This is a genomic window from Oligoflexia bacterium, from assembly GCA_035326705.1.
Classification (GTDB): Bacteria; Bdellovibrionota_G; JALEGL01; order JALEGL01; family JALEGL01; genus JALEGL01.
The window spans coordinates 247,473-362,815 of the sequence record DAOLES010000001.1; the positions used below are offsets into that span (position 1 = coordinate 247,473).

The following is a 115,343-nucleotide window of genomic DNA, read 5'->3' on the forward strand; positions in this document are numbered from 1 at the left end:
TTTCTTTGCAGCTTTCTTTTTAGCTGGCTTTTTCTTAGCTACTTTCTTTTTAGCTGTTTTTTTCTTTGCAGCTTTCTTCTTGGTGGCTTTTTTCTTAGTCACCTTTTTTTTAGCTGTTTTCTTCTTCGCTGTTGTTTTTTTCTTTGGCATTATTAAATCTCCATATGTTAATTGTGTAGGTTAATGTTAGATACTGCTATTATAAAAAAAAAAAATTATCTTTACAACAATTTATCGAATGTTTTTTGTATTTATTTAATAAAATTTAAAATGACTATTTTTGTTCAAGCTCAAAATATTTTTAAAAATCAAGATAAACTGCGCAAATTAAGATTGTATAGGCAAAGAATCTTATTTAGCTTATAATAATATGCGTTGCATGAACAAGTTACAAAACAAACTTATCAGCATTTTTGTTAATAGATTTTCTGGAAAAGTCACGCTCAGTTTAGGTGAAAAAGAAAAAACGTTGTTTTTTAAGCATGGTGAAATAATCTATGCTTCCAGTTATGATGATCAAAGCTTGTTTTTACATGTGCTCTTAAATCAAACTCAACTTAAACCAGAGAACATAGAAAACCTTGAAACTTTAAACAGCATAGAAGAACAACAGAAATATATTCTAAAAAACAATCTTCTCAGTGCAAAAGAGCTCTTTTCAACCTTACAAAAATTAGTAGAAGAGAGCTTCTACAACACTTTCTATGAAACATATGAAAACATTAATATTGAAAAAAATGATCAAAAACCCACAAATCCTTTTAGTTTTGATATTCATACTTTTCCTTTAATTTTACGATTTATTGAAAAATTTGCGCAAAATAATGATTTGATTGATGAGCAACAAGAGCTTTATCTTTCCGATGAGCATAAAGCTTTGTTTTTAAATATAAAGTTAAAAACAAGCTTTAGAAAGATCATTGATTTACTTAACCAAAGAAAACAAACATTGAGAGCACTAGAAGACCAGAGCGTTGTCAATAAATTAGACGATACCTACACATTTCTCTATTTTTTATTTATTTTGGGCTTTATTGGCAAAAAAATAAAAGAAAAACCCCTTGAAGATGCACAAAAAACAAACCCGGAAATTAATGTTAATGCTGCTCAAGACCTTAAAGAAAAGCAAGTTGAACGCTTGTTAAAAGCTCCACCGCACCTATTAATAGGTGCTGATAGAAATTTGTCTGAGGCAATATTGTACAAAAATACCATTAAACTCATCAAACGTTATGATATTTTTTCAAACAGCAATAAATACAACTATAAAAAACTTTATGAAAATCTGATTGAGGCCCTTTATATTCTTACATCTCCTGAGCTGAACAAAGAATATTACAATGCTATAAGCAATAATGAACCTTTTACTCTAGAAAAGGGAGCAAAAGAAAGGAGTAAACTTTTGTATACGGAAGCAAAGTTTTTATTTTCTGAAAATATGCTCAATGAGTCTTTAGAAAAAATTAAAGCAGCCAATGAACTTTCTCCCAATAATCATGAGTATGTTGTTTTTATGTATAATATTATTTTATATTATTGTTCAAAAAACCAAAAAGTCCCTTCAGAAAAAATTGAAGAAGAGCTTAAGTCGATTATTGAAGTTGATAGTACATATAAAGACGCAAAAATAACCTTGGCAAGGTATTATAGAATGACGGGCAATAAGAAGAAACAATTGATTACGCTAATTGAGGCTTTAGAAAATGATCCTGAAGATCTTTTATTGGCGAAAAAGGTTTTAAGATTAAAAACTCAGCTAACTAAAAATAAATCTATAAAAAAGACCTCTGGCATTTTTAAATTAGAGAAAAGTGAAAAAAAAACCCCATTTGCGGGTTTATTTAAGAAAAAAGACTCAAAAAAGAAGAAATAACCCCCTATGTTAATTTCTGTTCCACAAGAGATTTTAAGATGTTTGAATACATTAACAAACCATGGATATGAAGCTTACATTGTGGGAGGTGCCATCAGAGATAGTTTATTAAATAAATTGAGTCATGACTGGGATATAGCGTGTAGTGCAAATCCTGAACAGTTGCGAGCGCTTTTTACAAAAGGCGTATTTAAAAATAAAAAATACGGAACCATCAGTTTATTTAAACAACCACTATCAATTGAAATCACACCTTTTAGGGTTGAATCTAATTATAAAAACAACAGACACCCCCAACATGTTTCATTTGGTCAGAGTCTAAAGCAAGATCTTATGAGAAGGGATTTTACAATTAATGCGATGGCTTATGATGTTTCAGCGAGGAAACTTATTGACCCTCATCATGGGCGGAAAGATTTAGAGGCAAAGTTATTAAATACTGTAGGCTCAGCTAAAGATCGTCTCAGTGAAGATTATTTGCGGATTTTAAGGGCGGCGCGTTTTATTAATATGCTCAACTTTAATGTTTCCAAAGATATTATAGAAGCCGCAAAAGATTTATCATCAAAAATTACTTCTATTAGCCAAGAGAGAATTGGAGCGGAGTTTTTGAAGATATTTGCCGCTGAAAGTAGTGTGCTTGCATTGGATTTTTGTAATCAAACAAATTTAAGTCCCTATATTTTTTCTAAAAATGTAAATATAGATGCTGTCTATTTTTCTCGTAAACTGCCTCAGGGTTATCAAGCTGAGAGTAGGGTATTAAAAATATATGAATGTGATTTCGATAAAACCAGACAAATCATACAAAACTGGTCTTGGCCTAAAAACTCACAACAAAAGCTAAAACACATACAACTTTGCTTATCTTATTATGAAGCCTCTAAGAATTCACTCAGTGCAAAGCATGATTTTTTACTGAATTTGGCACCTTTGCAGCTCATTGATTGGCAAGATATCTATGAGTTTTTATACAATTGCAAGGACATTCATTACATAAATGAGCTGCAAACAATGAAAAACCAAGAAAATTTATTTGCTATCTCTGACTTATCTCTTAACGGTAAAGATATTCAAATTCTTTTTAATAATCCAAAAAAAGACTATCTTATTGGAAAAATTCTAAACGAGCTTACTGAAAAAGTGCGATTAAAACACTTAAGCAATCATAAACAAGATTTATTAGCGTATACAATACAAAAATATTCTGAGCATATTGACAAATCAGAATGAAATGATTATCTGGCAGTCATGCAGTGGAAACTCCCAAAATGGCAAGAAAAACAAAAAATCCTTTTTACTGAAGGTAAAATCAGCCAGCAAAAACTTGAATCTATCGTAGAGCTGGCTATACAAGATCAGTACTTTCATGAAGCATTGTCTTATATTCCTAAACTTGAATCAGAAGATAAAAAACAGTCTTATTTAAAGGATATTTCGACTTTTGCAATTGATCAAGGGGATTTATTTTTGAAAAATGCTTGTTCAGCTCAAGGTTATGAAATATCAGCTTCTGAGCTTAATCTTTTGCAGCAAAACGCGCAAAGGTTAGGAAAAAGTTTTTCAAGCTTAAAATCTGAAGAAGAAGATGATTCATAATCTAGATGAACTCAAAAAACCTTTAAATTTTTTAGATCTTTTTGCCAAAGTCCAAGATATTCATTTAGAAATTGGTGTTGGCAAGGGCAGGTATCTTAAAGAAATTGCACAAGATAGACCTGATTTGAATTTTATTGGCTTAGAAAAATCTATAAAATGGTTTAAAAGAGCAGAAGATAAAGTGCATAAAAAGTTGGGCCTTAATGAGCAAGTTATTTTAATTCATGCTTATGCAGAAGAGTTGTTTGCTGGATATCTTGAGGATAAAAGTTTAGCTGCTATTCATATTATGTTTCCGGACCCATGGCCTAAACGCAGGCATTTGCCCAGAAGAATTTTTAGTCCGGATAATATCAAACATTTTTATACGGTACTCAAAGATAAGGGTTGTATTTACTTTGCGACAGATTATTTGGAGTACTTTAAAGATGTAAAAAAGTTATTCATGAATGATTTTGTGGAGCAGTTTAGCTTTAAAGAAGTTGAACCTTTTGCGTACACGACTAATTTTCAAGCCAAATATCAGTTAGAAAACCGCTCCATGGGATTTGCTATTATTTATAAAATATAGTTATCCTTCTCTCATGCTCTTGTTAGAAACAAAACGATTATTATTAAGACCCTACACAGAAGAAGATTGGTCCAGTGTTCATGCTTATGCAAAATTAAAAGATTTTGCACAATATGATATATGGGGACCCAATACCGAAGAGGATTCTAAAAAATTTGTTTATGACTGTATTGAAAAAAGTAAACAATTTAATGCCTATGAGCATGAGTTTGCAATCATTTTAAAAGAAAAACAGATGTTGATAGGCGGGTGTTCATTACGAAAAGTATGTCAAAACAGCCAAGTGGCCAACTTTGGTTATGCGGTTAATCCTGACTATCAAAAGCAAGGTATTGCAACAGAGGCTGCTCAAGCTCTATTAAAGTACAGTTTTGAAACACTTAAGGTCCTTCTTGTTTTTGCCTTATGTCACACAGAAAATAAAGCTTCTTCTAAAGTTATGGAAAAGTGCAATATGTATAAAGCTGGAATTGTAAAAAATTACTTTAAATTAAAAACTGGTCCAGCTGATGCCTTTCGTTATGAGATCAGTCAAGATCAATACATTAATATGAACGTTAATACTTAAGTTTACGGTAAAAATTTAAGACCTGTTTTAAGCCATAATTTTCAATATCCATAAGTTTACATGCATGGTTTAACAGTTTCTCATTTAAACTTTTACTCTCTTGGTGAAAAGATAACTTTAAAAAACGAATTTGTTCTAAGGCATCAAAACTTTGCGGGATTCTTTTGGTAAATGATTGTTCACTTTTGCAGTTTTGTAATTGTTTATTCAGTTTTATTTCTAGTTTTTTAACAAGTTCTAACTGTTTATCATTTAAATGGTCTTGCATAGATAAACTTTGAGTGTGCCAAAAACATTGAATTTGATTTAGAAGGCATTTAAGCTCAGTAAAAGCTTTCAGTTTTGGCAACCAAACAGTTTGATTTTTTTGTGCAAGAAAAAAACCCGTTCCCAAATAAACTCGATTCGATTTTCTTGGAGCGGGTTTAACTTTTAACTGTGGTAAATACGCAATAGGACTTATTTTTCTTAATTTATTCAGGTAATGAAAATCTTCTGTAGCATCTTTTTCTACCATTCCACCGGATTTTAAATAAAGCTGTTTGCTCAAACCAAAAGCGCTCCCAATGGGTATGTAGCTAAACTTTGAATTGGCATACTTTAAGCCTTGGGCTAAGTAGCGTAAATACAATTCATAAGATCTTATTTTATAATCTTCTTCTGTATGGTTTAACTGTAAAGTAGGGTGTTCAAAATAACTGGTCCAAACTTGTTGTGCCGGCAGTTGTTGTAATTGATGGATATAATTCGCATCAATGCATGTATCAGCATCTAAAGAAACAACATAAGACTTGGGACCATTGTTTAAGATATGATGGCAGGCATAGTCCATGCCTATTTTTCTGGCTTGTCCTACACCGTGTAGCAAGGCCTGCTCTTCATGTAAGATATGCACTGTAAAATTGGAGTGTTCCTTAAAAATATACAGATAATCTAGGGTATCTTGATTGTTTTTTAAATCGTCTTTACTGGCATGTTTTGGTTGATTGACCACAAGCACTACGTGCACTTGATTTTTTTGTAAAACAGTATATTTCATACTGGCTTGTAGACTGGCTAGGGTACTTCCTATCCAATCTCTTTCATTGAAACATGGTATGACAAAGGCAACACAAAACATTAAAAAAACTTCTTCCCATCCATCCGCAAAAACAGTGGATGTTTCTGCGATTGAAGCTCTTATACAAGGAATTCCATTAAAACACCACACCTCACAGCAATGGGTAGAGGCAGTATTGAATGATTTTCCTTTATTTTTAGCAGATCATGCTTCTAATGAACGTAAAGCTGCTTCGATTGCTATGGAGTTGGTGGTGCGTTACCCAGATAAATTAAGTTTGGTTGCAGTTGCAGTGCAAATAGCACAAGATGAAATTGAACACTTTGCTTTGGTGTTTGAAAAAATGCGCGAGTTAGGCTACCCCTTACGACCAGATGAAAAGTGTAGATACGCAAGATACATGCATAGGCGTTCAGCTGAAGGTGGCCAAGAACGCTTATTGGATCATTTAATGATAAACAGCATGATCGAAACCCGAGGCATGGAGCGTTTTGGTTTGTTAGCCATTCATCATCCTGATCCACAATGGCAAAATTTTTTTAAACGACTTTCCTTAGGTGAAAAAGGCCATGCGCAAGTGTACATTACAGAAGCTAAAAAAATCTTTAAGCATGACTTGGTCGACCAGGCTTATGAGAAATGGTTAACAATTGAAGCTGAGGCCAGCACAAATTATCCTGAAACTTATAAGTTATTCACATAATCATCATGCGACCATTCAATAAAAGTTTAGTTCCCAATCCCAGTCATCATAGTTACCCAAATATTGAGATTCTTAAAAAACCCCTGAATATTGAGATAGGCTGTGGTGTGGGTAGGCATCCCATTTTATGGGCACAACAAAATCCTCAGCAAACCTTATTGGCCATAGAAAAGTCTCCCATGCGTTTTAGAAAATTCAATGATCAGCTGCATGCTATGGATATTAAGAATATTATCCCCATTCAAAGCAATGCTATTTCATTTATTACCCACCATATTCCTCTCAATAGTGTACAAAACTATTTTTTACTGTACCCAAATCCTTATCCCAAAGAAGGCCAAGCCAACAAGCGCTGGCATAACATGCCTTTTATGCAGCATGTATTAGACACGCTTATTCCAGGAGGACACATTCATTTGGCAACCAATATGGAGTTTTATGCCAAAGAAGCAGAACACATGATGCAAAGCCAATGGCAGTTAAGTCTTGTCAAAAAACAAATGTACAACCAGCATAATCCACCCAATGATTATCACACACATTTTGAAGAAAAATATATTTTAAGAGGTGATACCTGCTATCACTTTATTTTTTCTAAATAGCGTTTGTTTATTAAAAATCTATGTTACTTTATGCGCAATGCATAAGGTTTATATCAATGCGACTGGGACATTCTTGCCTGGGAATAAAGTTTTTAACGATGAAATAGAACGTTATATTGGCATGATTGATGATGTACCTTCAAGGTATAGAAAATTAGTTTTAAAACAAAATAAAATAAAATCAAGATATTACGCTATTGATTCTCAAGGAAATTCTTTGCATTCAAATCACCAAATGGCTGCAAAAGCGATATTCAATGCCCTTGAAAACTCAGAAATTGCTAAAAAAAATATTGAATTTTTAGCAACAGCCACCAGTTTGGGGGATTCTTTTTTACCAGGACTTGCTTCACATGTTCATGCTGAATTAGGCATTCCTCCAATTGAAATCTCAAGTCTGCAAAGTGTTTGTAGCAGTGCCATGATGGCCATCAAAACAGCATTTTTACAGTTAAAAAGTGGTGAGCATGCCTGTGCAGCTGTTTCTGGGAGTGAATTTTGTAGCCGATATTTTAAACCAGGGTTTTACAGTCCCAAGCAAAGCTTAAGCTTAAATGAGGACTTTTTGCGGTTCACACTTTCTGATGGCGCGGGTGCATTTATTCTTGAAAATCGTCCTAATCAGCACAATATTTCATTAAAAATACATTGGATCCATATTCAATCTTTTGCAGATCGTTTCAAAACATCCATGATTGCAGGTGGCCAACATTTAAATGATAACTTTTCTTTTTGGGGAGATGAAAAAAGTGTTGAACAGGCTTTAAATAAGCAACTTTTATGTCTTAGCCAAGATTTTGAAGAAATGAAAAAAATGATTCCTATCTGGGTTGGACACTATTTAAATTTGATTGATCAAAGTAAAATTATTCCAGAAGAAATAGATTATTTTTGCAGTCACTATTCTTCACACTCTTTGCGTGAAGAAGCCATTGCATTATTAGAAAAAACAGAGGCTATGATTGATGAAGATAAGTGGTTTAGCAACTTGTATGATAAAGGTAACACAGGTTCAGCATCTATTTTTATTATTTTAGATGAATTACTTAAAACAAAAAACTTACATCATGGTCAAAAAATACTTTGTCATGTTCCTGAAAGTGGACGATGTATCAATGGCTTTATGTTATTAGAAGTTTGGGATCAGAAGTCATGAGTGTTTCTTCAGCAAAAATAATGCGACAATTGGCTCAGGTATGGATTGATTTTTCAAGTCAACTTGATCAAATCTCTATTGTAAAAAAAATAAACCAAGGTAAATTGCGTATTGAAGATTATAAATCATTGTTATTAAATCATAGGCAACAAGTTATTGATGGTGGTCGTTGGATTGCTAGGGCTGCATCAGGGATAGATGCTCAATTTTCTGATTTAAGAGAAAAATTTATTCAACATTGCTATACGGAACACCAAGATTACAAAATGCTTGAACAAAATTATGTTTCAGTTGGTGGCGACTTAAAAACCATTCAAAACTATGAAAAAAATATTGGATCAGAAGCCTTATCCTCATTTATGTTTCATAAAGCATCTCAAAGCAATCCTTTTGATTTATTGGGTAGCATGTTTATTATTGAAGGACTCGGCAAAAATAAAGCGGGTGATTGGGGAAAAAAAATTAAATCTCAGCTTAACTTAGAAGATACTCAGGTAAGCTTTTATTTATACCATGCAGAACATGATCAAGACCATTTAAAAGAATTTGATGAAATTTTATCCAATCCAAACATATTGGCTATTCCTGATATTGATAAAAAAATGATAAAAACTGCAAAAGTAACATCTAGGTTGTATTGCTTACAATTAGAAGAACTAGATAATATTTAATGCGATACAGTTAAAGGAAAAAAGTTTGAATATTAAAACAAAAAAACATGACCCAAACAATCCTAATCCTTGGCTTGCCCTTGCTTTGGATAACAGTACTTTTCTTGAACATGACGTAAAACTAGCTTTAATGAAAAACAATGAAAATTGGTCACGAAGGGTGCTCTTACCTATTTTAAGAGTGCTGGGTAGATTGGCCATTGTTATCATCAGACTTTTTAGATTGTTTATCCCAACAACTTTTACATCAAGCAGGTTTCTTCATCATACGATTTGTTGGGGAATGAAAAATTTTGTTAGCCCTGAAGCCAATTATTTAATTTTAAGGCATTTTAATATTGGATCGCAGGTCTTAGCTTTCTTAAATACAAATATTGCACAAGGTACTTTAAATGCTGTGCCTTTGTATCCTCAACGTATCATAGATTTAAAAGACAATGTTTTTGTTCAACATGATTTAAATATTTTTAATTTTATTATTGAACTTAATCTGTACTTAGCAGAAGCTAACTTAGAAATTGAAGCAAAAGATGTATCTGATCTTGATTTTTCAAACATTAAAGCCTTAACCTTAAGTCAAAATGATATGCCTGATCAATGGCATAACTTTTTGGATCTGCAAAGTGCAATAGAACTGTATACGCCATTATTTGCATTATTTTTATCACGAGAAGATTTTGAAAGAGCCAGCAACTCTTTGCAATTGGATGAAACCATTGCCATTTATACAGCCAAACTTTTTAATCGAGCAGAACTTATGGGGATTGTAAATAATAAACATCCCTTTATTCCTTTATCACCTGTTCAAGCTGGGATCCGTCTTATGTTGCATGGTATAGATGCAGAAAATTTACATGGTTTTATCACAAGCTATAAATAAAAAAACTATAAAAAGTCTTTTGTTTTTATTGTTTCAGCAAAACTGATGGCTATTATAATACATACCGTACCTAACAATAGCTTGATGAGGTTTCCTTGTTCCTGAAAAACAACAATTGCAGTTAAAATGGTCAATGGAATTTTTAAATTGTTAAAGCTGGCCAATGTTGCATGTTTGACCAAAGTAGCGCCATAGTTCCATAAGTAAAAACCAAGGCCTGAGGCGATGCTTCCTAAATACAGTAAAATCAACCATTGTGTGTTACTAATACTACTGATTTGATTTAACTTTTGATTCAAGACAAGAATCATAAAGTTGATTAGGGTGGCACCAAAAAATAAATAAGCAAAAATCTGGCTTTGTTTGAGCGGATTCTTCTTAGAAGACCTTTGCCACCAGTATTTATAGTATACCTGACCTAAAGCAAAACAAATGTTAGCCACTTGAACCAAAATAAAACCTTGGCTTAAGGAATACGTATTTTGAGCATTAAACACTAAAACAAGGGCTCCAATACAAGCCAAGCCAGCAATGACCCAACTTTGTAAAGAAAAACGTTTATGCATCAATTGTCCACATAAAATAACCCAGAGTGGGGTGGTGATGGTGAATAAAGCCACTTCATAACTTTTTAAGTACTGATAAGATTGAATGTAAAGCGCATACATCAAGCCATATTGAATCATACCTAAAGCAATCAACTTTAGTTTGTCTTTGTGATTAAGACTAAAACTTATCAAAGGCAAAAAACAAAGCAATGAAATGCCCAAACGCAACATGGCCACCAAACTGCTATCAATACCCACAAGATAAAGCTTAATCAGCGGAAAAGAAAAAGCCCACAAACATGAAACCAAGAATAAATACAGCATGCGTATAGAGCAAATACACTTTTTAAATAAATTGTGATAGTAAATCTTTTATGAATTTTAAACTAGAGCGCCCAATCTGCTTTTATGACCTTGAATGCACAGGGGTCAGTACGGTAAAAGATAAAATTGTCCAAATATGTATTATTAAACTGCATCCAGATGGCGCAAGAGAGGTTTATAAGAAATACATAAACCCAGGTATGCCTATTCCACCAGAAGCGATTGCTGTGCATGGTATCACCGATGAAATGGTAAAAGATTGTCCAAAGTTTCCAGAACTAGCGGCTGAGATTTTAACCTTTTTTGCTGGCGCAGACATTGCGGGCTACAACTCCAATCAATACGATGTGCCTTTACTCATTGAAGAATTTGCCAGAGCCAACATGTCTTTTCCGCATGATGATACCAAGCTCATTGATATGAGCGTGATCTTTAGAAAAAAGGAGCCCAGAACCTTAACAGCGGCCCTAAAATTTTATGCCAACAAGGATTTAGAAGGCGCGCACGATGCGCAAAATGATGTTGAAGCTACCATTGATGTGTTTGTGGGCCAGTGTCAAAAATACGAAGACATTGCACAAATGAATATCCATCAATTGCATGATTATTGCACACGTCCAGGTGTGGTTGATTACGGTGGAAAATTAAGAAAAACGCCCGAGGGCGATATTGTCTTTACTTTTGGCAAACACAAAGATCAACCGGTCAAAAACCACCCAGATTATGCTAAATGGATGCTCAACTCTGATTTTCCCAGCGATACCAAAAATATTTTACGCAAGTTGATAGAACTTTAGCGTAAGTATTTTTTCCTATCAAAATTTAAAATGCTGCATCAAAGGTAATATCAGAAACATTGGTGTTCAAGCCTTTTTGATATTCAGTCACTCTTTTTTCAAAAAAATTGGTTAAGGGCTGAACATCTTGCAAAATCATAAATGAAAAGGGATTGCTTACTTTATAATGCTTTTCATAGCCTAATTGAGTTAAGCGAACATCCGCAATGTATTGCAAGTATTGTTTCATATCTTTTTCTGTCAAACCCGTGACACCAAAACTTAAGGCATCTTTACAAAATAGGAACTCAGCTTCAATGGCTTCTTCTAACATGGCGTGAACTCTTGCTTTAAGCGTGTCAGTAAACAGCTCAGGATATTCTTTTTTAATCACTTCAATGACGGCCATGGCCCCATTGATATGCATGCTCTCATCTCTGAACACCCAGTTGGTGGCTGTAGACAAGCCAGGTAATAAGCCTTTGCTTCTTAAAAAGTAAACGTAAGCAAAGGACCCAAAGAAAAATAAACCTTCAATCACAGCAGCAAAACAAATAAGATTTTCTAAAAACGCTTGCCGCTCTTCTGTAGTTTGGGTTGCTTGCAATTGATCAATACTATCCATGTATTTAAAGCAAAAGTCGGCTTTGGTTTTGATGCTTTCTATTTGCATGTAGGCAGAAAATGCATTTTTTCTTTCTGCTGGATCTGGAATATAATTATCAACCAGCAGTAAGTAGGTCTCAACATGCAACATTTCATCAAACAACTGTTTACCAAGAAACATTCTAAACTCAGGAGAATTGATATGTTTATAAAAATTCAACACCAAGTTATGAGCAACAATATTGTCAGCAGTTGCAAAAAATGCGACCAAGCGTCTAATTAAATGTGCTTCAGAAGTTTTAATTTTATCTCTTAAATGCTCAATATCCATTGAAAAATCTATTTCATCTGTGGTCCATATGTTTTTTATAGAATCTCGGTACAGTTGAAAGAACTGTGGATACTGCATAGGCCTTAAAGTTAAATTAAGTTTTGGTTCTAATATCACGATTCATCTCCTTAGATTTACTGACAGCTTTCACAAGACTCTGGGTTTTCCAAAGAGCAGGCTATGGCTTCTTGGCTTAATCTACTGTCAACCAAGTCTTTGGTATTTGAGTTGTGTTGAGTGGTTTTATTGATGCTGGTTTTTGCTCTTGATCTTAAATAGTAAGTGGTTTTTACACCCGATTTCCAAGCATACATGTACATGGATGACAATTTATTCAGATCAGGCGCTTCCATAAATAAATTAAGGGATTGCGACTGACAAATAAATGCAGAACGAGAAACCGCCATATCAATCAATTGCTTCTGAGAAATTTCCCAAGATGTTTTATAAACATCCTTAATTTTTTGCGGAATTTCTTCAATGTTCTGAATAGATCCATCGTTCATGACAATCTTATCTCTTAAATCATGAGACCATAACTTTTCAGCTTTTAAGGCTTCAATAAGGTATTTATTGACCTGCAAGAACTCACCACTGAGTGTTTCGCGTTTAAAAATATTGGCCGTTTGCGGCTCTATGCTTTCATATACCCCTTGAATACTGGCTATTGTTGCAGTAGGCGCAATGGCAATCATAAGACTGTTACGAATACCTTGAGTTTTTACTTTCTCTGCTAAGGCTTGCCAATCATAATTGAGAGCAGGCATATGTTGTTGATACTCTGAAGCCAGCATGGGTTGCAGCATGGCTTCAGAATATTTTGAGTTATCAAACTCTTCAAATGAACCAAGCTCTTGAGCCAGAGCAACACTTTTTTCTACGGCATAATAATACACACACTCAGATATTTTATCAGATAAAATTTTTGCCTCGTCGCTTTCAAACGGAATATTCATCTTAAATAAAACATCTTGCAAACCCATAATCCCTAGGCCAATGGGGCGCCATTGTTGGTTAGAGTTTTTTGCTTTGGGTGTAGGGTAGAAGTTGATATCAACCACTCTATCCAAATATTTTACTGCGGTTTGCGCAGTTTCTTTTAAACCTTCAAAGTCAAACTCAGTTTTAGATTTAACAAAACTAGCCAAATTAATGCTGCCTAGGTTACATACTGCCGTATGCTGAGAATCGGTTACTTCTAAAATCTCCGTGCATAGATTTGAGCTGTGAATAATATGATTATTCTTTCCCGTTTGAGCGGATCTTAAATTGGCCTTATCTTTAAAGCACATCCAGCCATTGCCGGTTTCAGCTAAAGTTTTGATCATTTTTGCATACAGTTCACGGGCAGGAATTTGTTTTTTATAGACTTCTTGTGCTTCATAAGATTTGTATTTTTCATTGAAGGCTTCACCATACAACTCATTGAGCTCAGGGGCATCACTTGGACAAAACAAGCTCCAGTTTTCATTGTTTTCAACCCGTTGCATGAATAAGTCAGAAATCCAAAGGGCTAAATTAAGATTATGGGTTCTTCTTTCTTCAGCACCCGTATTGTTGCGCAACATTAAGAAGTCTTCAATATCAGCATGCCAGTTTTCTAAATAAACGGCCGCTGCGCCTTTGCGTTTTCCTCCTTGATTAACCGCATGGACAGAAGAGTCAAAAACCTTTAGGAATGGGATGATACCGTTGCTTAAACCATTGGTTCCATTGATCAGTGAACCAGATGAGCGGACCTTGGTCCAGTCAATGCCTATGCCTCCAGAAAATTTAGAAAGTTTAGCGCAATCGGTAATGGAATTATAAATACCATCCAAGCTATCATCTTCAACCGTTAACAAGTAGCATGAACTCAACTGCGGTCTTTGCGTACCTGAATTGAAAAGAGTAGGGGTGGCTGGAGAGTATTTAAATGTGCTCATCAGCTCATAAAACTCAAGAGCCTCCTCAGTATTTTGACTTAAGCCCAAAGCTACCCGCATGTAAAGCCATTGTGGGCGTTCAATGACTGTTCTTTGTTTGGGATGTCTTAATAAGTAACGATCATATACTGTTTGTAAGCCAAAATACTCAAATAAATCATCTCTTTGGTGAGCTATACTGTATTCTAAGCGGTCAAAGTCTTGGCTGGCTAGGTCATAGACCGCTTTATTGAGTAAATTAAGGTCATATGCGTTTTGAATGTATTCACGAAAAGATGTATCTCGCCCAACTTCTTTTCTAATCATGTCTGCTAGCATGCGCGCTGCAACTTTTGAGTAAGCGGGTTCTTCAGCCATGAGCATCACGGCATTATGAATGGACAGTTTGTCTAATTCTTCTGTGGTGCTGTTTTCGTGCAAGCCACTGATGGTTTTTTTTGCAATTTCAATAGATTCTACATTGGATATCCCACGACATGCCTTATCTACAGCATAAAGAATCTTTTCTATTTTTACTTCTTCAAATGAACCATCACGTTTAATAACTCTCATAATCCTACCTTCTGAGCTAATAATAATTGGGAAATAGGGCTTAACAATAAACAACAGAACTGTTTCAAGCTTCCTCCTCGGGACTTAAGGTTAAATCAATCAACGATCGGACTTTCACATTTACCGTTGCGGGACAGCGTTGGAGTTTCACCAAACTTCAGTCAACTGATCAATATCTTGATTACATAAATTTAGTGCAGCATCTTGTCAAAGAAATAAAGTTAATTTTAAACTCTTCAATTAAAAATGACTTAATTCATTTTTAAAAACAGACTGGCAACATAACAAATTAGATTTAAAAAGACTGAGGCTGGGAGAAAGCTTATATTTTTACCCTAAATAAAATTTAACATAATATACATTATCAGAAGTAAAGTCTATAGTGATAATTAATCAGTATTTGATATCAGAATACGTACTTCTTGGTGCGTTCTTAATTATTTTAGATCTTCTAGCATAGCCAATTTCGTTAATCCTTGGATTGTAATTTACCTCTTCTGCAATAAGAACACCTTCATTTGAACAAAAAAATTGATCATGAGTCATATCAATAATATAATTTTTATTATTGTACTTTACAGTAACCACAACATGAAAAATTTGCGTTTCTTCAACTTCACCATTGGGATGATAAAAAAGCAAATTGGCTTGTAATGTTGTCTCATCTTGTAAAAATTTATTCAATTTCTGACTGGTTGTATCACAGTGCTTTAAGTGACCCGATGTATATGCAACCTCTCTGTATTCATTGTATATTTTAAGAATGGTATCTTTTATGGTTTTAGCCTTAGAGCTAGACAAATAGTCAATTAAATCATTACTTTCAGCAAAATCAGAATATATCTTAGCATCACTTGAGGATGCATGCTCGCATATATTTTGGCTGTAGCCCCATGAAGCTAAAAAAGCCGTTAAAAAGAGTATTTTTATAGAAAAAAAAGTTTTACTCAGATGATTAATAATAACCTCCATAATAAGGTGTTTATAGCGATATGAAGTGCTATTATACCAAATATGATATAAAATCGTAACTCTGACCAACCCTTATTGGTTAGTTCTTTAGGGTTTGAAGGCACAATCATTCTTTCGCTTTATAAACTAAGCCCTTCTTTGTATCTATGTTTGATGATGCTTGGGATTTTGCCGCCTTTTTTCTGGATCTGTTCTAAAATTTTCTGTTCCTCAACCCATGGCCATAATTTTTGTGGAACTTTATTGATTTGAGTAAAAGCTTGGTTAATTTTATCGTCCCAATCATCTACATAAGTTTCAAAATCTTTATCTTCAATTTGTTCTCTGCAGTGACCTATGCCACAAGCACAGTTTAAGGTTTCTTCTAAGTTTAAAGAACTGTAATCCGTGGTTATTTCTTCACCAGCTTGAATATCTTTAATGGCAATATCAAATTTTAAGCCAGGACTCAGTGTATTTGGATCACAACTGTGATTCATGTATTTGGCCAGATCCCAGCATACAATATAGTGACCTTTTGCATTTCTATAGCCATATTTAAAGATTTGTTGCTGATAGTGATTATCCATTTCTTGGACTTGTTTAGCTAGATAGACCTTGTCCATCTTATCTAAGGCCCAAGTGATGGTTCCTTTAGGAATAAAACTACTTGCAAATAAACCATAGCCCTTTTCATCATTGAGCCATTTAATATGTATGGATGGGTGCAACATAAAACACTTATATCTAGTTTTTACTTGGCTTAAAAATTTTATTTAAAAAAAATAATTACGGTTAAAAGAGGTTTTTATTTACTTATTAAAACTATAAATAATAGATGAAATGCCCTTTCTAGTCTGAAAATTTATGGTAAAGCTGTAAAGGGTTATTTTTTTTACTTTCTGGATATATTTTTAACTGTAAACCGTAACCTTTTTTATAAAAATCTTTTATGATGACATGGCAAACTTTACTGTTTTTTGCCTCTAAGTTTTTGCAATTGCTTTTAAAATCTCTAAAATATTTAATATAGGTAGGTTTAAGGGATAAAATTCCTTTCCTTTTAAAGGTTGCTATTTCAAAATCTAAACTTTGAATCATGCTACGCTTTTTATTTTTAATATTAAGTTCTAGAATTAAATGGTGATTTATGTATTTTAATTGGATAAGTTTTACCAACAGGTCCTGGTTTATTGCTTCTGTAGAAGATATTTCAGTATTAAGTTGATTTAAATGGATACGAGTTTTTTTCTGTTGTTTAATGATAAGTGAACAAGGTTTTTTGATCATTTTATTGTATTTATAAAGAATGCTGTGACGTCTATATCCAGCAACAATAACCATTTTTGTTGTTTGATGAATATTTTTAAAGTTAATCTTCAAGGTTTTGTATTTTTTTGTGTCAATATCTACCTTATTATTATCAGACTCATTGTATTCAACAGAATCAATAGCTTGATTAAGATGTACAATACAGGTTTTACTGTTTCCATATTGTAAAATATAAGTTTTTGCTTGCAACGGATTACAACATAAAACACTAAGAAATAAAACTAAACGCAAGGCTATCATGGTTAAAATTCAATCATTGCTCCTAATTGAAAAAATTCCCAAATAATATCATTGGGCTTTTCAGCCATGACTATGACTTGGTTGGAAAACCTTAAAAATAAAAAAGGTGATATTTTTTTTAAAGGAAAGATAAATCCTATTCCCATGTTTGCACCATAATTGCGTTCTGGTTGAAATTGAATAATTCCGCCACAACTAAAATACGGTTTAATTGAATACTGATTTGAAACTATATTAAGTTTAGGTTGTAACCAAAATTCATTTAGGCCTTCTATGGCATATGAAATATTAACTTCTAGCTGAATATTTTTTTGCCATTGATTAATATAATTTAATCCAATGTTAAAATCACCGGCTTCTTTTTTTGGTTTAAAATAATAGCTGTCTGCTACTGTTATTCCATAAAACTTTTGATTTATATTCTGAGAAAAAACTTTAGAATAAAAAGATATACCAACAATAAAAATAAATTTAAAACTAAATCTAATGATTATATTTGTTGAATTATTCATCTTTAAAAATTTTAATGTTTATTATAGATGGGGTTTGCCAATTTCCTTGACTATTAGATTGTACAAATAATAAAAATCGTTCTCCTAAATTATTGGTAATGGGTAGAAATAATGCTTCCTCATTTGATTCCCCTAAATCTAAACTGCTTAAAAAATTTAAGGTTTCATTGTTATAAGCTAACTGAACATCAAAAAAGAGTTTGTTATTGTTGGGGTTTCTATTTAAAAAAAGATAATCCAATAAACCATCTCCATCAAAATCAAATGATTTAACGGCAAGGTGAAACGGGTCTTGCTCAATATAATGGGTGCTTGTATAGACTATTTCTTGATTAGATGTAATTTGATTAACTTCTAAATAGTTAAAATCTAGATAGTTACACGAATTTTGCGAAGTAATACATTCATTGTAAATGAAATTGTAATCTAAGTGATTATCCTGGTTCACATCATCTAAAATTGAAACCTTTAGTTTTGGAAAAGTATTGTTGCTGACTAAAGGATTAATATTATCATTTAAAATATCATCATAAATATTACGGGAATGAATAACAGGCCCTAGGTAATACTGTTTGTTTTTACTTCCATACAAAATGCTTAAGTTTTTTACTTGGTATTGACTATCTGGACCATACCAACCGTTAATTATAATATCCTCATGACCGTCGTGATTGATATCTTTTGGATTAGAAAAGTATGTGCTAACATCACCTTCTATTGCATTTGGATACTGTGAATGCAAAAGACTGTATTCTGTATAAGCGTTTTTATTTAAAGTATTTTCCGTTTCATTGTATGAAAAAAAATCTAACTTTGAAGGTAAAACAGTCAAGCCATTTTGCTGAACATTGGCGTTAAATTGCATAAGTGTGTTTTTGTCGTTTCCTTCTAGATTTGCACATCCAATGCTTGCACCAGCATATTCAAAATACTCACCTGTTTCAGGCGCATATGTGTGAGTACCATGATATTCAACTGTTTGAGTAAACGTTTTATTGCTTGTCATTGGCCCAAAATAAACCTTTATTTTTCCTGCAACACCATAATATCTATTCCCTAAAACTAAATCCTTAATGCCATCTCCATTGATGTCGCAAGTATAAGTAGAACTAAACCAATCATCATTAGAAACATCCCATTTGGTTTGAAAATCAGGACCCAACAAAATTTTTGGCTTACTATCTATATGTAAAAACGCATCTGCAAAACCATCTAAATTTATATCCCCCACTGAATAAAATTTTGCTTCATGTTGATCAATATTTTCTTCTTTTGCGTATGATAATTGATGAATATGTTCATATTGACGCACGTTTTTAAAAACTTTAATTGTTTTTTGTAAGACATGATTGTTTTTATCGATGGCAATAATATCTAAATTGTATACACCATCGTCACCTAGGCTTTCAAGATCAACCCAATATGAACCTTGTTTTACCGGTTGATGACCGGGATTTAAAACAATATTAGCCAGTTTAACAGTGAGATGTTTAAATGATTTTAAAGAATTAATTTGATAATAAAGATTAAAATTTTTATGAAGTCGAATGCCATTAAAAACAGGAACTGCTGAATGGGTATCACTCAAATTATAGTCAAAACTAACTTCAATTGTGTCTGGATTTATAGCTTTTTGCGCCCTGCTTCCACAGGCTTGACAGGCCAAACCCAACAACATTATTCCAATTACAGCTATACTTTTATTTACACTATGTTTGAGCATGTCCTCATTGTGCATGCTTCGTGCCAACAAAAAAACTGTTATAATCCTGTATTTTACAAAAAGTATTTAACTAACTGTTCATTTTTTATACAACCTGACTAAAACTTAGACATTGTAATGAGAGAAATAAGTTCTGATTGTTTTTTAAAAACTCTATCAGTATCAGTTTTATATTAAATTTTAGGTGTATTTATTCTTTCTTAAGTTCATGGCTTGTGCAGCGTTAATCAAAATTAATAATGAAATCAAAAAGACCAACCCTAAAGCACTTTGATTAGAACTGATATTGCCACAGGCTTGAGAACTGATAAAACTGGTAAAAACTTCATCTGGATTCCCAGGAATAACTTGCCCACCACCACTGATCGTAAATTGTGTACATGCGATCATGACTTTGTTCTGTGTATCCTTAAGCAATGCACAGGCTTCATAATCACCATCAGCATATGTATGCTGTTTATTTGGAGCGCAACTTTCATTGCTGCTATTATCACCAAATTGCATATCACAGGTTGATAAAGCGCTAGCATTACCAGAGTTAACATTAAAAGTAACTTTACCGTTAGCACCAAAACTTGCATTTAAAACAGCATTGTTAAATGCATCGCTGGGTTCACCTGGTTGCAAGACCTTAAGGGTTACGGTTCCTTCATTGGAGTCTTTATCATTGTCGTTCATGGTCCATTTGTAGGTGTCTGTTCCAATAAAATTATTGGCCGCTTGATAGGTTTTAAATACCCCAGAACCTGATTGAGTTCCTTTAACAACATTTTCTACAGTGCTATATGTGTAAGGTCCAGGACCATAGTTATTATCGTTATAATCCAATGAGTAAGAAACTTCATCATTATGTTTTACAATCACAACCTGATCATTAGCTACCGGTGCAGAATTGTTTGCATTGCTTGCTGGAACACCATTAACAGTGACTTCAACCTTAGCCCAAGCATTTCCTGGCCCTATTTCATTCACTTTCACACTTATGCCATTAGAATTGGTATAGGTTTGACCTTGTTGTATTGTTTCTTTAATTTGTGAATCAAAAGCTAAGCTTGTGCCTTTTTCATGGAAACTTACTTGATTGAGGTATGAACTGGTTAGGTTGGCATCAAGACCAACCGCTGTTCTAAAAGATAAATAGATGGTTTTACTTAATAAAAACCTAAGTGCTTGCGGCCCATCTGACATTGCTGGATCAACTCTTAATGGATAAAGTGTGTAAAACCCAGATTGTACCGTTCCAATTCTATTTTGATAATTTCTAAATCCTTGTAGCTCATCTACATTAACGGCATTCATTGACATGGTTTTAAAGCCGATACCGCTACCGTTGCCCATAACAGAGGAATCATCACCGTAGGTTTGGCTATTGTTAGCTGCATGCGCTAATCCCATGGTATGACCCACTTCATGCGGTATCACAACGCTATGATTTCCACTGGCAAAAAGTCTGACAATTATAGAGCGCATGGTTTGGTTGGTTGAGGGTGTCCCAAACTCTGCATAGCCTCCTAAACCACCACAAATACTTTGCATATTGGGTGTTATTAAAATGATATTATCAAAGGTATTGATATCCACTCCATGATCACTTAAAACTTCTTGTCTTGCTTGAGGGACAAATGTATCTAGACCTATGCCTGAGTTGCACCACGATGAGCTAGAATCTAAAGTGATGGCATAGATTTCTGGATTACCATCAGCATCTGGATCATTATCAAATTGTAAATAGCCCCAACTGCCCTCATAATATTGTTCATTCATACGGTTATGGTGCTCTGTTACACCTGATGAACTGAGTTGGCTTTGTTGGCCATTGGAAAAGTGTACTCTTACATAAACAATGCTTCTTACATTAACTGTAGAGGCCACCATAAATTGATTCATCAAACTTTGCTCATCAATATTTAAATTATTAATCAGCAAGGATTCATCTTGTAGTGTTCCTTGAGCTTGAATGTGTAAGGTAGAATTTAATAAATCTTTATTGATATGATCGGCAAACTGTACATCTTTATACTTTTGAGTGTCTGGGTCTAAAATTCTGAATTTTTTTTCATGCGTATGCTCTGCAAAATTATCTGAAATTAAAACTTGAATGGGGCCTTCATAGGAAAACTCTGAACCTTGCTGAAAAAACTGATGACTTTGGTAATGATTCCCCTCAGCTTTATGATTTTCAACAGGATTATCCTGATATGAAGGGTCTAGAATTTCAATGAAGTTTTGTGATTCTAAACTACTGCACGCATTCAAAAACAGAAAGCTGCATATCAAGAGCAATAGCTTATATTTGTTATGTTTGGCTGAATTCATCAAACATAATTAAAGCAAATTTCAAACCAATTATAAGTCCAATTAAAACAAGTACTTAAAAATAAAGTTTATGTAAATTTACAGCAAAACTGCAAACTTTGCGTAGCTTGCAGTTTCAAAAGCTTAATAAAGTAGTCTTACAATTCACAAATAGTTTTTAAAAGTCTGGTTGCAATTTGATAAGGGTCAGCATTAGCGCCAGGGCGTCTATCCTCCAAATAGCCACAACCATCCTTAATTACTTTTATAGGAATACGTATAGAAGCACCTCTATCAGATTCACCTGATCTAAACTCATCTATATGACAGGTTTCATGCTCGCCTGTTAATCTTTGGGCTAAACCATCACCATAAACTGCAATATGCTCTGCGTGTTTTTTGGATAAACGCTCAATAACCTTTGCTATGGCTTCTTTTCCAGTTTTTTCATCGCGCATTGATTTTGTAGAAAAATTGGTGTGCTGTCCTGCACCGTTCCAGTCACCTCTAACCGGTTTGTTATCTAAAGTTGCAGTAACATCATACTCTTCACCTGTTCTGTAAAGTATCCAACGAGCAAACCAAGCATGGTCACAAACAGTTAGAGGGTCCGCTGATTCGCCTTCTACACCTCTATAACCCACTTGAAACTCCCATTGACCGGGCATAACTTCCGCATTAATACCATACAGCATTACACCCGCCTCTAAACATGCCGCAGCATGATCTTCTACTAAATTTCTGCCAAAAACTTCATCTGCACCAACACCACAATAAAAAGGTCCTTGAGGTGCTGGATAACCCCTATCAGGCCAACCCAAAGGAGTGCTACCTTTGAATAAGGTGTATTCCTGCTCAAAACCTATCCATGGATCGTGATCTTGAGCCCCTGCCAATAAAACTTTTCTTAACTCTGCTCTGGTATTGCTTTTATGAGGTGTTCCATCAACATTGAATACTTCACACATAACCAAAAAGTTACCTTCACCTCTAAAAGGGTCATGTACAAAATTAACGGGTTTTAGGACTAAATCAGAACTATGTCCGGCAGCTTGATAAGTACTTGATCCATCAAAGCCCCACTCTGGAAAAACTTCAATGCTAAATTCTTCATCATCAGGTATTTCAATAATACGTGTTTTAGAACGCAGCTTTTGTGTTGGTCTTGCTCCATCCATCCAAATATACTCTGCCATTCCCAACATAAAAATTCCTCCTTAATTATTAATAATACTGTATAAAGCGTGTATATATGGACAAAATAAAATTGTCTCGATTTTTATTACAAGAACTTTGATTTATTAACTCAATAAAATTTATTTTTGGTTCTTTAAATAGTGACAGCCTTGACTATACTTATTTCTTTGAGCCGCAGTCACAATAAGTTGCGCCACTGTAATCGCATTCCTAAGAGCCAATAGGTTTTGAGTTAGTTTTCCATTAGCGTAAAACTTAGCTATATCATCACTCAAAGTTCTAATAATACCTTGAGCCCTATCTAAACGTTGTGGTGTTCTAACCAAACCCACATAATTCCACATGGTATGCTGTATGCTAATCCAATCTTGAACAAGCAGTTCATCCTCAATAACAATATCACCGTTTTTCCATTCAGCAATATGATCAAAATGCTCTGAAGGATGTTTCAATTTTTCTGCGATAGCTTTTCCACCACGATAACCAAAAACTATATTCTCTAACAATGAGGTACTGGCTAAACGATTTGCACCATGAAGTCCAGTGCAGGCTGTTTCACCGACTGCCCATAACTGTTCTATGCTCGTTTGAGCATTTTCATTAGTGTATACCCCCCCACATGAATAATGGGCAGCTGGAACAACTGGAATAGGATCTTTACTTATATTGATTCCTTGCATCAAGCATTTTTCATAAATATATGGGAATCTATTTTTTAACCATTTTTCATCTTTATGGCTGATATCAAGGTAAACATTGTTAACATTTTGTTTTAACATTTCATTATGAATACTTCTTGCCACAATATCTCTAGGAGCTAAATCAGCCAATGAATGGTAATCTTTCATAAAAGCATAGCCAGCATGGTCAATAAGAACACCACCCTCTCCTCGCAATGTTTCACTGATTAAAAATTTTTTACTCCCTTTTTTATAAAATGCAGTAGGATGAAATTGAATAAACTCTAAATTCATGACCCTAGCGCCCAATCTATAGGCCATGGCAACGCCGTCTCCCCTTGAAAGCTTTGGGTTGGTGGTATTTAAAAATAACCTTCCTAATCCACCGGTAGCTAAAACTGTATGATGAGAAAGAATTGTTTTTACCCTTTGTGCTTGTTCATCAAAAACATAAGCACCCACACATTTTTGAGCGGCATAACGGTCTAATTGATTGGTAGAATGATGTGACGGTGTTAACAAATCAATAGCAGTATGAGAGTTCAATAAGCGAATATTTTTATGTTGTTTAAGATATTGAAGAAAGTGGGTTTGGATGCTTAAACCGGTCTGATCAGCACAATATAAAATTCTTGGGAAAGAATGTGCCGCCTCTTCAGTTAACTTATAGTCACCATCGTCTTTTTCAAATGGAACTTTAAGGGTATCTAATAAAATATGCTGAGTTAATTCCGGCCCTTCTTCTGCCAAGATATTAGCTGCTATAGGATTAGAGAGCCCTGCCCCAGCATTTAATATGTCTTTTACTAAATCGCTGCTTTGTTCATTAGGGTTTTTATAAACAATTCCACCCTGAGCCCAAGCGCTTGCACTGTAGTCTAAATCTCTGGCACTGCTTAACATGGTAATTTGAATATTGGGATTTTCTTCTAACAAAGAAAAGGCTGTTGTACACGCTGACAAGCCGGTGCCAATGATTAATACATCGGTTTTTTCAATTAAATCCTTCATTGTATGCTGGCTATATATACTGCATTTCCATGCTTATGTCAGCTGCTTTAACTGTATGTGTTAATGCGCCTACAGATATATAATTGACTCCCAATTCACATAAACTGGGAATTCTTTCTAAAGTAATTCCACCAGAAACTTCAACAGGAATTTTATCTTGCAAAATAACCAATGAGGCTTTGATCATTTCGTTACTCATATTGTCTAGCATAATACGCGTCACTTTATCTGCAAAAGGTAAAACTGCTTTAACATGTCCCAATTGAGTTACTTCTATCACCAGCTTTTTATCTGGGTGATGGGTATTGGCAAGATCTATGGCTTTAGCAAAGTCATATTTTAAAACTTCTAAATGATTATCTTTAATCATCATTTCATCAGATAAACTAAATCTATGATTGTATGCGCCGCCTTGTAAAACGGCATACTTTTCTAATTCTCTCATTAAGGGTGTAGTTTTACGGGTGTCCAAAATTTTTGTCTGACTACCTTTACATGCATTTACGTATTCCTTAGTTTTACTAGCAATAGCACACATTCTTTGTAAGATATTTAAAGCTATACGTTCAGCTTTTAATAAGCTTCTTGCTTTACCTAAAATCTCAAGAATATAATCGCCTTTTTTATAAGACTTTCCATCTTCGGCCAAAATTTTAAACTCAATTTCTGAATCAACTTTTTTAAAAATTCTTTGTGTTTGTCCTATGCCCGCTAAAACCAAATTTTGTTTACATAGTAGCAAAGCTTTTGCTTTTTGTTGTGAAGGAATAATAGACTCTGAGGTAATATCACCTTGTGGGCAGTCTTCTTCTAATGCATATTCAATAAAACTTTCGAAATCCACAATAGCATTAGAATTATGCTAGTTGAGTGCTTTGGTCAATATTATCAAACAATATACTATTGAATTAAATACTGATTCTTTTTCTTATACGTTTACTGCCAAAAACCATCTCAACTTCAACATAGTTAGGCATACCATTCACTTCTTCATCAAAACTTACTTCTTTTTCAATCATACGAGAACCCATTTCAAAAAACATTTGAACTTTAGGGTTGTAACTACCTGTTACCGCACTTATATCAGCTTCATTGATATTCATGGTGGTATTGAGATTCATGGTATCTTCATTATCATCATCTTTGCGGACAGCGCGCTTTGCCTGAGAATTTTCTACCAATCTTAAAATATAACGCCCAAGCTCTATGCGATCACCCAAGGCAACAGGGGCTTTATTAACTTTTTGGCCATTGAGATATGTTCCATTTTCGCTGGCTTGATCTTCAATTCTGTAGCCTCGCAACTCATCAAAAATGATGCACATGTGAGATCTAGAGACTTCTGGGTCATCCAAAACTATATGGTTTTCCGCTAAACGTCCAACATATGTGATATTGGGCTCTAACAGAATGCTTTCTATAACTTTACCTTCAAGTTGAATTTCTATGGCTAATGATTGCGACATATATTCAGTATCAGCTAAACTTTAAACAATTTCAAGATTTTGCGTCACATTTGCTAAATCTTTTATAGACTCATCTAAGTTATTATCCATTTGTTTGAAGTTGTTTTTTATTCTTTGGTGGGCTTGTTCGCAAAATATTTTTGTCATTTTTAAGGCATTTTCAACTTGAGCGTCTTCTTGTTTAATTTGTGTTGAACAATGGGAAACACAAGCTATCATTAGGTATAGATCAATTGTAATGTCTGCCAATCGTTTTTGAACCAATTGCATTTCAACAATTTTATTACCATGACGCTGTAAAACTTTTTCAACTGTATTTGCTAAAGCAACAACATAACTTTCAATGAGAGAAGTTTCTTTTTTTAATTTAACATCCGCCAACCTAATACTATCTCCATACAAATTGCGTGATAGTTTGTTACTGACATAATCATACAACAGTCCAAAAGATTTAATAGGTTTATTCAACAGTGATTTTTGCAAAAGTTTAAGCTTTTCACCGGTTTCTTTAATACCAGACAAAGCAATAAAACAACGAAGAATCTCATTGGTTCCTTCAAAAATCATGTTGATTCTGGCATCACGCAACATACGTTCATAAGGATATTCTTGCATATAACTTGATCCACCGGCAATTTGAGTGGCTTCATTGGCTATATGCCAAAGTTTTTCTGAACCTGCAATTTTGCAGACTGCCGATTCTATTGAGTAATCTTCTATCCCCTGATCCACCAAGTTACAGGTCAGATACGTTGCAGATTCAAGGGCATAAATCTCACTTTGCATTAAACCTAACTTTTCTTTAATCATACCAAATGATCCAATGGTACGGCCAAACTGCTTACGGGTATTGGCTTGAGTAGCCGCCAATTCTAAAAGCTTTTTTGACCCACCTATACAACCTGCCGCCAAACCTAAACGGCCTGAATTTAAAATTTGCATAGCCAATTTAAAACCATGACCAATCTCTCCTAAAATATTTTCTTTGGGAACATGCACCTGATCAAAATGTAGCTCAACCGTTGATGATGCTTTAATACCAAGTTTTTTCTCTTCTGGACCATGACTAAAACCCGGCATGTCTTTGGTAACAATAAATGCGGTTACTTTTTCTTTACCCGTTTCCTTAGATTTTGTTTTTGCAAAAACTGTAAAAAAGCTGGCAAAGGCGCCGTTGGTAATCCAAATTTTATTACCGGTAATTTTGTAAGAGCCATCTTCTTGCTCTTCTGCCCTTGTTTTTAAGCTGTATGCATCAGAACCTGCTCCAGGTTCTGTTAAAGCAAAGGCTGCAATCATTTCTCCGGTGGCCAATTTGGGTAAAAAGCGTTGTTTTTGTTCTTCATTGCCAGCTAACAATAAGCCTTTTAAACCAATTGAAGCATGCGCACCCAAGGTTACCGCAATTGAAGCATCTATCCCACCAATACACTCAAAAACTTTGCCATATGCCATTTGGCTTAAACCCAAACCTCCATATTCTTCAGGTATCATTAAGCCAAATAAACCTAATTCGGCCAATTGACTTAAAAACTCAGGTTTTAATGTACCTTCTTTTTCTATTTTTGCTGAATCAATATGATCTTTAGCAAAACGTTCAACTGCATCACAGATCATGTTAACTGTTTCTTGCTCTTTGTTTTCTGGATATGGGAAAACCATATTTTCTAAAAGTCTTCCTAGAAATAAAGATTTTGCAAAGCTTAAGTCTGTTTGATTTTCTTTTTCAATAATTTCTGGCATAGTCTTTGGAGAATATCAGGTTTTTAAAATAATGCTTAAATTTTTACAAAAAAGAAAATTTCACAAAATACTCAACTCGCTTGTTGCTCAAGGAGATTATAAAAAAGCCTTAAATCACATTGAGCAAGCGCCTGAAAAGTATGGATTTGATGAAGATGTAGCACTTTATAAAGTATGGTTACTTCTTGAATGCAACGCTCTACAAGATGACTCAAATATTTTGTATGATTTAGAAAGCAAACATCCTGACCACCCTATTGTTCTCCTACTCAAAGGTGAATATCTATTTCAACAGAAACATTACCCCCAAGCACAAGCAACCCTAGAAAAGTCTCTTCGTTTAGATCCACACAATTTAAGAACAGAGTACAGTTTAGCTAAAGTTTGTTTGGCTTTGGGTGAAATTGATAAAGCCACCCAGTTAATGAAATCAACAGTACAATACGACCCTAAATTAGTGCAAAGCAAACTCTTGGCCCTTACCGAGCTACTGTTAATGAAAAATACAAATCAAACGTCTTAAATATTATTGATCCATACTTTATATCATGTTAATGCAGGCCGCATGAAACACCTAAAATACTGCTTAAGCTTGATTGTTCTAATCAGTTTTACAAGCCGTGCACAAGACATTTTAGAGCTTACTGAGAGTTCTTTGAAAGATTATCTAGGAGAAAAAAACCTCAATAGCTTTAATACAATAATTGCTCAGGAACAAGCTACTGTTAATCAAAAAGAATTTAAAGATCAGTACAGTGCTTCGGCCTTTGCTAACGCAACCTATATTAATACAAATGAAGAAGCGTTTATTGCTTTTCAGCCCATTATATCACCACAAAATATTGTGGAGTTTGGTGTACGTAAAAAAATTCCTTATGGTTTAGATGTTGAAGCCTCTATTGGTTTTGACAACCGACAGTTTGACCTTGGGTCTGGTAATGAAAACCCTTCTATTGCCACTTCTAGCCTTAATATTAACATGAATTTATGGAAAAATTTTCTTGGGAAGTTAGACCAAGCCAATTTAAATAGCTTCCAACTGCAACAAAAACGTGCAGATATTCAAAATAAAATAAACCATGCCCAACAACTTTATACATTGAGATCAATGTTTTGGAACCTTGTTGCGGTTAATGAACAAATTAAAATATCACAATCTATGGCCGATTTAGCTAAACAGCAGCTCAACAATGCTCAAAGCCGGTACCGCCAATCTGCAGCTGATTTAGCGGAGGTCTCTTTTTATCGTTCACAGCTGGCTTCACGCAATAATGCTGTGATAGTGTATAACTACAATAAACAAGTGATAGTGGATCAGTTTAAAAAAGTTATTCCTGAGTTATCACAATACAGTGATATTCAAGTGAAAGACTTTGATTCACAAAAAACCCGTAGCGATGTTTTACAATGTGTTAACTTTATTCAACAATCTGTTTCTGTTCCTGAGGATCAAACACTTTACTCTGAATTGATTAAAGTGGTGAAGGATTTTTACACCACTCAAAATAAAATTCACAAAACCTATGATGATATTGATATTAATCTTAATGCCAATATTTATACCCGAGCAGTGGACCCTTCTGCCTTTGATGCTTTTGAAGAATCATTTGCAGAAAATAGACGCGGCCTTATGGCAAGCTTGAATATCAATGTACCTTTAGGCAACTCAAAAACTGAAGTCAATAAAACCAAACTTAATCAAATGATGTTGGATAATGAAATTAAAACATTGCGGCAAAACTTTTTAACACAGTTCCAATTTGTCCAAAAAAATGCTTCTTTACTTTTGCAATCTATTGAACAGCAAAAAAATAATTTAGATAGTTTAAAAACGCGCAGTCGAGAAATTTTAAAAAAATTCAACCAAGGCCGTTTGTCTATCAGTGATTATATTTCTGATCAGGACAGATTGTTACAAACAGAACTACAGTTGGTTGATAGTCAAAATTTAATTATACAAACCATGTTGGACTATCTTAATATTTTTAGTAAGAGCCCATGCGCTTTTAATCAGGTGTCAGTATGAAACAGATCATTCAGTTCTTTATAAAAAATTATAAGTTCACTTACATTTTAATGGCCTTTACCATTATTTATGGCTTGATGGGTTTATCACAGATGAACTCTGAGTCCTTTCCCAATGTAAACTTTGCAACAGCTACCATTACTACTATGTATCCAGGAGCAAGCCCAGATACCATTGAAGAGCTGATTACCAAGCCCATAGAAGATGAGATAAGAACGGTTAAAGGCTTAAAAGACACCAAGTCTACCAGTCAAGCAGGAAAAAGCATTATTGTAGTTAGAGTTGATATGGATCATTATGACGTAGACACTGTTATGGATGATTTACAAAAATCAGTGCAAAGAGTCTCTAACCTACCCGCTGATTTAAGAGAAAGACCCAAATTTGAAGAACTTAATTCAGAAGAATTTCCTGCCATTGAATTGGCTATTTTAGGTGATAATACTAATAGAAAACGCGATGCATTTGCTGACTTTTTAAAAGACCGTCTTGAAGATAATAAAATGGTTCGTAATGTGCGTTTGGTTGGCTTTTCTCAAAGAGAGTTTAGTGTAAAACTGGATGCAAAAAAATTACAAAATAACTATGTCAGTATTGCGGAAGTTCTGACTGCATTAAAAAAACGCAATCAAAATATTCCTGCTGGAAATATTGAATCAACAGATCAACAATATTTGGTCACCTTAGATGGCAAAGTACAAAACATTGAAGAGCTTAAAAATATTGTAGTACGAGCTAACTTCTCTGGAAAAGAAATTTTACTTAAAGATATAGCACAAGTTGTTGATGGTGCCGCTGAGAGTGAAGTCTTGGCTTCTGTTAATGGTGAAGAAGCTACTCTTATGGTGGTGACCAAAAAAGGTGGTCAAGATACAATTGAATTGGTTACTGAAATTCAGGAAGTTTTAAAAAACACAAAAGTTCCTGATGGCTTAGAAATTAAGGTTTATAACAATGAGTCTGCAAAAGTTAAAAACAGAATGAACGTCCTGCAATCCAATGCTTTAACGGGTTTGGTCTTGGTGGTTGTATTTTTACTTATTTTTCTTCCCGGTGTGATCGGTGTTTTTGCCTCATTATCTTTACCTATTGCCATTATGGGAACATTTGGCATGATGTACAGTTTAGGTATGAATCTAGATGCCATTACTATTTTAGCGATTGTTATTGCGCTAGGTATGTTGGTGGACAACAGTGTGGTAATTAGCGAATATTTTAGTCGATTGGTGCAGGATGGAATGGATATATATGAAGCTGCTTGGTCAGCGGCTTATCAATTCTGGCTTCCAATAACTTGTACAGCTATGACAACCATAGCCGCCTTTTTACCCATGCTTGTTACCAAAGGCGTTATGGGCGAGTTTATTAAGTTTATTCCCATTATTGTCACTATTTCATTGGTTCTTAGTCTAATTGAGAGTTTCTTTTTATTGCCAGCAAGATTAATCTTTTCTACACGGCAAAAAAGTCATCATCTACAAAATGCAACCCACAAAAAAAACAGCGACTGGTTTATGCGCGTCTCAGATAAATTTGAAAGCTTGATGGCTATTCTGGTTCGTAGACGTTATATCGTATCTGTTTTTTTCTCACTCTTAATTATTGGTTCACTGTTTATGTTGGTTAAAGTGAATAAATTTATTTTATTTCCTGCTGAACAAACAGAAATTTATATTGCTCGTTTAATTGCACCTACAGGTACCCCACTTGAAAAAATGCATACGATAACACAAGAGGTTAGCCGCAAAGTTAAGGCTGAGCTGGGCAAAGATCTTGAGAATATTGTTGCACGTTCTGGTGTTTCTCAAACTGATCCAGGAGATTCCAAAGCTCGTGAATCTGACAATGTGGGTATGCTGGTCATTTATGTCACACGTGATGCTTCCTTTAATTTAAAGTACACCGATGCTTTACGCCGTTTGCGCACCATTGAACAAGAAGGTTTAGATGAACTTAATTTTGAAGTACAAGTCAATGGACCGCCTGTGGGTAACCCAGTTGAAGCAACGTTTAGATCTAACAATAAAAAACAGTTAGAACATGTCACTCAGACTGTAATCAGTAGACTAAAAGAAATTCCAGGTATTATTAACCCGCAAACTGATGATATTCATGGTGATGATGAAATTAAAATCATGCTTGATCATGAAAAAGTAGCTCGGCATGGACTTAACTTACAAAGTGTAGGTGATGCAGTGAAAACTGCTTTGGAAGGCACTTTAGTAACAGAAATTACTTTGGATAATAAAAAGTTTGATTTACAACTTAAGTTTGCAGAAAACTACACCACTAAAACTTCCGACTTAAGTAACATTAAAGTGATGGATAACAATGGCAACCTTGTAGAGTTATCTAAATTAGCACGTTTAGAAGTGGTTCCAGGCAGCCCAATCATTAAACGCTTTGACTTTCAGCGTTCAAAAAATGTTGTTGCAGATATTGATGAAGAACAAATCACCAGTATTGTTGCCAATCAAAAAGTACTAGAAATCTACAATGAATTAAAAAAAGAAGATCCTGAAGTCAGCATTGTCTTTGGTGGAGAGCAAGAAAACACCAATGAATCTATGGAGAGTTTGGGTAATGCCATGGTTTTAGCCTTGATAGGTATTTTTGGTATCTTGGTTTTCCTATTTTCTTCTTACCTGCGCCCTGTCATTATCATGTCCACCATTCCTTTGGGCTTATTTGGTTTTGCGGTAGCCTTTTATTTTCATGATAGACCTGTTAGCTTTTTAGCCATGATTGGTGTTATTGGCTTATCTGGGATTATTGTAAACTCTGGGATTGTACTGATTAGTTATATTGATGACTTAAGAAAAGAAGGACAAATGAACTTGGATGAAATCCTGGTTAAAGCCTCCGGTATGCGTTTAAAAGCAGTGCTAGTTACCTCTTTAACTACAGTGAGTGGTTTATTTCCAACAGCTTATGGTATTGGCGGTAGTGATTTAATGTTGATCCCAATGACCTTGGCCATGGCTTGGGGCTTAACCAGTGGTACCCTACTTACTTTGATTTGGGTTCCTTGCGCCTACAGAATTTTAGAAGATTGGACTAACTTTTTGGACCGTTTGTTTGGTCGACAAAAACCAAATTCACCGCAAAACGATAGTGTATTACCGCATGCAAAAAGTGCTTAAAAAATGTAAAGCTTATTATGCGTAGAACTTAGTAAGGCAACCTGCGATCTAATGTCCCCATGCGTTATCTTTCCTATTGTTAACTACCGAAAATTATTAAGGGTCAAAGGTATTTTTTATGGCATGTTTATTGAACAGTAATGTTTATGACTAAAAAAGTATTAAAATTTTCGGCTTTTATATTATTATTATCCACCATAGTTGTTAAGGCACAAATCAATGATGATGATGTGCACACGCTACGCATAACTAAATCTCAAATAATCAATGCACATATAGATTTTGACAATGATAAATCAGCTATTTTTTCAACAGTTGATATGCATTTTTTAATAGGTGAATGGCAATTGGTGTATGGTGTTGACAGAAGCTCTATTATTTTTCCAAATCCTAATGGTGAAGGATTTAGTAGAAGCAGAGGGTCACTATCAGTTACAGTTTATGCAAACAAGAGGTGGATTAATATTATGGAATATTCTGATATTTTATCTATTAAAGAATATGCAGGAAACTGGGACAGCGAACATATATGCTATGATTACAGCCCACTTATTCAAGAAAAAGACAGCTCATTTATCATGGCAAAACGTAGTTACAGAGATTGCAACCTTGAAGAAAATTTAGGTTATGTAAAGTTTGATGCCTCTGAACAAAAAACATACAAGTATCGTTATTTTTTAATTAGTGATGAAGAATACATCATCCAAAAAGTTGATGAGAATAGATCCCTGATTTATCATCGTCCTTTTGCTTCTTAAAAACCAATTGTATTGTTATTGGCACAGAAGATCAAAGTCAATATGATAATGATCATCATGTCTTACCCATACTCTGTTTTTTTGAAAACATGATTTTGTTTGATATTTTTGGCCAGTTGGATTCTTGTTTTAGAAAACTTTGCAACTGCGGATCAAAAATAACTTTTTTTATCAATACCAATGGCTTCTTTCCACTCATCCGTTGCATGGATTAATTTGCGTTTTTGTGTATCCCAAAAACCCATGGTTAAGATAGCATCGCAGCATAGGTCACCTTTGTCATTTTCTATCCACTGCCTTAACTCACCTATTTTTGGTTTAAAACTCTGCATTTGCGATTTGATGATTACTTTATCTCTGGCTTTGAGCTCTTTATGATACTTAATGTTAATGGCTAAAATAACAGGACCTGTTTTCGTTTCTTGTATTTTTTCAAGTCCAAAGCCCCTTTGACTGATAAACTCCCAACGGGCGAATTCAAACAACTGTAAATAAACCGCATTGTTTAAATGACCAAAGCTATCCAGTTGTGCTTCTTGAATGGTTGTAGGGTATTCAAAGATAATATGATTTGACATAATGGCTGTTTATAACGGAATTTTACATTGATTAAAACTTTAGATTAGTTTTTCAGGAGTATCTTTGCTGAATATGGAGGAATCAAAGCACAATTGTTGTAATTGTTACCCTCTGTATCTTGCATGCTTTTTTGATTCAATTTTACGGGTAAAGGATACACAGCATTATTAACTACAAATTGAACATGACTTTGTATATTTGGCCAAGAAACATTGGCTGCATGGAATCTAAAATTATCAAAATAGAGTTCTCCATAAGCTTCATCCACCTGAATCCAAATTCTAGCACTGGTTTCAGATTGTAAGGCAGAGAAAACAACTTCATTTTCTGTTCGGGTGTTTTGTATTTGTAAAAAATGTTCTTTAGCTAATAAATCATAAGGAGAACCCGATTGTCCTAAATACACTTTTAATCCAGGCGTGTTACTTTCTCCCAACATACTAAATCTTAAAACATAATCTTGGCCAGCTACAATTTCTCCAATAGGAAAAGAAACCAAGGTGGGCGTTGTAGATGGAGTCCCTTGATAACTTAAACGTAATGCATTGCCATCTAAAGGACTGTTGGTATCAATGGTCAGTTGATCTGTACTAGCAGCATTGTAGGACTGAGCTGGAGAAACGCCCGCATCAAAAGAGGCATTGCCAAATTTATTGGCCCCATTGAGAGATTGTACATCAGGTAAAGGTATCCCACTTGTCAATACTTCTGAATTTGTCTCTAGTTGAGTCAGATTTTGCCAAGGAGCCAATTTGAGAAAATTGTGTGACTCTTCTGGGATCACTTTTAAGGTTTTAAACAGTGGTGTTGCTAAACTGGGTGAAAAATATTTGTTTTGCCCGCCAGTGCCTGTTCCAGCCAGATGTATATCATCTGCAATCGTCCAATAGTAAATCCAGGGTTGCGTATTATCCAATGAAAAAAAGGTATTGTTTTTTATTTCTATATCTCTGATACCCACTGTTTGGTTATCTCTACGCATTTGAATGTGTGACTCAGCATTGTTATAAAAAATATTGTTGGTAACGCTAATATCGTAAGTATTATGCAGGTTCATACCATCTTTCTTGGAGCCATAAAAAACATTATTGTCTACGGTTATGCCGTTGGCTAAATCATCAAGGTAAATACCTCTAACCACATCAATATGATTGATGTTGGCACTTTCTGGGTCACTGGCTGTAATATTTTCAGAAACGGTTAAATTAGAATACAAAGTGTTACTTCCATTATAGGTATAAATGGCACCCCCATCATGTTTTTGTAGGCAATAATTTTTTACGTGATTCCTGTAAACGTGGGTATTATCACCACCAGCAAAACGAACTCCAATATAGCCCACATCTTGAATGTCATTGTATTGAATTTGGCCATTGGGACCCCATAAACTGATGGCTGTACTTTGATTGTCACCACTGACACCCATTCCAGGAAGCAATGCAGTTCTATGAACTTTGTTGTATTCAATCACTGCCTGATCAACCGAGATTAATTTTATTCCATTGCTGTTTGAATCATAGATAGTATTTTTGCGAATTGTTTTTTCTGGCCCTTGCCCGAGTTGAGTAATGTGCTCGCCGTAAATGGCAGTGTCCCCGGTAAACTCAATCAACATGTTTTGTACAATAATTTTTTCAGCACTGGCTACATCTATGGCAAATTGGTTGGCACCTTTAAGATGTAAACCATCCACAATAATGTTACTTCTATCACGTAAGTTAATTAAAGTATCAACACCACTGACGTAAATATCATGATCTTGTAAATTGCTGTTCCCCAAGTAGATATAAAACTGGTTACCGTCCGCATACCACTCTCCAAATTCATCTAAGGTATCAAGATGGTTTTGAATAAAATAACCATCGCCAACACCAGCATTGTAAGCTGAAGTATCCGTATAAGTTATTGTTTGTCCTGTGTGGCCTGTAATTGCATTTCTATCAACAATCCATGGGTTTTTTTGAATCACCACTTCTCCGCCTTGCCAATTGGGATTGCTGGCCAAGTCTGAATCCGTAAAGGCTGTATTGCCTTGGACGCTATCAATGGTGAACCAACCAGAATTGGGTTCACGCCCCATGGCTGTGTTTTGGTCATTGACAACAACCATATTTAAATTACTGGCCATGTTGATGGTTGAACTGAATATGCCATTGCCTTCATTATTCCAGTTGCTTACTTTTTTTAACCCGGTGATGATGGGTCGTTTACCCTCTCCATAGGCACCCAGATGAATGGCTTGTTGATTCTGTCCATCTTGAGTGATATTGAGAGAACCATAAAATGTGTTCCCTCTGGCAAAGAGAACTGAATCCCCTGGATTAAAAGAGGCAATCTCAGCATTCACTTTATCCAAGTTTTCCCAAGCTTGCTCTGGCGAAGTTCCTGAATTTTGGTCATTGCCCGTTTGACTATTCACATAATACACGGTTCCTTGTGCTGAATAAGACCTGCACTGACCCTCTTTTTCAAAGTAACCATCATCACAGGATACAATTTGACAGCTTGTAACGGCATTACAATCGCCGCCTGTACATAACGAGAAATTTTTCCCCTCACCATGGGCGATTGAACAGCTTTTTTCATGAACGGAGTAGCTTCCACAGGATGCAAGGCTGGATGTCCCTGTGCTAATAACTGAGTTTTGACAAGATAAGCTTATAGCTAATAAAAGAAAATAAACCATAAAAAACAGAGTGTTAAACAGTTTATTTAAAGTGATTTTTATATGTGTTTGCTTAAAATTCATAATCAGTAAAATGACAGCGCTATAAAAGTCTATTTACTATTTTACCATAACCCTATGCATATAAAACTAAAAAACTAAGGCCATTTAACAAAAAATAGATTGCCATACTGAGTGGCTAGCCCTAGAGTATCTAAATGCAAAAGCCTTATTCAGCAGCTTGCGAACGCAATAAAACGGTTATTTTTGATACTTTAAAGCCCTATTTAAATGGCCTTAACGGTGACCTTTTAGAGGTAGGAACCGGCACAGGTCAACATGCCGTTTACATGGCTCCGCAGCTAGAGCACATCACCTGGCACACCTCAGATGTTCCTGGGAATCACATGGGTATAAAAAGCTGGTTAAAAGAATCTAAAACCCAAAATATTAAAGCCCCTATCAATTTTAAGGTGGGTGTGGATAAGTTTCCCAAAAAGACCTTTTACCAAGCGGTCTATTCAGCTAACACTTTTCACATTATGTCTTGGAAACAGGTTAAAACACTCATTAAACTTCTAGGGCACTCTTTGAGAAGAGATGCCCTGGTCTTTATTTATGGCCCGTTTAAATATGCGGGTCAATATACTTCTCCTAGCAATGAAAGCTTTGATCAAAGTTTAAAAGAAGCCAATCCGCAACAAGGCATACGTAATTTTGAAGACGTGCAAACCGCTTTTGAAAAATCTGGCTTTACTCTGGTTGAGGATCATGTCATGCCAGCTAACAATCAGCTTTTGGTGTTCAAGCGTTTAGAACATGTATAAATTAATCTTTTAAGCTCTCTTGTGTCCCTTGTGAGTTAACAAAAACTTGCCTAAAATGCTCCAAATACGTTATGAGCTGAGCTGTGAATTTACGGATCAATGAAATATTTTACAGCATTCAAGGTGAATCTTCATTTGCTGGCAGACCCTGCATATTTATTCGTTTAACGGGCTGCCCTTTAAGATGTTCTTACTGTGATACTGGCTATGCTTTTCATCAAGGCCAAGACATGAGTATTGATGCTATTTTAGAAAAAGTACAAAGTTATACGTGTAACTTGGTTGAAGTTACTGGTGGCGAACCCTTGGCTCAGGAAAACAGTATTAAATTGATGCAAGCTTTGATTGACCATGGTTATGAAGTGATGTTGGAGACCAGCGGTGCTTTGTCTGTTAAGCAAGTGCCCCAACAGGTCAAAATTATCATGGATATCAAAACACCCAGCTCCAATGAGATGGATAAAAATATTTATGACAACTTTAATCATCTAAAGCAAAACATTGATGAAATTAAATATGTCATTAAAAATAAAGAAGATTTTGATTTTTGTACCAAGGTTTCAGATGAGTTTGAACTGTGGGATAAATTTACGGTTTTGGCCTCTCCTAACTTTAAACATTTGGATAACTTAAAACTGGCTCAATGGGTTTTAGCTTCCAAAAAGCCGTATCGCATGCAATTACAAATGCATAAATATATTTGGGACCCTGAGGAAAAAGGAGTTTAATATGAGTCATCATGATGTTCGTTTAGAATTACAATTCAATCTAGAAGTAGCGCACTACATGACCAATGTGCCTAAAGATCATTTTAATGCACAAATGCATGGGCATTCCTATTTAGGTTTGGCTATTTTTCAAGGGCCCATTAACCCAGAAACCGGTATGCTTTTGGATTACGATGATCTTAAACGTAATTTGAGCGAATATTTAACAAAATACGATCATAAAGTCCTCAACGATCTACCAGGCTTAAAACATCCCAGCAGTGAAAACCTGGCCAAAGTATTGTATGAGGACTTATCCACAACGTTTGATCATCTCAAGGCTATTCGCATTTGGCGCCCTACTTTAGGCTTAAATATTCAATATCCGGGTGATTTTTAATGGCTTCTGATGCTGCCTTGGTTCTTTTTTCTGGTGGCCAAGATTCTACCACCTGTCTGTTATGGGCCAAACAAAAGTTTAGTCACGTTGATGCCATTTGTTTCCACTATGGACAAAAACACAGTGTTGAGTTGGAATGTGCTCAAACCATATGTAAGAAACACTCTGTTCCTTTAAAAATGGTAGACCTGTCTTTTTTATCAAGCTTAAGTCACAACGCTCTAACCGATGAAAACATGGAGCCCACCGGCGAAAAAGGAGAAAATGAACTGCCCACAACCTTTGTACCTGGAAGAAACGCCCTGTTTTTAACCTCTGCGGTATGTTACGCTATTCCTAAAGGGATCAATGATTTGGTTATTGGTGCCTGTGAAGTTGATTACTCTGGTTATCCTGACTGTAGAGATGACTTTATCCAATCCCAGCAACAAACCTTAAGTCTGGCTTTAGGGCAAAACATCATAATCCACACCCCTTTAATGCAACTTGATAAAGCTGAAACCTTTCAACTGGCAAAAGATTTAGATGGCCTCAATGATGTCATTGAGTTATCGCATACCTGTTATAGAGGTGATCGAAGTCAACGGCATCCTTGGGGCTATGGCTGCAACAATTGTGATGCCTGTCACTTAAGAAAAAATGGCTTTGAACAGTTTAAGCACATGAACACTATTTCATAAGGAGTAAACATATGGCAATAGCAGAAGGTAAAGTTTTAGAGTTTAAATCCCCGGATACCGTTGATAACAGCATCTTAGAAACATTCCCCTACTCTGGCCCAAAGCAGCGGGTTCAATACAGCACCAATGAGTTCACGGCAGTTTGTCCTTTTTCTGGTCTACCGGATATAGGTAGCGTGACCATTGACTATATGCCGGGCAATAAATGTGTAGAGCTCAAATCACTTAAATATTATTTATTGAGTTATAGAGACGTGGGTATTTACCAAGAGCATGTCACAGCCAAACTTTATGAGGACATCAGCAAAGTCTTGCAAGCCCAAGAAATGACTTTGACTGTCGTGTATCAAACCCGGGGTGGTATTGATACGGTATGCAAAATTGACTCGAACGAGCAAAAATAATTAAAATATATTATTCACACGAAAATCATCTTCTGCAATGGGAAAGTGCTCCACTGGTCCCAAGCACTCAGGATCACGCCTGATAGATGCAAAGTGCTTACCTTTTGGATCTAATAAGGCTCCTACTTTCCCTGGAAAAGTAAATCGCGTGTTCATATCCTGTGGATTAGGCGTAATAATCTGATATTGAACATTTTTACCATCCTTGAATGACCAAGTTTTTATTTCCATGACTCCTAGGGGATAAGCTTTACTAGGCGGAAGTGCTGCATTATGAACAAGTTTTGTTGCGTCTTGAGTAACGATAACATACGTTTGATTTTTATTTTGATCATACTCGCAAAGCACAGAAATAACTGGCATGCCAGGTTCAAATGCTAGCATATGAATGTATTGGGCAAAACCTTCTGCCAGGGTAAAGTTGTGCTTGCTGGCATAAATTTGTGTATAAGCAATAATATCATTGATCATTTCTTCCAGCGTAATTGATCTGGGCAAGTTTTGTTTTTTTAAAATACTGGACATCACCCATCGAATACCAATTTTGCCATGCCCCGTTTGCGCAAATTCAATGGCATTTTCTACACTTTTGAACAACCAAGCACCTTTACTGTAAATATCATTGCCATTAGGCAGATCAAAAATAGTGTTCTCTGAACCTTGTGAATTAAGTTTTAAGGTTCCGTGCACAGGATCTCTTTTTTGAATATGCTCCTTTTGATAAACTCTATGTCGTTGCCACTGCCATTCACGCTCAATTAAAGCCAGTTTGTTTGGAAAAAACTCATACAAGAGCTCATTGTCAAAGTAAGCTGTTGGCCCTTCATTCACAAACAAATCTTGCCAGTTCTCAGTGGTTAACATGTTGCCAAACCAGGTATGAATCAGTTCATGCGGTAAGGTCCCTTTTCTATAAAAAGAATCAGAATATGCATAGCTTTCATTAAAAATAATCATGCCCATATTTTCCATAGCAGCAAAAGGCCTTCTATCATCTCCAGGTGGAACAAAGATTAAACGCATGGTGTTGACTGGGAATGGAACGGCAAAAAAACTTTGGTCTGATAAGATTTCAATATAACTGGCGGCACTTTCTGTATACCTAAGCGCTGATGCGTGTAATTGTTCTTGATTTTCAGTAATCACAGAAAGATCTACAGAACAAGATTGATCTGAACAAACAGAAATTTGAGTTTGTTTAAAATCACCCACAATCAATGCATACAAGTATACCGGTATACTTTGATTGTATTGGAAAATATAAGTAGATTGATCATCTCCATGCAACTGAGACACAGGATCTCCTGTTGCTTGAGCCATCATACCGCTAGGTGTATGAATAATAGATTTAAAAGAAGTTCTGACTTTGGGTGTATTTTGACACGGAAACATTCTAGCGGCTAAATGCGGTTCAAACTTGGTATAAGCCAAACCTTTTTCCAGTTGGGTATCTTCTGGGTCAACAAACCATAAGCCTGGCTTAACTTTAGCTTTAAAGTTAGTTTTACCTTCTTTTTCATAAACACTGTAATCAATATGATAATTGATGCTTACAGAAAAAGTATCTCCAGCTGAATACTCATGCATAAAATTAAGCGTGTTGCTGATATTTTTTTGTGCAAAATCAACTTTTTTATCATTAACATACAAAGAATTAACTTTAAGCAGCTCTGCATCCAAAATCACTTGGCTTCCATTTTTTAAGGCCGTAAAATCTAAAGTTGCCTGAGCTTTAAAGGTTTTTTGATTGGGATCAATCCACATTTCAAGTTGATAATGTCTAACGCGCAGCTCGGTATAATTGGACTCTGAGGTGAAGTTTTTTCCTAAAAAACTTAAGGTATTGTTGTGTAAAAATGGGCTTGCACTGACATACCTGACTTGAACAGCCACAAAGAACAGCATAATACAACGCAAAAAAAGTTTATTCCCTACAAGTTTTAACATTCTCAAGCTCATACCAAAATAATATTACTTTTCAAAACATTTATTGCGTATTGCATTAACCGCAATCAGCTTAATATTTTTATAAGTACGCATATTGACTTGATAAATATGCTTATGCGTGTATAGGACTACTTATTATGGCGACAACGTCACGGTTTCAAAAAAAACCGGAATGGTTAAAAATTAAAGCTCCTAGTGGCAAATCTTATCAAGACATTGCAAAAATGTTGCGTGAAAAGAAGTTGGCCACGGTCTGTCAGGAAGCACTTTGCCCCAACATCAATGAATGCTGGAATGGTGGTACTGCTACCATCATGCTTTTGGGAGACACCTGTACCCGCGGCTGTCGATTTTGCGCGGTTAACAGTGGTAACCCAAAAGGCGTTTTAGATGAAATGGAGCCCTTCAATACTGCTGAAACCATTAAAACCATGAATCTCAACTATATTGTACTGACTACGGTTGACAGAGATGACTTACAAGACGGTGGAGCAGCACATATTGCAAAAACCATTCGCTACGCTAAAGAAACCTGCCCCCAAACCATGATTGAATGTCTTGTGGGAGATTTTAGGGGTGATCACATGGGCGTAAAAACAGTTGTAGACGCCAAACCTGAAGTCTTTGCCCATAATATAGAAACGGTTGAACGTCTTACCCCCACTGTCCGGGATAGAAAAGCCGGTTATGATCAATCTCTAAAAGTTTTAAAAGCTGCTAAAAGCTTTTCAGATCAAATTTACACCAAAAGCTCTATTATGTTAGGCTTGGGTGAAACCTTGGATGAGTTAAAACAAGCTTTTGCAGACTTAAGAACCCATCAAGTTGATTTTTTAACCTTAGGACAATACTTGCAGCCCAGTAAAAAACACTTGGCTGTTGAGCGTTTTGTTCATCCGGATGAATTTAAAGAATTACAAGCATTGGCCATGACTTATGGTTTTATTTATGTTGCCTCTGGTCCCTTGGTTAGAAGCTCATACAAAGCCGCGGAATTTTTTATTGAATCTCATATAAAATCCAAGCAAGCGCATGGCAAAAACTTAAACAAAAACCCAAATCCTGTTGACATTAAAGCTGAGCAATATAAATCTCTGCCGGTTATTCAACAGGTTTAATAATAACGAGAAGGAGAAAGCTCATGGCAAATCATATGTTTAACTTACCAGATATAGGTGAAGGTGTTAATGAAGGTGAAATTGTTCAATGGCTTGTAGCCGAAGGTGATACCGTTAAAGAAGACCAGCCTTTGGTAGAAATTATGACTGATAAAGCAACTGTTGAAATTGCGTCTCCAGTTTCTGGTACCGTGGTTAAACATGCTGCTCCTGAGGGTGAAAGCGTAAATGTTGGTTCACTTTTGGCAGAAATTGCAACCGATGGTGCTGCGACTAGTCCTGCTAAAGACACTGCTAAACAAGAAACTGCTTCAGCAACTCCTAGCTCAAATGCTTCTTCTCCAGCTAAGACCTCCTCTGCTCCAGCAACAAACTCAAATGTTATTTCTATGCCTGCAAGCACAGCTCAAGATGGCTTGGTTTTGGCGTCTCCTGCCACTAGAAAATTTGCAAGAGAGCAAAACATTGCTTTAGCCTCTATTCCTGGCACTGGAGAGCATGGTCGAGTTTTAAGATCTGATGTAGAACAATTTGTTGCCAGTGGTGGAAGTTCTGCAAGTGCTGCAGCTGTACAAACTGTTCCTAACTTTGTGCCTCAAGCATACAATGGCCCTCTTGAAGAAAGAATTAAACTCAGAGGTATTCGTAAAGCGATTGCTAAAAATATGCAGCTTTCTAAAAATACCGCTGCTCACTTTACCCATGTTAATGAACTTGAAGCCAATGAATTGGTACGTGTTCGTGGCATGCTCAAACAAGAAGCAGCCGATAAAGGTGTGAAACTGACTTTCTTACCTTTTATCATCAAAGCCATTTGCAGTGCTCTAAAAGAATACCCAAAATTAAATTCAAGCTTAGATGAAGACACTCAAGAAATCGTGATCAAGCATTACTATAATATTGGTATTGCGGTTGCAACCAAAGACGATGACTTGATTGTGCCTGTTATTAAAAATGCAGATCAAAAAGGTTTATTACAAATTGCTGCTGAAATTACTGAACTGGCCGATAAAGCCAGAAACAATAAACTGTCTCCAGAAGAACTGCAAGGCGGTACCTTTACTTTAACCAGCATGGGTAATGATGGTGGATTACTGGCCACTCCCGTGATCAACTATCCGCAAGTGGGTATCTTAGGTTTTTATAAGATTGCAGACAGAGTAGTTGTCCGTGATGGTCAAATGGTGATTAGAAAAATTGCCAACTTATCTGTATCCATTGACCACAGAGTGGTTGATGGCATGATGGGAGCTAACTTTATGACCAGTGTGATACGCAATTTAGAAAACCCAAGCAGAATGATGTTGTAAGGAGATTTAATTTAAAGTTTAGGAAAATCATATAAACAAACCCAGAGGAAGAAAGGCCCTGTGCCGACTCTGACCTGGGTGGGGCACCCTAAAGGGTATAAGTTGTACTAGATCATCGCAAGGCAAAGGCCTTGCGCTTCACAAGTACAGCTTTATGAATATGAACCAAAACCACGTTTTTGGTTGAAGAAGGGGGTAAGATCCCCCCTTAGAAAAGGAAGATGATGAAGAAAACTGAAGTTGTTGTTATTGGTGGAGGTCCTGGTGGTTATGTGGCTGCTATTCGTTTGGGACAATTGGGCAAAAAAGTTTGCTTGATTGAAAAAGAAAACGTTGGCGGCGTTTGTTTAAACTGGGGATGCATCCCTTCTAAAGCCCTTATAGGTGTTGGTAAACTTTATGAAGAAATGCAACAAGCACATGAAGTTGGTCTTAATGTTGGAACAGTGACCGTTGACCTTAACAAAACACAAGCCTGGAAAAACAGTGTTGTTAAAAAGCTCACCTCTGGTGTTGCAAGTCTAGCAAAAAATGTTGGTGTTGAAATCATTAAAGCCAAAGCAAGCTTTACATCTCCCAATGAGCTAAAATTGGAAAGTGCTGAAGGAACAAGTGCTTTGACTTTTGAACAAGCAATTATAGCTGCCGGCTCTAGCCCAATTGAAATTCCTGGTTTTGCCTTAGATGGTAAAGCTGTGGTTGATTCACGTGATGCTTTGGATTGGACAAAAGTTCCTAAAAGAATGTTGGTGATTGGTGGCGGTGTTATTGGTTTAGAGATGGGCATGCTGTATCAAAAATTTGGCTCGCATATCAGCGTTGTTGAAATGACAGATCAACTTTTACCGGGCACTGACAAAGAAATTGCTAAAGAAATTGCCAAAGTTTGTAATAAGAAAAATATGGATATCCATCTAAGTTCTAAAGCCTTAGGCTATGAACAAACAAAAGATGGTTTACAGGTTAGTATTGAAAAAGATGGCAAAACTGAAAAAGTGGCTTGTGATATTATTTTGTTAGCTGTAGGTAGAAAGCCCGATGGTAGTTCTCTGAACTTGGACGCAGCTGGAGTTACTTTTGATAGAAAAATTCCAGTCAATGAGAAACTGCAAACCAATGTACCGCATATCTATGCCATTGGTGATATTGCTGGCCCACCTTTGTTAGCACATAAAGCTTCTAAAGAAGGCGTAGTAGCCGCTGAAGTCATTGCCGGCAAAAATGTTGTCTATGATGTAAGAGCAATGCCAGGTGCTATTTTTACAGATCCAGAAGTGGCCAGTGTCGGTATGACAGAAGAAGAAGCTAAAGAAAAAGGTATTGACTATTTTACCGGTAAATTTCCAATGATAGCTTCTGGAAGAGCATTAGCTTCAAGGCATACTGACGGTTTTGTTAAAGTGATTGCTGAAAATGGTAGTGAAAAACTTTTAGGAGTTCATATGATTGGAGCGCATGTTTCTGAACTGATTGGTGAAGGAACCTTGGCCATAGAAATGGGTGCAGTGATTGAAGATATTGCTTTAACTGTCCACCCTCACCCAACTTTATCTGAATGCTTGATGGAAGCTGCTGAAAACGCTTTAGGTCATGCCATTCATACTGTTAATAAAAAAACCAATAGAAAAGCATCGTAGGTCATTATGTTAGATAACGCATTAAAAAAACAATTATTTACCAACATGGTTAGAACTCGTGCCATGGAAGAACGATTAATTAAAATGGCAAAGTCTGCTGACGGTCATTTTTGGATTGGAGGTCCTGGTGAAGAGGCTTTTAATGTTCCTTTAGGAACTTTAGTCAATAAAGGTTATGGCATTGACTATGACTATACTCATCTGCATTACCGCAGTTCTGGTTGTATCATAGGCATGGGCGAAGAACCTATTAACCTTATTCGTCAAATGGCCAGCGTTAAGACTGATCCATACTCTGGTGGTCGTCACTTTGTGAACCACCCTGCCATAAAAAAATGGAATGTGTGTCCAGTCAATGCGCCTATTGAAACTCAGTATTCTTTTGCAATTGGTACAGCCAAAGCCCAAAGAAACAGTAAAAAAGGTATTACCATTGTCACTGGTGGTGATGCAGGTACCGCCGAAGGCGATTTTGCAACTTGTCTAGTCTGGGCAAGCCGTCCACAAGAGGAACTACCTATTTTAATTGTTGTGACCAACAACCGCTTTGGTATTTCTACTCCATACAGTGAAGTTAATGGCACCAAGTCTATTGTTGCAAGAGCAGAAGCCTTTAACATGAAAACGGATGTTATCAATGGTAATGATCCTGAAGAATCTTATACAAGATTAAAGGCTGCCATGGATTATGTGCGTAAAGAAAGAAAGCCCTTCTGCTTAGAAGCATCTGTTTCTCGCTTACATGGGCATTCTTCATCTTCTGGAGCCAATAGAATTTATGATCAGGAAGATTGTATTGAAAATTACAAAGCCAAACTTTTAGATGAAAAAGTATTAACAAAAAAAGAAGTGGATAGCATTATCGATGCCGCTCATCAAGAATGCAAAGACGCTTTGGACCAAGTGAGAAAAGAAGAAAAACCTTCTTCTGACTCAGTATACATGCATACCTTTAAGGAGGAATAAGAATATGGCATCGATAGCACAAGCCATTAGAATGGCACTTCATGTTGGTGAAACACAATTGGGTGTTCAAGATATTTTTGGTGAAGACGTTGGACCTCCACTTGGCGGTGTTTTTACCTGTACACAAGGCTTAGAAAAGGCTTGGAACTCACCTTTGGACGAACGTGGCATCATTGGTATGGCTATGGGTTTAGCTTTGGCCGAACAAAAACCTGTAGCTGAAATTCAGTTTGTTGACTATATCTTTAATACCATAGATTTAATGAAATTGGCTGGTAACACCTGTTGGACGACCAATGGCGAATTTAATATTGATATGGTTGTAATGAGCCCAACCGGTTCAGGTGTACACGGTTCTGTCTATCACTCACACTCATTTGAATCAATCGCAACCCATATGCCTGGCTGGAAAGTGATCATTGTATCCAATCCTTTAGATGCTTATGGTTTATTGATCTCAGCCATTAAAGATCCTAACCCTGTTTTATTTATGTATCCAAAAGCACTGATTCGTACACAAACAGATGATGTTATCCCAGGTGCACCAACCGATCAGAAAGAACTTTCAAGAATGATCGACGCCCCCTTAGGTGATAGAAGTAAATGGAAACCTGAGTGGCCAAAAACAGAAGTGATGGAAATTCCTATTGGTAGAGCAAAAAAATATACCAGTGGGGATAAGCTAACCGTAATCAGTTATGGTAGAACTTTACCTTTATCTGTTAATGCTGCAAAAAAAATCAATACTGAACGTGGACGTCAAGATATTGAAGTGATGGATTTACGTACGATATACCCATACGATTGGGATGCTATAAAAACATCTGTAGAAAAAACAGGTAGAGTCTTGGTTGTTAACGAAGATACAGAGGTAACTAACTTTGGTGAACATCTTATTCGTAGGATAGCCAATGATTGTTTTTATCATTTACAAGCCCCACCAAAGCTATTGGCAGGTGCCAATACACCGGGAGTTGGTTTAGCTTGGACTTTAGAACAAGTACAAGTACCACAAGAAGATGGCATTGAAAAAGCCATGAATGAGCTTTTAAACTTAGAAGCTTAAATATTTTTAATTATAATCTAAAAAGGCGCATTAAAAATTGCGCCTTTTTTTATTTTTACTTGAACAAAGCTAAAACTTTTTAGGTGCCGTTGAAGGTTTGTTAAGCCAATAAGTACCCTTGCCGTTTGCTTCATTTTCTAATTTATAAATTGAATCAACTTCTTCAAACTGAATGGATATTTTACTTCCCGGTAAACGTGTACAATTGAGTTGGTAATGATGATCTCCAAGAACATCAATAATATTATATTCCTCATAGACCTGAACATGTTCATAGCTTCCAGAATTTAAGTGAACACCCCAAATAATTTGGTCATCTTGTAGATTCAATTCAATGCTCTCTGTCCGATTAAGTTGCAAAAACTTATTTTGTCCTAATGCCAATAGACCTATAAAAACAATATCTTCAGCTTGGGCAAGCATTGAATTTACCTTTAATAAAGTACAATGCACCCATATATGATTAACTGTCTGCGCTTTTAACCCTGAACAAAATATTAAACAACCTACAACAATAAATTTTTTATCCCATCTCATGATGGCATTCATAGCGAATACACTTAGGTAAAGTCAATATTATTTTTTTATCTTTATGTTGAGTATTATTATTCTAAATAAATTTATGTTAAGTTGTTTTATATAATGAATAATATTCAACACATATTTTTATTTTTTCTAGTTTTGTTTATGTCTTCATGTGATATTCAAAAAAAATATCAAAAAGAAAAACATAAACAATACGAAGCTATGGTTGCTACTCCAGTATATAAATCTATTGGCACTGGATACGAAGCATTGCCAAAAAGTTTAAGTTCTCCTATACTCAACCAACGCCAACATTTTGCTGAATTTTTACAATCTTTTCATGATGAATGTTTAACTTTGATTCACTTGTATCATCCAAGCGATGTAGACATTGAGTCCGTTGCATTATGCATAAAAACTGAAGAAAAAAATGTGGGTATATATCAAAATAAAGCCTGTGTTGTGGCTATGATTGATCACATTTATCAAAAGCCCATGCCCTATTATTCTGAAAACAATACTCATTGGGGAATACAAAAGGCTTGTGAATCAGACAGCATGCTAAAAAAAATCAACCAAAAAGATACCTTAACCACCGTCAACCCAATCACTTATGCCCGAATGAAGGTTAAAGATGATGGTTTTAACATGCAAATTATTCAAGATCGCTTAGATGTTTCCTCAGTGATAAAAAAAATACTGAATCCATAAAAAATTACGGAACAATTAAATCAAAGGTTGTAAAACCATTGCTTTCAATATGACCGTTTGAAAAACCTTCTGGAGGTGCCATCATTTTTTGATTTCTAATTCTGAAATGTATTCTCTCACCTGAAATGTAATTGCTTAAGTCTTGCTCATTCAAATCATTAGAATTAAAACTAACACTGCCTTGTGACTCAGATGGTGTGTCATAATGATTAGAGCACTCTCCTCCACCTACATTAATATTGGTATCCGTATTCACTGCCGGCAAGTAATTTAATGTTAAAGTATTACTGAGTAAGTCTGGCGCCATGTCATTATGATTGTATTGAGTTAACTGCACTCTTTCTGCTAAAACAATGACTTCATTGTTGATTGAGCCATTGGACTTTACTGTGGTTATGGTGATGGTTGTAGCGTTGTCATCCAAAGGAATAAATTTACTGTAGCGCATATATCCCTCAGCTATGAACGGGAGTTCAATGCCATTGGCATAAATTTTTGTTCCTTCATCATACCTTAACATTTGGCCATCTTTACTGAACCTTATAATCACAGCAGCTTGTCGTGTGTAAGGAGAAAAACCATCATTGATGGTGTAATAAGCAGAAATCTCAGAAGGATCATAATAAGATACATATGAGTCCGCAGACAATGTGGATATATTACTTTCACCGCATGAACTTAGATAAACTCCAGACAAACCTAAACCCATCATCAAACTCAATACTTTTATTACTTTCATTTCAACCTCGTGCACAAATATTTTGGGAGAGTCATAAAATTGACCAAGACAGAATAAAGCAACTTATATGCCATAGCTATAAGTGTTGATAATTATTCAATGCTCACTGCTTATTTATAAGCAGTGAGCAAAGATGTGTACGGGTTTTGAGTCAAATTTAAGCAGAAGTTTATAAGTTTAATAAATTTTTTAGGCTAGGCGTGGTTTAGCAGATCTATATTAATTTCTAGGATCTTCACTTTTGGTTAATTGAGAAAAAGACACATTTTAAGTCTAAATGCAATTATTAGCTTTTGCAAGCGCATACAAAAACATTAAAACCTTTTTTTTCACATTAATATCGGACAAAGCTTGTTCACAATATTGATTTGTATCACCATTTTTTTGTTTTCCGTAATAAACATACAATTGCGAGGGATCATTTTGTATGCGCGATATATGATCTGGTGATGTACTCATGAATAATAGACCCAATAAGTTTTTAGCGCCTCTAAAAACAAATGAAAAACCATTACCATGGGTTTGTTGAATTTGAATATTTCTAAAACCTTGTGGATGATTTATGTTACCAATATTTGCTATATGCCTTAAGACTTTAACGTCACTTAATTTACCACCAAAATTAAAGTTTATATTTTTATCTATAATATGCTCATAAATTTGTTCTGCACCATGTGGAGTAAAAATCATCCAATGGTGGTCTGTAAAATATTCATTTCTAGTCAGCATAATGTTATTATCTTGCGCTAAAATAATTTGCTCCTGCATTGCCTTTAAAATAACATTGTTTGGAATAGCCTTAATTTCAGCCAAGCTCATTCCTGGAATTACTGCATAATCCAGCTCACTGGGAACAACAACAAAATTATTTTGTACATCAAAATCTTTTGATGGATCTATACTTGGTTTTGGTTGAAAAGTTTCATCTTCTTCACCATCAATCGGCCAACAACCCGAGCCTGTAGGATCTTTAAAACTCATTGTTCCAGCAATTTGCAAACTAACAACATTTGCCAAACCTGTTGTAGCCAGTGTACCCAGTTGAGATTCTAGTTGTTCTCCCCAAACAGTACATTTAGTTGTTAATTCAGTAGTACAGCTTTGTTGACTATGGTGTATATTGCTTGTTGAAACAGTGCTTGATAGCATATGGATGCTTCCTCCATCGATATTATACATTCTTGCCATAGGATGTCTTGCCAATGTTCTTCCTAACAAGCTTTCTACTGATGCAATAGTTGACGATATATTGTTTCCTTGAACATAAATTGTAGCAAGACAGCCCGCAGACCCTGTCCAAAATGTTTGATCGTAATTAGACGCTTTAGAAATGCTTGATAAAAAAATACAAAAGAATAATAAAAGGTATTTCATAAATTTCCCCTTGCCAAGATATTGACACTTTGTATCAAAGCCATGCCCGATTGTAAAGCAATAAAAAAATTAAATATGTAATAATTACAAATAATTATAAAAACTAGCTTCTATTGGCTTAGTTATTTTTAATGGTACTTACTTGATCATGACAAATCAGATAAAAAGGAAATGATAAATATGGCTTGTATGTATAAAGCCAATCAAATTTAAGCAGAAGCTAAAATGTTTAATCTCTAAAGTTATTAAACTGTAGTGGAAGACTAAAATCTAAACTTTTTAATAAAGTAATCACTTCTTGCAAATCATCGCGTTTTTTTCCGGTGACTCTGACGGTTTCCCCTTGAATAGAAGCCTGAACTTTAAGTTTTGAGTCTTTAATGGTTTTGATTAATTCTTTGGCTTTATCTTTTTCAATGCCTTCAAGGACTTTTATATTTTGTTTAGCTCTACCACTAGCAGCGGGCTCTATTTTACCCAGCTCCAAAGATTTTAATGATACGCTTCTTTTGGCTAATTTTGCTTGTAGCACATCAACCGCTGCTTGAACTTTATAGTCATCAGCAGAGTTCACCATAATTTCTTTGTCCTTGCGTTCAATAGTCGTATTACTGCCTTTAAAGTCAAAACGTTGGGTTAATTCTTTATTGGCTTGGTTTAACGCATTATCAATTTCAGCAAAATCAATTTCATTCACAATATCAAAACTTGGCATATATACTCCTTAAATTATAAATCTCTTTCAGTCATTCTTCTTGGATCTAAAGCTTCATTCAGCTTTTCTTCATCCAAAACATTTTTTTCTAAAGCAATTTTACGTACGGTCTTGCCGGTTTTATATGCTTCTTTGGCTATGGCTGCCGCTTGATCGTAACCAATGAGAGGAGCCAAAGATGTACACATGGCTAAACTTTCTTCTATTAGACTTTCACAACGTTCTTTATTGACCTTTAAGCCGTCCACACAACGTTCAACAAAATTGTGACAAGACTTGGCCAACAAGTCACTGCTTTCAATAAGATTATGAATCATCATCGGCATCATAACATTCAATTCAAAGTTACCTGCTTGTCCACCCATGGTTACCGCCGCATCATTGCCAATCACTTGCGCACAGACCATACAAACTGACTCAGCAATTACAGGGTTAACCTTACCCGGCATAATCGATGAACCCGGTTGCGTTTCTGGTAAAATCAACTCGCCAATACCACAGCGTGGCCCTGAACCAAGCAATCTAATGTCATTGGCTATCTTCATAAAGCTGACCGCAAAACCTTTTAAAACAGCACTCGCTTCAACAATGGCATCTTTACTGGCTTGGGCTGCAAAGTGATTACGTGCTTCAGAAAATTGTAATTGGGTATGTTTGGCAATTTGAGCAATGGCTTTCTTGGGAAATTCAGCTTTGGTATTCAAACCCGTTCCAACTGCAGTACCACCCAAAGCCAACTCACTGATTGAAATTAAGGCTCGTTCTATTCTTTCAATGGCTTCTTGTACTTGGAAAGCATAGCCAGAAAACACTTGTCCCATTCTGATTGGTGTAGCATCTTGTAAATGGGTACGACCAATTTTCACAATGTCATCAAAAGCTTGAGCTTTTTCATCAAGTGCTTGATGCAAGCTGCGCATGGCGGGCAACAAAACCTTATTAAAATGCAAACTGGTCGCAATATGCATGGCTGTTGGAAACACATCGTTGGAGGATTGGCCATAATTGACGTGATCATTGGGGTGAATCAGTTTACTGCCCTTTTCTCCACCTAAAATCTCAGTTGCACGGTTAGAAATCACTTCATTGGTGTTCATGTTGGAAGATGTTCCAGAACCAGTTTGAAAAATATCAACCACAAATTGATCATCAAATTGCCCGGCAATCACTTGTTCAGCCGCTTCAACAATGGCATTTGCTTGCTCAGAGCTAATACAATTCAATTCGGCATTGGCCAAGGCTGCCGCTCTTTTGATTTCTCCTAAAGCTTGAATCATCACTCTAGGTAATACGTATCCACTGATTGGAAAATTTAAAACAGCTCTTTGCGTCTGTGCCGCATAATAAGCATTTTGAGGAACTTGCATCTCACCCATAGAGTCTTTTTCTATACGGTATTCAGTATTTTTTGACATATGAGCTAAGTACTAAAGCCACTTAAAAAGTAAAGTTTTACTCTAGCCTTATGCAGGAATATTTTTATTTATGAAATTAATGACTTTATGTAAGTTTTTTATGTTTTGGCTGATCGCAAGGTTTTCCCGTTCACAAAAATAAACCAAAGTTTCTGTGGCTAAATTGCCTTTAGCACCGGGAGCATAAGGGCAACCCCCTAGCCCGCCAATAGATGTATCAAAAGTGTGTATACCCTGTTGCAAGCTTTCATAGACATTACACAAAGCCAAGCCATATGTATCATGATAATGACCAGCCAAATGTTGATTGATTCCCAGTGCAGCAGTTAGTTTGTACAAAGCCTTCATTTGTCTTGGACTGGCTTTGCCAATGGTATCACCTATAGAAACCTCATAACAGCCCATATTTAATAAACGTTCAATGATTGGAACAACTTTATTTGGGTCAATATCACCTTCATAAGGACAAACAAAGGCAGTTGATACATAGGCTCTTATTTTTATCTTGTGTGATAAAGCTTGTTCACATACAGGTTTAAAGCGTTCAAAACTCTGCTCAATACTGGCGTTGATATTTTTTTGATTAAAAGTTTCTGAAGCCGCTGTGAATATTGCTATTTCTTGCATACCACTTTCAATGGCCAAATCTAAACCTTTTAAGTTGGGTACCAAAACCGAGGTCTCTATGCCTTGAGTATATTTTCTAATGGTATTAATAACTGCTTGTGTATCAGACATTTGTGGCACAGCTTTAGGTGATACAAAAGCCCCAATTTCAATATAGTCTAAACCTGCATCTACCAAAAGTTTAATAAGTTCAACTTTTTTTTCTGTCGAGATACTGTCTTTAATATTTTGCAAACCATCTCTAGGGCCCATTTCTTTAATTTTTAAGCTCATGCTTTTGTTTCACTTTCTAACTCAAGCAATGGTTGCTCTTCTTCCACTTGTAGACCATCGACCACCATGATATTTTTCACTACAGTATTTCGTGGGGCAACAATTTTATATTCCATTTTCATAGCTTCAATAATTAGCAGAAGTTCATTTTTTTTAACCTCTTGCCCTTGTTTTATATAAACCGCTTTCACCATCCCATTAAGCGGCGCTTTACAGTAATTTGAACTTTCTTCATCATCATCAGTCATTGATTTATAAATCTGCTTAAGAATAATTTGCTTACCGTGGTGTTGTATATGAAGCCAATCCTTTTGTTTTATCAAAACAATAAGCTTATCATCAGGTCCTATGTATTCTGTTTTGTTTGCAGTTGCTTCTATTGCCAATAGTTTTAAGTTTTTAGGATAAGGTACTTCATCATTTAGTATTGTTAAATAACGTGTTTGAGGATATATTCTTTGTCTTAACTTGTCTTGGATTAATCTTTGATACCAAGGATTGTTTTTCCGTTCCAATTGCAACTGTTCTATACTGTATAAAAGTTCATAAATCCCTGCTTCTTGTAAATACTGTTGCTCATATTTTACATAATCTTGATAGTTTCTATCAATCCATTGTATATCGTGTTCGCCCTCAATAAAATCTGAGCTTTCTAAAAGCCAAGTCACAAAATTTAGGTTATGGGCTAAGCCTAGAATATAACTTTCATGCAGGGCCTTTAGCATTTTCATAATTGCTTGATCTCGGGTTTCTGCCCAAACTAAAAATTTAGCCATCATTGGATCAAAGTTACTGCTAATCTGCGTACCCAACTCAACATCACATTCAACACGATCAAACAGTCTAGACTGTTTCATACCCAAGATTTTTCCTGTAGCAGGCATAAATTCTTTTAAAGCATTTTCAGCATACACTCTCACTTGAATAGCGTGGCCTTTGGCTTGCATATCATCGGCAATAAAAATTGCTTCGCCCAAAGCATGTTTGATTTGTAATTCAAGCAAATCTAAATCATAAATAAGCTCTGTTACACCATGCTCTACTTGTAACCGCGTATTCATTTCCATAAAATACGTGTTTTTATGCTGGTCAATGATAAACTCAACCGTTCCCAAGCTTTCATAGGCTATGGATTGAACCAAATCGACGGCTTGTTTACACACTTGTGCTTCTTGTTCAGCATTTAAAAATGTAGAATGACTCTCCTCAATAATTTTTTGATAACGCCGTTGCATGGTGCAGTCACGGGTTTTAAAATGATACGCTTGTTTTCCAGTAGAAAATACCTGCACTTCTACATGCCTAGCTTTTTCTAAATAAGGCTCAGCCAGTAAAGTACCATCTGCAAACGCTGCTTGAGCAATTCTTTTTGCTGAAGCAACGGCTTCTTTAAGCTCATTGCTTTGGTGGACTATGGTCATCCCTTTACCACCACCACCTAGCGCTGGTTTTAAAATAATTGGCAAGTTCATTTTTGTTTCTATAGCTTTGATAAAAGCATCTTTGCTATCAAAATTAGCTTCATTAATACTATCTAAAACCTTTAATCCGGCATCAACGGCAATGGTTTTAGCTTTGGCTTTGTCTGCAAAAAGTCTTATTGATTCTGGTTTTGGACCTATAAAGATAATACCCTTATCTTGACATTGCTGTGCAAAATCAGCATTTTCAGAAAGAAATCCCCAACCGGGATGAATAGCTGTACAATGATGTTTTAAAGCAAAATCAACCATTGATTTGGCATGGGTAAAGACACTTTGCATGTCTTTTTCTTCTAGCCATATGACCTCATCTAAATCCTGTATGTAATGTGACTGCTGACTTTGACAGGCTAAACCCACAGAGGCAATATTGAGTTTTTTTAAGGTTCTACAAACCCTAGAAACCACTTCTCCTCTATTGGCTATAAAAACTTTATGTTGGCTCAGATCAGTTTTCATACTTTCCCCCATTGTGGCTTACGTTTTTCAAAAAATGCATTTAAACCTTCCTGACCGTCATAAGAAACTCTACATTTTGCAATCAGCTCTGATGTGCTTTGTGCAAAATTTTCAGGTTTAAAAGATAAATATTTTCTTGATAATTGTTTAATTATTTTAAGTGCATAGGGTGAGTTATTTAAAGTATCTTCACATGTAACATCAAAGACTTTTTTACTCTGATCTTTTCCAGTAATACAGGAATGAATCAAACCATAGGATAATGCTTCTTGAGCTGTAAACTTTCTAGCCTGCAAAGACAAGGCTAAAAACTGTGAGTACCCCAATTTTTGAATTACAAATGGTGATATCGTAGCTGGTACAATTCCCAGCTTTGCTTCACTTAAACTAAAAAATGCGTTGTCTTGGGCAATCACAATATCTGAACAAGCCACCAAACCCAAAGCGCCACCCATAACAGCACCTTGAACATGGGTGATCACGGGTATGGAACAATTGTATAGAGCCAAGTACATGTTGAATAACAATTGGGCAGAGGCAAGGTTTTCTTTTTCACTTAAATCTTTGGCTTGTCGCATCCAGTTCAAATCTGCACCTGCACAAAAATGCTTTCCGTTTGCAGAAATTGTTAATATTTTTGATGTCTTAGGAAGATTATTAAAAGCTTCACTTAACTCTATAAGCATTGACTCTGTTAAAGCATTGCCCTGTTCGGGTCTGTTTAAAATTATGTTACTTTGTTGTTTTGTATGTTGAATATCTAACACTGCAATTAACCTTTCTCACATTCTAAAAACGCCAAATGTAGTGTCTTTGATTGGATTTTCTAAACTTATGTTCAGGGCTAAGGCTAAGGTATTTCTGGTTTGTCTTGGGTCAATAATTCCATCATCCCACAAACGAGAAGTACTATAATAAGGTGAGCCTTCAGCTTCGTATTTATCCAGAATTGGCTGTTTAAACGCCGCTTCATCTAAAGACCCGTCTTTGCCTTGCATTTGTTTAAGCGTCCACAGGACATTGGCAGCTTGTTGACCTCCCATCACAGATATTCTGGCATTGGGCCACATCCATAAAAAATTAGGACTATACGCTCTTCCACACATGCCATAATTACCGGCACCAAAACTACCGCCAATAACAACAGAAAACTTTGGAACCTGAGCGTTGGAAACTGCCATCACCAACTTAGCACCATCCTTAGCAATACCACCTTCTTCATAGCTTTTACCGACCATAAATCCTGTAATATTTTGTAAAAACAACAAAGGTACTTTTCTTTGACAACACAACTCAATGAAGTGCGCTCCTTTTTGAGCACTTTGTGAAAACAACACACCATTGTTGGCAATTATACCAATGCTTTGCCCAAAGATTTTAGCAAAACCACATACTAGCGTTGTACCATACAAAGCTTTAAATTCATCAAACTCACTACCATCAACCAAACGGGCAATGATTTCTCGTACATCATAACTGCTATTGGCTGACTTGGGTAAGACACCCAATATACTTTCACAATCATAGGCTGGCTCATGATTATGCATGACAACCTTATTTTTTCTAAGGTTTAGATGATTTACAATATTTCTTACTTTGTCCAAGGCATCTCTGTCATCTTTGGCCAAATGATCGACCACGCCTGATTTTTTAGCATGGACATCGCCACCGCCCAATTCTTCTGCCGTTACATCTTCTCCTGTAGCTGCTTTAACCAAAGGTGGGCCACCCAAAAAGATGGTTCCTTGCCCCTTAACAATCACAGTTTCATCACTCATGGCCGGCACATATGCGCCTCCAGCAGTACAAGACCCCATGACACAAGCAATTTGAGCAATACCCAAAGCTGACATTTGCGCTTGATTGTAAAAAATGCGACCAAAGTGCAACTTATCTGGAAAAACCTCGGCTTGCAGGGGCAAAAAGGCTCCGCCAGAATCAACCAAATAAATACAGGGCAATGCGTGTTCAAGCGCAACTTCTTGTGCACGCAAATGTTTTTTTACGGTTTGTGGAAAGTACGTTCCACCTTTTACGGTTGCATCATTGGCAATAATCATCACCGAAGATCCATTCACTTTACCTATCCCACATACAATACCCGCACTGGCCACCGCATTATCATACTGGTTATAGGCCGCTAGCGGGGAGAGCTCTAAAAAACTGCTCCCTTCATCAATCAAATAGGCAATTCTATCTCTAACAAACATTTTTCCTTTGGCTTGATGTTTTTTTAGATAAGTTTCACCGCCACCTTGCGCAACGGTCTCAAGTTTTTGTAGATGCTCCTGCCAGAGTTGATGATGATAGGTATAATTTTCTTTAAACTCTTTTGACTCTGAGTTAACTTTACTTTGAATAATCACAATTTATTATCAAAACCGCAAAATCACAGCTCGTCAACTCTTAGCAGTAAGAAAAACAATAATTTTATTTTATGTTGGCTATGATTGCATTATTTTGCACTTTAAACAAAATGGTATAAGGGATTCTTAAATTCAACTTATTCTTTGGAGGAACCATGCTTAAAGAATTTAAAGACTTTGCTGTTAAAGGCAATGTTGTAGATATGGCTGTAGGTATTATTATTGGTGCTGCCTTTGGTAAAATTGTAACGTCTTTTGTAAATGACTTAATTATGCCTGTGGTAGGTCAACTGACCGGTGGTGTTGATTTTTCAGACATGTTTATTGCTCTTGATGGCTCTAGTTTTGACACTTTGGCTGCAGCAAAAACAGCGGGCGCTCCAATCATTGCTTATGGCTCTTTTATCAATACAGTTGTTGATTTTGTAATTGTTGCATTTTCAATCTTTATCGTTATTCGACAGATGAACAAACTCAAAAAGAAAGAGGAAGCTGCTCCCTCAGCTCCACCTAAACAAGAAATTTTACTTGAAGAAATCAGAGACTTATTAAAAAAGTAAATATTCAAATTAAAAGCCTAGTCCGTTCTCTATATTAAAAAATGCGCACAGGCTTGGTTTGAATAGACAATAATAAAAAACTAGATAGATTTGCCAGAGCACCCATGAGCAACATAGAGCACATTCTTCAACAACGCATTCTGCTGCTTGATGGCGCAACAGGAACCGCTATTCAGGACTTAAATCTTAGCCCATCTGACTTTGGTGGTGAATCCTATTACGGTTGCAATGAACATCTTAATTTAACCGCTCCTGATAAAATTCTCCAAATTCATGAAAACTACTTAGCTGCCGGTGCAGATATTATTGAAACCAATACTTTTGGCGGTCTTGCTTTTGTTTTAGATGAGTTTTCATTAGGTCAAAAAGCTTATGATATCAACTTTAATGCTGCACAAATTGCCAAAAAAGCTGCCATGGCTTTTTCTACATCTGAGCAACCCAGATTTGTTGCCGGTTCATTGGGCCCTAGTACTAAATCTTTATCGGTTACCGGTGGCATTACTTTTGATGAGCTGAATCTACATTATAGGGATCAAATCAAAGCTTTAATTGAGGGGGGTGTAGACTATCTTTTATTTGAAACAGTACAAGACATGCGCAACCTAAAAGCGGCGTTTACCGCCGCCCTGGATTTGTTTACAGATGAACCTTCTCTTACTCACCCTATTGCTATCAGCGCAACCATTGAAACCATGGGCACAACCTTGGCAGGACAAAGCATTGAAGCTTTCTGGTCTAGCATTGCTCACCTACCTTTGTTATACCTAGGCTTAAACTGTGCAACAGGGCCTGACTTTATGACCGATCATTTGCGTTCTTTGCATGCTTTATCACATGTGCCTTTAGCATGCATACCAAACGCAGGTTTACCTGATGAAGAAGGTTTATACACACTTGAACCAAAGCAATTGGCTGATAAGCTGGCCTTTTTTATCCAAAATGGCTGGATCAATGTTCTTGGTGGCTGCTGTGGAACCAACTATAAGCATATCAAAGCCTTAAGAGAGCTTATCAATCAACAGCCTCAACCTAGACAGCGGCCAAACCATTCAATTCACCACTTGTCAGGAATCAATTTTTTAGAAATCACCGATGATCAACTGCCTATTTTGGTAGGAGAACGCAGCAATATTATTGGGAGCAGAAAGTTTAAAAAACTTATTGAGTCTGAAAACTTTGAACAAGCTGCAGAAATCCCAAGACAGCAAGTTAAAGCTGGTGCTGACATTATTGATATCTGTTTAGCAAACCCAGATAGAGATGAGCTATCTGATATGAAAAACTTTTTGATCTATGTCAATAAAACCCTCAGAGCTCCATGGATGATTGACTCAACCGATGCCACTGTTATTGAATATGCTTTAAAACAAAGTCAAGGTAAGGCTATTATCAACTCAATCAACTTAGAAGACGGTCTAGAACGCTTTGAAATGGTTGTACCCCTTGCAAAAAAATATGGTGCCGCATTAATTGTTGGAACCATTGACGATGATCCCAAGCAAGGCATGGGAATAAGCCTTGAAAGAAAAATAGAAATTGCACAAAAATCTTATAGCATTTTAACCCAAGATTATAATATCAGTCCATATGATATCTATTGGGATAGCTTGGTTTTTCCCTGTGCTACAGGTGATGAAAACTATTTAGCTTCTGCAAAAGCAACAGTTAGTGCAATTACTGAACTTAAAAAACGTTTTCCCCATACTAAAACAGCTCTTGGAATATCCAATGTATCTTTTGGCTTACCTTCTGCGGGTAGAGAAGTGTTAAATGCGGTTTTTTTATACCATTGCAGTAAAGCTGGTTTAGACTTGGCTTTGGTCAATACTCAAATGTTGCAGCGTTATGCAAGCATATCTGTCCAAGAAAAAAAATTAGCGGAAGATTTATTATGGAGCGGTGAACAACGTTACATTGATGCCTTTGCAAGCTTTTACAGACAAAAAAAATCCTCTACAAATACAATCACTCAATCTAAGCGAAGCTTAGATGAGCACTTATCTTATGCCATTATTGAAGGCAGCAAAGACCAATTGATAGAACGACTTGATGAAAAATTAAAAACGCAAAAAGCGCTTGATATCATTAACGGACCGCTTATGTCTGGAATGAATGAAGTTGGACGTTTATTTAATAACAATGAACTGATTGTGGCTGAAGTCTTACAAAGCGCTGAAGTCATGAAAACAGCGGTTGACCATCTTGAACAATATATGGATAAAACAGACAGTATCAGTCAAGATACCGTTATGCTTGCTACGGTTAAAGGTGATGTTCATGATATTGGCAAAAACTTGGTAGATATTATTTTATCCAACAATGGTTATAAAGTGATTAATTTGGGAATTAAAATCACTTCACAAGAGTTAATTGCTGCCTACAAAAAACACAAACCTTCAATTATTGGCTTATCTGGTTTATTGGTTAAGTCTGCCCAACAAATGGCCATCACAGCTGCTGATTTACAGCGAGAGAACATTAATATTCCACTTTTGGTTGGTGGTGCAGCTCTATCAAAAAACTTTACCACTGCAAAAATTGCCCCATGTTATTCAGGTCATGTTTATTATGCAAAAGATGCTATGACTGGCTTAGCGCTTTGTAAAAAAATTTTAAATCAAGATAAAAATACTCCTTTACCGGTTAAAACAATAACCCAAGCGAATGCCCAAAGTTTAAATACATCCAAGAAAAATGCTGTTGAAGGAAAAAGCAATGTTCCTCCGGCTAAAACCATACCTAAAATATACCATGATGGAACCGTGCAAACGGTTGAGCAGCTAGATCATGTAAAAAACTTTATTAATCCAAGAATGCTGTATGGTCGTCATCTGGGTTTACCCAACTCACAAGTAGACTTGTTGTTTCCCATATTTAAATCAAGAGCGGGTGAAAATGATTTGCTAAAAAAATCAACTGAACTCAAACAACAAGTAGAAGAAGTTTATTGTTATGCAAAAGAACATCACTTGTTTAACCCTCAGTATATTGTTGAGGATTTTTTATGTTTAAAAAATAAAAACAGCATTGAGCTGTTTAATAAGCAAGAGCAGCTGATAGAAACTTTTACATTTCCTAGACAAGACAAAGCTGATTATTTGTGCCTGTCTGATTATGTTAAAAATGAAAAACCTTATGATATCTGTGCCATGTTTATCTGCAGCTTAGAAAACAAAGCTAGAGAACAAGCCTTAATTTGGAAAGATGAAGGAGAATATTTAAAATCACACATCTTGTTTGCCCTCAATTTAGAAATGGCAGAAGCTTTAGCTGAGTATGTTCACTGCATCATTAGAACAAACTGGAATATTGAACATAAAGCTTACAGTCTAAAAGAAATGTTTCAGGCAAAATATCAAGGCAAACGTTATTCATTTGGCTATCCTGCTTGCCCAGATCTAGAAGATCAAAGAAAACTTTTTAAACTTCTTAAACCTGAGCGCATTAACATTGAACTAACCGAAGATTGCATGATGAACCCAGAAGCCAGTGTTAGCGCCATGGTGTTTCATCATCCACAAGCAAAATATTTTTCTGTTTAAAACTCTTTTCTCAAATTATTCATTAAGTCACCTTTTCTACCCAATTGAATTGTTTTTAAATTTAACCATTGTGACATTTTTTTTAACTCATGACTAAGAGAGCTTGCTACTTTCTTTTTATCCACGTCTTTTTCTGCATAAGCAGCCAAGACTTGCAATGAATGTGTTGTACGATCAGCTTTAATATCAACTCTGGCCACCAAGTCACCTTCCATCAAAAAAGGTAACACGTAATACCCCCACTTTCTTTTTTCTTGAGGAACATAAATTTCAATTCGGTAAAAGAAATCAAACAATCTCTCGGTTCTTGGTCTATGCCAAACAACTGGATCAAAAGGAGATAAAAGTGCCGTAACATTATCCATTGAAATATTTTTAATAGCGGGTAGTTTTGGCAAAGAAAAAGCTGGCTTACTCCATGACTCAACTTGCCAGCGTTCTAACTTTTTATCTTCATACAGCTGTTTTAAATACGGTTTAGCTATTTTAGGCGGCAACCTAAAATAATCCACAATCTCATCTTCTGTTGCAACACCAAGTGCTTGTACAGAAATAAGCAATAACTGTTTCATCGCTTGTTCTATGGTAGGTGTTTTTTGTTGATGAATTTTTTTGGGTACAATATTTTCTATGCAATCAAACTCTTTTTCAAAATTACCAACGCGTCTAATCCCAACTTGTCCAATACGAAACAACCAGTCTAAGGCTCTAGATGCATAGGAATAATGCCCCCAAGTGCTTTTTGGGAGTTTTTGTTGATCAAAAATATCTTTTGCTTTTAGTCTTCCTCTTTCTTTTAATTCTAAATATACACTTTCAATGTATTTTTTTTCATTTGTTGCAAATCGGTAGAGTGATTTCCATGTGTACCCCTGTTTTACTCGCTCTTTTGACCAACGAAATAGCGGTTCATACTCAACTGGTACCAGTGAAGCTTCATGCGCCCAGCATTCAAACCAATGATCCATTTCATAAGCAATCTCTTCTAATAAACGGCTATCATAAATGCCTAAACGAGAAAAAGCAGGTAAGTATTGTGTTCTTGCTACAACAGGAATTGCATCCAGTTGCAGGACATGCAGTTTGGACATCAAATTTTTAAGATGATTATGTTTTATTATCTTCGTTTGATTGCAACCAAAGCCCTGCTCTATTAAGAAGAGTTTACGAACTTCAGCCTTAGATATGTATTGAGAGTTAGATTTTGTCATCAATAGAGAAGTCTCAAAAATGTTCTAGAGCATTTAAAATACATTTTTAAAAACATATAATGTAACAAATTTTTACGCAAAAAATATACAGTATTATCTATAACAGTCTTATCAATTCCTATAAACAATAACTTAGAACAACTTTCTTTGGCACTTGTTTTGCTTAAATCATCTAAGTGTTAATATTTGAAAATCAATTAAAGTTTTTAGCCTGTGCAGAACTTTGCTATAATCAAGTGGTACTATGAAAAAACAATCTACGGCGTTCAAACTTTTTTTCTCATTGATATTTCTTTTTTCATTATCTGTTCACGCAGTTACCTATGTTTACATTAAGCAGGCCAAAGTTTATGTAAAAAGTGCTGCCAACAGCCAAGCCAGAAATATTGCGGCTCTTAGACAAGGGACAAAAGTAGCTTACAGAAAAACCCAAGGCAATTGGTATTTGATTTCATACAAATCTTCTAATGGACAAGTTAAAAGTGGTTGGGTAGCCAAAGGAACTTTATCAAAGCAACGTCCAAGCACTGCTCAACCAAGATATGCTGCTCCACCGCGTAGACCTTCAACTGCACCAAGATACTCTCCTCCGCCAAGAAGAACAACACCACCTCCAGCTTCCAGGCCTTCAAATTATAAACGGCCATCTGCCTCAGCTAATAGTGATTCAAAAATATTGGTTCAAGCCGGTTTAGGCGGCTCTTATTACACTTATAATGTAAGCTCTGATACTCAAGCTTTTGCCTACTCGTTTTTAGGGCCAAGCGCTCAGGTTAACTTAGAATACAACGCTTGGCAAAGCGCTAACGCAGATATGCGAGTAAAACTGTTATTTGATGGTAACTTTGCGTTTTATTCTTCTAAAACAAACTTACAAGATGGCAGTGGTAGTGTTTTTAGTAAACGCACACAAAACAATATGGCCTTTCATGTTGTTCCCGGCTTACAAGTAGAAAAAGATCTTAATCCACAAAGCAGTGCCGGTTTATTTTTAGGTTATCGATATTTCAGTTTCATGGGCGATGATATTTTTGATATCAACAATGATCCGCTTGGACTGTACAATAGCTATACGGCTACAGGTATTGTTGTTGGTCCCTCTTTAAGTTATAAAGCGTCCCCTGAAATAACCGTTAACCTAGCAGTCAATGCTGTCTTAATGCAGAACTATGCTGAGGACCCAGAAGGCACTTCCGGTCAAGTTGACGCCCAAGCAATTGGTTATATGCCAAAATTGGATGTCATGTACAATGCTGATTTTGGCAGTCTATCCCTACGCTACAGTTTTCACAGAATTGAAAGTGCATTCATAGGTAACGTAAGCAGAGTGGAACAAAGTTTTACCAATATTACAGCTAAAACTGACACCCATTTTATTGGTGTAATGTACAATAAACGGTTTTAAAACAATTATTTAGCGCGTTGATAAAACATATTAATTACTTGCTCTATTGCTGTATTTTGCCTACAATATAAGTAGCGATGAATGCTAAAATTATATTAAATTCTTTTATTTTCAACATGTTAGAAAAAATCTTTTTTTTCTTTATGGTGCTATTAATGACAACTTTTATTGCCTGCAAACGCGAAGCTTTAGTTATCGCTCAAGACCCCAGCAACCCTGATAACGCTTCATTGTATGAAGATAGAGAAGTAGAATGGACTCCACAACAGTTGTATCATGCCCTTGAAACAGCAAGCTCAAGGATGACTGACGGTTTTGCACCCATTGATTTAAATATTGATAGCAGCCAACTGCTAAGCCAAAACAACCCGCAATCAGCAAGAGACTTGTATGAAACCATGGTTGAACAAATTTTTACTCATCCCAGCTATGAACAAAAAATACGTGAATATTTTAGAAAGTTATTGTTGGTTGCCCAAAATGAACCAGACTTCCTAGAAGTTAGACGCCTTGAGCTTGCCATGTACATTGTGAACAACAACTTAAGCACAGACCAGCTTTTTCTTATTCAAGGCAGCGTTGATCAGAACAACTTAGATAGTCTTGTTGCTTACAATCAAGCGGACTATGACTCATCTTCACTCACAGTTACTCCTGATGGTGAACAAACCGGTATTTTTTCTGATCCGAAGTTTGTGCGCTTTTTACAAAACTCTGGAACCAGTTTACCAGCGATTCGTTCGTACATGCAATATTTAACTTGCCAACCCCCACCTTATCAAATTCCCAACTTTAATAACTGGTCACTTGAACGCCTAGATCAAGCTTTTCATGCGCAACCCACGTGTCAAGGCTGTCATGTCTATCTAGAAATGTTACAAGGTGCTGTTAGTCAGTACAACGCTGATGGCTATCAACCTAATTTAGATCCCCAAAATACGTGGGGAAAACTTTCAGAAACTGAACCCGTTTTGGTTAACGGACAACCGGTTCCTATCAATCAACGAAACCAATACTATAATATTTTTCTAGGCCGGCAACCTGTATTATCGCTTAGAGGTTTTGTAAATGAGATGTTAAGTCAGGCAAGAGATACTGTAGATGAATGTTGGAGCAGACGCGTTGCTGCCATGGCTTTATCCATCAATAAAGAATCGGCTGGCTCTGGGTTTGTTGAAGAGTATCATTTTACCAATACTGCTTCTGAACAATTGTATTTAAGTCGATTCACTGAACTTTACATTGAAAACAACCGATCAATCACCGATACCTTAAGAGACTGTTTAAAATATGACTGGTGCTTTATTGGTCCATCAATTGAACCATTTATTGGAGACCAACCATGATAAAGATGCTCACAGGTTTTATTTTGTCTGGTAGCAAGATAACTTTAAAAATCTTTTTGTTTACATGCATTTTTCATTTATCTGCTTGTTTGCAGCAACCAAAACTTAAAGAAGTTCCAGCTGATCACCCTTCTCTTCCTCCCTTACAAACATTTGATTCTGATCAAACCAATTTAGAGATGATTTCTTATGATGCACTTAAGGCTAAAGTCAAAAGAGTGTTTAATTTAAATGATGGTTCAAACACCATAACAATTTTAGAAAATTTAGAGTCAGAGTTTAAAAGCACAACTCAATTTTCTTCTGGTATTTTTAGGTCATTGTTAACTGTGTTTGATGAAGCTTGTACAGAGGCAGACCTTTTAGCCATTGGTTTAGCAAACTCTAGCCAACCAGGCGTATTTTGGAAAGCTTTAACAGGTTTAGATATAACGCAAGAACAACTTGATAGTGTTGCAACCATGCTTGCTGACCCAGGACTTTTAAACTCAGTTCAAAGAAGAGAAATGGTCTGCTTAAACCTAGCTTTGCAAGCAACAGTTTGGTTGAAGAGGTAAAGAATATGAATAAAAACGACAAAAATAATATCAAGCATTGGATTAACAATAATCCACCCAAAAAAATGAATGACCTAAGCAGAAGAAAATTCATTCAATCTGTAGGTATGTTTTTAGGTACTCTGGGCTTACCCAGTTTGGTTCGCTATGAAGTTATGGAAGATTTTTCAAAAAAACTTTTTGGCAGCTCCTTGGCTTTTGCTCAAACGGGAGCCTCAACACCTGTTATGTTTTGGTACAACATTTCAGTTACCATTGCTGGCAAACTTGATGCTTTAATGACTTTTAATTCTGATGCAGGCACTTATGGAAGCAATGATCTTAATAGAGACACTCACTTTGCGGCCAACAATGCCATTGTTAGTCCGGGCAGTCTTATCAATGCCCCAGGTGTTTTTTCACCAGAGATGAGTAGCGTTGCCAATCAATTTAGCGATTATATGTCTTATATGGTTGGTGATAGAAATACCAGTCACGCTTTTTCTGGTTCTACCATATCTATTATGCAAACTGGCCAAAGCAATTTGTCCTCAACTTTTCCAGTAGCCTTCATCAACCAACGCAATGATATTGTAGCAGATATCAATAGTATTTTTGATTTTTCTGATGTTTGGGAAATCAATGGCGCTGGCCCCTATTCTTCTGGTTTTTCTACAAAAGTTAGAACCTTGGAGCTTTTATTAAAGCAGTTTGAACAGCTTAATATTGTTACTGATGCAGGAACTGTTTTAAATGAACCTTTTGTTAATGCTCTTAGTGCAATTAATCTAGGTTTTAAAGGCTCTGTTTTAAAACTGATTGAAGAAAAACATCATAGCAGTTTTAATAATATCATTAGCAATATAGAAACACTGTTAAGACTGAATAAACGTACTTTACTAGAACAAAACCTTGCCGCAGCTCAAACACTCAGTAATAGCATTACAAAACCAAGTTTTGGTACCATCAGTGTGGCAGAAAGAAACATTGACCCTTTTGTTGCTGGCCGCTTAGCCGCCAACATGGCAGCCAATAAAGCTTGTATGGGGCTCAATGTTGAAATTGATAACTTTGACCCCCATATTTTTGTTGATAGCACGCAAGGCAATGTTGCTTTTGGCCAAACAACCCGTGGAACTGCTGTTAGAGCTGGTGGTGTAGCAACGGGTCGCTTTTTCCAAATGTTTGCTGATTATATGGCACAGGTTATTTTTGATACCTTAAGCTATGCTGAATCAATCAATGACCCGGATGTGCCTGGAAACTCAGTATTAGATAGAATGCTCATAACCATTACCAATGACTGCAACAGAGGGCCAGATTTGGCAGATGACCCCAATGCAACAACTGGAGATAGCTTTGGTGGTGGCACCGCCGCCAATGTTGACCAAAAAGGCATAGAAATGATTGTTGTTGCTTCACCTACGGCCTTTAAAAACGGTTCTTTGGCAAGCATGGATAACAACTTCAACTACCTCGGCTTTGATCCAGTTGCACAAAACTTTATGAGCTCAGGCAATACAGTGGCACAATTACGTAATTCATTGGCAGATTTATTGGGTGTTGATATTGTTGCAGCCGGAGGTGAATTAGCCAGTTCAATTATGGTCCGTGTATAGATAGCTTAATTATTATTGTGAAAAAAACCAGCACAATCATTATTTTTTTTAACCTGCTCTTTTGCGCAAAGCTATTAGCTGCTACAGTACAGCGCAACACCTATATTTATCGGTATCCATATAAAAATTCAGAAAAAGTTGATCGTGTCTATAGAAACCAAAAAGCCAGCATTAAAGGTTCTACAGGTGCATTTTATAAAGTAAAAATTATTTCAAAGCGGAACAATAGAAGTATTGAAGGTTGGATTGCTAAACAGGCTTTTGTCCCTTTAAAAAAAGCTGCTGCTCCAGTAATATCACAAAAACAAAACAAAAAAACACCCTATAAACCGGTTAAAAAAAGAAAAAACAACTACCCTTATAAAAAAAGATATTCACAAAAACCTCCTGTATTGTTTTTTTCCGTTGGCCCCAGCTACTCTGCAATAAACTATTTGATCCGTTCAGAAGATAATTTTCCATTTTACAGTTATTGGACTGGTGGTCCGGGTGTTGACTTTTCATTAAAATACAAGTTATCCAAATCTCCTCAAGCAACAAAACAGTACTTTTTTCAGATCAATAGCAGCTATCATCTCTTTAAACCCAATGCTAACCTTAATGATAGCGCGGGAAATACTTTTTTAAAACAAACTCTCAACCAAAACATGTTTCAAATTCACCCCAGTCTTCATTATATCAATCAATCTTCTAACACTTTAAACTGGGGCCTTAATTTAGGTTATCAGATACAAAGTTTTAACAGTGATGACATACAAAACATCAATCAAGCGTCACAAAATGTTTTTAACAGTTTTTCTAGCTCACAGCTTACATTGGGACTTTCTATGCAAAGAAAAATTGCCAATAGACCTTTTGGTATGAATATTCAGTATGCTTTTGCGGGTAATTACAAAGACAAGAGTGCTAATAATATATTGGCAGATACGCAGTTAAAACTTGGGCTAATTGGTCAAGTCTATTACGACTATACTTTTAATAGAAAGCATAAAGTTCGTTTTAACTACTTATTAGATTACAAACATTACACCAATGACAATAGCTTTGATCTAACCAATGAAACTTACAGCAACAGTGCATTTGAGTATTTACAACACATAGCTTCTGTGGAGTATCAGCTATCATTTTAATTTTTAACAACAAGGGGTGATAAAGATGAGGTATTATAATAATATGCAACAAAAACTTTTAAAATACATAAGCTTAGGATTGTGCATAACATTTTTACAATTTTGCTCAGTTGTAGAAGTTAGTCAACTAGACCCTCAAAATTATCCTGATGAAGGAACCAACCTTAATTTTGAAGATCATATTTATCCAATTTTTTCCGATTCCAGTGTTGGACAAAGATGCACCAACTGTCATTACAACAATACGCCTCTGGATGTTAATGGGCTTATCTTACAAGAAGGCAATGGTGAAACTTTGGTTACCATTTATGAGTCCTTGTTTATTAACGCTGGTCAAGGCTTAAGAATTGATCTTAGCTCTCCAAGCAGCAGTCTACTTGTAACCTATCCTGCTGGTCAATCCCCGCATATTCAGGCTTTTTCTGGTGGATCAAGCAATAGTGCCTACCAAACTATTCTAGCTTGGATTCAAGCAGGAGCTCCCTATTAATGTCTGAATTGACTCATGATAAAACTTGCCCAAGTTCTACTCAAAGGTGTGCATTTTAATAAAAGTGTTATAAAATAGTGATATCAATGGAAAAAATTAAACTTCAATTTGGTTGCTTATTTTTATTGGCTTGTGTTTTTTGCGTTCAAAATTCTATTGCACAAAGTTTTCTTGACCCGGAAACCTATGCTTTGCAAAACAGAAAATATCATATGAAAAATGAGTTCTTTTTCAGTGCTGCTTATTTGCCTATAGATGCATTTGAAAAAGGTTATGGCGCCAACTTCTCATATACCTACCACTTTAATGATGCTTTTGCCATAGAACTTCCACAATTTACATGGATCTCCAGTCAAAATACTGGCTTGCAAAATGATTTACAATTGCTATTTGGTCTGGAAGCAACGGATAGAGACTCAAAAAATTATGTTATCACCAGTAATATCGTTTTTAAACCGGTTTATCGTAAGATGTTGTTTTTTAATAAAAAGATCATGTACGGTGAAAGCTATACCGTTTTAGGCGGTGGATTTTTTAAGCTTGATAGTGGCTTTAAACCCACAGCTGACCTTGGGATTGGCCTAAGACTGTATTTGAATCAAAAGCTTTCAATTAAAACTGAGCTTCGCAACTACTTTATCTTTGATGAGTTGAACCCAAAAAATGAGCCCAGTATTATTATAGGTCTAAGTTTTAATCGCGGTGGAAATGGACAAAAAAAATAAATGAAATTTATACAAGTAAAGTTGTATCATTTGTTTTTAATTTTCTTTTTATCTATGGGCTTATGTTTTATCAATGGCTGCAGTAAAAAAGTCAGCAAGTCTCCTACGCCACAAGGAGATTACCTTAATGCTAGAAAATATTTTAAAAAGAAAAACTATTTAAAATCAAGCGCTTACGCTTGGCTTTTCATTCAAAACAATCAAAATACGGCTGAAAACTATGTTGGTGCAGAGTTTATTTTTGCAAAATCTTTAGAAAAGTTAAAGCTCTATACCGTTGCGCTAGAGTATTATGTTGAAGTTATTCGGCATGGGGCAAACAAAGAGTTTATTGGTGAGAGCCTAAAATCTATTTTTAATTTGATTGAAAAACTGCCATATGATGCACATTTAATTGAGCAAGAGCTGTTAGCAAGCAGTGAGTTTGCAGAATTTTCAGAAGCTTTGGATGAACAAATTAAGTTTTTTCAAGGTAAAGACGACTATATCAAAGATGATACCCAATGGGGTGACGATAAATTTAACTATCTCAAAGAAGGCGGCCTCCCCTATCAAAAAGTTGAATACACTAAAATTATTCGTGGTTTATCTGAATCAGAAGAAGAAAAAATTGCTCAAGAAAGTATAGATCAATTGGTTGTATTGTTAGAAAAAGTTCCAGAACAAACCCGTTTAAAAAACTTAATAAGAAAAACCTTAGCAAGACTTTTGTTTGAACAACAAGAATATGAAAACAGTCTTAAGTTTTACAATGAAATAGACAGTAATATTTTAACTCAAAGCGATGTTTTTTTAGAAAAAGCCTGGAATCATTTTTGGCTTTATGACTATCAAAAATCTTTAGGCTCACTGCACGCATTGCGCGCACCCCACTTTGACGATATCAGCCAACCTGAAAAATATTTACTCTACGGCATGGTTCTGCGCAATCTATGTCGCTACAGCGATGCTAGAAAAATTATTGACCTGTACAGAAAACAATACTCAAAAACCATTGAAAAAATAAAAGACGGTGACTCATTAAGTAAAATCAATGCCCTTTCAGATGCTGCAAAATATCACCCCTTGATTCAAAACATCTGGAATCATCAAAAACTTATTGGCTTTGAAAAAGAACGCTTGGTTGCGATTAAAGATAAACAGTGGCAAGAGTATGGCTTGATGACTCATTTATCTATGATTTATTCTTTAAAAGAAAAAGAACTAAAAGCTGAAGTATTAACTGTACAAGAAGAAGCTTTAAAAGATGTATCGTCAGAAATTATTCATTTTAATGAACAAATGAACATTCTAGAATATGAAACAAGAATGGACGAGTTTAAGCGCGGGCAATTTTCTGATACCAAAAAACCCGTTGAACATAAAAAACTCAATGTGATCAATGCTGATCCTCTCCATTGGAAGTTTGATCGGGAATTTTGGATTGATGAGTTAGACCTATATTTGGTTAAGATGGAGAGTTTATGCGAATAAATTTATACCATAGTGTAAAAACCATTATCCTAGTTTCATTACTTTCTTTATCTATTAACTCCCGTGTCGCTGCCTTTGAGTTTCCAGAAAAAAAAGATTCAAAAACATTTATCAAAGAGCTTAACGATAACTTAAAAAAAGTTGATAGTGCAATTGAGGCGGTGAAAAATCGTTTAAAGACCTTGGATGAAAACACCAATAGGCCTGACTTATTGATGCAAGAAGCTGAATTGCATATTGAGAAATCACGCTATCACTATTTTATTGCTAGAGAAAAATCACCCGATAGCATTAAATCTTTCAAAGACGTTGAGCAATCAATGGCTGAAAAAGAATTGGCTATTGGCGTATATCAAAAAATTATTGATGAGTTTCCAAACAATTTCAATATTGATAAAATTATGTTTTTTATGGCGCAAGAAATGCAGCAAATTGATGCTACCGACGCTGCCATGGAACAATATAAAAAGCTTGTTTCTCAACATCCTAACAGTGAATTTAAAGATGATGCTTTGATTATTTTGGGTAATAAAGCTTTTGATGAACGTGATTTTGCTACTGCAACCGACTATTACATTCAAATACTGGATATGCCAGAAGGTCCCATGCATAATGTTGCTCGCTACAAACTGGCCTGGAGTGAAGTGAATCAAGAAAACTGTGATAAGGCTTTAAAACTTTTTGAAACAGTTGCGCGCAATGCCAAAGAAGAAGATGCAGAACTTAAAAAAATATCTGCCACTGGAAATATTCAAAGAGAAGCTTTGGTTGACAGTGTTTTATGTTATACAAAAGTGCGTAAAAAAGATTTACCTGAGACCACCATTGCTTGGTATAAAGAATTATCTGACTCAAACCATACATACATCACTGTTTTAGATAAATTGGCCAACCGTTATTATATTCAAAAACAAAACAAAAAAGCCATTCCTATTTATAGAGAACTGATTAGACGCAGCTACGATTTAGAAACCAAGATTGATTATATTCAACGTCTTTTTGGAAACTTAAGACAGTATGGTTATACCGGTCCTATTGATGAAGATGCAAAAATTTTAGTAGATACCTTAAGACGATATTTTTACTCTTGGCGCCAAGAAAAAAGTGACCGCCTTGAAGTGGCCAAGAATTTAGAAAAATATTTACGTGATGCCGCCACACGATTGCATGCTTATGCTAGAAAAGAGAACGACCCTGACATCACTCTTAAAGCGGCCAACACTTATAAATATTATTTAATGGCTTTTGGTAGACACCCCAACGCCTTAAAAATGAAATACAACTCTGCTGAATCCTTATATGAAGCTAAACAATACCTAAAAGCTGCAGAAGAGTACAGAGAGTTAGCTAAACAAGCGCGCAGGCCGCGTGAACAAGCGGACCTTTACCATTCATCGGTTGTTTCATATTTGGAAGCTTTAAAAATGAAAGATGACTTAAGTAAGTTAGAGTTGGTGCAAGCTAGATCTGGCTTTTTAAGATCAAGTGAAGCCTATCTCAGACTTAATCCCAGATCCAAAAAAGCCCTTGATATTCGATATGCCATGGGTAAAGTTTATTTTGACCAAAATGACTGGGATCAAACCATTGATTACTTCTGGAAGTTTGTTTTTCAATATCCAAACACATCTAAAACCGTTGACGCTATCACTTTAATTTTAGAATCTTATCATTTAAAGGATGATAAAGATGGGATGGTTAAGGCTGGAAATCAACTGATTCAAAGCCGTCGTTTTAATGGGCGGATTGTTGCAGAAATCAGAGATATGGTATCTAGAGCTGAGTTTAAGCGTTTGGAAGAACGCTACGCTTCTAACCCTGGTGGTAGCAATCAAGATCTAGCGGCCGGCTTTTTTAAGTTATCCGCAAAATACAAAGGAACAGAAGCCGGTGAAAAAGCGGTTTATAATGCTTACGTATCCGCTAAAAAAACCAATCAACCGGATCAAATGATGGCTGCTGCTGAAATGCTGATGCAGGATTACCCAAAATCAAAATACTTAGAAGATATTTTACCTAACATGAGTCAAACCATGTTTAATGTTGGCTTGTTTGATCTTGGAGCCAAAGCATCTGAAATTTATGCCAGTAATTTTAAAGGTAAAGAAGCTTCCGTTGATCTATTGTTAAATTCGGCAAAGATCAGATCTGCTTTAAATAATCATCTTAAGGCTTATGAAAACTTTAATCTGGCACTCAACTTAGCCAAGAGTCGTGACCAACAAATTAGCATCATGCAAACAGCCGCTGAAACATTTGATGAATATGAAAAGTGGTCATTTTTAGAAAAACAAGCCAAACGTTGGCTACAAGTGCAAAAAAACAGTTCCAAGGCTTATTATTACCTAGCAAAAAGCTCTTTTAAGCGTAAACAATTTAGTTCCGGTTTTGCGTATGCAAAAAGAGCCAAGCAATACATTGCCAATGCAGGCAGTGACAGAGCTTTTGTTTTATCACAAATTACGCTTTTAGAAACCCAACCCATTTTTAAAAAATACAATGCAATTACCATGAATAGTGGCGGCTCAGAAGAACAGTTGATTGCACAAAAAACACAACTCTTGGAACTCTTATCACAAAAATACACGCAAATTGCTCAATCTGGAGAAAGCACGGCCTCTATTGCTGCTTTGGCACAGTCAGGTCATTTGTATAAAGATTTTTCAAAGTTTCTCAGTCAAACCAAGATTCCTGGTGGCTTAACAGCTGCTCAAAAAGCACAATACAGAACCATCATGCGTAATAAAATTAATGAAGTACAACAAAGTGCTTTGGGACTCTATCAAGCTTGCCATAAAAAAGCAGAACAAATTAAATTGTTCACCCATGAGGCTTTAGAATGCTCCAAAAAACAACTGCTCCCAAGGCAAGGTCAGCAATTGCGCAGCTCTATGCGCAATTTCAAAGGTCAGTTACAAAACAATGTTAAAACCTTGATGAAAAATCCAAAAGACATTCAAACTTTACACAAAAATGCAAAAATGTATTTGGATAATCGCTGGAACTATTCTTCACTTTTAACCTTATCCAGAGCCAAAGAAATAGATGCCAACAACTCTACAACCTATGACTTGCTGGGAAAAACTTTAGAAAACTTAAACCGCGATGACGAAGCTTATAAAAACTACCGCCAAGCTTTAAGATATGATGCCAGCAACCGTTCAGCTGCCTCCCATGTTAGAACACTCTGCAGAAAATACAGCTATGCATCCTGCAGTCGCTAAGATTTCTTTATTGCTTTGGATAGTTTAAGCTATGGTACGAAATACCATCTTCATCAATGGCAATTGCTGCTAAACCATTTCTCAAACGTTCTGAACCATCTTTGGGGTATTTACCAGTTCCATCCCAGGCAGAAACATCAGAAGCATAGATATCTATAGCATTGCACTCTGCCCGCTTTTGAAACCATGTCCTGGCTGCATAATCGCCATGGGGATCATCATCCCAATTCATTTGTAAAATTAAAGCATCTACATCCCCTCTATAGGCATAATCACGATAACAATATTCTCCATGATTGATATTGGGATCTTGTAAGGTTCCTTCATCATAAGTTGCATCCATGCATATCATTAAACCAAAATTGCCATAGGGGGACTGCCAAACTTTAGCTTGCTCTCCTGACTCAGCATAGGCTTGATCAACTTTATACAATACTCTTTTGCGATAATGCAGTTCATAACCATTGGGACCAGTAATAACCATGGTGTTGTAAAATTTATTCTCGGATTGATTTTTTTCTATGATTGAAAAAATTATATACACTTGATGTTCTCTGGCAAAGCTAGTCCAAAACTGGGTTACTTTGCCGTCTTCAATGCTTTCTGCCACGGTTAAAACATCTGCACATTGTTTAATATAGTTGCGACTCTCACTGATGACAAAGGCTTGTCCATCACTGTCATTCATTTTTTCAGGAGAACACCAAACATGCGTATCACTGGCATAGCCATAAGCAGAACCTTCTGGCATAACAACAATATTAGCCCCCGCTTCTACAGCTTCTGTTGCCATTTGACTTAAGTTCGTTAAATTGACATTGACTCTACCAAAATTTACATCTGCGTTGTATTGAATCAGAGCAATTTTTCCCGGTTCATTGGCATAAACCATGGTCACAAAAAAAATGATCATCAGTGTAAAGTGTTTTTTCAACATAACTCCCCCATATAAAAAGATATTAAAGTCATTTTAAATAGCTTACTTTTTACAACAGATCAAGAATTGTTATGCTTGTAATATGTTCATGTATAAATAAAAAACCCCAGCCAATGGCTGGGGTTTTGTGTTTGAATTTTATAGCGTTTTGCTAAATTTTTATGCTTTTTTCCTTTGTCTTAAACCGATGTTGGCCATGATCATTAAGGCAAAGAGGATAAAGTAACTAGGCATACCACTGCTGTTAGCTCCTGCGCTTGCACAACCTTGTACTTGTGTACCTTGTGCACCTGTATCTTTGTTTAAAACAGGACCAGAGTCACCTGTGTTATAAGCATTACATACAACCATTCCATTCTCTGAACCTAAGGCATTACATGCCGCTTGAAAAGTTGCAGGAGAATCTGTTACCGTTGGATTTGTACCTAACATAACTTCATCAAAGTCAGATACTTCATCTTCATCAGAATGTGCAGAACGTGCATTTGTACCCAACTGTACTTCTTCACCATCTTTTAAACCATCAAAGTCCATGTCATCATTGAGTGCATCAAAGCCCATGCTTACTTCTTGGCCATCCAATAAACCATCGGCATCGGTATCAGATAATACAGGGCTGGTACCAATTTGATTAAACTCTTGGCCATCGGTTAAACCATCGCCATCGGTATCTGCTACCAATGGATTGGTTGACTGTGCATCTTCTTCTTGGTCTGGCATATCATCATTATCTGAATCTGGATTACATGGGTTGGTACCATTCTGTTGTTCTTCACCATTGGTCATACCGTCCCCATCATTATCTCCATCAGGGTTTGAGATATCACAACCTGGACCACCTCCCCATTGGGCATAGGCGATGTCAGATGTAAATAATGTAAAACCTGATAATAAAATTATACAGGTCAAAATTCTTGCTATCATTGATTGATTGATCATAATTTTGCTCTCCTTTAGCTTAGCTATAAAATTTAACATGCCATAAGTAAGAGCAAACATTGTACCAAGCTTAAAATACATTTAAGTTGTTGATTTTTTTAAATATTAAGTTTTAAGAGATCTAAATACCTGCAATTTTTTTTTACACATTCAGAAAAAATTGCGTAGTCCAGTTAAATTTTTAAAAACTTAAACACACAATGATGATTGTTAGTCCTAAATATCATTAAGATTAAATTCGATCAAAACTCATTTTAATATCTACTACTTTAGGGTAAGCAACAATGCAGACAATAAATTATCGTCTTTGCTTAATTTAGAGTAAAGTAAGCATCCAGTACAAATTTATAATATCTTATACTTCTATTCACAATTGAGAAATTGATCGTCGATCAATAATTAAAATAAGTTTTATTTAAGTTATATACCAGCCAATCCTTTTTATTATGTCTATAGGATAGCACCGTCATCAAAATCTCATGCATCCAATTGTATAGAACCCCCAAAAGCTATGAAATTTTTGCAGTATGGTAATAATTATTTACGGTATTTTTATTAATTTAGCCCATGAAACAACAGATAACTACCTGAATATATTGATTATCTTGATATTAAACATAATGGCATCAAGCTTGCTCTTATAAAGCCTGGAATTAACAACACTTTAAAAGGAGCATTATATGTTAGCAATATTAAACAAGGGTGGAATTTTTATGTACCCTATTCTCGCGGTTTCGATCGTGGCCTTGACCATTATGGTGGAAAGAGCTTATTACTTGTTTTTTGAACTCAGCTTAAACACCAAAGACTTTAGTCAAAGAATTTTTAGATCAGTTGAGTCTGGTGATGTCAACGGTGCCATTCAAGCCTGTCATTCATTTTTTAATCACCCACTTCCTCAAGTTCTCAATGCAGCACTTGTAAAAGCCAATAGAGGTGACAAAGAAATTGAAAGAGCTATAGCTAGTAAATACATGCAAGTTTCTCCTACAGTGAGTGAACGCACCGGTTATCTGTCTATGTTAGCCAACGTTGCTACTTTGATGGGTCTTTTAGGAACCATCGTAGGTTTGATTCAATGTTTTAAAGCGGTGGCAAATGCAGAAGCGGCTGCAAAACAAGAAGCATTGGCCAATGGTATTTCTGTAGCGATGTTTACAACCGCTTCCGGTTTGATTGTAGCTATACCCTGCTTAATTGGTTTTAACATCTTAATGAACCGCCAAAATAAAATTTTAGATAGCATTCAAGAGTCATCCATTGAACTTTTGAATATGATTTCAGCATCCAATAAAGATTTGCGCGTGGGACCTCAAAGGGTTATCCGAGGTCAAAACCATTAATAGGGGCAGGAATTAAAGGAGAATCACTATGTTTGGACAAGATACATTTCCAGTAAGAGAAGCTGCAACTGAAGAAGAAGTAAACTTAACACCTATGATGAACTTATTTGTGGTGCTAATTCCCTTCTTGCTGATGAACGCAGCATTTATCAAACTAAGTATCATTAATGCTTCAGTACCAACCATAGCTGATGCTCCTTTAAAACCTGGACAATCAGAAAAAGTTTTAAATGTAAGCTTAAGAGTAGAATCCGATGGATTTCATATCAGTGGCAGTGGTGACAACCTAACTGCACAAGAACTTGATAGCGTACGTACAAGCATTAGAAAAAGAAGCGGTGAATTTGATTATGACCGACTAAACATCACTTTACAAAGCATCAAGGAAAGATTTCCACGTGGAAAAACTGTGATGATGTTTCCAGATAAAAGTATCAACTATCAAACCTTAGTTAATGTCATGGATACAGCTCGCTGGTCAAAATCAAAAGAAACAAGTGATCGTAAGTTGCTTTACAATGAAGTTGTCTTAACCAGTACTGTAGGAGTAGAGTAAAATGAACTTCCCTAAAAGAAAAATACCACAAGATACAATCATGTTAACCTCAATGATGGATATGTTTACAATAATTTTAGTTTTCTTATTGTTTAACTTTTCTTCAGAAGAGCAAAAAGACATGAGTATCCCAAAAGATATCAAAGTACCTTATTCAACATCAGAAGTAAGCCTAGATAATGCTGTAAATGTAACTGTCAGCAAAACCGCTATTATGGTTGAAGACAAAGTTGTTGCAAGATTGAGTTATGGTAAAAAAATTCAGGCTGAAGTTGAAGGTCAAAAAATATTACCTCTGTATAGAGAGTTAGTACAAATTAGAAGCAAACAAACCAACTCTGGCAAAGTAAAAGAATCCGATGAAGGTGTTGTTTTACTGAAAGCTGATCAAAGCATTTCATTTGAAGTTTTAGATAAAGTTTTAAAATCATCAGGCATGGCTGGATATCCAAAATCTCGCTTTGTCGTATTTAGGAGAGAATCATGAAAACAATTACCCGTATAAGTTTAATTTTAGTTTTTGCATTGTCCGGCAGTTTATTTGCAAAATCAGGACAAACCAAAGTTAACTTTGGAAACATGCAAATTAAAGGACAGACAAAAAATGCAGATTCAGTCTACATGTCTGATAGAGGTCAACTTAAACAAAAGAGTCAACTCCAGCCTCGTTTAAGTTATAGAAAGGAAGTTAAAAAAAGCGCTCTATATTAAGACGCATTTTTAAGGAAGCCAAAAAGCAAAGGAATCATTATGAAACCATTCAACACAGTCATAGCACAAGTCAACCACGGATTTAGATTTCTTTACATAGTAAAGATATCTCTTGCCAATGGAAAGACTAAACAATTTAAATTAAGTACTCCAGAAGCAACCATAGGTAGATCAAGTAAAAATGATATCGTTATAAAAGACAAGTATGTGTCTCGTCATCATGCTACTTTAAAGCTTAATGCAGATGGTACATTTTCTCTTGAAGCTGTTAAAGACTACAATGGTATTGAATATAAAGGTGAAGAGTTTTTGAATATTGACCTTAAACCTAATCAAGAAGTTACTATAGGTAGCACTCAATTTTCTATCAAGATTCCTTCTTTAGAAAAAACTGAAATGGCCAATGTGTATGATGGGTCTGATTTATTCCTACCAGAACATAAAAATGATTCTTCATCTTCAGCAGAAGACAGTGAAGAGTATATTATTACTGATCGTTTGACTCCAGAAGATTATGATGATGATGAAGATGATATTTTCACTGCACCAACTTTTTCAATGCGAGATAAATTATTAAAAGAAAATACAAAAATCCCTACTCAAGGTGAACTGGTTTGGGAAGTTATCCGCTACAATGGAGAGCAAGTTTTTGAATGCACACCCATGATAGCAGATATGCAAATGAATATTTTTGGTAAAAAAGGTCCAAAGATAAAAATAGATTCTAAAGGAAATCTTTTCATTTCAAAAGATATCAACCTTCTATGTGGTGAAGATATAGATAGCGATAACTATGAAACAATTGTTAACAAGCTTCCATTTGATGGTAACGGTTGGACTCAGCTCAATCAAAGTAGCATCATTTTACAATACAACGGTTTAAACTTTTTTATCAGACAAACTCGTTTAAGCCCTATTCAATTGGCTAAACTTAAGAAAAGCTTACCAAAAAAATATTATGGCTTAAGCATTGCGTTAACAGCATTGCACTTAATTGCCATCATGGGTTTAAGTTTTTTCTCAGCGCAAACACCGATAGAAAAAAAGCTTTCACAAGAAGAACTCAACCGCTTTGCACAAATTGCAATAGCAACACCTCAACCCACACCAAAACCTAAAAAAGTGGTGCAAGAAGTTAAGCCTGAGAAAAAAATCACTGTTCCTTCAAAGACAAAAACTCACAAGATTACTAAACGAACAAGCAAAAGTACTGTTCGTCATAATCAAAAAGTGAGCCGTCAAGTGACTAAAGTTCCTGATATAAGCCAAGTGGGTGCCTTAGGAAAATTAGGTGGTACTGGTATGTTTAGCAAAACCAACAGTGCTTCTAACCAACTTTTGGCTGCTGTTTCTAACGTCAGTGCAGTAAGAGCCAACGGCGGCATGCAAACTTTTTCTGTATCAGGAAACATTGGTGGAATGCCAGGTAAAGATGTTAGAATGGCAGAAATTAGCCGCTTTAAAGGTGGAAAAGGTGGATCACCACAAGGCAATGGTTTTGGTAGCACTTCGGTGGGTGCAAAAACTGGCCGTAAGATTCAAGGTAAAGTTGTGGACATTTCTCCTCCTCCCGGTGATGTAGGTGTTCGCGGTGGTGGCTTAACCAGAGCAGAAATTGCAAAAGTTGTGCAAAGTCACTTATCAGAAATACGTTACTGTTATGAAAAAGGCTTACTGCAAGATCCAAGTTTATCTGGAAAAATCGTAGCCAAATGGACCATTAATCCATCTGGTAGCGTATCAGACAGTGGTATTAAATCATCTTCAGTTAGAAATGCTAGCGTACACAGCTGCTTAACTGGAGAAATAACGTCTTGGGGATTCCCAAAGCCAAGAAATGGAGCTTCGGTTTTGGTTACATTCCCATTTGTATTTAACTCATCTAACTTCTAGGAGGTATGTTTGGCTTCTTTACTTCTGAAAGTAAAGATGTGTTAAATCAACAGAAGGCGCGCTAAGAAGTGATTCCCCTTAGCGCGCCATTCTTTTTATTTCAAAATATTTTCTAACAATGCAATAAACTTATTTTTCAAACTAAAGTTAATTCGATGTAATACTTCTCATCAAATTACAAATAGCTGCCGTAGCCGCTTTATGTATACCTAAAGTTTCGCATCCAAACAATGGGTCTTTATGGTCAGTTTTTCTATAGCTCCCAATAATATTACTATAGTAGTAGCTGTTCCAATTATAAGGAAAACTTGTATCAAAATTTATAACATACATATGTTTTTCTTCATCATCAGTCGGCACACTTCCATAAAAAGTATATTCTTCTGAATATTTGGAAAGTTGGTGAAAAATATAGATGTTTATATAATTGCCATCTTTTTTTTCAAAAGTCACTTGATTAACTGAGATCGTGCTATTATCCAAAGCATAATTAATGAACATCATTCTGAATAAATGTGACCCAGGCCACCCCATAGTTTCATGCAAACTGTGTAAACCTTGCTCAACAATAGTATTAATCTCTCGACCTTGATCAATGTAAATGGGTATCAATTGATCCATTTGCTCGCGCAACTTTTCTGTTAGTGATTCAACTTCAAATTGTTTTGGCAAAATATTTTGATCAATTTCATTTAACAGCTGCTGAAACTCAACTGATTCATGAATAAAGTCTTCAACATTTTGTGCTTTTAAGCTTAAAGGTAACAATAAAAATAAACCCATAAACCCTGTATAAAATATGATTTTCATACCATGACATAACATTAAAGATGCTTTGCATCAATTACGTTGTGAAATTTTTTCTTACTTGTAACTTTTTTTGCATGCACCAGGTTATAAAATAATAAAAAAATACAATAAATTCAAATATTTAAGCAAATAAGCCTCTTGGCTTAAAAATTGCTCTATATATTGCATATGAAGCAAGTAGTTAAGATATTAAACCGTCTCACACTATTGTTGTTCATAATGCAACTGTTTGCCTGTGCCAATGAACCTTTACAAACTGAACAAGGCCTTACCCCTCCTAACAATCAATATCAAAATTTAAGCGCTAGCCAAAGCTGTCAAAATGGCGAAATCATGTTTTTACCAAAGAAAAATTCAAATTTTATGAATAATGCTAGTATTCATCAGTTAACAAGCCGTAATTCTATTAGCATTAAAAAGCTCAGCAAAGATCCAAAAATTAGCTCTAAAAATGAAAACAGCTTACATCCTTTTAAACGCATACAACGCTTGGAAATAACTGATGTTACTGTTGATGAAGCAGCGATTTTAAATGATTTAAAAAACAATCCAGATATTGAATTTGCAGAAATGAACTGTAATCAGTATGTTCCCACCGCCAACACCAATGATCCATTATTACCAAGTTTATGGGGTATGGATTTTATCAATGCACCAGAAGCCTGGGACACAGAGCAAGGTGAAAATGTGGTTGTAGCCGTGATTGACACTGGTGTGATGACCAACCATGTTGATTTAAGCAATAATATCTGGAGCAATCCTAATGAAATTGCCAACAATGGTATTGATGATGATAACAATGGTTGCGTTGATGATGTTACTGGCTGTAATTTTGTCAATAACGCTGCCAACGGTAATATTTCTGATAGCAATGGCCATGGCACCCATGTTTCTGGAACCATAGCGGCAACAGGCAACAATTCTACGGGAGTTGTGGGTGTAGCCTACAAAGCTAAGATCATGGGTATAAAAGTATTAGGTAGTCAAGGTGGTATTGATTCATGGATAGCCAATGGCATTGAGTATGCTGCAGATCAAGGCGCACAGGTCATCAATATGAGTTTAGGATGTAACCAAGCTTGCCCTCCCAGCCAAGTTACCTGTTCAGCCATAGACTACGCTAAATCACAAGGAACGGTTGTTATTGTTGCTGCTGGCAATAGCAACGCCAATGCGGCCAACTATTCTCCTGCAAACTGTGGAACACTGCCTAATACAGATGGAGGCATTGTTGTTGCTTCACATACATCCAGTGGAAGTAAAAGTGGTTTTTCAAACTTTGGTAATATCATTGATGTATCAGCCCCTGGTTCAGAAATTTTATCAACATGGAATAACAATTCTTACAACTCAATCAGCGGTACAAGTATGGCTGCGCCGCATGTTGCCGGTGTCGCTGCCTTAACTTTTGGAAAAAACCCCTTCTTAACAGTAAGTCAAGTTGAAGATATACTTAGAGACAGTGCCACTGACTTAGGAACACCAGGCTATGACACCAGTTTTGGACATGGTGGCGTAAATGCCTTTGAGGCTCTAAATCTAACTCCAGAAACCGATGCTGATCCTCCATCTTTAGAAATTGGTGGTGCAACTTTACTTGCGGGTAATGTTATTGAAGTTTTGGTCAATACCCAACTCAATTTTGTTGTCAGCGATGCTTCTGATGATCAAGTTCCCGTAACATTTTCAGCTACAGGTTTACCCAGCGCAGCTAGCTTTGAAACCGATACCGGCGTTTTTTCTTGGACACCCAGTGTTCTTGATTTAGGCGATCATCCAGTGAGTTTTATGGCAACAAGCATTGTTGGCAGTGATCAAATAGATGTAATCATCCGTGTTGTTGAGGAAGTTATTGCTCCTACACCTCCAGGTGAAATTGTTTATGAACCTTTCATTTCTTCAGCGGTATCGGGTTGTGGTTCCAATTCACATAACGCAACACTAATCATGCTCATTTTAGTCAGTGCCTTAATCCTTTTTCAAAAATCTGCTCGTAGAAAACAAAGCGTATAATTGTTTTATCCCGTTAAAAAGAAGTCTTTTTACGCAAAAAACCTAGATATAAAAAACTTAATTCATCTTTAAAATATTAAACTATGAAAAACTTGCATGATCGTAACTTTAATAAGCATTTTTATAATGTTATGATATAAAAAACTAATTAAATTCAAGCTGTTATCTAAAACAATCTTTGGCCTAAAAATTGCTCTATATATAGGCATGAAGCGCCAAACATACAATAAACCTCTTAAATCTCTTAAACATATTATTTTAAGCTTTGTTTTAAGCTTAAATATCATCAACTGTGGAGTGAACCCTGATCTGAAGTTTCTGAATCAAAAGTCAGATAAGGTTTCTGTGGTTGGAGAAATATGTACACAAAATCCAAACTCTATCACGTCTCCAGTACGCATTACCCTTATTGTTGATACCAGTGGTTCCATGGCCACAACCGATCCGCAAGGATTCAGAGCCTTGGCTACGCAAGAAGTCATCAACGAATTTATTACTCCTGACAGACCCAACTATGAAATTATGATTGTAAAATATGCCAGCGGCGCTGAAGTATTAACCGGTGGGTTTACCCGTGACTTAACAATATTAAATGCTGCTGTTGGTGAATTAAATGAAGCCGAAGGTTGGACCAATATGCCACAAGCCATTAACACTGCAAGAGATGAAATTGAGCAAGAAATTTTATCCATTGAACAAGAATTTGGCTCGGCTGCCAATGCCTTTTTCCCTTCTATTTTATTAGCTGATGGTGCCCCCATTGTTGACGGTGTCACCAAAGAAGCTGAAACATTACTTGCCTTACAGCTATTCATGAATATTAAAAATAACTTTAGTATTGGCGATATCGTCATGAACGCTGCATTTTTAGGAAGTGCAGGTTCTCCAGGTTATAGCTTTATGCAACAAGTTGCTCAACAAGGTAATGGTATTTTCTTACACTTTACTGCTGCCAGTGACATTACCTTCTTAAACCAAGGTATTAACTTAGCTCCACTGGTCATTCCTTATATTTTAGTAGATATGTTTGTGGTCAATATGAATGCGTCGGTTCACAATACCAGCAACAATAACCCCTCTTACCTCCCTGATACAGATATGGACTTTGCAGCTGATTTATTTGAAAATACTGTTCTGAACTCCAGTCCTTTGGTTGCTGATACTGACGGCGATAAAGTCAATGATATGATTGAATACAGAACATTATCTATCCCTGCCATTGCAGAAGTTCATTGTACAGGTCCTGACGCTGATGATGACTTGGATCAAGATGGTTTAGATAAATGTCATGAAGAAAAAATATTCAGTGAAGATGACTTGTTTGATTCTGATGAAGACAATATTATAGATTATCTAGAAGCAAAATTTGGCACCGATCCTAGCATCAATGATGCTAACTTTGATAATGACGGTGATGGTTGGACCAACATTCAAGAAATTAAAGCCGGGACAAATCCAAATGTGAGTGATGTTGTTCTAAGAGATAACTTTGCCATTAGAAATAGCATTAGCTTTACAGAAATTAACAATGCTGGCTTGTACTGTTATCAAGTTAACCTTACCAATATAACCTTAACTCAAACTCAAGCAATTTCAGATAACATCCCAAGAACCAATGAAATTAGAGTTTATATGCTACAAAAAGAACTCAGCTCTACTGAGCCTAAAGATTACATTCTTTCTGAAGGTGTTGTTACAATTAATATTGATGAATTTTTTACCAGTGATGTCAGCAATGAAATTCAGATTTCACAAATACCGTTTGTCAATATTGAAAACCCAGAGTAAAATATAAGGTATGCTAAAGCCCTTGGAGAGATACCCTATGAATAATATAACCAACCATAAACATACTTTTAAACGTATCTCTTTAATCTTACTTTTTACGCTGTTCTTTTCTGCATGCGGCAAAGATCCTGTTAATGTTTTACGCGGCAGCATAGAGAACGTTCACTCTCTTGAATTTGATGACGTTGAAGTCAGATTGATTGACAATGAAGGCATTGCCATTGTTTATACCTCAGATATTCCCAATTCAGTTGAAAAAGAAAATGCTCTCAATTTATTGTATGATTATGATCAACAATCTGATCCACCCATACAAGAAGGCATTACCTTAAATTTATTAAACAATAGTACATTGTCTAGATTTAGATTGATTGATAACAATGGTATTCCAGAAGAAGATAGAGACCCTTTCCCAACCGTACAAAGCGGTAATCTTACCTTTGATTCATTTTCTTTAATTGAAGGTTCTACCATTCAAGGTCATTTTGAAATAACTTTTATTACCGGTGACACCATGTTTGGAGAGTTTAAAGCAAATTTAATTCACACGGATACCAATGATTAACAAAGGATTGAATATGAAAAGACATCCCCTATTTTTTGTACTATTGATATGCAGTTGTTTAACGATTTTTTCATGTGGGGAAGTTGATATTACCAACTTAGATCCTGCCCAGTTTCCTGTTGAACCCACCAATCCTGTGGGCAATAACAATGTCAGTTACAGTGGAGATTTAGTTCCAGCTTTTCAATCCGCTGGCTGTACCTTGTGTCACGGCAGTAGTTTAGCCCAAAACAATTTGCGTGTAGATGTTTATAGTTCAATTACAGGCAATATTGATGGACAAGCGACATCTAGAGTAGATTTAGCCAATCCTTCAAACAGTTATATCTTGACCTACCCTAATAGCGCTAGTCACACTGGCTCGTCATTACCTTCTGGCCTTGCCCAAGACATTTTATCTTGGATTACTGATGGTGCCTTGAATAACTGATTAAACTGATTTTGACTTAAATAAAAAGGGATATGCGTAGTCATATCCCTTTTTTATTGTTTTTACCTATCACAACTCTTTGGGTGAACCACATATTTTTATCAACTCATTAGAAGCTTCTGCAAGTTTATATAAAATATATCGATGTTCCATAGGAATATTGTCATAAAAATTTATATTTTTATCGAGAGATTTCACCTTTCTACTATCTGCCCTAAAGTTTTTGAATATCGCTCTAGCGTCTTCTAATATGACTCTATGACAATCAAATTGATAGGCAAAAATATAATCTTTATTGTAGCTTGTTTTAAAATCTACATCTATTCGTGGTGACCGCTCATGATCTTCTTTTGTGCCAATCACGTGCATCGCAATGACCAAATGGCCATCATCTCTATGTTTAGAAAACACTACCCTTTCAATATCACTCCAGTTTCTAGATAATCGTTCCACTAATTCTTGTTGTATGTAAGCATCATATGACTGTGCTTGTATGCTTGTCCAAGAACTCAATAAAAAAGTTAATGTTAATATTATTGTTTGTTTTGAAATTTTTTTCATATTTCTTCCTCCTAAACCAAAGAAAATCTTAGTTTAAAAAAATAATCTATGTTTAAAAATTTCATTATTTTTTATAACTTGAGTAAAAAAATATTTTATGGCAACACCGCTGCATAAAAAATAATATTTAACAATACAATTTATATTAGAAAAAAATATTTTTATTGATTAAATTTATTTTTAATATCTACAGTATGCAGTGAACAATAAAACTGTCTAGTTTCGTTTTTGATTCAGAACAAAAACACCTGCAGAAACAAATACAACTGTCAATATCATGACAAGTAAATTAGAAATTCCCAAACTTGGTATATTCATATTTAAGGGTTGGCCAATACTCATAGACCAGCGCATGGCTGCCAAACTGTAACTCAATGGATTGACTTTATATAAGAAAGTCATCCACATGGGCACCTTATCAAAGGTAAATAATGCCCCAGAAAACAACCACATTGGCATAAGTATAATATTCATCCATACATGAAATGTTTGTGTACTGTCACTAAACCACGCCAGTAAAAACCCAATACTGCTCATCAGCATAGACGACAAAAATAAAATAAAACTTATTTCTAAAAAATTAGAAAAACTAAAATTTAACTTAAAAAAGAAAGCACATAAAAGTAGAATCAAACTTTGAACAAATGCAAAAATACTACAACTCAGTATTTTTGCTAATACTATACTAACACTGGCAACTGGAGAAACCCATACACTTTGTAAAAAACCAGAATTTCTATCTTCTATAAATGAAATCATAGAAAAAATAGCACTGAACATCAAAGTCATTAAAATCATACCAGGAAAAAAATATTCAAAGTAATTAATGTCACTGTTATTGTTTAATACAAAAGAATCTTCAAACCCTAAACCCAGAAAAAACCATATCATTAAAGGTGTTAGAAAAGCGCCAAACAAGCGCCCTTTTTGTCTGGATAAACGTATAAACTCTCTATATAGCAAAGCTCTCATAACCTTATCCCATATCCCTTAGCATATAGTGGTACACATCCATCAAATTTGTTGTGCGCAATGATATAGATTGTACATCTGGTAAATTTAAGCGATCAAGTTGTTGTAAAGCTTGGCTGCTTTGATTTAAAATAAAGATAGATTGATCATGGATATACGTTTGTTTATTATCGTATATATCTTTTAATGCAGTATATGTTTGTTCACAATTTTTGCTTTTAATGTCTAAGAGCTGTTGTCCCATTTTTGCAATCAAATCTTTTGGGTTTCCATTTAAAAAAACCTGTCCATCTTTTAAAAAATAACATTGATCCACTTCATCAATGTCTTCAATAATATGAGATGTCATACAAATACCAATGCCTTTTTGTTTTATTTTTTTTAAAAAGCTCCATAGATCCCTTCTTGCAGATGGATCAAGACCCGTTGAAGGCTCATCTAAAAATAAACATTCAACATTTGGCAACAGTGCTTTGATTAACTCAACCTTTCTTTGCATCCCACCAGACAATTTAGAAACAGCTTGATCAACTTTAGCTTCCAATTGAAAATAATCTATTAGCTCACTGATTTTTTTCTGCATTGTGCCTTTGTTTAAATTAAACATGCGTGCATGACAGATTAAATTTTCTTCTACCGTTAACAAAGGATCTAAACTTGGAGATTGAAAACACACACCAATATTGCTTCTATAGTTTTGTATGTTTTTGGATGACATCAATTGTTTTTCAACTCTAATTTCACCTGTAGAAGGTTTTCTACTACTGGTCATGATTGAAAACAGTGAACTTTTACCACTGCCATTGGGCCCTAAAAATAAGGTATACTCACCCTTATTTAAAGATAAGTTAATATCTTTAAGCGCTGAAAAATCTTTATAGTTTAAATATATATTCTTTAAATCTAAGTAACTCATGAAAATACGGCGTCCACTATGATTAATAAAAACAAGATTGGCAAATAAACAACAGAAGCTAACAAAACTTTTTTTGCCTGTTGCTTGGTTTTTTTCTGATGTAAGATGATGCACTCATAAAAAAAATACACCCCAAGCAACAGTGCCCCAAAAAAATATATTTTTCCTGTTAACTTATACAAGGTTGTCATTAAAGATACAGGAACCAGAGCCGCTGCATACAAGACGGCTTGCAATGCTGTAAAATTTCTTTGTGGATCAAGACTGGTCACAATTGGAAAACCTGCTTTTTGATAATCTTCAGCATACATCCAAGCAATAGCAATAAAATGTGGCATCTGCCATAAAAATAGAATTGCAAAAACTATCAGGGCTCCGGTATCAAGTTGATTGTTAGCCGCAACCCAACCAATGACAGGTGGAAAAGCCCCAGGAATTGCGCCAATTAGAGTAGATAAGTGCGTCTTTCTTTTAAGTGGTGTGTACACCCATGCATACAAAATAATTGTGCATAAAGTTATTGCCATACTCAGCAAATTGACAAAATGCCATAACATAAAGCTACTGATTAAAGCTAAAAAAACAGCCAGTACCCAGCTTAAATAAATATTAATTTTTTTTTGGGGTAATGGACGTAAACGTGTTCTATCCATTAAACCATCTGTTTCTTTTTCTATAATTTGATTAAAAATACTGGCACTGCATGAAGCCAAGGCTGCCGCAACCACTGTTATCAGCATTTTTTGCGTCAAAAATTCTCTACCTGTTAAAAAATACCCCAATGCTGTGGTCAAAGCCACCATCAAGGCAATTCTTGGTTTTGTCAGATCATGCAATAATTTAATACTTTGGGCCATTGGCTTTTCTTTATTATTACTCCAAGATCAAAAACTCAACTAATCATTTAATTTAAAGAGTTTTGCTTTTAATTGAGAGGTGCGTTATACAGGGCCTATGAAAAGAGTCGCAATCAATGGTTTTGGAAGAATTGGTAGAGCTGTAACCCGTGTTCTTTTACAAAAATTTCCGGATATTGAAATTGTTGCTATCAACGATTTAGCTCCCAATGAAACTCTCTTACACCTGATGAAATATGATACGATTATGGGAAAATACCGTGAAGATCTATTTTTAGAAGGTGATACTTTACATACTCAAGGCCAAAAAATACAATTACTTGAAGAACGTAACCCTTCACAACTACCCTGGAAATCTTTGCAAATTGACTGTGTATTAGAATGTACAGGCATTTTTACAACCAAAGATAAAGCCAAACAACATGTTGATGCTGGTGCAAAAAAAGTGATCCTCAGCGCACCACCCAAAGATACTTGGGATAAAATGATTGTCATGGGGGTCAATGATGATTTATTAGAAAATAAAGATACATTTATTTCTAATGCTTCTTGTACAACCAATTGTTTAGCACACGTGGCAAAAGTCATTCATGAAAACTTCACCATTGAAAACTCTTATATGACAACGGTTCATGCCTACACCAATGATCAAAATGTCTTGGATGTCGCCCACAGTGATTTACGCAGAGCAAGAGCAGCCGGTCAAAATATTATTCCAACCACAACCGGTGCTGCCAGTGCTGTAGCAAAAGTGTTACCCGCTCTAAAAGGTAAAATTGATGGCTCAGCCATTAGAGTTCCTGTTGCCAATGGCTCATTGGTTGATTTTCACGCTGTTATAAAAAAGCCCGTATCGGTTGACTCAATCAACGCAGCTTTTATGCGTTATGCCGATCAAAATCCAAACTATATGTCAGTATGTTCTGATCCAATTGTATCTTCCGATATTATTGGCATGTCTCAATCCAGTATTGTTGATCAAGAACTGACCTACTGTCAAGACAACTTAATTAGAGTGGTTGCTTGGTATGACAATGAGTGGGGCTATTCTAATCGTTTAGCTGAGCTGTGTCATAAAACTTTTGAACTGTAATTCATAGCTAACTATCTGTGTTGTTATTCAGTATCAATTTTAACAATATCTCATTGCAAAAAAAATGAAGGATATGGTCTACCATAAAAAACGCCAGCTGATGCTGGCGTTTTAAAGCTTTTATTAAAACCACTCCATTGATTTTATCAATAGCACCCCTCTCCAGAGCTCAACCAGTTGGTTTCTTGTTCTGAACCATCTTGATATTGGGTAATAATTTTATAATAAATATTATGCATATAATCGTGCGGATAATTATCTGTGTATTGCATTGTTTTAGCAAACAATGGGTCATTGACATCAATCGTAGCTACAAACTCTTCATAGTCTTGCCAATAAGGCTGCTCATATGGTCCATAGTCCATTTCTTGATATTTTATTTTTATTTTAAAGCTTGCTTCGTTATTGGATAAATCTTCCCATACAATTACCCTTTGACAACCATACTCTTCTTTTTCAGCTGAAACAATCACTGCGTTGGCATACGCTTGACCCAAAGGTTGATCACAAGCATCACCAATACCATTACCATCGGTATCAGCCTGTGGTGCAGGGTTATACATATTAGGACAGTTATCATAAATAGAATCAACCCCATCCCCATCAGGATCTATCAAATAACTCTCCCCTTCATAGGTCAACTGACGCCCACAACTTTGCATCATTAAAACTGTAAGCATTAATAAAAACACAGTACCCAAACTTTTATTTTGAAAGGCTTTTTGTTTCATGCTTTTTAAATAGCAAAACAAATACCAAAACAAAAAAGTTAAGGTATTGATATTATTTAGTTATATTGCTGCCTATGTGGGCAAAAAATCGGCATGGTACAGACCTGACTCGTAGGAGCCAATTAAAAATACAATGGCAAAGCTATTCTTTTTCCCGCTCACTATCTGACTCAAGCATATGCTCGTGAAACACCAGTTTAATTGGAATGCCTTGCAAATCAAACATATGATACAAACTATTCTTCCAAAATTTTTTCAAAGCATCTGGAACGTATCTACGCTTATTACAACGGATAAAAAATGTTGGAGCCGGGTTTGGGCGATACGATAAGCGCCTAAACTCTAAAATATGTGCTTTGGCACCTTTGGGTGGATTGGCAGCAATAATGGCTTTATAAGCATCTTTAAGCTCATCTTCTGTGAACCTGCTATTGAGTTTATCATACAATGCTTTTATACCTGATAACAAATTACGTGTTCCTAAGCCTTCTTTTGCTGAAATAAATTTAACTTCAGCAAAACGTAAAAATGGAGCTCTATAATACAGTTCTTCTCTAAAACCACTCCTTAGCGAATCCCCTTTGGGTTGCTGGTCCCATTTATTAGCTAAAATCAGCAAGGCTTTACGCTGCTCCATAATATAAGCAGCTATTTTTTGATCTTGAGTGGTAATGTTATCTTCAGCATTTAGCATTAAAATAATAACATCGCTGGCATCGACCGCTTTTTTAGCTCGATTCACTGAATAAAACTCAATATTATCTTGTTTGAGTTTTGATGTTTTTCTAATGCCTGCTGTGTCCACAAAAGTCCAGTGGATATCATTTTTAATAAAGTCAGAGTTGATACTGTCACGAGTTGTCCCGGCTACATCAGATACAATGGATCTATCCTCACCTAACATACGATTAAACAAGGTTGATTTTCCAACATTGGGACGCCCCAACAAGGCAACTCTAATTGAAGTCATTGCTTGTTTATTCGTTGGCTGTGAATCATCTTGTTTGTTCTGGGTCAGTTTTAACTGGCTTTCAATTTCTTCTAAAACATTGGCTACACCATAATTGTGTTCAGCTGCTACCGGAAAATAATCTTTAAACCCTAAAGCATAAAAATCACTTTCTTGTCTGTGTGCTGCTCCAGGATCAACTTTATTAACCAACAAAATAATAGGGATATCCAACTTACGTAAATCTTTAGCCACTGCTCTGTCTTCTTCAGTTAAGCCTACAATACCATCCACCACAAATAAAACCAGATCACTTTGTTTAATAAAATGCAGAGCTTTCTCAAAAACTCTCGCTAACATGGCATCTTTGGGGCGTTTACTGAATGAACTTAATCCTCCCGTATCCATTAATTGCACTGTACGTCCTGCAAGATTAATGGTTTCCATAATCACGTCACGTGTAATACCAGGCTGATCATGGACAATAGAGCGTCTGGATTTAATAATCCTATTAAACAAGGTTGACTTTCCCACATTAGGACGGCCTACAATAGCTATTGAGTATGGTTTCTCTGTTGTTTTGTAAGGGGGAATCTCTCCCCCCTTCTTTGGCGAAAACGCGGTTTTCACCAAATTCATCCCACCCGGGTCAGAGCCGCTACAATGAGCTTTCTTCCTATCTTTTTTCAAATTATGCCTCTTTCCTAGACTACTATTGGTTCAGAATAGTTTAAAATACATAAACTAACTATCCTTAATTTTTTTAAACTGTCGCAAAGCTTTTTTAGCTGCATCTTGCTGTGCTTGTTTCTTACTATTGCCTTGTCCATCAAAGGTATATCCCTTGATATGAACTTTGATGGTAAACACTTTATCATGATCTGGGCCAGAACTACTCAAGGTATTGTAAATCGGCAAAATTTTAAAATGTTTCTGTGTCTTTTCTTGCAGCTGCGTTTTATAATCCTTATTCCACTCCAGACTATCTACGTTTTCCAAATTCTCTGCTAAGGTATTGTATACAAACTTTTTAGCGCAGTTCATTCCTTCAGACAAATATAAAGCGGCCAGCAAGGATTCAAAAACATCTGATAGAATTGATAATTTTTTGTGTCCTCCAGATCTTTCTTCTCCTAAACCCAGTTTAATGAGCGTATTAATGTTAAACTTTTCAATGGTTTGCCCTAACACAACTTCATTAACCACAGAAGACCTAAACTGAGTTAAATCACCTTCAGTTTTATCTGGATATTGAGCATAGAATAAATCAGAAACAATAAAATTTAAAACTGCATCTCCCAAAAACTCTAATCGTTCATAATCATTATAAGCAACTGTATTTTCAACCAACCAAGATTTATGACTCAAGGCTTCTTCAAACAAAATGTTCTGCTTCACTTCTTGTTGGCAAATATTTGATAATATTTCGTAAATTGATTTCATAATATATTACAAAACGTCGGCATAAAAAACCACATGCTCAGTATTTTGCTTATTTAATTGAGACAACTTAACCTCAACTTCTTTTTCTTGTAGCCTATCATGACCTTTTATTTTAACACGAACATATCGGGTTGTTTGACCTTGCAGATAACCTTGCGCATCTCTCTTTTTTTCAACTAAAATTTTCTCAGTGGTGTTTTCAAAACGTTTATAAAACTCCGTTTGTTTTTCAAAGCTTAAACCTCTTAATAACTTTACTCTTTCTTTTTTTATCTGCGGCCCAACATCATCTGCAAAAACTTTTTCCGCTCTTGTTCCCGGGCGGCCAGAGTATGGAAAAACATGGAAGTACTGAATGGGTAAGTCTCGCAAAGACTCATAGGATAACTGAAAGTCTTTTTCAGTCTCTCCACAAAACCCAACAATGACATCTGTCCCAATACACACATTGTCCTGGGTTTGTGATAAAGCCACAATTCTTTCATTAAAGTTTTGCGCTTTGTTTTTTCTATTCATGCGCTTTAAAATATCATCACTACCACTTTGCATGGGAATATGAAAATGTGGTGCTATTCTTTTGTTACCCTCCATCAACTTAATAAATTCAGATGTTAATGTTGTTGGCTCAAGTGAGCTTATTTTTAATCGAATATCATTGGTTTCTTTTAAAATTTGGTCTAAAGCTTTGGCAAAGGTCATGCGTGGACTTAAGTCTCTTCCATAACTCCCCACATGCGTACCCGTGATAATCATTTCTTTATAACCATGATTTTCGTAGGATTGGGCTAACTCAACTAAAGTTTTAATATCAATGGAACGACTGCGTCCTCTTACATAAGGCAGGACACAAAAAGCACAATATGCATTGCAACCATCTTGCATTTTTAAATAGGCGCGTGTTCTTTGGCTGGTTTGGGCCATGGTTTTAAAGGCATCGTTCTCTGTTAAACTGGGTAAACCTAAACTTTCATTGATCTTTACCCTATCTTTAATGGCAACCACATCGGTTACACCGGGCATTTGACTGATTCTTTGGCCATCCGCTTCAGCGTAACAGCCAGTAACAATAATTTTTGCTTGTGGATGTTCTCTATTGATCTTACGAATCAATTGCCTAGCCTGCTTGTCTGCTGACTCGGTCACTGTACATGTATTAATAACAACGGCATCAGGATTTTTGCTCTTAGGATCGATGTTCCATGTTTTAAATTGACTGACCGCCGATTCTACTTGTGCAGAATCAAACCAGTTGACTTTACAGCCAAAGGTATAGGTTTTTAAGGTTTTTTTAGAACTTTCTGCCATTGTCATGCCCTTTTATGCTTAGAAAACTTGGGAGTCAAGGCAAGATAAGGTATATTCGCAATATGAAAAAAATTAACATTACCTTATTATTTACAGTTTTATGTTTGGGTTTAACGTCCGCACAGGCTGGCTTTTATGTAAGACCTACAGCTGGTGCTGTTGTACCCTTAACTTCTAACCAAAGCTCACAGATCAGTCTGGGTGTTACGGCTGGATATCAGTTCATTAAAATATTTGCTGTAGAAGGCAGTTACAGCCGTTTTATAGAAAATGATCCCATTCCTGCTGCCAATGCATACAGGTTAACTGGTATTGCTCGCGTACCAACGGGTGTTTTTGCGCCTTATGTGTCTTTGGGTACCGGTTTTATTGACTATGATCCATCTGGCATAGATACCAACTACTTTACCAGTTTGGGTGCTGGTGTAACTGTGGTTAAACTGTTCATGTTTTCTGCCAATGTTGGTGTTGAGTACCTGATTCTTGATGGTGCTGATAACTTATTAGAGCCTAGGGCTTCAGTAGGCGTTCATTTCTAATCTTTTTTTTGTTAAGGGGGGATCTTCCCCCCTTCTTGGCCCAAAACGCGGTTTCGGGCCAATTCAACCCACCCAGGTCGGAATCGGTATAAAACCTTTCCTCCATTTAAAAAGGCTCTAAACTCAAATTTTAAAAGCTATTTTATGTCAAATAATATCAATAAAACCATTGGATTTTTTGGAGGAAGCTTTTCTCCGCCGCATTATGGGCATTTTTTGGCTGCTTGTTACGCATTTAAACAATACAACTTGGATGAAGTTTGGTTTTGCCCAAGCTTTAAGCATGCTTTGGGAAAAGAAAGCTGGGACTTTAATTTTCGCATGCAATTGTGCCAAGCTTTGATCTTGGGTTTTGAAAACCAGTTTAAAGTATCTGACATTGAAAGCTCAAGTGAAACCGATGGAAAAACCTATAACACCCTTCAATTATTAAAGAAAGTACACCCATACTATAATTTTAAACTGGTCATTGGGAGTGATATTTTACAGCAAAAGGATCTTTGGTATCGTTTTGAAGACATTGAAAAAGACTTTGGTTTGTGTCTTGTCCCCCGTGAAAAATATTCTGAGAATCAATTGGCTATTCCTAACTTTTCAAGTACAGCCATTAGGGAAGCTTTAGATAATAAAAATCTGAACGTATTAGAGCAATTTTTACCTACAAACATAATTCAACTTCTACAAAAGTACGTATAGGCCTAAAAAAAAAGCATTTCGATTCACTTCGTGCTACAAAGCGCCCATGAGCATACACATAGAACAATCCCCGTTTATTCAAGCTTGTTTTGGCCAAGAAACGCCCTATACCCCTGTTTGGATTATGCGCCAGGCGGGTCGTTACCAGCAAGAATACCGGGATATCAGAGCCAAGCATTCTTTTTTAGAACTGTGCAAATCACCTGACTTGGTCAGTGAAGTGACCTGCCTGGCCGTCAACATGCTTAATGTGGATGCGGCTATTATTTTTGCAGATATCTTGCTCATTTTAGAAAGCTTGGGCTTTGATTTGGACTTTCTTAAAGGCCATGGCCCCACCATTCACAATCCTTTTCGTCTTGAATCAAGTTTAGATCAAATAGTAGAACCCAACATCCCTGAGAGTTATGCTTATTTACAACAAGCAGTTGCCCTAACCCGTAAAAATCTCCCCCCCCATACTCCTTTGATTGGTTTTGCTGGCAGTCCCTTTACGGTTGCTTCTTATGCCATTGAAGGTGGTTCTTCTAAAAATTTTGAACACACAAAAAAACTGATGCGCAGCGATCCAGATAAAATGATTGCCCTACTTAATCATTTAACGGAAGCCACCATTGATTATGTCAAATTACAACTGGATGCTGGGGCCAATGCCATCCAAATTTTTGACAGTTGGATTGGGGTATTGTCTGCAAAGGAAGCCAAAACCTTTGCTATTCCTTTTGCCAAGCAGATTTTTGATTTTATTAAAATGTACAGCGCCAATGTTCCCAGTATTTATTTTGGTGTTAATACTGCACATTTGATTGAGAGCATGAAAGACGCTGGGTCCGATGTCATGGGCATTGACTTTAGAACCCCCTTAAACCAAATGAAACAAGACTTAAACTTAAAAGCCGTTCAAGGTAATCTAGACCCTATCACTCTACTGTGTGACAAATCTGTCATTGAACATGAGCTGGATCATTTACTTTCAAGCATAAATAATCCAAATCAAGGCTATATCTTTAACCTAGGTCACGGGATTTTACCCAATACGCCGGTTGAACATGCTCAATTTTTAGTTGCACAGGTTCATCAAAAAACAAAGAGGTAATACCATGTCAAAGCCTGATACACATAAAACCCAAACACTGATTGTTGGTGGCGGTTTATCAGGTTTAAGTTATGCCTATTATTTAAAAAAGAAAGACCCTAAGCATGAAGTCACTCTTTTAGAGAAAAACTCACGTTTGGGTGGACTAATCTATACAGATACAGTTGAAACACCTTTAGGTCCTTGTACGGTTGAATATGGGCCAGACTCCTTTTTACCCAAAACCCCTCATATTTTAGATTTAATTGATGACTTAGGTCTCAATGATCAACTCATCAATATTGATCCAAGCTATCAGCGCAGCTATATTTTGCATAAAGGTAAACTGCAAGCTACACCACTCGGCTTTTATCTGATTGCCCCAAAAAACATCACTGCTTTTTTAAAGTCTCCTTTACTCTCATGGTCAGGAAAGTTACGTGTGCTCGCTGAAGTTTTTATCTCTAAAGGCAAAGATAAAGATCCTAGCTTAGAAGATTTTGTTGTCCGTAGATTTGGTAAAGAACTGTTTGAAGTGATTGCACAAGGTATGGTTTCAGGCATATACACTTCTGACCCAAAAAAACTCAGCTTAAAAGCCACCCTTCCCGTTTTTATTGAGCTTGAACAAACATACGGTAGCGTTATCTTGGGCTTACTTAAAAATAGTTTTACCAGCAAAAGCAGCGGTCCACGTTACAATTTATTTTACAGTTTACAAAACGGCATGTCTCAACTCATCCACGCTTTAGAAAAGTCGTTACTTGAGCAAGGGGTAACTATTCAAAAAAATTGTCTCATAAGAAAAGTTACAAAAGACGATCTTGGTTATATTGTTTTAGATCAAAATAATACCGCGTATTCAACAAACATTTTGGTTTTGGCCAATACTTTACAATCCTCTTCTCAATTGCTTGCAAACTGTTCACCTCAATTATCTGATGCACTTCAATCAATAAGAACGGCCTCTTCTGCTATTGCGATATTGATTTATAAGAAATCTGATATTGAGAATCTTCCAAAAGCTGCCGGGTTTATCATTCCAGAAATAGAACAAAGAAAAATTTTAGCCTGTTCTTTCTTAAATCATAAGTTTCCACAACGATCTTCTAATGACACTATTATTTGTAGAGTATTCATGGGTGGCATGAACAATGAATCTATTTTAAATCACAGTGATCAAGAGCTTCTACACATTGCTCATGAAGAGCTCTCTGATATTTTAGACATCAAGCAAACGGCACTATTTCAAACATTACAAAGGTGGCCAAGAGCTATGCCACAGTATGAAATTGGTCATGCTGAAAAAAACACTAGCATTGATAAACTGAATAAGTCTCACCCAAATATAGTTCTGTTGGGCAACCATCGTGACGGTGTTGGCTTATCGGATGTGATTAAACAACACTTTAATCATGCGTTAAGGTTGTAAGAAATGATTGTATATCAATCTAGCCATTAACGGTCTTTAACTGTTCATAGACTTCTTTTTTTAACTGTGAGTAGTTTCCCAGTTCAATAATTTTAACCCTATCTGAAGCTTCAATTCCACAGGCCAAAGTTGTTATAACAGGAATACCTTTTGCAATGGCTTTTAGAATTTTTCTGGGTTGGCTTTCAATATATGTTGGATAAACCACTAAAAAAATATCATCATAACTCCCCTTAAACTGTTCAGGCTTAAGCTCTCCCCAAAAGTTTTCATGTTCAAGTGCTCTTCCAGAAACTACAGGTATAAAATTAAACTCCTGTGCAAGTTTTTTTATTTCATAGGCTCCTTTACGGCCAAGGGCTGATGCCGGAAAAAGTATTTTATTCGCGCTGACTTGTTTTTTATTGCTTATTTGAACAGTAGTTTTCCATATTAACTTTTCAACTTTATTCTTAAAAATGTTAGTAAGTTCAGTGTGAGGTGTAATTATTTTTCTAGCTCTTGTTAAGGCTTGATTTTCAAGATCAATGAGTTGTTCTGAAGCTCTATAATCATTTAAAGTTGGACTTTGAGGATGCATAGAATGTGCAAAATTAAGTCTGTCATGCATCATTTGCATAGGCAATCTTGTCATTAAAACATCAAAAGTTCTCCCTCCCAAAGCACCGGTTTGGTAAATAAATGGTAATAAATTTTGTGATATAAGCACATGCGTAGATTCAATAGGAATTTTTTTTACCATCGCCTGTGCAATTGTTTTATCTAACTGTAAACTCAACTCAAAAATATTATTTTTTTTAGCTTGAAGTCTTAATTTTATCGCACGGTATATTCCAAATAATGAAACTGTTTTCACTCTCATTTTCATCGCTCGCCAAGAATAACGAGTAGATTTGATCAGCCAATTTTTTTTTAGTGGTAAAATAAAGTAATCTTGTTCCCGGGCTATAGAGTTTATATAATCATCAAACTCTGCCCACTTTTCATCAAGTATAAAAACCTGTAACTTGGATGTCTGCTTTAACTCATTTTTTCCTGGATGAGTAAAACAATCAAAATTGCCGCATGAATAACAATCATTTAAATCATCAGGTTTTTTAGGAATAAAATTTTTATCAACAGATTCAAATTTATCTTGAAGGCTTTTGAAATTGATTATTAGTTTTGTTGCAGTTAATTCAGCTTCTATTCTAAAGTTAAATTTAGATTTAAATCGCAAATCAACATAATTCCATTTTACTGTAGCATCACGATCATGTTCAGCTAAAGATCCTTGAATAACTTTAGTATGCTTATGGCGTTCAACAATCTGAAAATTAGCTTTAAGTGCGGTATCATAAAGAGCATTAGATAATTGACACAAGCCTCCTGCTATTGTGGGTATTACACAACCTTCTCTTATTTCTCTGCCTTTAACATAACCTTTAAAAAAGCTTGGACTTCCTACCTGTTTCCAAAAACTAAACGTTTGATTGGCTGGAACTTCTATCCCATTAAGTCTCTTTACAGCAACACGTAAATTTTCAACCTTTCCAGCTGTCAAAAGCCAATTTTTTTCATTATCAGAAATATTCCATAAGTCACTTTCTGAACTAGCAATAATAGGAAGGTTGAGATCTTTTTGATCATTAGAGAATTTTTGTATGGGGTGTAATAGGTTAATTACAAAGCGTTTAGTAATGAAAACATATGTTTTAAACTGAAAAACAACACTACTGATCAGATTGTGCTTTTCAAATAAGTCTTGTTGTTTTATTAATTCAGAACCCACCTGTATATATTTTATCACTATAGACTATTGCATACAATAAAACGTTAAATACCTTGCTTTTCATACATTTAACAATGTGTGCTCGTAGTAAACACTAAAAATTTGAAAACTATTTTTCCCACAATCCTTTTTTATTTAAGCACACATCATCTACAGTTATTGGTGCTTTGAACTTTCTTTTTATAAAAGATGGATCAATTTTTTTTTGAATATAATCAAAGTTTTTATTTTTTTCATTCCATGTAAAAAATTGATAAGAAGTTTCACAGTTTCTTTTATCTGACATAACATCATCATCAATAAGATAACTTCCCAAAGTGATTTTTAAAATTTCATAAATGTCTTTATCTTTCGTTATCCAAGCTCTTGTATCCCACATCTCACCAGCATCACCATCTTGTTGAAACAATTCTATTTTATCAACATCTTCTGAATTTTTAATTTCCAAGAAAATACCCCCTAGGTAATCCTTTTCGCAATAAATAGGAATTTTTATATTTTCACCAACAACAATTTTTGCAAATGGATATTTATTTTTATCGCCGGTATAACACTTTACTTTTATCTGAGTTTCATCATCAATATTTAAGTGATCTTTTGTTATCTCGATAGATTTTTTAAACTTTACTACCTTAACTACTTCTTTATTTTCCGCTGCTATAAGCGGTTGTAAGCATATAATTAAACCTATGAAAATAAAAAATGAAATACTTTTATTCATGCTACAGAATATACCTAAATGAACAGCATAAAACTATAAAAAAAGAGCTACAATAGCACCTGTTGTCATGGTGCTTAGTGTTCCTGCAAAAATTGATTTTGGGGCTAAACTTAACACCTTATATTTTTGATCCGCAAAAATTTGGGCCAAACCTGCGGTTAAAATACCTAAGCTACCCAGGTTGGCAAAACCACACAAGGCATAGGTTAAGATAATATACGATTGTTGACTTAAACTATTTGCTGATAATTGGGTCATTTGGGTGAAGGCCACAAACTCATTGAGCAACAACTTATTGGCCATCAATACCGCTGCTTGCCAACATTCTGCCAATGGAATCCCCATCAACCAACATAAGGGATAAAATAAATACGCTAAGATGGTTTCTAAACTCATATTAACTCCAACCATACCTAGCAAGGATAAACCGGAATTGACAATATGAATACAAGCAAAAAAAGTTACAATAACTGCAACAATATAAAACACCATATGAATACCTTCAATACAGCCTTCAACCAAAGCTTCTAATGCAGAGTTTGTTGTAATTTCTATTTTTATGTCAGGATTATTTTTTTCTTCTATTTCCTCATACGGCACCATAATCAATGCAAACATAATCGCAGCCGGAAGGCTCATCAAAGAAGCCGTAATAATATGACCGGTAGGATTATCAACAATACTTTGTAAAACATTGGCATACAAAACCATCACCGTACCAGAGATGGTAGACATACAGGCAGTAAACATAATAAAAAGTTGGGCTCTAGACATTTTTAATAAGTAGTGGCGAAGCAATAAGGGTGTTTCAATAATGCCAAAAAAGAAACTGGAGGCCACTGCAAAACAGCTGAGTGCATCTATTTTTAATAGCTTTTCTATACTTAGAGATAAACCTTGAATAATTTTTTGCAATACGCCCCAATGAAATAAAACGCGGGATAAAGCAGATACCACCATAACAATGGGCAACACAGAAAATGCTATGATGAACGTACTTTTTCCTTCTTGCATAACAAAAGGTACATCTCCCCCAGCCAAGTAACCAAACATGAATGAACTGCCTTTTTGTGTGGCTGCATCAATCAGAAGTACCCCTTTATTTAACCATAAGAGAACACTTTGTAACCAACTAGAACCCTGTAAAATAAAGGCCATAAAAAGCTGTAAGCCTATACAGGTTAAAATCAGTTTCCATGCTATAGCTTTTTTCTTGTTTTCACTTAACATAAAGGCAATCAATAAAAATACTAAAATACCAAATACTGCTTGCAGTTTTTCCATTTTACCCTCTTCTTTGTATTTAATTTTATGAACGTTGCAACTTCATACCTATAGACTGTGCTGACACAACAAAACCATATTTTTGATACAAATAATCTACATCCGCAAATAAAGTTACAAAACATGACTTTGGAATATGTTGATCAATATATGCCATAATATTTTCCATAATTATTTTAGATAAACCTTGTTTCTGGTATTCGGGATCTACTGCAATATCTGTGACTTGCACAAAACAGCCCCCATCGCCAACAATCCGGCCCATAGCAATCATTTTACCTTGATGCATAATTTGCACTGCATAAATACTTCTTGGTAATGCCTTTTTAACACTCTCTAAGTCTTTTGCACTTAAACCACATTTTATTCTTAAATCACAATAGTCTTGCGCTGTAGGAATTTCATGTAAAACTTTGTAGTCATTGCTGTTCATCATTATTTTTATCCTATATAAATTAACAGATACATTATGATTGCTTATATTCCTAACACTTTAAGTCTTTCAAGAGTCCTTCTCTTTCCTGTTTTTATTTACTTTTATCATCATCAATTTTTTAATATCGCTTTGGTAATTTTAGTTTTTTCTATGTTGACTGATTTTTTTGATGGCTATATTGCCAGAAAATACAATGTGTGTAGTGACTTGGGTGCTCTACTGGACCCCATTGCTGATAAAGCCTTTGCCTGTTGTTATTATAGTTTTTTGTATATCAATCATTTCATACCCTGGTGGCTTGCTTTCATTGTTTTAAGCCGAAACTTTTCCCAATTGATGTCAGTCCCCATTTTATCCTGGTGGCTTAAACGTTTATTTAAAGTTAAACCTAAACTTCTACCCAAATATATTACAGCCGTGACTTTTATTTACATTTTAATACCCTTATACGCTTCAAAGGTATTTTTAAACTCAATATACCATCAATGGATTCTTGTTTTAGTTGTTGCCGGAGAAATCAAAATTTTAATGGACTATGTTCCCAGACTCATTCAAATCGCCCTTAAAAAACACGATACCTTTGAATAGTACCCAAAGGTACCGGCTACCTTTAGGTAGCTTTTGAGTTGACCTTTTACCAATTAGGGCTATATTGAGCGCATGATTGAGTTAAAATACTTTGATGATATTCCTTCCAAACAAGACATTGAGCAAACTGCGTTATCCAGTCAGGATCTTATTGCTGAGATTGAACGCTTAAAAAAAGAAAAAAACGCGCTTATTTTAGCTCACAATTATCAAAAACCAGAAATCCATGACATTGCTGATAAAATTGGTGATTCTTATGGTTTATCCAAAATGGCCACGGAAGTAGAGTGTGACACCATTGTATTTTGTGGTGTACGTTTTATGGCTGAAACGGCGTATATTTTAAACCCTGAAAAAACGGTTCTTTTACCTGAAACAGAAGCGGGCTGTGGCCTAGCTGATGAAATAACAGGTCCGCAACTCAAACAATGGAAAGCTGAAAACCCTGGCGCAGATGCGGTCATGTATATCAACTGCAGTGCTGATGTTAAAGCTGAAGCGGATGTGTGCTGCACCAGCTCCAATGCCTTACACATTGTTGAAAACATGCCCAGCGACACCATACTCTTTGGTCCAGATGCCAACTTGGCAGACTGGGTCAGTAAATCCCTTAAAGCCAAAGGTTCTAATAAAAAAATTATTCCATGGCAAGGCTACTGCCCTGTTCATAAAGCCGTTAGCCTTGACATGCTTGAAAAAACCATTGAGTTGCATCCTGATGCCGTTATTATTGTTCATCCTGAGTGTAACCCTGATGTAGTGGCCAAAGCCGATGCAGTTTTAAGCACCAGTCAAATGTTGGATTTTGTTAAAGACAGTCCTGAGCAGAAATTTATCATTGGTACAGAAATTGGCTTGATTCAAAAAGCCCAAAAAATCTGCCCTGATAAAGAGATCCACCCTATTTATCAACATAAAAGCTGTGACCAGTCATGCGCCTGTCCTTATATGAAGGTGACCAACCTCAATAGCGTTTTAGATTCACTACAGCATGATCGTTTTAAAATTACGGTTGCAGAAGACATCAGACTTAAAGCACTAAAGTCAGTAGAAAAAATGTTAGAAATAGGTTTACCTAAAACGCCAAAAAACTAAACGCTTCTAATAAATTTTTAAACAGTAAATAAAATGACCTTTGATTTATAAACTCCTAAACGAGAAATTTGTAAGAACACCATAAGTATAAGACAATCAGTTATTCAATATCTTTAAAATATTTTGCTTTACGCTCTCTTCTTGTACAGCAACTGCAGCTGTGACTGGTTCAATGTCTACCCATGCGTGTTTTTGACTGCTGTGTTTATGACTTTGATCAATGATGGTCTGGCCAGCACCAATGCCCTCAGTTAAAACTCGTGTTGCTCCTGTAATGCAATTAAATAAATCAGGCTTTAAAAAATACATCACAGCCGATGGATCATGGCATCTACAACCTGCAATTTTCACCTGTTCTTTGTATGCCTGGGTATAAAACTGACAAGCCTTATACAAATCATTGATGAATGGTTTTTTGATTGTTTTCATTTCATTAAAAAACACGTCATCCAACACAACTTTTTGGGTTACATCCAAGCCAACCAAGTGTAAATTAAAGCCAGCAGATATCACTTTATCTGCTGCTAAAGGATCACTCCAAAAATTAAACTCTGCCGCGGGTGTAGCATTGCCTTGAGTAAGCACCGCGCCTCCCATACAAACCACTTGTTTAATTTTTTTAGGTAAATCTGAATCAAGATCTAAGGCCAAAGCTATATTGGTCAAGGCACCCAAAGTAACTATATTCAGCTCACCTTTATATTCATTGGCTTGATCAACAATATAGTGTGCTGCACTTAATGACAAATCAACATGTCTTAAATCAATTGTTTTATGATTCGTAATATTGCCCAAGCCATCTTTGGCATGAAACTGACTAGAGTCCCGTTTTCCAGAAATAGTTTTATCTAAGGGCCCATGTGCACCTTGAATAACTTTAAATGAATGGTTAAATAGCTCTGCTATGTAACAGGCATTTTTTGTGGTTTGCTCAATATCAACGTTACCAAAAACAGTGGTTAAAGCTAAAAGATCAATATCTTTTGCTTCTTGTGCAACAGCAATAGCCAAAAAATCATCAATACCGGGGTCAGTGTCTATAATGAGCTTTTGCATATCAATCTTTAAACATGATATCCGCACCCCCACGGTTATCTCTTAGCACACCAAAAACAAAGGGTTCCCCACTAACCGCATCATCTAAACTAAACTCATTATCTTGACCCGGCTCCGTTCTTGAAAAACGCAAAATACCTCCAGAAACAAACCATGTTACCAAATAGTTTTCTGTCTGGTTTTGCAATGTACCTTCTGTATCATACGCTTGGTAGTCTTCAGGTTCAGAACCTGTTTGAATGGTAAAACCAATTTCACTCCCATCAGCAATCATTATTGAATCACTACCATCAACCAAGATATCTTCAAAAGCTGGGTTTTGATTTAGGCTTGGATTACTAGATAGTTTAATCCGTTTAATGGATTTAATTTCTTCATCACCTGCTGTAAATATCATGGAGACAATATAGTCTACGCCATTAAATTGCGTTTCAGAATCCAACATACTAATCAAGCCTGAGGGTATGGTCACATCAAAACTGTCCATTGCTCCACTGTAGTACTGAGCGCTTAAAGTATTGGTGTCAAAATCAGTATAAGTTATTTGCTGATACGTAGGATCACTGCTTTGGCATGTGGGTTCTGCTCCAAAACCAATTCCTGGATCTAAACAAGCAACGATACTCAAAGATACCAATCTGCCTTGGGCATCTACATCACTGATCCATGGCGTTAAACTCACCGTATTATTCATACTTGCATCAACTTCAGGTTGATCAACAATCACTGCCATTAATCTAAATTCACCTAAATTAAAAAAATCAACCTGTACCCTGTCACACGCAAGCAAAAAACAAACACATAGCATTAAAGTATATCTCATTTTATACATATTAAAACTCTCCTTTTATACCAAAGGTTGGTAACACTGGAATACCAGCATCAACTTCTCTTGATGAATAGTCAAAACTGTAATCATAATCAAAACCATTTTTACGATTGGTCACATTTAAAATATCAATATACAAAGACATAATCCATCTATCAAACCGCCATTTTCTATCTGCTCTTAAGTCAAGTTGCATCGTGTCCGGTATACGCTCTGAGTTTTCTACGCCTTCAATAGGGATATAGATATCATTATCTAAATCATAGTAGGCATCAATAATAGGTGTATGTCTTGCTCCAGAGACATACCTAAACCGTGCTGAAAGCTCCCAATTATTTAAATAAACTCTAGTACGCATATTTAAATTATGTCTTTGATCACCATTGGTTGGTCTAAACGCTTCTCCTTCTTCTTTCCTCTCACTCCATAACAAAGTATAAGATAAAGCTGATTCAAATTTTTTATGTTTATAATTTAATGACCATTGCGAGCCTGCTGCATAACCTTCCCCGTCATTACTGTACCTTAAAGGCTCCAAAACACCATTACGATCAACCAACTCATTGGTATCCACAACAACATTTTTTATATCTCTATAAAACACTGTCATATCTCCAAAAAAACCTGTGGCTTTATCTACTCGAGTATCAAACAATGCACCCAAAGCATAATGAATGGACTCAACATCTTTTAAATTTGGATTTCCAAATGATTCTTCAAGTTCTGGAGGCTGCGGTGTCTGATAATAAAAACCACTGGCTGCGCGCAGTGTCCAAATAGGATTTAATTTTCTTCTTATTTCAATACGCGGAGAAATATGAAATTGATCGGTTAATTCAGAATAATCAAAACGAAAGTTTGGTGAGAACAACCACTTCTCATTCTCAGTGCTAAAATTAAATCTTGTATAAGCACCAAAGTCCCAAAACTTTTCATCGATTGTTTTTGTAATTACATCTCTTAATGCTTCTGGAACTGAATCATCTTCAGAGTTTGGAAAAGTTCCTGACGGAACATTTAAGTCTGCTTTAAAATGCGTAAATTGGGTATCAATACCAAAAATTGTATTAAACTGTTTATGCCAATGATGTTGCCATTCACCTCTAATGGTCGGTGAGTAATTGGTGGCATCAAAAAAATAATCATCTATTTGTTGATTGATAAAATCTAAACCATGTGCAGTAGATAAAGATACTGAATTTCTCTCTCCATAATGATACCGAATGCGTGGGATAATCCGATAAAATGCAGTTTTAAATTTCACATCTCCTCTTAAATCAGGGTCTTCATTGTCTTTGATTCTAAACCTTAAAACATCTTGTGCACCCATACCCAATAGATCAAAGGTCCATTGTTCATTGATTTTCCACTGATAGTTGGCGTGTAAATCAAAAAACTGCGGAACCGTATTAAACTGAACATTGTCATCATCACTGGTCACCAAGTTAAAAATTGGCCCAATGTAACTGACTCTTCCCCCTAACCAAAATGAATGTTTTTTTTCTTTATCCAAAGGACCTTGCACCAAGGCTCCAGCATTTAAAAGATCTACGTAAGCCATACCATGCATACGGTCTAACTTTGGATCTCTGGTGGTTAAGTTAATATTCCCACCTACAGTGCGTCCATATTCACTGCCAAAACCTGCTGTTAATAGATCCACAGATTGAATAGCTTCAGGAACAAATACAGAAGAAAAACCCAAGCTATGAAAAATCAATGGAATTTGATGGCCATTAACATAAAAGCGTGTATCTTCAGGGTCTGCACCTTGTAAAATAATACCCCCTTGATCTGAAAAGCCACTAAATCCAGGCTCATTTTCTAAAGCCACAATAGGATCACCTCTTGAACCAATGGCTTTGATAAATTTATCCTGATCTATAGTTCTTTTTGAACCATCACGTTTATTGGCATCTGTCGTTACAACTGTTTTATAAACATTATCTGATAATGGATTAATGTAGAGCGTAAAGCTATTTTGACTGCTTTTGTTTAGGCTTTTTTTTATGTCTAACCTTTCATAACCAGAAATATTGACAACCCATGTTTGCTCTTTACAGGCTAAGTTATTAAAAGTAACTTTACCCTCTTTATCAGAAATCTGTTTGATTCCGTCAGGAAGTAAATACATATTGCTTTGCTCTAAAATTTTACGTGTGCCTTTTTCTTTTAAAATAAATGTTGCTGCACAGTCTAACGGTTCATTTTCCTCTTGATCGTTTAAATCAATATCTTTTAATTCTTTATCCTCATCAGTTGTTTGGCTATTTTCTTCAATATTATTTTGATCATCACTGACTGTACTTTCTATAACATCATCAACTTTTTCTATGCTTACTTCTGTTTGTTGCTGTGCTTGTGCAAAAACACTGAAAGCAATGAGCAAGCAAGCACTAAAAAAATTAAGCATTAATCTTAAATTCAACATAATATCTAATCTCCACAGCTACAGTTTTATCAGCAATTTTGGCTGGTTTAAATTTATATTGTTTTACAGCATCCAATGCTGCTTTGCCTAACCCCATCCCAGGATCTTCAATCAATACAGCGCTTCTAACAATTCCTTTTTCATCAATCAAAATATTAATTGCTACTGATGTTTCAAAATTATTGTTTTTTGCTTCTTGAGGATATTGAGGAATCACTTCCTCAAGTAAGACAGGCATTTGTGTCACCATATACTCTGGTTTAGGTACAGGTAAAGGATCATCATTTTCTGCAATTTCATTGTCTTGCTCTTTTAAAACTGTATTACCTTTTTTAATCGCAACACCTTCACTAGAGCTATCATTAAGCAATGTGTTTTTTTGTAGGCCAAACACTTTTTTTGCAGGTTCTTTAGAAACTTCTTTCTGTTTTTGATTTTGTTGTTTAACTGCATTTACTTCTTGCTCTTCTATTTTGATAATTTTTTTATCTTTTGGAATGGTTTTTTCTATCACTTGAAATTCAATCTTATTTAAGCCTGAACGATTTATCTTATTCTGTGAAACAAGAGTAAAAACCACTGGCCCAATAAACAAAAAATGGAACAATAATGATTTTTTTAACGCTTCATTCATTTTATTCCTGTTTAATGACTTGAAATGCAAATTGAATAATGCCTATTTGCCGTAAACTATCCATGGCCATGACAACAGCTTCGTGTTTTGAATCTAAGTCAGCTGCAAAAATAACCTGAACATCCTTAGACTGTTCAAACGCTTTTTGAGCCTGTTCTTTTATTTCTTGTAGGGTCATCAACTTTCCGTTGAGTAGATACTGATTATTGGCCGTAATACCCACTGACAAAGTTGTTTTAGCAATTGCGTCAGCACTAGACGTTTTGGGTAAATTAACTTCTAAAGCTTGCTGCACCATCATGGGGGCGGTTACCATAAAAATAACCAATAAAACCAAAACTACATCCACAAAAGGTGTAATGTTGATTTCAAATAAACCTTCATTGTTGTCGTTTATCTGCATTGCCATAGCAATTTAGTCCTGTAAATTTTGATAGGTATTCTTCATGGCAACAAGCCGCTCTAAAACAAAATTCATTTTTTGTTTAAAATAATTAAAAGCAATCACCGCAGGAATGGCTACCAATAAACCTACTGCGGTCAGAATAAGTGCCTCAGCCAGAAGAAACATTATTTTATTGGTGTTTTGTGAATTAAGCGCTAAATCACCAAAAGCATTAATAATTCCTAATACTGTTCCAAACAAACCAATAAACGGTGCAGTTGCCCCTAAGGTTCCTAAAACAGAAAGACCTTTGTTCATGCTTGGTTTTTCTTGCAGCGTAAATGTTTCAAAGGCTTTTTCTATTTTATTCTCTTTTTTTTCCTCAGAGATAAATACATAAGCTTTATGCCAAAGTTTATTTGAATGTTTAACTCCTTCATGATCAAGTTTCATAAATTCATTATTCCACTCACCACTGGGTAAATCTTTAAGAATATTCGTAAAATATTTTTTACGATCAAACATAATTGCAATTGACCAAACCGATAAAACAAACAATACAAGCAATACACCTCTAGCCAACCATTCAATAATTATCATCCATACTGGCATAATCTATGTAACTCCTTCTTAAATATTGCGGGTTATTAAAATTCAAAACCCTTATATTTTTTATGATCTATGTATTATATTATTCCATGGAGAATTCAAGTCTCTTAAATTATCTTTGTTTAATTGATTTGGCCCAAAAATTTTATCAGGGTTAAATAGATCTTGTGGATCAAACAATTGTTTGATTGTTTTATACAAAGGTAAGAGTTCTTTTTGATATTCAACAACATACGGTGCTCTTAATAAACCGTCACCATGTTCACCAGAAATACTTCCTTGATAAGCATCAACCAAAGCATAAACATCCTGCATAAGCTTATTTAAATATATATCAATATCATCCCCTACTTTAATCCATGGATTCACATGAATATGTCCCATACCAATATGTCCAAAAATTGGTCCCAGACAGTCATGTTTTTGTAAAATTTTTTTAAGATCAATAATATAATTTTTTAAAGACTCAACTGGAACCACTGTATCTTCTATACAGCGTAAGGGTTTTCTATTTTTATTGTGTTGATGCAAAATCGGTGACGCTTGTTTGCGCATACTCCAAAACTGATCAATATCATGTGCATTATCTGTTTCATAAACCAGATCAAAATTTTTATCTTCTTGTGTTTGAACTCTTGCTTTTGTTTCCCACTGTGCGCACAGTATTGCATTATTTTCACCTTTAATCATTGCTTTAAAAAAACTGTATTGACTAGATAATGCTTTTAGCAACCAAGAGTCCAATAACTCTAGCGCATCCGGCTGGTAGTCATTGAGTATTGTATTAACGGAAGCTGCGGCTTCTTCAATAGTTTTAAAGCAAAATATTCTTAAATATTGTTTTTGAGGTAATGGAACTGTTTTTAACTGTAAACGTGTTACAAAACCCAAAGTTCCTTCAGTTCCAGCAAAAAATTTTTCTATGGACGGTGGGTCTGTCAACAGTGCATTAAAGTTATAACCACTTGAGTTTTTTTTAAGTTGCCTAAGGTTTATATTGTTTTGCTTAAAAAACTGAACCGTTTGTTTTACAAGATTTAAAAAAACATCTTCTTGTGAGTGGCTGTTTACTATTCTTAAGTCATTTAACAGTAAATCAAAAGACTGTACGTGATCTTTAGTACTTCCATATTTTAAACCGAAAGGTCCCGCGGCATTACAAGCAAACATCCCGCCAAGTGTACAATAATCAGAAGACCCTGGGTCAGGTGCAAATTTTCTAGAGTATGGTTTTAAATATTCATTCAATTGCTTTAGCGTAACACCAGGTTCTACCCAAACATAATCATTACTTTCATCAAAAGAAGAAATTTTATTCATAAAACGACTACAATCAACGATCAAACCTTTGCCTATGGCTTGTCCTGCCACACCAGAGCCTGCTCCTCTGGGAGTTAAACTTATTTGATTGTTTTGACAAAACTCAACAATAAGCTTTAGATCCTGACTGTGTTTTGGATAGGCAAGCGCTTGAGGCTTTATAGAAAAAATAGATTGATCTAAGGCATAGTCTTGTAAAATTTTCCCACTCCAAAACAATTCACCTTCTAAAGTTTTTTGTAATTGTTCCCAATGAATACTTAGGGTCATAGATCTTGTTCAATTAATTTAGATTGGCTTTGATCATGTTTTTTTATACGTTTAAGGAATTTTTCCTCTAACTGTTGCTGAAGTTCATGAACTTGCCAAGCTTCTTTATCAGGCACTGAAATTTTGCCACCAGCAATTAAAAGATGTCCTCCGCCGGTTCCTCCAAAACTTTTCATCAATGCTTTCATCAATTTTCCAGCATCTTTTCTGACATTGGTTGTTCTGATAGAACAGTGCAAGTTCCCTTGATACTGTCCTGTACACAAGGCCCAACTACAACCTTCAGCTCTTAAAATTAAATCAGCTACTTCTGGAACAATGTCTGGTGAGTCAACATCGGATAGATGACTGACCAAAGCACTGCCAACCCAATGTGCCTTTTGCAAGGCGTGCACTAAATCTTTAAAATATTGTCCTGAAACTCTAGGGTTTACAATTTTAGATAATAGTTTTTTATTAGCCAAAGGAAAAAGTTTTAAGTAACTCTCAATATCAACCGCATATGCTTCCCTACCCAGATCTTGAGTTTCTGATTTTATTCCATATAACAATGCAGTCGCTAAACTTTGATCAATTTGCAAGTCAAATTTGTCTAAATACTCACATAAAATACTCGCGGTAGCTCCATAGTCTAAGCGTATATCAACATAAGGAACATCTTTGGTTGCTTTAATTTTAGGATGATGATCAATGACCAAATCTGGAACAATGCCATCAGGGAGCGCATTGTTTCCGGTTGTGGGTTGGGTATCACACATGGCAATTTTATCGTATTTAGAGAACTTAACTTTATCAACCGGGATGAGTTTTAACTTTAAGTATTTAACCATATGAGCATTTTCTGCTCTGCCAATAATACCACCATAGGCAATGGTGGTTTTTGCTTTGCCAAGGACTTGTGCTATATGAGCCAATGCCGCTGCACTTGAGATTGAGTCTGGATCAGGATGGTCATGGGTTAAAATCAATAACTTTCCACCTTGAGGAAAGTCATCAAAAAAACGCTCTAAAATACTTAATTCAATTTTTGAAAAAGTGTTACTCACAGTTCCTAACTATCCAATGCATAAAAAATATGCAAGTTGCGATCTTATATCAATCAAAGTTATTGTTATCATGCAAAATTATTTATTTTTATGGCTTTTACTGGTCACCTAGGTTGATTCTATGTAAATTAAATTCATGACTGATGCAATACAGAGAGAAGTTTTAGACGTTGATTTTTTATTTGTAGGGGCTGGCCCGGCTAGTCTTGCCGCGGCCATTCGCTTGGCGCAAAATAT

At 35.7% G+C, this 115,343-nt stretch carries 105 protein-coding genes and 1 riboswitch (1 of these 106 only partly in view); of the genes, 54 read left to right on the forward strand and 51 right to left on the reverse strand.

The annotated features are described in order from the left end of the window. Positions 1-379 precede the first annotated feature (379 nt). Genes PKC21_01145 through PKC21_01165 form a run of 5 tightly spaced genes read left to right on the forward strand, consistent with a single transcriptional unit; the run spans position 380 to position 4,611 of the window. A complete protein-coding gene (locus tag PKC21_01145) occupies positions 380-1,873 on the forward strand; it encodes a hypothetical protein (protein ID HMR23935.1) in 1,494 nt (497 codons plus the stop codon). A gap of 6 nt (positions 1,874-1,879) precedes the next feature. After that, positions 1,880-3,106, forward strand: a complete 1,227-nt coding sequence (locus PKC21_01150) for a hypothetical protein (protein HMR23936.1) — start codon at positions 1,880-1,882, stop codon at positions 3,104-3,106. Positions 3,107-3,124: 18 nt separating this feature from the next. Further along, entirely contained in the window at positions 3,125-3,472 is a 348-nt protein-coding gene (locus PKC21_01155; protein HMR23937.1) for a hypothetical protein, read from the forward strand. Beyond that, complete coding sequence (locus tag PKC21_01160; protein HMR23938.1) at positions 3,462-4,043, forward strand: hypothetical protein; 582 nt, start codon at positions 3,462-3,464, stop codon at positions 4,041-4,043. Before PKC21_01155 ends, PKC21_01160 begins: the two co-directional genes overlap by 11 nt. Positions 4,044-4,056: 13 nt before the next feature. Continuing rightward, positions 4,057-4,611 carry a GNAT family N-acetyltransferase gene (locus tag PKC21_01165; protein ID HMR23939.1) on the forward strand — a complete coding sequence of 185 codons (555 nt, stop codon included), beginning with the start codon at positions 4,057-4,059 and terminating at the stop codon, positions 4,609-4,611. Here the strand turns inward: PKC21_01165 and PKC21_01170 are convergent. After that, positions 4,601-5,731, reverse strand: a complete 1,131-nt coding sequence (locus tag PKC21_01170) for a glycosyltransferase (GenBank protein ID HMR23940.1) — start codon at positions 5,729-5,731, stop codon at positions 4,601-4,603. The genes PKC21_01165 and PKC21_01170 overlap by 11 nt on opposite strands. Here PKC21_01170 and miaE point away from each other — a divergent pair. From miaE to PKC21_01195, 5 genes are read left to right on the forward strand one after another with little or no spacing between them, the layout of a single operon-like run. Further along, the gene (miaE, locus tag PKC21_01175) at positions 5,709-6,374 is read left to right on the forward strand and encodes a tRNA isopentenyl-2-thiomethyl-A-37 hydroxylase MiaE (protein HMR23941.1); all 666 of its coding nucleotides are present in this window, start codon (positions 5,709-5,711) and stop codon (positions 6,372-6,374) included. The two genes, PKC21_01170 and miaE, sit on opposite strands and share 23 nt — an antisense overlap. 5 nt (positions 6,375-6,379) lie before the next feature. Continuing rightward, complete coding sequence (locus tag PKC21_01180; GenBank protein ID HMR23942.1) at positions 6,380-6,976, forward strand: hypothetical protein; 597 nt, start codon at positions 6,380-6,382, stop codon at positions 6,974-6,976. A 37-nt stretch (positions 6,977-7,013) separates the two neighbouring features. Beyond that, positions 7,014-8,132, forward strand: coding sequence for a 3-oxoacyl-[acyl-carrier-protein] synthase III C-terminal domain-containing protein (locus PKC21_01185; protein HMR23943.1), 1,119 nt, complete (start codon positions 7,014-7,016; stop codon positions 8,130-8,132). Next, the gene (locus PKC21_01190; GenBank protein HMR23944.1) at positions 8,084-8,803 is read left to right on the forward strand and encodes a 3-oxoacyl-ACP synthase; all 720 of its coding nucleotides are present in this window, start codon (positions 8,084-8,086) and stop codon (positions 8,801-8,803) included. Before PKC21_01185 ends, PKC21_01190 begins: the two co-directional genes overlap by 49 nt. 25 nt (positions 8,804-8,828) lie before the next feature. After that, positions 8,829-9,683 (forward strand): hypothetical protein, encoded by an 855-nt coding sequence (locus PKC21_01195; GenBank protein HMR23945.1) that lies wholly within the window; start codon positions 8,829-8,831, stop codon positions 9,681-9,683. A 5-nt stretch (positions 9,684-9,688) separates the two neighbouring features. Here PKC21_01195 and PKC21_01200 read toward each other — a convergent pair whose 3' ends face one another. Continuing rightward, on the reverse strand, positions 9,689-10,555 hold the full coding sequence (locus PKC21_01200) for an EamA family transporter (GenBank protein ID HMR23946.1): 867 nt from the start codon (positions 10,553-10,555) through the stop codon (positions 9,689-9,691). Between the two features lie 50 nt (positions 10,556-10,605). Here PKC21_01200 and PKC21_01205 point away from each other — a divergent pair, with 50 nt between their 5' ends. After that, the gene (locus PKC21_01205; protein ID HMR23947.1) at positions 10,606-11,352 is read left to right on the forward strand and encodes a 3'-5' exonuclease; all 747 of its coding nucleotides are present in this window, start codon (positions 10,606-10,608) and stop codon (positions 11,350-11,352) included. Positions 11,353-11,377: 25 nt separating this feature from the next. On the opposite strand, the gene PKC21_01210 is transcribed toward PKC21_01205, so the two are convergent. The 13 genes from PKC21_01210 to PKC21_01270 all read right to left on the reverse strand — a co-directional run bounded on the left by PKC21_01210 (position 11,378) and on the right by PKC21_01270 (position 27,895). Further along, positions 11,378-12,346, reverse strand: coding sequence for a ribonucleotide-diphosphate reductase subunit beta (locus PKC21_01210; protein HMR23948.1), 969 nt, complete (start codon positions 12,344-12,346; stop codon positions 11,378-11,380). A 56-nt stretch (positions 12,347-12,402) separates the two neighbouring features. Continuing rightward, positions 12,403-14,745 (reverse strand): ribonucleoside-diphosphate reductase subunit alpha, encoded by a 2,343-nt coding sequence (locus PKC21_01215; protein HMR23949.1) that lies wholly within the window; start codon positions 14,743-14,745, stop codon positions 12,403-12,405. A 50-nt stretch (positions 14,746-14,795) separates the two neighbouring features. After that, a riboswitch (cobalamin riboswitch) is annotated at positions 14,796-14,940 on the reverse strand. 198 nt (positions 14,941-15,138) lie between these two features. Beyond that, on the reverse strand, positions 15,139-15,717 hold the full coding sequence (locus tag PKC21_01220) for a hypothetical protein (GenBank protein ID HMR23950.1): 579 nt from the start codon (positions 15,715-15,717) through the stop codon (positions 15,139-15,141). A gap of 119 nt (positions 15,718-15,836) precedes the next feature. Next, complete coding sequence (locus PKC21_01225) at positions 15,837-16,430, reverse strand: SET domain-containing protein (protein HMR23951.1); 594 nt, start codon at positions 16,428-16,430, stop codon at positions 15,837-15,839. A 118-nt stretch (positions 16,431-16,548) separates the two neighbouring features. After that, a complete protein-coding gene (locus tag PKC21_01230; protein HMR23952.1) occupies positions 16,549-17,268 on the reverse strand; it encodes a hypothetical protein in 720 nt (239 codons plus the stop codon). A 2-nt stretch (positions 17,269-17,270) separates the two neighbouring features. After that, the gene (locus PKC21_01235) at positions 17,271-17,780 is read right to left on the reverse strand and encodes a hypothetical protein (protein ID HMR23953.1); all 510 of its coding nucleotides are present in this window, start codon (positions 17,778-17,780) and stop codon (positions 17,271-17,273) included. Next, positions 17,773-19,503 (reverse strand): VCBS repeat-containing protein, encoded by a 1,731-nt coding sequence (locus tag PKC21_01240; protein ID HMR23954.1) that lies wholly within the window; start codon positions 19,501-19,503, stop codon positions 17,773-17,775. Before PKC21_01240 ends, PKC21_01235 begins: the two co-directional genes overlap by 8 nt. Before the next feature lie 180 nt (positions 19,504-19,683). Then, positions 19,684-21,759, reverse strand: coding sequence for a hypothetical protein (locus tag PKC21_01245; protein HMR23955.1), 2,076 nt, complete (start codon positions 21,757-21,759; stop codon positions 19,684-19,686). Positions 21,760-21,956: 197 nt separating this feature from the next. After that, a complete protein-coding gene (locus PKC21_01250) occupies positions 21,957-23,003 on the reverse strand; it encodes a glutamine synthetase beta-grasp domain-containing protein (protein HMR23956.1) in 1,047 nt (348 codons plus the stop codon). A 111-nt stretch (positions 23,004-23,114) separates the two neighbouring features. Beyond that, positions 23,115-24,686 (reverse strand): L-aspartate oxidase, encoded by a 1,572-nt coding sequence (gene nadB, locus PKC21_01255; GenBank protein ID HMR23957.1) that lies wholly within the window; start codon positions 24,684-24,686, stop codon positions 23,115-23,117. Positions 24,687-24,696: 10 nt separating this feature from the next. After that, the gene (gene nadC, locus PKC21_01260) at positions 24,697-25,530 is read right to left on the reverse strand and encodes a carboxylating nicotinate-nucleotide diphosphorylase (protein ID HMR23958.1); all 834 of its coding nucleotides are present in this window, start codon (positions 25,528-25,530) and stop codon (positions 24,697-24,699) included. Between the two features lie 64 nt (positions 25,531-25,594). After that, positions 25,595-26,152: an FHA domain-containing protein gene (locus PKC21_01265; protein HMR23959.1), complete on the reverse strand. Its 558-nt coding sequence runs from the start codon at positions 26,150-26,152 to the stop codon at positions 25,595-25,597. 21 nt (positions 26,153-26,173) lie between these two features. Continuing rightward, positions 26,174-27,895: an acyl-CoA dehydrogenase family protein gene (locus PKC21_01270; protein HMR23960.1), complete on the reverse strand. Its 1,722-nt coding sequence runs from the start codon at positions 27,893-27,895 to the stop codon at positions 26,174-26,176. A 31-nt stretch (positions 27,896-27,926) separates the two neighbouring features. On the opposite strand from PKC21_01270, the gene PKC21_01275 reads away from it, so the two are divergent. From PKC21_01275 to PKC21_01290, 4 genes are all read left to right on the forward strand, one after another. Beyond that, entirely contained in the window at positions 27,927-28,418 is a 492-nt protein-coding gene (locus tag PKC21_01275; protein HMR23961.1) for a tetratricopeptide repeat protein, read from the forward strand. Positions 28,419-28,460: 42 nt separating this feature from the next. Next, positions 28,461-29,921 carry a TolC family protein gene (locus tag PKC21_01280; protein HMR23962.1) on the forward strand — a complete coding sequence of 487 codons (1,461 nt, stop codon included), beginning with the start codon at positions 28,461-28,463 and terminating at the stop codon, positions 29,919-29,921. Next, positions 29,918-33,064 carry an efflux RND transporter permease subunit gene (locus PKC21_01285; protein HMR23963.1) on the forward strand — a complete coding sequence of 1,049 codons (3,147 nt, stop codon included), beginning with the start codon at positions 29,918-29,920 and terminating at the stop codon, positions 33,062-33,064. The genes PKC21_01280 and PKC21_01285 overlap by 4 nt, the downstream gene beginning before the upstream one ends. 146 nt (positions 33,065-33,210) lie before the next feature. After that, positions 33,211-33,822, forward strand: a complete 612-nt coding sequence (locus PKC21_01290) for a hypothetical protein (protein HMR23964.1) — start codon at positions 33,211-33,213, stop codon at positions 33,820-33,822. A 152-nt stretch (positions 33,823-33,974) separates the two neighbouring features. Here PKC21_01290 and PKC21_01295 read toward each other — a convergent pair whose 3' ends face one another. Next, on the reverse strand, positions 33,975-34,400 hold the full coding sequence (locus tag PKC21_01295) for an acyl-CoA thioesterase (protein HMR23965.1): 426 nt from the start codon (positions 34,398-34,400) through the stop codon (positions 33,975-33,977). 44 nt (positions 34,401-34,444) lie between these two features. Beyond that, entirely contained in the window at positions 34,445-37,150 is a 2,706-nt protein-coding gene (locus PKC21_01300) for a right-handed parallel beta-helix repeat-containing protein (protein ID HMR23966.1), read from the reverse strand. Positions 37,151-37,284: 134 nt separating this feature from the next. Between PKC21_01300 and PKC21_01305 the strand changes: the two genes are divergently transcribed. The 5 genes from PKC21_01305 (at position 37,285) to queF (ending at position 40,084) form a co-directional block, all read left to right on the forward strand. Then, positions 37,285-37,893: a DUF938 domain-containing protein gene (locus tag PKC21_01305; GenBank protein ID HMR23967.1), complete on the forward strand. Its 609-nt coding sequence runs from the start codon at positions 37,285-37,287 to the stop codon at positions 37,891-37,893. 83 nt (positions 37,894-37,976) lie between these two features. Then, complete coding sequence (locus PKC21_01310; GenBank protein ID HMR23968.1) at positions 37,977-38,621, forward strand: radical SAM protein; 645 nt, start codon at positions 37,977-37,979, stop codon at positions 38,619-38,621. 1 nt (position 38,622) lies between these two features. Beyond that, complete coding sequence (locus tag PKC21_01315) at positions 38,623-39,000, forward strand: 6-carboxytetrahydropterin synthase (protein HMR23969.1); 378 nt, start codon at positions 38,623-38,625, stop codon at positions 38,998-39,000. Then, a complete protein-coding gene (gene queC / locus PKC21_01320; protein HMR23970.1) occupies positions 39,000-39,680 on the forward strand; it encodes a 7-cyano-7-deazaguanine synthase QueC in 681 nt (226 codons plus the stop codon). The genes PKC21_01315 and queC overlap by 1 nt, the downstream gene beginning before the upstream one ends. Before the next feature lie 11 nt (positions 39,681-39,691). After that, the gene (queF, locus tag PKC21_01325) at positions 39,692-40,084 is read left to right on the forward strand and encodes a preQ(1) synthase (protein ID HMR23971.1); all 393 of its coding nucleotides are present in this window, start codon (positions 39,692-39,694) and stop codon (positions 40,082-40,084) included. On the opposite strand, the gene PKC21_01330 is transcribed toward queF, so the two are convergent. Next, positions 40,085-42,031, reverse strand: a complete 1,947-nt coding sequence (locus PKC21_01330) for a M1 family aminopeptidase (GenBank protein HMR23972.1) — start codon at positions 42,029-42,031, stop codon at positions 40,085-40,087. Positions 42,032-42,168: 137 nt separating this feature from the next. Here PKC21_01330 and lipA point away from each other — a divergent pair, with 137 nt between their 5' ends. The 5 genes from lipA (at position 42,169) to PKC21_01355 (ending at position 48,128) form a co-directional block, all read left to right on the forward strand. Then, entirely contained in the window at positions 42,169-43,149 is a 981-nt protein-coding gene (gene lipA / locus PKC21_01335; protein ID HMR23973.1) for a lipoyl synthase, read from the forward strand. 23 nt (positions 43,150-43,172) lie between these two features. Continuing rightward, a complete protein-coding gene (locus PKC21_01340) occupies positions 43,173-44,459 on the forward strand; it encodes a dihydrolipoamide acetyltransferase family protein (GenBank protein HMR23974.1) in 1,287 nt (428 codons plus the stop codon). A 221-nt stretch (positions 44,460-44,680) separates the two neighbouring features. After that, a complete protein-coding gene (gene lpdA, locus PKC21_01345) occupies positions 44,681-46,096 on the forward strand; it encodes a dihydrolipoyl dehydrogenase (protein ID HMR23975.1) in 1,416 nt (471 codons plus the stop codon). A 6-nt stretch (positions 46,097-46,102) separates the two neighbouring features. Further along, positions 46,103-47,062: a thiamine pyrophosphate-dependent enzyme gene (locus PKC21_01350; protein HMR23976.1), complete on the forward strand. Its 960-nt coding sequence runs from the start codon at positions 46,103-46,105 to the stop codon at positions 47,060-47,062. A 4-nt stretch (positions 47,063-47,066) separates the two neighbouring features. Further along, positions 47,067-48,128 (forward strand): transketolase C-terminal domain-containing protein, encoded by a 1,062-nt coding sequence (locus PKC21_01355; GenBank protein HMR23977.1) that lies wholly within the window; start codon positions 47,067-47,069, stop codon positions 48,126-48,128. Between the two features lie 69 nt (positions 48,129-48,197). Here PKC21_01355 and PKC21_01360 read toward each other — a convergent pair whose 3' ends face one another. Beyond that, positions 48,198-48,677: a hypothetical protein gene (locus PKC21_01360; protein HMR23978.1), complete on the reverse strand. Its 480-nt coding sequence runs from the start codon at positions 48,675-48,677 to the stop codon at positions 48,198-48,200. Positions 48,678-48,815: 138 nt separating this feature from the next. On the opposite strand from PKC21_01360, the gene PKC21_01365 reads away from it, so the two are divergent. Next, positions 48,816-49,364 carry a hypothetical protein gene (locus PKC21_01365; GenBank protein ID HMR23979.1) on the forward strand — a complete coding sequence of 183 codons (549 nt, stop codon included), beginning with the start codon at positions 48,816-48,818 and terminating at the stop codon, positions 49,362-49,364. A 4-nt stretch (positions 49,365-49,368) separates the two neighbouring features. Here PKC21_01365 and PKC21_01370 read toward each other — a convergent pair whose 3' ends face one another. The 8 genes from PKC21_01370 to PKC21_01405 all read right to left on the reverse strand — a co-directional run bounded on the left by PKC21_01370 (position 49,369) and on the right by PKC21_01405 (position 58,816). Then, a complete protein-coding gene (locus tag PKC21_01370; GenBank protein HMR23980.1) occupies positions 49,369-50,103 on the reverse strand; it encodes a hypothetical protein in 735 nt (244 codons plus the stop codon). A 273-nt stretch (positions 50,104-50,376) separates the two neighbouring features. Then, entirely contained in the window at positions 50,377-51,477 is a 1,101-nt protein-coding gene (locus PKC21_01375) for a hypothetical protein (protein ID HMR23981.1), read from the reverse strand. 229 nt (positions 51,478-51,706) lie between these two features. Beyond that, positions 51,707-52,192, reverse strand: coding sequence for a YajQ family cyclic di-GMP-binding protein (locus PKC21_01380; protein HMR23982.1), 486 nt, complete (start codon positions 52,190-52,192; stop codon positions 51,707-51,709). Between the two features lie 14 nt (positions 52,193-52,206). Next, a complete protein-coding gene (locus tag PKC21_01385; GenBank protein ID HMR23983.1) occupies positions 52,207-53,607 on the reverse strand; it encodes a class II fumarate hydratase in 1,401 nt (466 codons plus the stop codon). Between the two features lie 48 nt (positions 53,608-53,655). After that, positions 53,656-54,507, reverse strand: coding sequence for a hydroxymethylglutaryl-CoA lyase (locus tag PKC21_01390; protein HMR23984.1), 852 nt, complete (start codon positions 54,505-54,507; stop codon positions 53,656-53,658). Beyond that, positions 54,504-56,447 (reverse strand): biotin carboxylase N-terminal domain-containing protein, encoded by a 1,944-nt coding sequence (locus PKC21_01395; GenBank protein HMR23985.1) that lies wholly within the window; start codon positions 56,445-56,447, stop codon positions 54,504-54,506. The genes PKC21_01390 and PKC21_01395 overlap by 4 nt, the downstream gene beginning before the upstream one ends. Further along, positions 56,444-57,214: an enoyl-CoA hydratase-related protein gene (locus PKC21_01400; protein HMR23986.1), complete on the reverse strand. Its 771-nt coding sequence runs from the start codon at positions 57,212-57,214 to the stop codon at positions 56,444-56,446. The genes PKC21_01395 and PKC21_01400 overlap by 4 nt, the downstream gene beginning before the upstream one ends. Before the next feature lie 15 nt (positions 57,215-57,229). Beyond that, the gene (locus PKC21_01405; GenBank protein ID HMR23987.1) at positions 57,230-58,816 is read right to left on the reverse strand and encodes a carboxyl transferase domain-containing protein; all 1,587 of its coding nucleotides are present in this window, start codon (positions 58,814-58,816) and stop codon (positions 57,230-57,232) included. Positions 58,817-58,968: 152 nt separating this feature from the next. Between PKC21_01405 and mscL the strand changes: the two genes are divergently transcribed. Both mscL and metH read left to right on the forward strand, forming a co-directional pair. Continuing rightward, positions 58,969-59,373 (forward strand): large conductance mechanosensitive channel protein MscL, encoded by a 405-nt coding sequence (mscL, locus tag PKC21_01410; protein HMR23988.1) that lies wholly within the window; start codon positions 58,969-58,971, stop codon positions 59,371-59,373. Positions 59,374-59,477: 104 nt separating this feature from the next. Next, the gene (metH, locus tag PKC21_01415) at positions 59,478-62,918 is read left to right on the forward strand and encodes a methionine synthase (GenBank protein ID HMR23989.1); all 3,441 of its coding nucleotides are present in this window, start codon (positions 59,478-59,480) and stop codon (positions 62,916-62,918) included. On the opposite strand, the gene PKC21_01420 is transcribed toward metH, so the two are convergent. Then, the gene (locus PKC21_01420) at positions 62,915-64,129 is read right to left on the reverse strand and encodes a crosslink repair DNA glycosylase YcaQ family protein (GenBank protein HMR23990.1); all 1,215 of its coding nucleotides are present in this window, start codon (positions 64,127-64,129) and stop codon (positions 62,915-62,917) included. The genes metH and PKC21_01420 overlap by 4 nt on opposite strands. 244 nt (positions 64,130-64,373) lie before the next feature. Here PKC21_01420 and PKC21_01425 point away from each other — a divergent pair, with 244 nt between their 5' ends. From PKC21_01425 to PKC21_01465, 9 genes are all read left to right on the forward strand, one after another. Next, positions 64,374-65,534 (forward strand): SH3 domain-containing protein, encoded by a 1,161-nt coding sequence (locus PKC21_01425; GenBank protein ID HMR23991.1) that lies wholly within the window; start codon positions 64,374-64,376, stop codon positions 65,532-65,534. A gap of 155 nt (positions 65,535-65,689) precedes the next feature. Next, a complete protein-coding gene (locus PKC21_01430; protein ID HMR23992.1) occupies positions 65,690-66,880 on the forward strand; it encodes a hypothetical protein in 1,191 nt (396 codons plus the stop codon). Continuing rightward, on the forward strand, positions 66,877-67,437 hold the full coding sequence (locus PKC21_01435; GenBank protein ID HMR23993.1) for a hypothetical protein: 561 nt from the start codon (positions 66,877-66,879) through the stop codon (positions 67,435-67,437). Before PKC21_01430 ends, PKC21_01435 begins: the two co-directional genes overlap by 4 nt. A 5-nt stretch (positions 67,438-67,442) precedes the next feature. Further along, on the forward strand, positions 67,443-69,035 hold the full coding sequence (locus PKC21_01440) for a hypothetical protein (GenBank protein HMR23994.1): 1,593 nt from the start codon (positions 67,443-67,445) through the stop codon (positions 69,033-69,035). A gap of 17 nt (positions 69,036-69,052) precedes the next feature. Next, on the forward strand, positions 69,053-70,165 hold the full coding sequence (locus PKC21_01445) for a hypothetical protein (GenBank protein ID HMR23995.1): 1,113 nt from the start codon (positions 69,053-69,055) through the stop codon (positions 70,163-70,165). A gap of 43 nt (positions 70,166-70,208) precedes the next feature. After that, positions 70,209-70,655 (forward strand): hypothetical protein, encoded by a 447-nt coding sequence (locus PKC21_01450; GenBank protein HMR23996.1) that lies wholly within the window; start codon positions 70,209-70,211, stop codon positions 70,653-70,655. A gap of 86 nt (positions 70,656-70,741) precedes the next feature. Next, the gene (locus PKC21_01455; protein ID HMR23997.1) at positions 70,742-71,380 is read left to right on the forward strand and encodes an outer membrane beta-barrel domain-containing protein; all 639 of its coding nucleotides are present in this window, start codon (positions 70,742-70,744) and stop codon (positions 71,378-71,380) included. Continuing rightward, positions 71,381-72,853: a hypothetical protein gene (locus PKC21_01460; protein ID HMR23998.1), complete on the forward strand. Its 1,473-nt coding sequence runs from the start codon at positions 71,381-71,383 to the stop codon at positions 72,851-72,853. Further along, positions 72,844-76,077, forward strand: a complete 3,234-nt coding sequence (locus tag PKC21_01465; GenBank protein ID HMR23999.1) for a hypothetical protein — start codon at positions 72,844-72,846, stop codon at positions 76,075-76,077. Before PKC21_01460 ends, PKC21_01465 begins: the two co-directional genes overlap by 10 nt. Positions 76,078-76,084: 7 nt before the next feature. Here PKC21_01465 and PKC21_01470 read toward each other — a convergent pair whose 3' ends face one another. Next, the gene (locus tag PKC21_01470; GenBank protein ID HMR24000.1) at positions 76,085-77,014 is read right to left on the reverse strand and encodes a carbon-nitrogen hydrolase family protein; all 930 of its coding nucleotides are present in this window, start codon (positions 77,012-77,014) and stop codon (positions 76,085-76,087) included. Positions 77,015-77,173: 159 nt separating this feature from the next. Continuing rightward, positions 77,174-77,953: a hypothetical protein gene (locus PKC21_01475; protein ID HMR24001.1), complete on the reverse strand. Its 780-nt coding sequence runs from the start codon at positions 77,951-77,953 to the stop codon at positions 77,174-77,176. A gap of 680 nt (positions 77,954-78,633) precedes the next feature. On the opposite strand from PKC21_01475, the gene PKC21_01480 reads away from it, so the two are divergent. From PKC21_01480 to PKC21_01500, 5 genes are read left to right on the forward strand one after another with little or no spacing between them, the layout of a single operon-like run. Beyond that, entirely contained in the window at positions 78,634-79,296 is a 663-nt protein-coding gene (locus PKC21_01480; protein HMR24002.1) for a MotA/TolQ/ExbB proton channel family protein, read from the forward strand. 28 nt (positions 79,297-79,324) lie between these two features. Further along, complete coding sequence (locus PKC21_01485; protein HMR24003.1) at positions 79,325-79,852, forward strand: biopolymer transporter ExbD; 528 nt, start codon at positions 79,325-79,327, stop codon at positions 79,850-79,852. A 1-nt stretch (position 79,853) separates the two neighbouring features. Then, positions 79,854-80,339 carry a biopolymer transporter ExbD gene (locus PKC21_01490; GenBank protein HMR24004.1) on the forward strand — a complete coding sequence of 162 codons (486 nt, stop codon included), beginning with the start codon at positions 79,854-79,856 and terminating at the stop codon, positions 80,337-80,339. Then, positions 80,336-80,563, forward strand: coding sequence for a hypothetical protein (locus tag PKC21_01495; protein ID HMR24005.1), 228 nt, complete (start codon positions 80,336-80,338; stop codon positions 80,561-80,563). The genes PKC21_01490 and PKC21_01495 overlap by 4 nt, the downstream gene beginning before the upstream one ends. Before the next feature lie 39 nt (positions 80,564-80,602). Next, complete coding sequence (locus PKC21_01500) at positions 80,603-82,456, forward strand: AgmX/PglI C-terminal domain-containing protein (protein HMR24006.1); 1,854 nt, start codon at positions 80,603-80,605, stop codon at positions 82,454-82,456. A gap of 147 nt (positions 82,457-82,603) precedes the next feature. Here PKC21_01500 and PKC21_01505 read toward each other — a convergent pair whose 3' ends face one another. Beyond that, a complete protein-coding gene (locus PKC21_01505) occupies positions 82,604-83,266 on the reverse strand; it encodes a hypothetical protein (GenBank protein HMR24007.1) in 663 nt (220 codons plus the stop codon). Between the two features lie 168 nt (positions 83,267-83,434). On the opposite strand from PKC21_01505, the gene PKC21_01510 reads away from it, so the two are divergent. The 4 genes from PKC21_01510 to PKC21_01525 all read left to right on the forward strand — a co-directional run bounded on the left by PKC21_01510 (position 83,435) and on the right by PKC21_01525 (position 88,062). Beyond that, on the forward strand, positions 83,435-85,279 hold the full coding sequence (locus PKC21_01510) for a S8 family peptidase (GenBank protein ID HMR24008.1): 1,845 nt from the start codon (positions 83,435-83,437) through the stop codon (positions 85,277-85,279). 207 nt (positions 85,280-85,486) lie between these two features. Beyond that, positions 85,487-87,067, forward strand: coding sequence for a VWA domain-containing protein (locus tag PKC21_01515; GenBank protein ID HMR24009.1), 1,581 nt, complete (start codon positions 85,487-85,489; stop codon positions 87,065-87,067). Positions 87,068-87,104: 37 nt separating this feature from the next. Then, positions 87,105-87,632 carry a hypothetical protein gene (locus PKC21_01520; GenBank protein ID HMR24010.1) on the forward strand — a complete coding sequence of 176 codons (528 nt, stop codon included), beginning with the start codon at positions 87,105-87,107 and terminating at the stop codon, positions 87,630-87,632. Between the two features lie 13 nt (positions 87,633-87,645). Then, positions 87,646-88,062, forward strand: a complete 417-nt coding sequence (locus PKC21_01525; protein ID HMR24011.1) for a hypothetical protein — start codon at positions 87,646-87,648, stop codon at positions 88,060-88,062. 69 nt (positions 88,063-88,131) lie between these two features. Here the strand turns inward: PKC21_01525 and PKC21_01530 are convergent, their stop codons facing one another. The 4 genes from PKC21_01530 to cyoE form a co-directional block, all read right to left on the reverse strand. Then, positions 88,132-88,623, reverse strand: a complete 492-nt coding sequence (locus PKC21_01530; protein HMR24012.1) for a hypothetical protein — start codon at positions 88,621-88,623, stop codon at positions 88,132-88,134. Positions 88,624-88,839: 216 nt separating this feature from the next. Beyond that, positions 88,840-89,595 (reverse strand): ABC transporter permease, encoded by a 756-nt coding sequence (locus PKC21_01535; GenBank protein ID HMR24013.1) that lies wholly within the window; start codon positions 89,593-89,595, stop codon positions 88,840-88,842. 4 nt (positions 89,596-89,599) lie between these two features. Continuing rightward, entirely contained in the window at positions 89,600-90,511 is a 912-nt protein-coding gene (locus PKC21_01540; protein HMR24014.1) for an ABC transporter ATP-binding protein, read from the reverse strand. After that, positions 90,508-91,368, reverse strand: a complete 861-nt coding sequence (gene cyoE, locus PKC21_01545) for a heme o synthase (protein ID HMR24015.1) — start codon at positions 91,366-91,368, stop codon at positions 90,508-90,510. Before cyoE ends, PKC21_01540 begins: the two co-directional genes overlap by 4 nt. 97 nt (positions 91,369-91,465) lie before the next feature. On the opposite strand from cyoE, the gene gap reads away from it, so the two are divergent. Next, on the forward strand, positions 91,466-92,461 hold the full coding sequence (gene gap / locus PKC21_01550; GenBank protein ID HMR24016.1) for a type I glyceraldehyde-3-phosphate dehydrogenase: 996 nt from the start codon (positions 91,466-91,468) through the stop codon (positions 92,459-92,461). Between the two features lie 146 nt (positions 92,462-92,607). Here gap and PKC21_01555 read toward each other — a convergent pair whose 3' ends face one another. The 4 genes from PKC21_01555 to mtaB form a co-directional block, all read right to left on the reverse strand. After that, positions 92,608-93,192, reverse strand: a complete 585-nt coding sequence (locus PKC21_01555; protein ID HMR24017.1) for a thrombospondin type 3 repeat-containing protein — start codon at positions 93,190-93,192, stop codon at positions 92,608-92,610. Between the two features lie 142 nt (positions 93,193-93,334). Beyond that, the gene (gene der / locus PKC21_01560; protein ID HMR24018.1) at positions 93,335-94,831 is read right to left on the reverse strand and encodes a ribosome biogenesis GTPase Der; all 1,497 of its coding nucleotides are present in this window, start codon (positions 94,829-94,831) and stop codon (positions 93,335-93,337) included. A gap of 54 nt (positions 94,832-94,885) precedes the next feature. Next, entirely contained in the window at positions 94,886-95,584 is a 699-nt protein-coding gene (rnc, locus tag PKC21_01565) for a ribonuclease III (protein HMR24019.1), read from the reverse strand. Between the two features lie 6 nt (positions 95,585-95,590). Continuing rightward, positions 95,591-96,889 (reverse strand): tRNA (N(6)-L-threonylcarbamoyladenosine(37)-C(2))-methylthiotransferase MtaB, encoded by a 1,299-nt coding sequence (gene mtaB, locus PKC21_01570; protein HMR24020.1) that lies wholly within the window; start codon positions 96,887-96,889, stop codon positions 95,591-95,593. Positions 96,890-96,951: 62 nt separating this feature from the next. On the opposite strand from mtaB, the gene PKC21_01575 reads away from it, so the two are divergent. The 4 genes from PKC21_01575 to hemG all read left to right on the forward strand — a co-directional run bounded on the left by PKC21_01575 (position 96,952) and on the right by hemG (position 100,631). Then, positions 96,952-97,428 (forward strand): outer membrane beta-barrel protein, encoded by a 477-nt coding sequence (locus PKC21_01575; protein HMR24021.1) that lies wholly within the window; start codon positions 96,952-96,954, stop codon positions 97,426-97,428. Between the two features lie 144 nt (positions 97,429-97,572). Then, positions 97,573-98,124 carry a nicotinate-nicotinamide nucleotide adenylyltransferase gene (locus PKC21_01580; GenBank protein HMR24022.1) on the forward strand — a complete coding sequence of 184 codons (552 nt, stop codon included), beginning with the start codon at positions 97,573-97,575 and terminating at the stop codon, positions 98,122-98,124. 46 nt (positions 98,125-98,170) lie between these two features. Next, positions 98,171-99,220 (forward strand): uroporphyrinogen decarboxylase, encoded by a 1,050-nt coding sequence (hemE, locus tag PKC21_01585; protein HMR24023.1) that lies wholly within the window; start codon positions 98,171-98,173, stop codon positions 99,218-99,220. A 4-nt stretch (positions 99,221-99,224) separates the two neighbouring features. Next, positions 99,225-100,631: a protoporphyrinogen oxidase gene (gene hemG, locus PKC21_01590; protein ID HMR24024.1), complete on the forward strand. Its 1,407-nt coding sequence runs from the start codon at positions 99,225-99,227 to the stop codon at positions 100,629-100,631. 19 nt (positions 100,632-100,650) lie between these two features. Here the strand turns inward: hemG and PKC21_01595 are convergent, their stop codons facing one another. The 4 genes from PKC21_01595 to PKC21_01610 form a co-directional block, all read right to left on the reverse strand. Beyond that, entirely contained in the window at positions 100,651-102,420 is a 1,770-nt protein-coding gene (locus PKC21_01595; GenBank protein ID HMR24025.1) for a VanW family protein, read from the reverse strand. A gap of 91 nt (positions 102,421-102,511) precedes the next feature. Continuing rightward, the gene (locus PKC21_01600; GenBank protein HMR24026.1) at positions 102,512-103,123 is read right to left on the reverse strand and encodes a hypothetical protein; all 612 of its coding nucleotides are present in this window, start codon (positions 103,121-103,123) and stop codon (positions 102,512-102,514) included. A gap of 33 nt (positions 103,124-103,156) precedes the next feature. Continuing rightward, complete coding sequence (locus tag PKC21_01605; GenBank protein HMR24027.1) at positions 103,157-104,407, reverse strand: nucleoside transporter C-terminal domain-containing protein; 1,251 nt, start codon at positions 104,405-104,407, stop codon at positions 103,157-103,159. Positions 104,408-104,432: 25 nt separating this feature from the next. Then, positions 104,433-104,843, reverse strand: coding sequence for a GNAT family N-acetyltransferase (locus PKC21_01610; protein ID HMR24028.1), 411 nt, complete (start codon positions 104,841-104,843; stop codon positions 104,433-104,435). 33 nt (positions 104,844-104,876) lie between these two features. Here PKC21_01610 and PKC21_01615 point away from each other — a divergent pair, with 33 nt between their 5' ends. Both PKC21_01615 and nadA read left to right on the forward strand, forming a co-directional pair. Further along, positions 104,877-105,431: a CDP-alcohol phosphatidyltransferase family protein gene (locus PKC21_01615; GenBank protein ID HMR24029.1), complete on the forward strand. Its 555-nt coding sequence runs from the start codon at positions 104,877-104,879 to the stop codon at positions 105,429-105,431. Positions 105,432-105,503: 72 nt separating this feature from the next. Next, positions 105,504-106,526 (forward strand): quinolinate synthase NadA, encoded by a 1,023-nt coding sequence (gene nadA / locus PKC21_01620; protein HMR24030.1) that lies wholly within the window; start codon positions 105,504-105,506, stop codon positions 106,524-106,526. Between the two features lie 96 nt (positions 106,527-106,622). On the opposite strand, the gene PKC21_01625 is transcribed toward nadA, so the two are convergent. From PKC21_01625 to PKC21_01660, 8 genes are read right to left on the reverse strand one after another with little or no spacing between them, the layout of a single operon-like run. Further along, positions 106,623-107,582 (reverse strand): nucleoside hydrolase, encoded by a 960-nt coding sequence (locus PKC21_01625; GenBank protein ID HMR24031.1) that lies wholly within the window; start codon positions 107,580-107,582, stop codon positions 106,623-106,625. Between the two features lies 1 nt (position 107,583). Then, positions 107,584-108,414, reverse strand: a complete 831-nt coding sequence (locus PKC21_01630; protein HMR24032.1) for a hypothetical protein — start codon at positions 108,412-108,414, stop codon at positions 107,584-107,586. 1 nt (position 108,415) lies between these two features. Further along, the gene (locus tag PKC21_01635) at positions 108,416-110,842 is read right to left on the reverse strand and encodes a TonB-dependent receptor plug domain-containing protein (GenBank protein ID HMR24033.1); all 2,427 of its coding nucleotides are present in this window, start codon (positions 110,840-110,842) and stop codon (positions 108,416-108,418) included. After that, positions 110,817-111,476 carry a TonB family protein gene (locus tag PKC21_01640; GenBank protein HMR24034.1) on the reverse strand — a complete coding sequence of 220 codons (660 nt, stop codon included), beginning with the start codon at positions 111,474-111,476 and terminating at the stop codon, positions 110,817-110,819. The genes PKC21_01635 and PKC21_01640 overlap by 26 nt, the downstream gene beginning before the upstream one ends. A gap of 1 nt (position 111,477) precedes the next feature. Next, on the reverse strand, positions 111,478-111,885 hold the full coding sequence (locus PKC21_01645; GenBank protein ID HMR24035.1) for a biopolymer transporter ExbD: 408 nt from the start codon (positions 111,883-111,885) through the stop codon (positions 111,478-111,480). Between the two features lie 6 nt (positions 111,886-111,891). Continuing rightward, entirely contained in the window at positions 111,892-112,473 is a 582-nt protein-coding gene (locus PKC21_01650; protein ID HMR24036.1) for a MotA/TolQ/ExbB proton channel family protein, read from the reverse strand. A gap of 60 nt (positions 112,474-112,533) precedes the next feature. Beyond that, positions 112,534-114,060 (reverse strand): FAD-binding oxidoreductase, encoded by a 1,527-nt coding sequence (locus PKC21_01655; protein HMR24037.1) that lies wholly within the window; start codon positions 114,058-114,060, stop codon positions 112,534-112,536. After that, positions 114,057-115,106 (reverse strand): DHH family phosphoesterase, encoded by a 1,050-nt coding sequence (locus tag PKC21_01660; protein HMR24038.1) that lies wholly within the window; start codon positions 115,104-115,106, stop codon positions 114,057-114,059. The genes PKC21_01655 and PKC21_01660 overlap by 4 nt, the downstream gene beginning before the upstream one ends. 136 nt (positions 115,107-115,242) lie before the next feature. Here PKC21_01660 and PKC21_01665 point away from each other — a divergent pair, with 136 nt between their 5' ends. Next, a protein-coding gene (locus PKC21_01665) for an electron-transfer flavoprotein:ubiquinone oxidoreductase (GenBank protein HMR24039.1) crosses the window boundary here: on the forward strand, positions 115,243-115,343 show its 5' end (the start). It continues 1,558 nt past the right edge of the window; 101 of the gene's 1,659 nt are visible here — the first part of the coding sequence; its start codon is at positions 115,243-115,245; its stop codon lies beyond the right edge, outside the window.

Coding starts and splice junctions, on each gene's coding strand:
- PKC21_01145 (HMR23935.1), top strand. CDS start 380: ATGAACAAGTTACAAAACAAACTTATCAGCATTTTTGTTAATAGATTT.
- PKC21_01150 (HMR23936.1), top strand. CDS start 1,880: ATGTTAATTTCTGTTCCACAAGAGATTTTAAGATGTTTGAATACATTA.
- PKC21_01155 (HMR23937.1), top strand. CDS start 3,125: ATGCAGTGGAAACTCCCAAAATGGCAAGAAAAACAAAAAATCCTTTTT.
- PKC21_01160 (HMR23938.1), top strand. CDS start 3,462: ATGATTCATAATCTAGATGAACTCAAAAAACCTTTAAATTTTTTAGAT.
- PKC21_01165 (HMR23939.1), top strand. CDS start 4,057: ATGCTCTTGTTAGAAACAAAACGATTATTATTAAGACCCTACACAGAA.
- miaE (HMR23941.1), top strand. CDS start 5,709: ATGACAAAGGCAACACAAAACATTAAAAAAACTTCTTCCCATCCATCC.
- PKC21_01170 (HMR23940.1), bottom strand. CDS start 5,731: ATGTTTTGTGTTGCCTTTGTCATACCATGTTTCAATGAAAGAGATTGG.
- PKC21_01180 (HMR23942.1), top strand. CDS start 6,380: ATGCGACCATTCAATAAAAGTTTAGTTCCCAATCCCAGTCATCATAGT.
- PKC21_01185 (HMR23943.1), top strand. CDS start 7,014: ATGCATAAGGTTTATATCAATGCGACTGGGACATTCTTGCCTGGGAAT.
- PKC21_01190 (HMR23944.1), top strand. CDS start 8,084: ATGTATCAATGGCTTTATGTTATTAGAAGTTTGGGATCAGAAGTCATG.
- PKC21_01200 (HMR23946.1), bottom strand. CDS start 10,555: ATGCTGTATTTATTCTTGGTTTCATGTTTGTGGGCTTTTTCTTTTCCG.
- PKC21_01205 (HMR23947.1), top strand. CDS start 10,606: ATGAATTTTAAACTAGAGCGCCCAATCTGCTTTTATGACCTTGAATGC.
- PKC21_01210 (HMR23948.1), bottom strand. CDS start 12,346: ATGCAGTATCCACAGTTCTTTCAACTGTACCGAGATTCTATAAAAAAC.
- PKC21_01215 (HMR23949.1), bottom strand. CDS start 14,745: ATGAGAGTTATTAAACGTGATGGTTCATTTGAAGAAGTAAAAATAGAA.
- PKC21_01220 (HMR23950.1), bottom strand. CDS start 15,717: ATGGAGGTTATTATTAATCATCTGAGTAAAACTTTTTTTTCTATAAAA.
- PKC21_01225 (HMR23951.1), bottom strand. CDS start 16,430: ATGTTGCACCCATCCATACATATTAAATGGCTCAATGATGAAAAGGGC.
- PKC21_01230 (HMR23952.1), bottom strand. CDS start 17,268: ATGATAGCCTTGCGTTTAGTTTTATTTCTTAGTGTTTTATGTTGTAAT.
- PKC21_01235 (HMR23953.1), bottom strand. CDS start 17,780: ATGAATAATTCAACAAATATAATCATTAGATTTAGTTTTAAATTTATT.
- PKC21_01240 (HMR23954.1), bottom strand. CDS start 19,503: ATGCTCAAACATAGTGTAAATAAAAGTATAGCTGTAATTGGAATAATG.
- PKC21_01250 (HMR23956.1), bottom strand. CDS start 23,003: ATGTTGGGAATGGCAGAGTATATTTGGATGGATGGAGCAAGACCAACA.
- nadB (HMR23957.1), bottom strand. CDS start 24,686: ATGAAGGATTTAATTGAAAAAACCGATGTATTAATCATTGGCACCGGC.
- PKC21_01265 (HMR23959.1), bottom strand. CDS start 26,152: ATGTCGCAATCATTAGCCATAGAAATTCAACTTGAAGGTAAAGTTATA.
- PKC21_01270 (HMR23960.1), bottom strand. CDS start 27,895: ATGCCAGAAATTATTGAAAAAGAAAATCAAACAGACTTAAGCTTTGCA.
- PKC21_01275 (HMR23961.1), top strand. CDS start 27,927: ATGCTTAAATTTTTACAAAAAAGAAAATTTCACAAAATACTCAACTCG.
- PKC21_01280 (HMR23962.1), top strand. CDS start 28,461: ATGAAACACCTAAAATACTGCTTAAGCTTGATTGTTCTAATCAGTTTT.
- PKC21_01285 (HMR23963.1), top strand. CDS start 29,918: ATGAAACAGATCATTCAGTTCTTTATAAAAAATTATAAGTTCACTTAC.
- PKC21_01290 (HMR23964.1), top strand. CDS start 33,211: ATGACTAAAAAAGTATTAAAATTTTCGGCTTTTATATTATTATTATCC.
- PKC21_01295 (HMR23965.1), bottom strand. CDS start 34,400: ATGTCAAATCATATTATCTTTGAATACCCTACAACCATTCAAGAAGCA.
- PKC21_01300 (HMR23966.1), bottom strand. CDS start 37,150: ATGAATTTTAAGCAAACACATATAAAAATCACTTTAAATAAACTGTTT.
- PKC21_01305 (HMR23967.1), top strand. CDS start 37,285: ATGCAAAAGCCTTATTCAGCAGCTTGCGAACGCAATAAAACGGTTATT.
- PKC21_01315 (HMR23969.1), top strand. CDS start 38,623: ATGAGTCATCATGATGTTCGTTTAGAATTACAATTCAATCTAGAAGTA.
- queC (HMR23970.1), top strand. CDS start 39,000: ATGGCTTCTGATGCTGCCTTGGTTCTTTTTTCTGGTGGCCAAGATTCT.
- queF (HMR23971.1), top strand. CDS start 39,692: ATGGCAATAGCAGAAGGTAAAGTTTTAGAGTTTAAATCCCCGGATACC.
- PKC21_01330 (HMR23972.1), bottom strand. CDS start 42,031: ATGTTAAAACTTGTAGGGAATAAACTTTTTTTGCGTTGTATTATGCTG.
- lipA (HMR23973.1), top strand. CDS start 42,169: ATGGCGACAACGTCACGGTTTCAAAAAAAACCGGAATGGTTAAAAATT.
- PKC21_01340 (HMR23974.1), top strand. CDS start 43,173: ATGGCAAATCATATGTTTAACTTACCAGATATAGGTGAAGGTGTTAAT.
- lpdA (HMR23975.1), top strand. CDS start 44,681: ATGATGAAGAAAACTGAAGTTGTTGTTATTGGTGGAGGTCCTGGTGGT.
- PKC21_01350 (HMR23976.1), top strand. CDS start 46,103: ATGTTAGATAACGCATTAAAAAAACAATTATTTACCAACATGGTTAGA.
- PKC21_01355 (HMR23977.1), top strand. CDS start 47,067: ATGGCATCGATAGCACAAGCCATTAGAATGGCACTTCATGTTGGTGAA.
- PKC21_01360 (HMR23978.1), bottom strand. CDS start 48,677: ATGAATGCCATCATGAGATGGGATAAAAAATTTATTGTTGTAGGTTGT.
- PKC21_01365 (HMR23979.1), top strand. CDS start 48,816: ATGTCTTCATGTGATATTCAAAAAAAATATCAAAAAGAAAAACATAAA.
- PKC21_01370 (HMR23980.1), bottom strand. CDS start 50,103: ATGAAAGTAATAAAAGTATTGAGTTTGATGATGGGTTTAGGTTTGTCT.
- PKC21_01375 (HMR23981.1), bottom strand. CDS start 51,477: ATGAAATACCTTTTATTATTCTTTTGTATTTTTTTATCAAGCATTTCT.
- PKC21_01380 (HMR23982.1), bottom strand. CDS start 52,192: ATGCCAAGTTTTGATATTGTGAATGAAATTGATTTTGCTGAAATTGAT.
- PKC21_01385 (HMR23983.1), bottom strand. CDS start 53,607: ATGTCAAAAAATACTGAATACCGTATAGAAAAAGACTCTATGGGTGAG.
- PKC21_01390 (HMR23984.1), bottom strand. CDS start 54,507: ATGAGCTTAAAAATTAAAGAAATGGGCCCTAGAGATGGTTTGCAAAAT.
- PKC21_01395 (HMR23985.1), bottom strand. CDS start 56,447: ATGAAAACTGATCTGAGCCAACATAAAGTTTTTATAGCCAATAGAGGA.
- mscL (HMR23988.1), top strand. CDS start 58,969: ATGCTTAAAGAATTTAAAGACTTTGCTGTTAAAGGCAATGTTGTAGAT.
- metH (HMR23989.1), top strand. CDS start 59,478: ATGAGCAACATAGAGCACATTCTTCAACAACGCATTCTGCTGCTTGAT.
- PKC21_01420 (HMR23990.1), bottom strand. CDS start 64,129: ATGACAAAATCTAACTCTCAATACATATCTAAGGCTGAAGTTCGTAAA.
- PKC21_01425 (HMR23991.1), top strand. CDS start 64,374: ATGAAAAAACAATCTACGGCGTTCAAACTTTTTTTCTCATTGATATTT.
- PKC21_01430 (HMR23992.1), top strand. CDS start 65,690: ATGACAACTTTTATTGCCTGCAAACGCGAAGCTTTAGTTATCGCTCAA.
- PKC21_01435 (HMR23993.1), top strand. CDS start 66,877: ATGATAAAGATGCTCACAGGTTTTATTTTGTCTGGTAGCAAGATAACT.
- PKC21_01440 (HMR23994.1), top strand. CDS start 67,443: ATGAATAAAAACGACAAAAATAATATCAAGCATTGGATTAACAATAAT.
- PKC21_01450 (HMR23996.1), top strand. CDS start 70,209: ATGCAACAAAAACTTTTAAAATACATAAGCTTAGGATTGTGCATAACA.
- PKC21_01455 (HMR23997.1), top strand. CDS start 70,742: ATGGAAAAAATTAAACTTCAATTTGGTTGCTTATTTTTATTGGCTTGT.
- PKC21_01460 (HMR23998.1), top strand. CDS start 71,381: ATGAAATTTATACAAGTAAAGTTGTATCATTTGTTTTTAATTTTCTTT.
- PKC21_01465 (HMR23999.1), top strand. CDS start 72,844: ATGCGAATAAATTTATACCATAGTGTAAAAACCATTATCCTAGTTTCA.
- PKC21_01470 (HMR24000.1), bottom strand. CDS start 77,014: ATGTTGAAAAAACACTTTACACTGATGATCATTTTTTTTGTGACCATG.
- PKC21_01475 (HMR24001.1), bottom strand. CDS start 77,953: ATGATCAATCAATCAATGATAGCAAGAATTTTGACCTGTATAATTTTA.
- PKC21_01480 (HMR24002.1), top strand. CDS start 78,634: ATGTTAGCAATATTAAACAAGGGTGGAATTTTTATGTACCCTATTCTC.
- PKC21_01485 (HMR24003.1), top strand. CDS start 79,325: ATGTTTGGACAAGATACATTTCCAGTAAGAGAAGCTGCAACTGAAGAA.
- PKC21_01490 (HMR24004.1), top strand. CDS start 79,854: ATGAACTTCCCTAAAAGAAAAATACCACAAGATACAATCATGTTAACC.
- PKC21_01495 (HMR24005.1), top strand. CDS start 80,336: ATGAAAACAATTACCCGTATAAGTTTAATTTTAGTTTTTGCATTGTCC.
- PKC21_01500 (HMR24006.1), top strand. CDS start 80,603: ATGAAACCATTCAACACAGTCATAGCACAAGTCAACCACGGATTTAGA.
- PKC21_01505 (HMR24007.1), bottom strand. CDS start 83,266: ATGAAAATCATATTTTATACAGGGTTTATGGGTTTATTTTTATTGTTA.
- PKC21_01510 (HMR24008.1), top strand. CDS start 83,435: ATGAAGCAAGTAGTTAAGATATTAAACCGTCTCACACTATTGTTGTTC.
- PKC21_01515 (HMR24009.1), top strand. CDS start 85,487: ATGAAGCGCCAAACATACAATAAACCTCTTAAATCTCTTAAACATATT.
- PKC21_01520 (HMR24010.1), top strand. CDS start 87,105: ATGAATAATATAACCAACCATAAACATACTTTTAAACGTATCTCTTTA.
- PKC21_01525 (HMR24011.1), top strand. CDS start 87,646: ATGAAAAGACATCCCCTATTTTTTGTACTATTGATATGCAGTTGTTTA.
- PKC21_01530 (HMR24012.1), bottom strand. CDS start 88,623: ATGAAAAAAATTTCAAAACAAACAATAATATTAACATTAACTTTTTTA.
- PKC21_01535 (HMR24013.1), bottom strand. CDS start 89,595: ATGAGAGCTTTGCTATATAGAGAGTTTATACGTTTATCCAGACAAAAA.
- PKC21_01540 (HMR24014.1), bottom strand. CDS start 90,511: ATGAGTTACTTAGATTTAAAGAATATATATTTAAACTATAAAGATTTT.
- cyoE (HMR24015.1), bottom strand. CDS start 91,368: ATGGCCCAAAGTATTAAATTATTGCATGATCTGACAAAACCAAGAATT.
- gap (HMR24016.1), top strand. CDS start 91,466: ATGAAAAGAGTCGCAATCAATGGTTTTGGAAGAATTGGTAGAGCTGTA.
- PKC21_01555 (HMR24017.1), bottom strand. CDS start 93,192: ATGAAACAAAAAGCCTTTCAAAATAAAAGTTTGGGTACTGTGTTTTTA.
- rnc (HMR24019.1), bottom strand. CDS start 95,584: ATGAAATCAATTTACGAAATATTATCAAATATTTGCCAACAAGAAGTG.
- mtaB (HMR24020.1), bottom strand. CDS start 96,889: ATGGCAGAAAGTTCTAAAAAAACCTTAAAAACCTATACCTTTGGCTGT.
- PKC21_01575 (HMR24021.1), top strand. CDS start 96,952: ATGAAAAAAATTAACATTACCTTATTATTTACAGTTTTATGTTTGGGT.
- PKC21_01580 (HMR24022.1), top strand. CDS start 97,573: ATGTCAAATAATATCAATAAAACCATTGGATTTTTTGGAGGAAGCTTT.
- hemE (HMR24023.1), top strand. CDS start 98,171: ATGAGCATACACATAGAACAATCCCCGTTTATTCAAGCTTGTTTTGGC.
- hemG (HMR24024.1), top strand. CDS start 99,225: ATGTCAAAGCCTGATACACATAAAACCCAAACACTGATTGTTGGTGGC.
- PKC21_01600 (HMR24026.1), bottom strand. CDS start 103,123: ATGAATAAAAGTATTTCATTTTTTATTTTCATAGGTTTAATTATATGC.
- PKC21_01605 (HMR24027.1), bottom strand. CDS start 104,407: ATGGAAAAACTGCAAGCAGTATTTGGTATTTTAGTATTTTTATTGATT.
- PKC21_01610 (HMR24028.1), bottom strand. CDS start 104,843: ATGATGAACAGCAATGACTACAAAGTTTTACATGAAATTCCTACAGCG.
- PKC21_01615 (HMR24029.1), top strand. CDS start 104,877: ATGATTGCTTATATTCCTAACACTTTAAGTCTTTCAAGAGTCCTTCTC.
- nadA (HMR24030.1), top strand. CDS start 105,504: ATGATTGAGTTAAAATACTTTGATGATATTCCTTCCAAACAAGACATT.
- PKC21_01625 (HMR24031.1), bottom strand. CDS start 107,582: ATGCAAAAGCTCATTATAGACACTGACCCCGGTATTGATGATTTTTTG.
- PKC21_01630 (HMR24032.1), bottom strand. CDS start 108,414: ATGTATAAAATGAGATATACTTTAATGCTATGTGTTTGTTTTTTGCTT.
- PKC21_01635 (HMR24033.1), bottom strand. CDS start 110,842: ATGTTGAATTTAAGATTAATGCTTAATTTTTTTAGTGCTTGCTTGCTC.
- PKC21_01640 (HMR24034.1), bottom strand. CDS start 111,476: ATGAATGAAGCGTTAAAAAAATCATTATTGTTCCATTTTTTGTTTATT.
- PKC21_01645 (HMR24035.1), bottom strand. CDS start 111,885: ATGGCAATGCAGATAAACGACAACAATGAAGGTTTATTTGAAATCAAC.
- PKC21_01650 (HMR24036.1), bottom strand. CDS start 112,473: ATGCCAGTATGGATGATAATTATTGAATGGTTGGCTAGAGGTGTATTG.
- PKC21_01655 (HMR24037.1), bottom strand. CDS start 114,060: ATGACCCTAAGTATTCATTGGGAACAATTACAAAAAACTTTAGAAGGT.